The following is a 115,343-nucleotide window of genomic DNA, read 5'->3' on the forward strand; positions in this document are numbered from 1 at the left end:
GTCCTCCTTCAGTCGTCTTTAGACGACTTTCGCTATTAGACAGGGAATTTATTCCCTGGCGGGTAAGCAATACTGACACTTGAGCATCTTTTAGCATAAAGCTCGATCGCTCAGCAGGATAGCTCGGATCTAAAATTAAGTAAGCTCCTCCCGCTTTCAGGATACCCAACATCCCCACAATCAGATCGAGCGATCGCCCGCAACAAAGCCCGACTAAAACTTCCGCCCCAACCCCCATTTTTTGCAAATAACGTGCTAGTTGGTTGCTGCGGAGATTTAGCTCTCGATAGGTGACTCGCTCCTCTCCAAATACCAGCGCCACCGCCTCCGGTGTCCGATCTGCCTGCATTTCAAATAGCTGATGGATGCACAAATCTTGCGGATAATCTGCCTGAGTATTGTTGCATTCAACTAACAAATGATAGCGCTCTTGGGCGCTCAAATATTGCAAGTTGGCAATTCGCTGTTCCGGATTTGCCACAATGCTTTCTAACAGAGTTTGAAAATGCCCGATCAGGCGGGTAATCGTAGCTTCATCAAACAAATCGGCGCTGTAAATAACCATGCCGCTGATACCCTCCGAGCTATCAACCCACAGCTTATTGCTGGGCGATTGGTTGCTTCCCGAGCTGTTGGGCGATCGCTCCCACAAATGAAACTCCAAATCAAACCGCGCTGTACCCACATCTAACTGCTGCGGGCTGAGGGTTAATTCTGGCAATTCTAACCGATTCCCCGGCGCGTTTTGCAGCGCAAACGCCACCTGAAATAAGGGATTTTGGTTCAACGCGCGATCGGGGTGCAGTTCTTCTACTAACTTCTCAAACGGCAAATCTTGGTGAGCGTAAGCTCCTAATGCTACCTCTTTGACTCGGTTTAAAAGTTCCCGAAAAGTTGGATTTCCCGACAAATCTGTACGCAACACCAAACTGTTGACAAAAAAACCGATTAATGCTTCAATTTCACTGCGGTTGCGATTGGCGATCGGCGAACCTACCACAATATCTTCTTGCTGCGCGTAATGGTAAAGCAACGTTTTAAAAGCTGCCAGCATTGTCATAAACAGCGTCACTCCTTCGCGCTGGCTCAACGTTTCTAAAGCCTCGCTCAGTTGTTTTGGCAGTTGCAAAAATTGCCTTTTGCCTCGGTAACTTTGAATTGCTGGCCTGGGACGATCCGCAGGCAAATTTAGCATAGAAATGCCGTTTAACTGCTGTCTCCAGTAAGCAAGCTGCGTTTCTAAAACTTCCCGTTGCAGCCATTCGCGCTGCCATTTTGCAAAATCAGCATACTGGATCGACAAAGCCGGTAAAGGCGAAGGTTTTTCGCTAGCAAATGCCGTGTAAAGTGCGCCTAATTCCTGAATTAGCACTCCGATAGACCAACCATCGGAGACAATGTGGTGCATATTCAGCATTAATAAATATTCGGCATCATCTAACTGCAATAATGTGACTCGCACCAACAAGTCAGCGGACAAATTGAAAGAGCGTTGAGCTTCCTGGGCGGTGAGCCGATTTGCTTCAGTTTGTCGAGATTCCTTGGGCAAGTTTCGCAAGTCTACTACATTAATCGGGAGGTGGAAAGCAGCAGCTATTCTCTGAACAGGTTGACCCGAAACTACTGCTAAAGTCGTGCGTAAAGCTTCGTGGCGGCGCACAATTTCATTGAAGGTTTGTTGCAGGGCTGCAAAATTGAGCGCACCTGTCAAACGCAATGCTGCGGGAACATTATAAAAAGGATTGTTCGGTACTAATTGGTCGAGAAACCACAAGCGCTGCTGTGCAAAGGAAAGCGGTAGATTTCCGTCCCGCCCCACAGGAACAATCGGTGTAGGAGTGAAACTAGAAGTACGATTAGCTGCTTTTAAAAATGAAATAATTTCGGCTTTTTTCTGAGAAATTTCCGCGCGCAGTTCGGGTGTAATAATTCCTTCGGGAGCATTGCAGCGCAGGATCTCGCCCTCAACAAAAATATTAATATCTAGACTGCGAAGGTAAGATAAAAACTCCACTAACTCCACCCTGACAGAATCTCTGGCATTTGGTGATGAACTCGATATTTTTGGATCGGGCATTTTGAGTCATCCTGTCATTACTTGGGCAAATATAAAATAAATTCTACCAGCGCACAAATTAAGAGCTTAACTTACCCCTTGCCGACTGTGGCCTAACCTAAGTATGATTCTGTTTGAATCCGCAACCAAAATCCTACCCAAGGTTTCAGCTTATGCCGTTCATGCCGTTCAATTTCCTGTTCCTATGGCTGCTGGGACTGCTGTCCGTCGGGGTACTTGGCGGAGGTATATACATTATTTACGAATGGTACATCGGCGCACTTGTAGGGATTTCCTACTTAGTCAGCGGAGTCTTGATGCTTCTTTGGTCCGTTGGCGGCCGCTTTATCAGTTTGCCCTTGTTCCGCCGCCCCGGTGCTGACGAACCGAAGCCCACGCGGACGGGTACGGTGCAGCGGGTAGAGAGGCCTGATGGCACTATTTTACAAGTAGAATTCTACGGCCCAGAGGACGGACAGCCGATTATCCTCTCGCACGGTTGGGGGCCGAACAGTATGGTTTGGTATTACGCGAAACGGCAACTAAGCGATCGCTTCCGAGTGATTGTTTGGGATCTTCCAGGTTTGGGAAAATCTACTCGACCAAAAAACAGCGACTACTCCCTAGAAAAATTTGCCTGCGATCTCGAAGCCGTCATTGCCATAGCAGGAACTAAACCTGTTATCCTACTCGGACACAGCATCGGCGGCATGATTACTCTAACATTCAGTCGGCTTTTTTCAGAACTTCTCGGTAGTCGAGTAGCTGGTTTAATTCTGGTAAATACGACTTATACTAATCCCCTCAAAACCGCTATTTTTAGCGGTTTATTACGCGCTTTGCAAAAGCCGCTGCTCCAACCTATGCTCTATCTCACCATAGCTCTTGAACCGATTATGTGGGGAATGACTTGGCTGAGCTATCTCAATGGTTCACTGTACATCAGTGTAGAAATATCGGGATTTAAAGGCACTGAAACGCGCGGTCAATTAGAGTTCTCAGCTTTCTTATCAGCCTTGGGTTCTCCCGGCGTTCTCGCTCGCGGCACACTGGGAATGCTCAACTTTGACGAAACAAAAACTTTGCCATCAATTGACATTCCTGTGTTGGTGATCTGCGGCGATTCAGATATTGCCACTACCCCCCCAGCTAGCCTGCGAATGAAAGCAGAATTACCTCAAGCAGAGCTAGTTACTATACAGAAAGGAGGACACATGGCATTAATCGAGCATAACCAGCAGTTTGCAGATGCTGTCAGGGCATTCTGCACAGAAATTTCGTGATTTTTAGCTGCCGTCAACCTCACTGGTAAAACCTGCCCCACCCAATCCAAAATACAGCAAATAATTCATTCTCCGGGGTGGGTTTTACCAACAATAACAGCCAACAATTAACTATAGACCTCTTGCAAAAGTCTGGAGGCAAAAGAAGCTGCACCAATAAACTCAGCTTAGAATATCAGGTCTTGATAACACTGGAATAGCTGGACTTTATAATTTTGAAATCAATCAAGTTCAAAAGATTCATAATTTTTGGATCGGGCATTTTGAGTCATCCTGTGATTACTTGGGCAAATCAATAAAATAAATTCCACCAGCGCACAAATTAAGAGCCAGGACTTACGGAAGTGTCATAATTAGTAAGGTGCGTCAGATCCGAAACCCTTGATAATCCGTTTATAATCAAAGTCTGACGCACCCTACAAGTCGATTCGAGCGTGCTATTGCAACTAAGTAGGCTGCGATCGCACCCATCGGGCGGTTACGCGATCGTAAGAAGGCGGCGCGGAGGATCGTCGCAAAAAAAGTGAGGCTATCCTACCTGAACTTCCTGCTCAGTTTGAACCTTTGCTAAAGCCGCTTTGAGATTTGCTTCAATCGACTCCACCTCACCCCAATGCTGGCAGTAAACTAGCAGCTTGCTACCTCTCTGAAGGATGAGATTTTGATTCTAGGTAGCTAGACATCAGGCATTGCTCTCTAAATCTTGGCTTTGAAAAATAGCAGGTGTGTCAAACTGTGTCCAGGAAAGATGGCAGCGCGATCGGCAAGGAGTAGTAGCGGAACATCGCCCCTCGTTCCATAAATTGCTCCATCACCAGCAATCTTTACTGATTACTTTCAAGTATTGCCTTCGCCTGCAAAAGTCCTTGAATATTCGTGCCGCGATCGCTGCTAGCTGTTAAATAGATGCGATCGCCCTTGGAGTTAAAGGATACCCTCGCATCTTTGACATTTTGGTTGCTTTATCCGACAATCTATGTAATAATTATTTTGTATAAGTATTTATCCTGTAATCGGGAACATAATACGTAGTTAGAAAACATAAACTACCAAAAATATAAATGGCATTTGATAAAAAAACCTCTGAGACAATAGCTTATAGAGCAGCTTACATATGCAGTAATCCCGAATGCAATACCCTGACAATAGGGCCGACAATTACCGACCCTCAATTAAAAAACAAAAAGGGCGAGGCTGCTCATATTCTTGGTGAAAAGGCAGGTGCAGCTAGGCATGATCCGAAATCCTCCATCAATATAGCAAGTGTCGAAAATGGATTATGGTTATGTGCTAACTGCCATACTTTAATAGATAAAAATAAAGGCGCTGATTATTCTTCAGATGATCTCTTCGGATGGAAGAAAGATCATGAAGAAACCATATCAATGCTGCTTAGAACCCATAAAAGTCCACTCCCGTTAATTTCAAGGCGGTCAACAAACCGAAAAATCGCACAAAATATTGTTGATTATATATCGAATAAAGGTGTCTATTTTCAATGTCATTTAATTGAAAATCCTGATCATGTTATTAAATCTATCGCTGAAGTAAGAAAAACAATTGACCTTGAAGTTAAAGCTATTGACTCTGATAAACGCCTAAAAGAGATATGTAGATCTATTCAGAATGCAAACCAAGACTTTATGAATGAATTGTCACTAGATAACAGTTTATTGCATCATTATTTAATTATTCTACGACCTAGGGTTGGGCTACAGTTAAAAAGATTAAGAGACGAAATAGGATGTAATATCTCAGGTGAGATTACATCGATCATACCCTAATGCTCAGTACAGGACAAAATTTATTCATCGTAGGTTGAGTTGAGGCAAGAAACCCAACAAGATAATGGTTGTCGTGTTGCTGCTAGACATAAGGAAACTTGAGAATATCTTAAAGATACTCCATTAAAATACTGTGAAATAGAAAATTTAGAAGATTCTTTTTGGAAGCGCCTTTTTCTTGAAATGTATAACCAAAATCAAGAAGCTAAAAAAGTTAGTGGTTAGTGCGATCGCTGATCTTGTAGGTTAAGTGCGATCGCCTAAAAATCACGACTCACAGGAATAGCGATCGCCACTTTCCCCTTCACCTCCCAAAAACGATCGCCTTTTAACCTCACAAAAAGCTCGCAGATGAAGGTGTTCAAATTGTCCTAGGAGTAGCGTGTGTTAGCGTAGCGTAACGCACAAAATTGGATTCTCTTGCAAATAATCAAAAGGTGCATTACATTTCATTAATGCACCCTACAATATCGCCGATCGCACTCACAATCGATTTTTTTTAAGTTATAATATTAATTGAACTAAACATCGTGTTTTAATGTATGACAGATCATCAACATTTCGTAACCCAGGCCGTACTCAGAAACTTTTCTTCCTCAAGAAATAAAAAGACAATATTTGTCATTTTTCACATCAAAAATAAACTTATAATACAATCAAATCCCATAAATCGAACATTTGAACGAAATAATTATTTCACAACTAATGAAGAAAATTATGATTCATGGTTTAAAGAGATCGATGCTCAATCTCCAGATATAATAGCCTCAATTATTAAAAATGGTGTAGAAAACTTGAACCTTCAGGAACGAGAAAAAATCAATAAATTCATGGCATTTCAATGGCTTAGATGTGTCGCAATCAGAAATGAATCAATTTCGTATTCTAAAATCTTAGGAGAGGATTGTATTAATTGTATTAAAAATATTCATGCTGATCTGTTTACAGATATTGATTTTTTAATCGAAAAATTTAAGAATTTAACATTAAGTAGTGTTAGTCCAAAATCATTAAATATAAAACATGAATACGTTATTAGTGGTTCCCCAGTTTTATATAATGTTTGGGAACCTGAATTCTATTTTCCTATAAGTCCAACTAATTGCTTAAGATTTCATTCTATTGACAGTCGTTTATCTCCACTGGATTCTAGGTTTCTTAATGAACTACAATTCATTAATGGTGAAGGTTATAATGGTTGTCGTGTTGCTGCTAGACATCAGGAAAGTTTAGAATATCTTAAAGATACTCCATTAAAATACTGTGAAATAGAAAATTTAGAAGATTCTTTTTGGAAGCGCCTTTTTCTTAAAATGTATAACCAAAATCAATAAGCTAAAAAAGTTAGTGGTTAGCGCGATCGCTGATCTTGTAGGTTAAATGCGATCGCCTAAAAATCACGACTCACAGGAATAGCGATCGCTTTAGGGTGAGTTAATGAAATGTAACGCTCCTTATTTTTGTTTGAACGAAAGCATTCTGTTCGGAAATGTAGGGAGTGAGAGATTTTCCAAGCACATCAAGGTAAAAACTTCGCTACACAATCGATCGCACCACTCCACCCTCAACTCGCAGGGCAGCACCATTAATCGCAGAAGCTAAGGGACTGGCAACAAACGCAACTAACGCAGCAACTTCAGAGGTTGAAGCAAATCGCTGAATCAGCGAAGATGGACGCATCTTAGTGCGTAGGTTGGGTTGAGGAACGAAACCCAACATTTTCGCTACAATTTTCCTTAACTGAACCGTATTGTTTTATACCCTATTTTTCTTCTTAGTCTTAATGTCCCGAACTAAAGAAGAACTTTAGGTAAATTGATAATAAAGCTTGTCCCCTTGCCCTCTGCACTTTCAACCGCAAGTGTCCCTTTATGGGCTTCAATAATACTCTTTGCTAAAAATAATCCTAATCCCCAGCCGGTTTGCTCCTCAGCACAGATGGTTCGACGAAATTGTTGAAATAGGATGGATTGAGCGTCTAGGGCGATCGGATTGCCTTCATTATGGATAGTAAGGCTGATCTGCGTTTCAGTTTGCTGGAGTGTGAGTGTAATCGGCGTACTAGGCGCACCATATTTCACAGCGTTAATTGCTAAATTTTCAATCACCCGCCGTATTTCTTTACGGCTGCAAAAAGTCCTGATATCAGAATTAGAGACTACAACAAACCGCTCTCCATACGCGAAGCTCAAATCTTCTACCACGTCTTGGACTAGCATCACAAAATCGCATTCTTCAACTTCAATCTTTAAGCTCTGTCCTGCCCGCAGCCGACTCGCATCAAGCAGATTTTGAATCATCGAATCCAGCCGATTGATCGCATTGAGCATCCTCGCGGCCACATCCGCGTGGCTATCTCCTCGTTCCAGCCGCCGCAGAGTTAGTTGAGTTCCCATTTTTACGACATTGATGGGATTTCTGAGGTCGTGAGTTAGCGTCACCATAAATAGTTCTTGAATATCTCGCAGCGTTTCGGAGAATTGAGTGGCGGCGTCATTAACGGCTTGCTCAATGGAGCCGATAATAATGTCTCTATCCTGCACTCCTAAAGGTGCTTCTTCTTCTAAAACTTGAAATATTACTTGACGGAGGAGCTGATACTCGAAAATGAGGTGACTCATGGAGTAGTCCGCATACCCCGCCCGTTCATGCCCATGCAGCTTGCCAATCCGCGTACTTTCTACCTCGTCGGCTGTAATTCGCGCAGATGTCCTGACAATTCTGTTTGAGAGTTCATCTACCAGTTGGTTTAAGTAGAGAGGTAGGGAATCTTGCAAGACAAGAGAATCTTGATGCGTTGATGCACTGACTTCCTCACGCGCCCGCTTCTCCCACATCCGCATAATTTTTTCAGCATTTTGTTTAAGACGGTCAGACGCTTGGTTGGACATCGTTTCTTATTTTCGGGATGAGTCGCTGTTGGGAGAACATTTTCTCCCTTATTTATAATGCCCCGCGAGCAATTTTGCAAGTATATAGGCAGCATCAGCCTTTAGGAGGTTAGCAAGTAACAGGTCTAAATCTCCTCGTGAAACAGGCTTGAATATCAGTTCCCATTGCGGTAATTTCTACCGACAGGCAAATGCCAATTCCACAAAACAATCAAAATCATCCAATTATGTAAGGGCTTAGAATTCCACATCTTCTCGCTCATTTTCCTCTGTTCTGGGAGTATCCAAACCAGTCGCGGCCCAGCGCATTGTTTCAATGTATTTTGCCAGACTCGCCACAGTCGGAGCCTCAAACAAATTGCTGACCGATAACTCGACTTGCAAAGCGTCTCGGATGCGAGAAATCAACTGAGTTGCTAGTAGGGAATGCCCGCCTAGTTCAAAGAAATTATCGTAGATACTAAGTTGCTGTTTTCCCAAAAGTTTAGCCCAAATTTTCCCTAGCATTTCTTCGAGATCAGTCCGAGGCGCTACATAATTTTCTGTTATATCCTCGCTGTCTGTATCTATATCAGGCAAGGCGCGGCGGTCTACTTTGCCATTAGGCGTCAGTGGCATATTCTCCAACACTGCATAAGTTGCAGGAACCATATATCCTGGTAACTTTTCCTTCAAAAATTGGCGCAAGTCACTTGACTTGAGCTTTGGAGTTTCTGATTTTTCATTAATGCCGTCAGGAATAACATAAGCTACCAAATGTTTATCGTCTGGGATGTCTTCCCTCACGATTACTACTGCTTCGCGCACTTGTGGATGCTGGCACAAAGCGGCTTCAATTTCTCCCAATTCGATGCGGTAGCCGCGAATTTTTACTTGGTCGTCAATGCGACCTAAAAACTCGATGTTGCCGTCAACCAGATAGCGGCCTAAATCACCTGTTTTATAAAGGCTAGAACCAGATTTATTGCTAAAAGGATTAGGAATGAATGCAGCAGCAGTTAAATCTGGCTGATTGAGGTAGCCTTTCGCCAATCCGTCACCGCCGACGTACAATTGACCTATAACACCGATCGCCACTGGCTGCAAATCCGCATCCAGGAGATAAATTTGCGTGTTGGCGATCGGGCGGCCGATGGGGATAGATGTTGCAGTTTCGGGTACGTCTTGCACGCAATAATAAGCCGAAAATGTGGTATTTTCTGTAGGCCCGTAAACGTGAATTAATTGAGTGGTTTGATTTTGTTTGAGAAGTTTTTTAACCCATCTCATATCGACAGATTCTCCGCCAAACAGCAAGCAGCGCAGCGAATTAAAAGCTTGCGGTAAAACTCTAGCAATTTGTTGAAATAATGCCGTTGTTAAAAACAAAACGGTAATGCCTTGTTGGCGCAGTTCTAATGCTAAATCGTGAGGCGAAAGGGTAATATTTGTGCTAATTCCCACGAGTTGAGCGCCGTTAAGCAAGGCTCCCCAAATCTCGAATGTGGCTGCATCAAATGAAGCGTTTGATGCTTGGGCAATTTTATCGGTAGGTTCTATTTTTATATAGTTGGTGTTGAGTACCAGCCGATTTACTGCTTTGTGGGTGACAGCAACTCCCTTGGGTTTTCCTGTTGAGCCAGATGTGTAAATAACGTAAGCTAGGTTGTCTGCTGTTACGGTGTTGGCGGGATTTTCGGCGCTTTCTTTGGCTATGTCTTCCCAGTCGCGATCGAAGTAAATCACCGAGTTTGAGAAGTCTCGGAAATTCTCAATCAATTTATCCTGAATTAGCAAGACTTTAACTTGAGCATCTTCCAGCATCAAGTTTAGCCGATCGCGCGGATAGCTCGGATCTAACGGTAGGTAAGCTCCTCCCGCTTTCAGTATAGCCAACATCCCGACAATTAGGTCGATCGAGCGCTCTGCACAAAGCCCCACTAAAACCTCCGCCCCCACGCCCAGTTTTTGTAGGTAGCGCGCCAGTTGGTTGCTGCGAATGTTGAGTTCTCTGTAAGTGATGTGCTGGCTGTCGAAAGTTAGGGCGACATCATCCAGATGCTGCTGAACTTGCTCTTGAAATAACTGATGAATGCACTTATTTTGAGGATAATCTGTCCGAGTATCGTTCCATTCTCTGAATAATTGATTCACTTCATCCTCGCTCAATAAAGGTAAGTTAGCGATTCTTTGTTCTGGATTAGCCACAATGCTTTCCAGCAGCGTTTTAAAATGCCTCAGCATTCGGGCGATCGTAACTTCATCAAATAAATCTGTATTGTACACAGCTACGCCTCTGAGCCCTTCCGAATCTTTCCACAGTTCCCCGTATCTGTTCCTAAACTTATCCGAAGCTTCCCACAAATGCAGCTCTAAATCAAAGCGCGTTGTTTGAGTCTCCAAATGAAAAGAACTTAACTTTAATTCTGGCAATTCTAGCTCGTCTACCGGCCCATTTTGCAGCCCGAATACCACCTGAAACAGCGGGTGTCGATTCAACGATCGCTCTGGGTGCAATTCCTCGACTAGCTTCTCAAAAGGCAAATCTTGGTGAGCATAAGCTCCCAGGGTTACTTCCCGCACCCGGCCCAAAAAATCTCGAAATGTCGGGTTTCCCGAACAATCTGTTCGCAGCACTAAAGTATTGACAAAAAAACCGATTAATGCTTCTATTTCGCTGCGGTTGCGATTGGCGATCGGCGAACCGACCACAATATCTTCTTGTTGCGAGTAACGGTAAAGCAAAGTTTGAAATGCTGCGAGGAATGTCATAAATAAAGTCGCTCCTTCTCGCTGCGAGAGCGCTACAAGTGCGTCCTTCAGTTGTTTCGGCAGTTCTAAATATTGAGTTTTTCCCCGATAATTTTGCCTAGCTGGTGCAGGGCGATCTGTGGGCAAATTTAACACAGAAATCCCGTGCAATTGCTGCCGCCAATAAGCTAGCTGAGTTTCTAATACTTCACCTTGCAGCCATTCGCGCTGCCACTCTGCAAAATCGGCATATTGCAGTGATAGTTCGGGTAGGGGAGATGGCTGTTGATTTATCAAAGCTGTATAGATAGCCTGCACTTCTCTAATTAGCACCCCGATCGACCAATCATCGGAGCCTATGTGGTGCATATTTACCAAGAGAATATGCTCGGTTTCTGTCAGCCGCAGGATGGTGACTCGCATCAGTGGCCCGGTGGATAAATTGAAAGGGCGAAGAGATTCGGCTGCGGAGAGTTTTTTGGCTTCTGTTTGCCGTTGTTGTGGCGGCAAATCTTGCAAGTCTAATACTTTTAAATTAGTCTTGAAAGCGGGAGAGATTATCTGCACTGGTTGACCTGATACCGCTGCAAAAGTGGTTCGCAAAGTTTCGTGGCGCTGCACTATTTCGTTGAAAGTTTGCTCTAAGGCTGTTAAGTTGAGGGAACCTGTTAAGCGCAGGGCTGTTACTACATTATAGAAAGGGTTTTCCGGTGCGAATTGGTCGAGAAACCACAAGCGCTGCTGGGCAAATGATGCCGGAAAGACAAACACTTCGGCCTCTGAGGAAATATTTAGTTTTTGTAGCTCGCTTGTAAAGGAATTGTCATAAATTTCGGATGCCATATCTGTTGCTCTTGGGGGATGGGATATGTTAATTTTTTGATGGCGCGGGGTTGCTTTTTGACGTGCGATCGCCTCTTAAAACTTTCGCGAGCAAAAGATCGGAACTGTTAAAATCATAAACCTGGGTGCGGGAGTGCGGCAGAAAGGCGGGCAAAAGAAACCGGATTTCTGGCCGCATGATCAAGTTATCCGTTGAGGGGCTAGGAGTGCGACCCCCCTATCAAATTTAGTCGCGGAACGGGCTCTTAGGTTTGTGAGTCGGGTGCAATCGGGTGAGTTAGATGGGAGAATTACCGGGAGCAATCCGTGGAGAGGTCAAGTGTAGTATGATTTCTAATTGCACAAAGTGTTCTTGGGGCGATCGCCAAATTTTCACATCTCCAACTGAGCGACTACTATTGATTAAACAGTGTCCGCAATCTTTTAGATCGACTCACTATAACTTGCGAGCTGATTTGCCAAAATACTTAAGAACACTGAACGTGCAGTTTAAATTAGAGGTTATAGGCTAATGGCGCAGCGAAACGTATACTCGTCAAAGGGCGAGCCAGAGGATGCACAATCAGCAGAAGAAGTTCTCCACTCAGTAATGCAAGAACTGGACGCTTTGCATGAAAATGTCAAAGGCCAGTTAAATCAAGACATTACTCGGCTGCAAACTGAAAAAAATCACCTGATTGAAGATATTGAAGAGCTCCGGGAGCAATATCGCAAATTGCAGTCTCAGCAAATGGAATCTCTGTCTGGGCGATACATTCAGCAGCAGCAATTGTGGCTGAAGCAGTTGGCTCAAGTTTTGGCTCACAATTTGCAGGATTTGTTGGTGCAGCGGTTCAACGAACTCAGCGCTAATTCGGGAAATTCTCTCAGCAGCCCTATTCCCAGTGGCGAGTTCCCGATCCCCCTGCCGCCAAGCAACTACGACGAACGGGCCTCGCAGTTGCTGGCGGCGCTGGATGAAAGGATCGATCGCAGTTTCCAGATGCTGGAACAAGATTTGAGCAGCTATGAAAGCGAGCTTTCCGTGCGGCTCAACAACATGAAAACCCTGGAAATGCAAGGGGAAGAGCTGTTACAAAATCTCGTAAACCGCATCAGGGAAGAACTCGAATCAGAAGAAGAATATCTTGAGAATCCTTTCGATGCTCAAGATTCCTATGTCGAGGAATCAACTAATTCTGTTAATTCTGTCCGCCCGCAATTTCTGCCCCCCACACCTGTGGAAACGCGGCGGGAACCCATGCCCCAGCCTTCTTCAGCGCCACCGACGGCACCCGCTAAAGTAGCTTCTCAAGTGCAGACAGGTTTGGTGCTGGCTTTGTCTTCGGCGGTGGTATTGTCGCTGTTTAATGTTTGTTTGAGAATTCTGATTAAAAGCAGAAATCCTCGTGTGGTTTTTGGATTGTTTGAATTTCCGGGGGTGGTGACTCCCGGTTTTGGCAATTCTTTGTTGATTTTGTTGATGCGGCTGATCGTGGTGATGGCTTTGATGCCGATATTGGCGACATTTCTGTATCCTTCTGTGTGGAAAGATATTAGGCGGTTGTTCGAGTCGGGCGATCGAGCTTTGTGGAGTAAAGTTTTAGGAAGCGCATTTTTTCTGTTTTTGTCTCAGGTTTTGATTTATTTGGCGATCGGCAATATTCCAGCGGGGATTGCGATTACGATTTTCTTTATTTATCCGATCATTACCGTACTCGGTTCTTGGATCTTGTTTGGTTCTCGTCCTAGCAATGTCGGCTTTTTGGCGATAGTGGGGATTACCGCAGGTTTGATTTTAGTTGGGTGGCCGAGTTTTGCGGCTCCAGCTCCGGGCGGCGGCAATGTCGGGGTGGGAGTCACGGCTGCACTGGCTTCTGGGATTACCTTTGCAGGTTACGTATTGCTGACGCAAATGGCTGCGGGCAAGCTGCACCCAATTCCTTTTAGTTTAGTTAATTTCGCCGCGATTTTTGTATTTTCGTCCCTGAGTTTGTGGGTGCCACTGTCGGAAAATTTTTCTCCTAAAATCGACCAAAATGTTTGGCCTGGTTTGATTATGGGAGGCGTTGTTTTAGGGGTGCTGACGCTGTTTAGCTATCTTTTGAATAATTTTGCCATCCGGTTCGCGGGGGCGGCCTTAGCCTCAGTAATTGGCACTTTGGGGCCGGCAATGACCGCACTCTTCGGTTTTCTAATTATCAATGAGAAGTTGCAGCCTGTGGCAATTCTGGGCATGGCTGTGGTGACATTGAGTGTTGCTGCTATGAGTGTGGAACGCATAGTCGCTCCTCAGAAAAAGGCTGGTTGAGGTAATATTTTTCTTTAACGGTATAGCCTTTCTCAGGTACATGAGCTGCCAACCCAACCTACAGAAGAAAAACTAATACCAATTTTCTGTGAAGCTGCATAGAATAGATCCTTGACCAGAAAAGATTTCAGGCTTCCCATTCTATGCAGCGACCTACATAATTGGTATTAGTTGATACTGTAGGTTGGGTTTCCTTCCTCAATCCAACACAGGGTGTATCCACGATTTTTCATAGAAACCGGTTTTTTTGCCTTAGTCCTAATCTATTCAGTCTAGCTAAAACTCATGCAAAAATTAACCATAAAATCGACATTTTTACTGTTGTCATTAGTCTTATCTTTAGGACTATCTTTGCCTGCGCGTGCAGATGTGCTGACACCAGGATATACTAAAGTTTATGCCTGTTTTAAAATTGATAACTTAAATAAATATCCTCAGTATTTATTTATAGCTGTCGTCCGCTCTGTTAACCCGAACCCGACACTCCCAGGTAGTCATAGAATCCTCAAGCCAAATCTGTGTTTTGGTGACCGCGGATATCGGATGTATAGCCAAGTTTACGCCCTGCCAAAATCAGCGGTTAAACCTGGAGAAATTCTCGCCGAACAACTTAAAAAATTTGATGAAAAAGATCGACGTTTAATTCCATCAAAACTACAAATTGAGCACTCGCGATCTGTCGCAGCCATCTTCGTTGGGGACATTACGGATGTATTGGAAATTGTTTCTATCAGTAACAACAATCTAGAACTAAGGGAGAAAAGCAGTAATTCTCAAATGTTTATTTTGGGGCTTTTAGTGCTTTCCAGCCTCGTCGTAACAGCTATAGTAATTTTTAGATGGCGCAAGCTGCCTAAATAGTTTCGCTTTAATGCTATCCGTTCTTGCTATAGCAATCCTTGCACCTCATGGAGACGATGGAAACCTTACCGCCAAGACATAAGTTGGTGCTAATAGCAGCAATTGTGCTTGTGCTAGCCTGCGCTCTGATATCAGTTGCTTTGCCACTAGCAACTTACACGATCGCCCTGGCAATGTTTGGACTAGCTCACGTCATCACCGAATTGCGCTATGTTGATGGTCGTTTTAATTCTCGCCTGGGAAACAACTTACGTTTGGGGATGATTTGGCTCCTGCTGCTAATTGTTAGCTTCCGCACCTGCTTTATGCTGGGCTTGATTTCTAGCTTGCAGATCGCACCTTTAGAATTAACTTGCGTTGCGTGCCTAGCAGGATTAGTCGTTCCTAAACTCGCCTTGCGTAGTTGGCTGTGGGGTGCTTTTGGCATAGCAGTGGTGGCGGGAGTGACGGCAGGCATTGCGATCGCGCCTGCTATGTTGCTGTTGGTTTTTAGTATCTTGCACAACCTAACACCAGTTGGTTTCATCGCCGAAAGACTACGAGGCGAACGGCGACAGCGCGCTTTATGCTGCTGTTTGCTAGTTTTTGTTACGATACCGCTGCTAATTCTTTCCGGCTTGCCACACGCCGCCTTAGCTCAACTTCATCTGCTATCTCCCTCAGTTTCGCTGCTGAAAGCAGGGTCACTTTCCTCTCACTTGGGCGTATTTGTACCTCCAGATCTGCACGGGGAAGCTATGGGCGACCGAGCTTTCTCTGCCGCCGTGTTCCTTCAGTGTATGCACTATGCGGTTGTTCTCGGCGTACTGCCTCACTGGGATGATGCTGCGAGTTGGGCAAAAGCTCGTACTTTCTTTCCTTGGCAAAGGGGCTGGCTGTTTCGCGGGACAGTTGCTATCTTGGCAACACTTTTATTTGTGGCTTTTACTCAATCTTTTACAGGTACTCGCAGCGTTTACTCGTTGGTAGCTGCTATTCATGCTTGGTTAGAAATTCCCATTTTGTTGCTGGCTATAGTTTGTCCTGCGGAAACAGGGTTCATCGAAGTTAAAGCAGTTGGTAGATAGCCAAGCCGCCGAAGAAAGAGGTGGCATTAGCAATTGCTGACAGAAAAAGTCCTTGCCGCCAGCCTATTTTACCTACTAGCGCGTAGAAAGCCCCTTCCGCTATCGTCACAATGATTTCGATCGATCCTGCTCGTTCTGGAAATCTCAAATAGGGAATCAGCATTTGGGAGCCGATCCAAGCTAGGGGATGAGTTACAAGAGTAGCAATGCCAGCGCAGATTAGCAGCAAGAGCAGCTTTTTGTCAGGTCTTGGTTCCATAAGCTGTGCTAACAGCAGAACAGTTGGAACTTCAATTGCTAGCGAAATTAATAGTGCTAAATTTTGGGTCATTTCTTCTAGAGTTACAAAGGTGGGCGATTTTTGAAGGCGATAAATAATTGCCCTTGGACTCTGATCACTCAAAACAAACAGCTACTCGAAAACCCACAATACTAGCCTTGCAATCCGGCTGATATCTGAGGCGACACGCGCTGCGACAATTCGGAGGATGATCGTTCCAAGAACCGCCCCGCAACAACCTCAGCGAAGAGTCCGCGTCAGACTCCCAAACGCTACCATCCGCAGGCGCACCGTTATAATTATTGTGCCAAGAATCCGCGCACCATTCCCAAACATTTCCGTGGAAATCGTACAATCCGAAAGCATTAGGTTTAAAACTACCAACATCTGTCGTTTGAAAGCGATAAACTCCCTTCGGCGCATCAGCGTAATTAGAATTTCCGTTGTAATTGGCTAACTCGCTGGTAATCGTTTCCCCAAAGTGAAACGGCCCCGTAGTTTGCCCCCGGCAAGCATATTCCCATTGGGCTTCGCTAGGCAAGCGATAATTCTTGCCAGTTTTGCGAGAAAGTCGATCGCAAAATTCCACAGCCTCGTACCAAGATACATTTTCTACAGGTCGATTTGCACCTTTAAAACGGGCAGCATCGGGATTGAGAAATATTTTAATTTCCGGCAGCGCCGCCACTGCTGTCCACTGGGCCTGAGTGACTGGAAATTTGCCCATATAGAAAGATCCTAAAGTTACTGGGTGCTGGGGTTTTTCGTCGCTGTCACCTCTATCTTTTGGAGAACCCATGAGGAAAGTACCGCCAGGAACAGATACCATTTCCAGCAGTGTACTGCTACCAAGAGGTTCTTCAAAAAAACGCGCTTTGCCGCTGTTAACATTAATTTGCTTCCCGCGCTTGTCTACTGTCACCACCTGAAATTCAAAAGTGCTTTTGACAGCAGCAATTCTCTGCGATGCCTTGTTATGAGGCGGATTGGTGCGGAATTTTCCCCTGCTATTGACAGAGATATTGCTGTTGATTTGCCCGCTTTGATTGAGCGGGGTATTGATGGCAAGTTGTCCTCCCTTTGTCCGAAAAGAATTTAGAGCAAGTTGTCCTCCATTGGCACAATGGGGTTGGGGAGGTAAAGAATAGAGATTTAAAGCTTTGATTACTTCATCAGCAGATTGATATCTATTTTTGAGATAATCTTGAATTAATTTGTCTAAAACATTTGCCAACTCGCTGCTGACTTTTGTGCCGGCTGGCAACCGTTCTCTCCAAATCCAGCCGCCGTTGATCGGGTCATAAAGGTCATCGGAACCGTCAATTTTTGGCAAACATTGAGTTAGCAGTCTCAGGCAAGTTATTCCCAAACTGTACAAATCGCTGCCGGGGAAAACTTGACCGCGCATTTGTTCTACAGGTGAATATCCGGGCGTTCCTACCGTCGTGCCTACTTTGCTCATTAGGGAGCCCGTCACTTGTTTGGAAATGCCGAAATCTATCAAAACTAACTCTCCCCGCCCTCCCCTTCGGAAAGCTGAATTCCGAAAATTTCCCGCCTTTGGCAGGGATGAGCTAACAGAGGTGCGGCGCCGCATGATATTCTCAAGTTTGATGTCTCGGTGAATGACATGGCGATCATGCACAAATTTCAAAATTGGCAAAATATCTGCCAGCAACTGCCAAATTTTTTCTTCGCTAAAAGCACCCTGCTGAGTTAATTCTGCTAGTAAAGTTTGCCCCTCAATCAACTCTTGTACTAAATAAAGTCGCTTGTCTTGTTCAAAATAAGCAATTAATCGAGGAATTTGGGGATGTTCACCGAGTTCGTAAAGTCGTTTCGCTTCTTCTTTAAACAATTGTGAGGCTTTTTCAAGTGCTGAGGTTCCTTGAAATTGGGGTACAAACTGCTTAATTACGCAGGGATCGTCCATGCGATCCGTATCTACCGCTTCATAAGTTCTGCCAAATCCCCCTTCGCCCAACAGTCGAATCACGCGGTAGCGGTTTCTAAAGAGAGGGTTGAGGCCTTGCGATCCGCAACTTTGACAAAATTTAGAGTTGTCGGGATTGAAAGGATGAGAACACGTGGGATTAGAACAGTAGAACATATCTGGGAAGAAATGATCCGGTTAAGATTATGATATATCTTTTTGGCTTCCTCATGGAATCCTAACAATTAATTATTGGCTATTGACAATTGACCGTAGGGAGGGCATTCCCCCCCGCTTGTGTGGGCCCAAGGGAGAAAGTAGAAGGCAGAATTTAAAACGCCAATTAATCCAAAGAAAGCGATTTGAGTACCAAAAATGCCAGCGCGATTGACCTATTTTAGCAACCCCCTTACCGCCGATCTTCGTCTGGGGATCTTGGTAATTTCTTTACAGAGGCCAGTATAGTACAACTCGGCGATCGCCCAACCAAAAAGCGATCGCACTCAAAGAACTATCCGACGAGAAACTAAGAAAGCGATTTCAATAAGCAATTCCATCGCTTCATCGGGGTGTAAGAGTTCTACAAGCTCGATCGTCTTTAAAGGCGAGCGGGGTAATTTAAACCTAAAGTGTCATATTTCTGCTGCTTTTTTAACCAATTTTGTCGTTCCGCTAAATAAGTTTATTTCTGAATATTTTGACTCCTAAAATAAGTAATAAAAACAGAATACAGCATGATACTGACACTATTGTTTCGGTGATATTTGGTGATATGAATATGATAAATCCCTCATCTTTAATTAAGGCAGAGAAGCTTGAGACACAAAATGGCATGAGATATAACCTGAATGCCTGCCAATGATCTCTTTTGCCTTTACTAGAAGAAACACTTAGCATCAGACCAGTACCGATTACAGCACTTATACCAATTGAATTGAGCCATATCTTGACCGAAGGATCAAAATGAAAACAAACTACTACAACATACCAAATGAGATAGCACCAGAGAATAGCTTTATCTAATTTGATTTCGTAAAGATATTGAATCAACCCTTTCATGGCTCTAAAAATGCTTTGATTTTTTCAATTGTATTGATGAATACAACCCGGTGGATTGAATAATTAGGGATGGATAGCCAAAGAGCCTTCTAACGAGACAAAGCGGTTATTTTTAGCGACCAACCATGTCGCTCAAACATTTTGCCGAGTCCTTTGCCAGAAACATATTTCGCCTTAATCTTCATGATTAATCTATAATAGCTATCTGAACAGGATTTTAGCGCATCGCTTCAAAACTTGCTCCGGCGCGATCGCTCTACTGGTAATTTTAAAGTATTGGGTATTGCGATCGCGACCTAACGACTTGGTTCAGTGGTAGACCGCCCCGCAAGACCCCAAACATACACGCAGAAACAGGGCCGGCTTTCCGCTGCACGCTCATTGTTCGGCGACTGTTGATAACTTCTACCTCATTTGAGCGAAGTTAATTAATTGTGCCAAAGTAAATAAGTGCTGCGCGGATCGCGATGAACCACACCGCGAGCGTGGCAAATAGGTAGAGGTAGAACCGAAGTATGATGAGATTGAATGTGCAATGGACAGCACTATGCAATGTGCGAAACACAACGAAGACCCACGCGGCGTTCACATACACTGTATCTACCTGCTTCGTGATGAACAGATATAGGACAAGTGCATAGAAAAGTACCGGAACCTCGAACAGGTTTTTTAGGTTGTCCGATGGATTGGATACGCTGGGTGGCGAAATTTGTGCCAGTGCGCCCGGTACAGCAAGTTCATTCGGGGCAAGCTTTATACTGTTGATAAAACTGATACGGCGGATGTACATATACACCCATACTAGGAGTGTTAGAAACACTGTGGCAAAGAAGGGGGTGAAGATGGCATCTTGCGTCATTTATACCTCTCAAATTTGATTATTGTGATAGTTGCTGGACGATAAAGTAGACGATATGCGATGTACAAGGCTGGAAGAAACATAGAGTAACGTAAATCCAATTAGAGGATGCAGTATCTCTAGGTGAAGAGGACTTTTGAGATGAATGCTGGAAAATTGTAGTCCAAGCAGGATTGGCAAACTGGCGGCGAGATGTCGTATTCTGCGTGAGAATGGGGCGAGAAACGACCATCCCAGTAATACTAATGACAGCCCACTGTACCCTCGCACTAGCCAAACATGAATATTCCACCATGCAGGATTATTGAAGTAGGCAACTCCAACCGTTAATAACTGAGCAATCAAGCAGACATTAAAGATGATTGAAGTCACATAAAAGCTGATGAGTATCCCACGTGTGGGAGTGCGATCAGGCTCGGTTTCCAAACTTGTTGTCATGTCAAGTTGCTTTTGAGATTACAAGGGTAATATAATTCGAGTATTGCAATGCTTCTAGACCTCGATCGGGTACTCTTTTTGACAATCAAGCAATTTGGTTACAAGCGCCCGGATTCATCCGTGGGGTCAATTCTAAAATCTAAAATCTAAAATCTAAAATCGGTTGACACCATGACGATGAAAAGTCCCTTGCAGCTTTTATTTGAAGCGCTCGACCAGGTAAAGGACGAACAAGATTTGCGATCGCAAGTCGTGCCCAAAATCGGCGAGTATTTTGCAGCTAAACGATCGGGAATCTTTTTCTTCGATCAACTGCCCTTGGTAGATAGTAATCTTCAGAAAATACTGAAAGTTGGGCTATCGATCGAACACAATCCTGTTGTGCGTTATTTAGCGGAACGTCATGCTCCTGTCCATGAAGCATTGGTGGCATCACCCAAGGTTTGGACAATAATTTGTCCCCGACCCGATCATTGGCACGTCATGGCGGGGCCGATTGTCAGTCGCGGTCAATTAATGGGTGTAGTGGGTTGTACGCGCGATCGGTCAATGCCCGCTTTCGATACAGAAAATCTAGCGGATTTGAGTGCGATCTGTTTGCACTTGTCTGTTTGGGCTGCAACAGTACGCGCGGCGAAGCTATCCCGTAGGGAATCGCAACACCAACCTTTGAAGACTTCACGCCTAACGCCTCGTGAATTGCAAATTGCCGAATTGGTTGCTTTGGGGCGAACCAACGCAGCAATCGGGAGGGAACTTTGGATTACTGAGAATTCAGTGAAGCAAGCTTTGAAGCGAATGTTCCGTAAGCTTGAGGTTTCGTCTCGTGCAGAAATGGTTGCACAGCTTTCGGCGACAAAATATAATTTGCCAAGTGTAAAAATGTCTCCATCTAAGGATCGCGAATTAAATAACTTACAATTTTAATTGTTATTGTGGGATGGGCGTCCCGCCCGTCCTTTTTGGACGGGCGGGACGCCCATCCCACTTTCAAGAGTGGAAGTTATTTAATTCTCATTCCTAACTTGATGCAGAACACTCACCAATAAACTTAACGCTAGAAACCCCAAGAGCGATCTTCTTCGAGGGCTTCGCTAACGCACTTAATTGAAGAGCGATCGACCGCAGTAGTTTTGAAGTATTGAGTAGGGCGATCGAGCGTTGGAAACTACAACTCATCAATCGTCACTAATCCCCCCTCAGTGAACTGAATCACAAGTTCTTGCTCGTCGAGCAAAGCAGTTCCAATCAGAGGTCTTCGCCCTGTAGCAAATACACGAACTTCTCGTTCTTCCCCGTCCCAAAGGATGATTGCTTCGTGAACTGCTACTAGGACTTCACTGTTATCTGCTAAGTTTACAGGCATATCGTACAGGAACGGCAACCCCAGTAAGGTAACTGCCTCCGGTGGCAAACATAGGTAGTCAGTGAAGCCCGTATCTATGACAAACTCGATCGCGAAAGTAGAGCCGCTTGGGAGGAGAAACGTCAACAAGGGCGATCGCGTGCCGATCGGTCACAATACCAGAAATCACTTGTTGACACGATCCATTACACCACCCAACGAAGCAGCCACATTGTAACCAATACGAATGCCAAAAAGTCGAGCATACGGATGCTTTGCCATCAGACTACGTGCGGCTTTTAGCCCAGTTTTATCAACTTCGTAGTCACCTGTTTCAATATCAATGATGACTATCTTGCCAATATTCTCTTCTAATTCAATTTTTTGGCGGATGGTACTCTCATACAAATGTTTCGCACGACGAGCGACTTCTTCACGACTCAAAAGGATTGTTTGCATACATTCCCTCTTTTTTGTAACTTTTTATCCTATTATGGATATGATAGCTCACTTACTCGGTGCGATCGCATACCTTGACGCACATCATCAATAGTTATTCCCTGCTCGATCAAGAAAGGAATAATATCAATTAAGTTGTTCTCAGTACACTCAATAGATAAGCTCTCAGCGGTCGGTGTACATTGGGGTGGTTATGCGGGGCGAGCTAACGCAGACAATACCATCTCAAACAACTCGTTTGGATTATTAGTACATCCAATAGCACCACGACGGCGTGACTCCGCAACGTGCTCTGGATCTCTTGAACCAGCATAAATGATAAATGGAGTTTGATCCCCACTAGAGCGTAGCTGATCGAGAAGCGTATAACCTGCTTGGGAATCAGGTGGTCGCCCCATGTCGGAAATAATTGCATCGAAACGTTGTTTAGAAATCTTCTTTAGCGCCTCATCTGTCGATTTCGCCAACACAAAACTAACTCCTAGCGCTTCAAGTGCTTGACGTTCATAGCTATTTTTATGAGGGTTATCGTCCACCCAAAGGACTGTTGATCTCCTCGCACGTCTTATGGCGCGAGGCGTAACCACTTCAGCGACAACATCTGCGGCAATCATCGCTTCTTTTGCAACGCTCTCAGGAGTCTTATCTCCATCAGGTTTAGATGCAGCCGCAGCAGACAGAGCAGCAACAACTTCAGCTTGTTTTCTCTTTAGAGAAACCTCAAATCCTGCCCCTTTAAGCGATAGCTCCCCCAAGCTTGAGAAGAACTCACGCAAGTCCTGACCAAACCGGATCAGGATGAACAAAATTACTCCCGGCCAGATGAGGACGTTGAGCAATTTTGTAATTGCGTCGAATAGCTTAACAATATCGTCAATTCTCACTGTTCACCTAACCGAAATATGAGGTACCAAACACGAACAGATAACCTTGCAATACGCCCCCACCAAAAACTGCTCCCCATAAGTATTAATTATACCATAGTTCCGGTCTAACACTTCGATCGCACTCCTTGACCGCATACCCATTTTTTTCTAAAACCCAACTCCAAATTGCTTGAGAGCCAAAGTTTCCCTGATTTGTATATCAATTAAAATAGAAAACCCCCAAACTCTATCTTTCTAAGATTTTGGGGGTTTTATTCCTACATCTCGTTCAAATCATAACTTGCTCGGCTCGATCGCCGGAGCACGCAGAGACAGAGTTTTATTCGTAGCAGCCTTAGCCACTAGCGACGGCACAGAATCGCGCAATTTTGCAGTCAACTGTACAGTAGTCGCATCGTAAACCTGAGTCAGCATCTTCGGATATAAACCAATGCCAATAATCGGCACTAACAGAGCCGCAATAATAAACACTTCTCGCGGTTCCGCATCCACCAATTCCTCGTGATCCGACAATTCCTTATTCTCAGGGCCGTAGAAGATTTCACGCAGCATCGACAGCAGGTAAATCGGAGTCAAAATCACCCCGACAGCAGCTAGAAATACCACGCAAACCTTAAATACTGGATTGTAAGCATCGCTCGTTGCAAAACCTACAAACACCATTAATTCTGCTACAAAACCGCTCATTCCCGGCAAAGCCAAAGAAGCCATAGAACAAGCAGTCCACATGGCAAAAACCTTACGCATTTTCTGCCCGACACCGCCCATTTCGTCGAGCATGAGCGTGTGAGTGCGATCGTAAGTGCAGCCCACCATAAAGAACAAACTCGCCCCAATTAAACCGTGGGAAACCATTTGCAGCATTGCACCGCTAATTCCCAAATCGGTAAACGAAGCTATCCCAATCAGCACAAACCCCATGTGCGAAATCGAAGAATAAGCAATTTTTCGCTTCAAATTGCGCTGAGCAAAAGAAGTTAAGGCGGCGTAAACAATGTTAACCACACCCAAAATTACCAAGATGGGTGCGAAGACAGCGTGAGCATCCGGGAGCATTCCCGCATTCATCCGCAGTAAAGCATAGCCGCCCATTTTTAGCAGAATTCCTGCTAGCAACATGTGGGCGGGTGCGGTTGCTTCGCCGTGAGCGTCAGGGAGCCAAGTGTGCAGCGGAAAAATTGGCAGTTTGACGCCGTAAGCTATTAAGAAACCTGTATACAGGAGCAATTCTACAGTGGGGGCGTAATCTTTAGCTGCGATCGCCCGCATATCAAAAGTCACCGTATCGCCGTAAAACGCCATCGTCAGCGCGCCCAGCAAAATAAACAGCGAACCGCCTGCGGTGTATAGGATAAACTTAGTTGCTGCGTAGAGGCGCTTCTTGCCGCCCCAGATTGACAAAATCAGGTAAATCGGGACTAATTCCAGTTCCCAAACTAGGAAAAACAGCAACATATCCTGTACGGCAAAAACTGCGATTTGGCCGCCGTACATTGTCAGCATCAAAAAGTAAAAAAGCTTCGGTTTAAATGTGACCGGCCAAGCAGCTAAAGTAGCCAGAGTAGTAATAAAACCAGTCAGCAAAATCAGCGGCATCGATAAACCGTCAGCACCCACAGACCAATTCAAATCGAGTTGCTGCACCCAAGTATAACTTTCTACCAGTTGCAAATCTGGATTACTGAAGTCGTACTGAGTGTAAAAAGCGTAAACAAGTAGGGCAAAATCGATCAAACCCACAATTAGGGCATACCACCGCACCGTCTTGCCATCCTTATCGGGAATTAAAGGAATCAGCAAGGACGCAGCAATGGGAAACAGAATTGTTGTTGTTAACCAGGGAAAGTTAGCTGTATCCATTGCGTTTTAAAATGATCCATCAGTTATTAGGTTTAAACACATTTTGCCAATTTTAGCCTAAATTTTATACTTTCTTTAGACGTAACAATTTTTTTGGCTATTATTTGGACAAATTATGCGATCGCAACAGTTAAGTTTAATGAAAGATTTATTTCTATTTGCTAATTGTCAATTGTGATTTATTAAGCTAATACCCGTTCTTAAAATATCTTGTGGTGGGAAATGCCATTGCCCATTGGTGTCAACTTAAGCCGATCATCTGCAAGTCCGCGAGTCCGCCAGGGGTTGAAACCCACGGGGCTTTTAGCGAAAGTCCTCTGAAGAGGACTAATAGATATCTGCAAAAAAGCCAGTATTGAACTGGCAAGATGCCTGTTCCACAATAAGAGGTTTAAGGAGTTCTTCAGTCCTCTTGAGAGGACTTTAGCTTTGAGACAGGGAATTCATTCCCTGTCTGTCGGACTGTCGGACTATCGGTTTTACCTGTTTGTTGACACCAATGGACAAGGCCGTATCTCTACAGATTTAACCGACTCCAGAAACGATCGCAAAACCCAGAACTGCGACAAACACAATCAGGGCATAAAATTGAGCGCGACCGCTCTCAAAGTATTTCAAACCTTCGCCGCTAACCAAGGTGAGAAACCCTGTTAAGTTGACGACACCATCGACGACTCGCAAATCAACTTCCATGACTTGCCGCGCTAAACGGCGGCTGCCTTTGACAAAGAGAAAATCGTTGATATCGTCGAGATACCACTTGTTGAGGGAGAACTCGTAAAGCGGTTTGATTTTTTGGGCGATCGCACTTGCGTCAATTTTACGGCTCAAATACATCAGAGAAGCCAAAGTAATGCCCAGCAAAGCAATACCTACAGAGCTTCCGCCCATAATCAAAAATTCCGTCAAATTGAACTCAGCAGCGTGTTCCAAAACTTCTTCGAGAGACTCGCCTGGAGCGCGAACAAACTGCTCGAAATAATTGGCAAACGGCGTACCGAGAAAACCGATAAACACAGAAGGTACTGCCAGCAAAACTAACGGCAGAGCCATTGTCAGAGGAGATTCGTGAGGCAAATGGTCGTGCTCATCGTGACTGTCGCCAGTTGATGCCAATTCCTTAACGTTCATCGCTCCGGGGCCAAAAACAACACCGGGTTGCAAGAGTTGCCGCTTGATGGCGCTGTCATTGCCCCGGAATTCGCCCTCAAAGGTGCTGAAATACATTCGGAACATATAAAACGCGGTCATCCCGGCCGTCAGCCAGCTAACAGCCCACAAAGCGGGATTTGCGGAGAAGGCGCTGGCGAGGATTTCGTCTTTTGACCAAAAACCAGCAAACGGCGGAATTCCGCAGATTGCCAAATTTCCGATTAAAAAGCAAGAAGCGGTAATCGGCATATATTTCCGCAAGCCGCCCATGACTCGCATATCTTGAGCGAGTGCGGGGTTGTGGCCTACAACTGCTTCCATCCCGTGAATCACTGAACCTGAACACAGGAACAGCATTGCTTTGAAGTAAGCGTGAGTCATCAAGTGGAAAAGTCCGGCACTGTAAGCGCCGACGCCCATTGCCATCACCATGTAGCCGAGTTGGGAGATGGTGGAGTAGGCGAGGCCTTTTTTGATGTCATTTTGGGTAATCGCGATCGAAGCACCCATAAATGCCGTAAAACAGCCAGTGCAGGCGATCAAATTCATGACTGCAGGCAGCCCTTCAAACACCGGGTACATCCGAGCGATCAGGAATACGCCGGCGGCTACCATTGTCGCGGCGTGGATTAAGGCCGAAATCGGTGTCGGGCCTTCCATTGCGTCTGGTAGCCAGACGTGGAGGGGGAATTGAGCGGATTTGGCTGCTGGCCCCAAAAATATCAGGACGCCGAAGATTGTCGCCAGAGTCGCGCTGAGGGCACCGGATTCGACTAATGAGTGCAGACGTTCGCCCATCACCTCAAATTCAAAGCTGCCGGTGGCCCAGTAAATGCCGAGGATGCCCAGCAGTAGGCCGAAGTCGCCGACGCGGTTGGTGACAAAAGCTTTTTGGCAAGCGTCAGCAGCGGGTTTGCGATCGTACCAAAATCCGACTAGCAGGTACGAACACATACCTACGAGTTCCCAGAAAATGTAAATCTGAACGATGTTCGGGCTGATTACCAGACCCAACATCGAGGCGCTGAAGATGCTCAGGTAGGCGTAAAAGCGCACGTAGCCGTCATCGTGAGCCATGTAGCCGTCGGTGTAAATCATCACCAAAAAGGCGACCGTAGTGACGATCGCCAGCATCACCGCCGTCAGCGGGTCGATGATATAGCCCATATTCAGCGAGAAGTCGCCAGCAGAAGCCCACTGAATAGTGCGGGTGTAGGGTGCGTGGCCCTGTAGTTGACTCCACAGCAATGCGAAGGATAGTACCATTGACCCTCCGAGTGCGGACACGATTAATATCGCATTCGCTTGTCGGAGTTTGTTGGTTGCCTGGTTAAAGGTGATTAAGCCTAGACCTACTAGCATTGCGCCTGCCAGTGGCAGGACAGGAATCAGCCAAGCATATTGATAAAGCAGTTCCATCACTGATAGGTAGTTTAAAGTTTCTACTAGATATTGCCCAAACTGTAAACAATTGTGACACAAGCCTGCGCGACCCGGCATAAATACTTGTTGTAATTCTCAAGCGTTGTCGATCGACAACGCTTGAGACCTACTGCATATTTTCCCGATCGAGCTGATCGATCTAGTTCGCCTTAAATCTATGCCCAAATATAGACTGACAAATCGAGCTTGGACGGAAAGAAATCAAGAAACCGGGTTTTTTAACCGATACCCTGGCGTTCCACACTATATTTTTGTAAAAAACACTGTTTCTGTTTCTGTATTCAGGACTGCGACATTTGGCGCTCAGGGGGCCGATCGACAAATGAGGAATTGCTTCTGCTTTCTACCTAAAAGCCGAATAACTTGCAGCCGTTACCTGTTGGCTACTTCCTGAAGTTGCAGCCGTTGAGATGGGGAAGCTACGTGAGCGGCCAGCATCCAGGCATCCAGAGTCCGCCGCAGTTCCTCGCGTCCTTGGTAGTCTTCCAATCTAAATCGAACTTTATCGCCCTCAAACAAAATCAGCGTGGGCAGACTTGTCAGCCGATAAGTGTGGGCCAACTTGAAACATTGATCGGCATTCACCCCTACGAGCTTGACTTTTCCTGCCCACTGTGCTTCAAAAGTCTTAAGCGTGGGGTCGATCGCGCGGCACAAACCGCACCAAGGAGCCGAAAAGTGAACTAAAACGGGGGTAGAGGCTTGAAACACCTCTTGTGCAAAAGTGCGTTCGCTAACCGACAACACCATGAGCCCTCAAAATTTAATAATTTTTTTTCTATCCTAGGGATCATGCTACCAGTATATGTTCCTAGTGACACGCATCAAAAAAGGATGAATTTCCCACAGCAGGCCCGTAAAAATGACTACACCTAGATAGGAAGGGCGCAGAAACTCAAGCAAATCAAGGGTTTGACGCTTTTGTAGGATTGCCAAAAAAGGCATGATTGAGGTTCGAGATTTGATGGTTTCAAAGGATTCTCCAAAACGAGCCTGAAGTCGCCTGTCGCCGTGCCACACTCCGAACAGGTGGTGAAGTACCAAACCGATGGAAGTGACGAGGGTAAAGCTAGTGCCAATCCACAGGGTGTGGGCCACGCACCAAATCACTTGTCCCACCATTTGCGGGTGACGGGTGATGCGAATGATGCCAGTTTCGTAGAGGTGAACTTGGGGCTTTTGGACGGCGGCAATTTCTAGGAGGTTGAAAGTTGCTGGGTACAAAAACAGAAAGGAAATTGCCGAAAGTATCCAAACTGCGGGTTTAACTCCGGGTAATCCCTGTACTTGCCAAAGCTGTACGCCGTCGTAGCGGTGGTTGAAAAAGTAGACAATCAGAATGACGGCTAGCGGCAAACTGACAAGGGCAAACAAAACCCGGTAAAGTCTCGGCCCGATCAGCTTTTCACCTTTGGGTCGGAGGGCTGCTAAACCGCTGTGGGCGATCGCAAAAACCAGTAATAGACCCAGAATAACTAAGTGGGAGTCGAGCGCCAAGTCGATCGTCATTGCAAATATTAAGAAAAGTTATTGATTCTCGGCCAATTTGTGTCACAAAGTATCTATGGGAGCATTCAGCGGTTATCAGTCAGTTAACTGTTCACTGTTCGCTGTTGACTGTTCGCTGTTCGCTGTTGACTGTTCGCTGTTGACTGTTCGCTGTTTGCTGTTCGCTGCCTACAGTCAACCGTCAACCGTCAACTGACAACTGACAACTGACAACTGACAATTTAGATATATGTCTGACCTTCCTTTCACTTTAGACCAGTTACGCATTCTCAAGGCGATCGCCTCTGAAGGAAGCTTCAAACGCGCCGCGGACAGCCTCTATGTATCCCAGCCAGCAGTTAGCTTGCAGGTGCAAAACTTAGAGAGACAGTTGGACGTGCCACTGTTTGACCGGGGGGGGCGGCGGGCGCAACTGACCGAAGCCGGACACCTGCTGCTGAGTTACGGCGAGAAAATTTTATCGCTTTGCCAGGAAACTTGTCGAGCTCTGGAAGACTTGCAAAATCTCCAAGGCGGTACTTTGATTGTTGGCGCTTCTCAAACAACGGGAACCTATTTGCTGCCCCGGATGATTGGAATGTTTCGCCAAAAGTACCCGGATGTAGCAGTACAGCTTCACGTTCACTCGACTCGCCGCACGGCGTGGAGTGTGGCCAACGGGCAAATCGATTTGGCAATTGTTGGCGGAGAAATTCCTACCGAACTTGTAGAAGCTTTAGAAATTGTTCCTTACGCTGAGGACGAACTGGCTCTGATTCTTCCTCCATCTCACCCGATGGTACAACAAGAAACTATCCAAAAAGAAGACCTTTACAAATTGCAGTTTATATCTCTCGATTCGCAGTCTACGATCCGCAAAGTAATCGATCAGGTACTGACTCGCTGCGGCATAGACACGCGCCGCTTGAAAATAGAGATGGAACTAAATTCGATCGAAGCCATTAAAAATGCCGTTCAGTCGGGGCTAGGAGCTGCTTTTGTCTCGGTTTCGGCGATCGAAAAAGAGTTGCTCATGGGCGTCTTGCACAAATCTCAAATGGACGAAGTTTTGGTAACTCGCATTTTGTCGCTGATTTACAACCCCAACCGCTACCGTTCTAAAGCTGCCGAGGCTTTCAGCAATGAAATTTTGCCCCAGTTTGCTACTTATTCGACCATCCTGGAGAAGAAAGAACCCCCGGCGCTCGATTTGGGATTCATAGAAATAGGAACTCCCAACTCGGCGGGAAGTTAATCTCTTAGGTCGCTGGCAGTTAGCAGTTCGCGGTGAGTTGAGAAATCGAAATCTGGTTTAACCATCACTTTTTCTTCGTTCTTCCCTTTTCCTTCTTTCCTCTTCCTTCTTCCCTCTTCTTAGCAAACAAAAATGGAAGTTTACTGCACCCGACCGGGCTGCCCGCGCCCTCAAAACTCTTTTCCCGACCTCGATGACAGTTCGCGGCTGAAAACGGTGCAGCAAAAGTTTTGCACCGCTTGCGGGATGCCCATGATTTTGAGCGGGCGCTATTTGCCCGTGAGGTTGTTGGGTCAAGGCGGTTTTGGGGCGGCATTTTTGGCCAGAGACCGCTATACTCCCGCGATGCGGCAGTGCGTTGCTAAACTTTTGCAGCCGTCGGTAAGTCTGACTCCGCCCCAGCTAAAAATCGCTCAAACTCTTTTTGAACGGGAAGCGGCGGTGCTGGAAGAACTGGGAAACGAACATTCCCAAATTCCGAGTTTGCTGGCTTTTTTTGAGCTGACTGTTACGAGTTTGCAGCCGGGAAAAAACGATCAGTTTTTCTATCTGGTTCAAGAATTTATTGACGGTAAAAATTTGGAGGATGAACAGGCTGTTAAAGGCAGGTTTTCGGAGGCGGAAACGGTGGAGGTGCTGCGGGAAATTTTGAAGGTTCTCGATTTTGTACACTCTCGCGGTTCGATTCACCGGGATATTAAACCTGCTAATATTATGCGGGGTAAAAACGGTCGGCTTTATTTATTAGATTTTGGGGCTGTTAAACAAGTAACACAAAGTGTTGGGAGTGCAAAAGCTTCGACTGGCATTTATTCTTTGGGTTATGCTCCGCCAGAACAGATGAGCGGGCAAGAAGTTTATCCGGCAACGGATTTGTATGCTTTGGCTGTGACTTGTATTACTTTGCTGAGTGGTTTGCAACCGACGGAGCTTTTTGATAGTTACAGAAATGAGTGGAATTGGCAGTCGCGGGTGCAGGTAAGTTCGCGTTTGGCTCACGTTCTCGATCGAATGTTATTATCAGCTCCCAGCCAGCGGTTTCAATCTGCGAGGGAGGTGGAAGCGGCTCTGATGTCTCGGCCTCAACAACATTCTCAACCACCTACAGTCGTGGTGGCGCCGCCTCCGATACCTCTTCAACCGACTCAGCCACCTCCTCCTGTACGGGTTGCTGCAACACCTCCAGGAGGGCTGCAACCTTCGCAGAGAGCGACTTTTTCGATTTGGGAGGTTTTGTCCGGGGCGGCGTTTACGGGTTTTGAGGCGGGGGTGCTGGCGATCGCCCTGACGAGTTTGCTGCCGTCTCCTGGCTTGAGTATCGGATTATTGGGGATGATTGTGGCGGGTTTGATTTACGGCCAGTACCGCAGGGCGATCGAACAAACTGAGATGTTGATTATTGGCGCAGGTACTGTGGCTTTGCTGTGGTTTTTCCCGGTTTTACAGACGGCTGCAGGTGCGATTTATCCGAATTCTCCGATCACTGGCGTGTTGTTTGTGGGATGGTTGGGTGCTTTGGGTGCGATCGCTGGCACAGCTATTTTTAGATTGATTTATAAGTTACTTTCTAATATTTTTTAACTTGCACCACTGTCAGCAACAGGCAAGATGCCTGTTCCACAAAGAGTGAATTTATTGTGGGATGGACATCCTGCCCGCAACAGGCAAGATGCCTGTTCCACAAAGAGTGAATTTATTGTGGGATGGGCATCCTGCCCGTCCATAAAAAGCTTAATAAATCAATGGAAAATCAGAAGTTGATTAACCCGAATTGGGTCATTGCTTGGGGCCCAGAAGTCCGATCGCACCCTGCAACTTGGGAAACTTCCGGTTTTGCCATAATCGGAGCTCAACCCACCTTCAGCCCCAATCGGCGATTTGTGCTCGTAGGTGACTGCTGCTTCGATCGCACTCCAACGCTCAAACAACAGATTGATACCGAGGGATTGACCGATTTGGCGATCGTCGGGCGGCTATGGGAACAGTCAGGCCCTCAAACTTTGAGCTTACTGGAAGGACAATTTGCCCTTGCTGTGTGGGATCGAGAGGAGAAAACCTTGTGTCTGGGGCGCGATCGCGTTGGAGCCAAAACGCTCTATTACACTCGTACAGGAACGACTCGCTGGATTGCGCCTCGACTGCGATCGCTCAATCCGTATCACGATCGAGAACTTGATTTAGTTGCTTTGCGCGACTACTTGTGCTGTGCGTTTGTACCCGGAGCACAAACGCTGTGGGAAGCGGTGCGAGAGTTGCGGCCCGGTAGCTACCTGTACTTACCGGATATTGAGGCGCACAGATACTGGCAGCCACAGGAGCAAATTACTAATGCCGATCGCCCTTTGGAATGGCATAGTCAACAAGTGCGATCGCTTTTGGAACAACTGGTGCAGTCAGCGCTACCAGCGGGAGAACCAGTCGCAGCATATCTTTCGGGCGGTATTGATTCCAGTTGCGTCGCCGCGATCGCCACAAGACTGCACGATCGCCCGGTGCACACTTTTTCGATGCACTTTGGCGATCAATATCCCAGCGAGATTGAATTTGCCAACATCGTTGCGGCACATTGTGGCACTGAGCACCACGTTTTGGAAGTTTCGCCGCAGCAAATTTGGGATTTACTACCGGAAACACTGGCGGCAATGGATGATCCGGTGGGGGAAGGCTTGACGGTTCCCAATTTGCTGTTGGGGCGATCGGCAAAGCAATTTGCAGACGTGGTACTCAATGGCGAAGGCGGCGATCCGTGCTTTGGCGGGCCGAAAAATAAGCCGATGCTGCTGAATAGTTTGTATGGTTCGGTTCAGGGTAAACCAGATCCGATCGCAGCTTACTTGACTTCGTTTCAAAAATGCTATGTGGATTTGCCACGTTTGCTGAAGCCGGAGGTTTGGGAAAAGGTGAAGAATGCGCCTTCCGTCTTTGCTGAGGAATTGCAACAGACAGAAACAACGTTTTTGAATCGGCTGATGCGGCTCAACATTGAGTTTAAAGGAGCCGATTACATTTTGACCAAGGTGAATAATCTCACCGCTGCGGCGGGATTGGAAGCGCGATCGCCTTTGTTTGATTCGCGGATGGTGGCGCTGAGTTTGCAAATTCCCCCAGAATATAAGCTTTCGGGCGCGCAGGAAAAAGCGGTTCTCAAGGCTGCTGTGGCTGATTTGCTGCCAGATGTCATTGTCAACCGTCCGAAAAGCGGGATGGTGATGTCGATGCAGCAGTGGTTTTTGAGGGATTGGCAGCGGCAAGCGCGATCATTGTTGCTGAATCGTCATGCGGCGATCGCGCCTTACCTCGATCAAACACTAATCCGCGAATGGCTAAACTATCGTGGGGAAGTTTTTCCCCGCTATGGGCTGAAGCTGTGGCTGCTGGTGACGCTGGAAATTTGGTTACAAGTGAATCGCCGTTAGGATGGCGAATTAAATAACTTACAATTTTAATTGTTATTGTGGGATGGGCGTCCCGCCCGTCCAAAAAAGACGGGCGGGACGCCCATCCCACTTTCAAGAGTGGAAGTTATTTATACCAATTTTAAAAAAGAATGCAACAGTATTCTTTTTTAAAATTGGTATAAAATCTAAAATCTAAAATCTAAAATCTAAAATCGAATGACCCCCTAATTTGTCGATCGACAATGGCATTTTCCCTATGCGGTTTTCGCTCTTGTTTATAGAACCGAATTAAACCGCAGAGGGCGCAGAGGATACAGAGAAACGGAAGAGACAGATGAATCATTCCGATGCCAACGGACTGGATAGAAAACAAAGATTCACCTGGGTCGTCGAATTAGCCAGAGTTCTCTCAAAATTATTAACGAGGATTTTGCACCTTTCTATCCAATAATTTCATATCATGTCCGATCGATTAACGATAATATCCCGGTCGGGGCGGGTTTTTGAGAGTGTCAATTATTGGCAGGTATTCTTGGTGAACTCGCCCTACAAAAATCGCGGTTCCTCGACCGGACATGATATCAGTTGTCAATTTCTTATTTAAGCAGCCGCATTTTTAACCCCCAATTTCAAGCACTATTTTACCGGTTACTGAGCCTGTTTCTAACAGTTCGTGAGCGGCTTGCGCTTCTTCGAGAGGGAAAGTTTTGCTGACGTGAATTTTTAGCAAGTTGCGATCGCACAAACGAGCACACTTCTGCAAAATATGAGCCTGCTGTTCCTGTTCCTCCACCAAACCTTCCAGCATCGGTGTTAACATTAATTCCAGACTAATTCGCAGATTCCGCATTCTCGCTGTTTTCAAATTGCCCAAAGCTGGATCTGGTTCCAAAATTGTTACCAAATCTCCATAAAATCGAACAGCCGGAATAGTTTGGTAAAAAGTTTCTCCCCCGACTGTATCGAAAGCCAAATCAACTCCTTGTCCTTGAGTCCAAGTCAAAACCTCATCGACAACATTGGTATTTTTGTATAAAATAACTGAATCTGCACCTAGGTGCTTGACAAAATTGGCTTTTTCCTCTGAACTAACAGTCGTGCAAACCTCTGCCCCCTGTAACTTCGCCAACTGTATCGCGACGTGGCCGACACCGCCGGCACCAGCTTGAATCAGCACCTTCTTTGATAACACCTGACCGGCTTGCAAGCGCCCTCGATCGTACAGCGATTCCCAAGCTGTAATTAAAACTAACGGTGCCGCCGCCGCCTCAGCAAAACTTAAAGCAGCAGGCTTGAGGGCGAGAAAGCGTTCGTCTACAACGGCAAACTCAGCATAAGTACCGATCGACCCGCCCAAACCGCCATTGCAGAAAAAAACCTCGTCTCCCACTTGGAAACTTTGCACACCAGCACCGATAGCCTCTACGACTCCAGCACCGTCGCACCCCAAAACGTGAGGAGCTTTATCGGGGTAAAAAGTGCCGCGCGATCGCAACTTAGTATCTATCGGATTGATACCCGCCGCTCGCAACCGCACCAAAACTTCAGTTTCTGTTTGTATAGTAGGGGCGGGGATATCTTGCACTTTCAATACGGACGGGCTTCCGGGGGTTTGAAAAACGATCGCTTTCATCATGGGTGTTACACTAGATCAGATAATCCCTAGACTTTATTGTATATTGCTTAGCAAAGCAACAAAAAACTTTTCGTTTATCCCAAAATTTATGAGGGTTGTTGAAAGGCATTACATAGATCGGCAGCATCAGTTTTATAAACAGTTTGATGGCTTATCATTTCTGTTCAAAAATCTCTACGATCATGGTAAATATTTATGAGGACACACTTTTTCACTTCGGGCTCTAAAGTTGGTGGCACTAAAATTATCAGACAGTTATTTGCCATTTTCAAACCTAGAGACTGCTCTCAATCATTCCCTGCTAATATTAGCAAGCAAGTTTTCAAACAAGTTGTTCACGATTGGGAGGATTGCCAAAAGTCAAGAATAGCTTATGACCGAGATATACCTAAATTTTCATTTCTCCCCAGCATCCCCCAATACAAACATAGAATCTGTACAGGTAACTTGTTCAGTTCTGATAACCAATCCATAAAAAAAAGGGGGAGCGACTCCAATAAGGGACTACTTCATTTCTCTCCAAGTGACATAATAATTTATACAAAATCTCCTAATGTCATCAAGGTAAGAATAGTTCCTGCAACAGCACTATACTTTGTTGAGGCTGCCCATCAAAAGCTTGTAACGTTGGTGAATTTAAATTGCCACCTTAGAGCAAGTATAGATTTAGGGATCGATCACCTCGTAGCTGTGGCATCCAATAAGCCAACATTTATTCCAACTATTTATGATAATCAAAAAAATCTCAAATCAATCAATCAATGTTTCAATCAGCGCCGAGCATTTTTACTATCAAAACTTTACCAGGGAAAATCTACCACGCGCCAAATGCAGCAAATCACCTTTAATCGAAATAAACGATTAGAAAACTACCAAGATAAAACCAGCAGTTTGATTATCAAGCGGTTGGTGGCTCGGAAAATAATTCAGTTCATTATTGACACCAATCTGAGAAATAAACAGAAGATAAAATCACAAAAAAAGCATCAAATTTTGGGTGTAATTCCTCATGCCGAAATCATAAAGTTTATTACTTACAAAACTGAGATAGTCGGTATCAACATAATAGTTACACAAGCATATTATACAAATAAGTGCAGATTAGGGGATTTAGAGCCTGTCGGTAAGCAAGACTCTTACCAGGGTAAGATCGATAAACGCGGATGGTTTCGGTCTTGGAATGAAAGTCGGATTAATGCTGATGTGAATGCAGCGTTAATTATGATTAGAAAAGTAAACGTAAACTCACCCCCTTAGAGGAGTGCCACAATCGTATATATGTGTTTACAATTTCACCTGTACGGTTTCAGCCTGTACGAAAAAAAATACAAAAAGTTCGGTAATGTCAAGTAGTGCCAGGTTTTTTGTGAACTGTTAACTCTGTTGTCGCCTTCACGGCGATCTTACCTTGTATTCGTTACCCATCTGTGACGATACTTAGTTATTTTTAAATAGATTGGCTTCAGATAACTACAACAATTGTCGAGCGGTGCTAATCGATGTTCGATCTAGATTTATTTTTTTACTTTGAGATTCTTGCATATCTTCTGGGATTATTGGCGACTTTAGCCGTGGCGTCCACGATTTATCTCAAGTGGCACCGAAGGCTATCTAGTCTACCGCTAGCCCACGAGCAACGGCAGTTGGCAGAATTAAAGCCCGACGATTTATCTGCGGGATTGAAAATGCGGAAAAACTTTTTGATTTTTCCCAACTCAAATCTGTGGCAGGCAACTGACAGCTTCTTGGGTAAAGTTTTAGGTATGGGCCAGGCTGTATTCTTGGCCAAGCAACAGCACCTAAGTGTGAATTCTTCGCCTATTATGGGGCCTGGAACCTGCAAAACCCTAAGTCTGAGCATTTCGGGTTCGATGGGGGAAAATCCCGATCGCCCGAATGCCGAGAATCCTCCCAAAGTTACTGCTTCCGAGCAATTAGAGGAAGATTTGCTGGGCGAAATCCTAGCAGGTACTGAGTCGCCGGGGGGAGCAGAATTCTTTGATGCCTTAGTTTGCCACTTAGCCTCAGCACTCGGAGTTCGCACCGCCGTCGCTGCCAAATCGATTAAGTCGAAGGCACGCACCGATGCTGCGGCCGATAGATTGCAACTTATCAGTTTTTGGAGCGACGGACAGCAGCAGCCAAACTTTGAGTGCGACACCGCCAATACTCCCGAAGCGCGGGTGCTGGAGGAGGGAATGTATTCCTGTCCAGACTACCTCGGGGAAACCTTTCCAGAAGACCGCAGACCGATAGTTACGGGTGCGCGCAGTTTCCTGGGAGTCTTGCTGAAAAACTCTTACGGCGAACCTTTAGGCATTATTTGTATTTTCCACGATCAACCCCTGGTGGAAGCACATCTTGCCAAATTCCGATTAATTCTCAGCATCTTTGCTGGACGGGCCGCCGCCGAATTAGAGCGGCAGCGCCTAGAAGCAGCACTGTCCACTGTAGAAGCGAAATACTGCGCCCTGGTAGAACAAATGCCCGCTGTCACCTACATTTCTCCCCTCAACCGCACGGCTGCCAAACTTTACATCAGCCCGCAAATCGAGACTTTTCTAGGTTATTCTGTAGCTGAATGGAGAGCAGATCCCAACCTGTGGCTGAAACTCGTTCACCCAGAAGACCGTGACCGCGTGTTAGTGGAAAACGCCACACAGAAATTCAGCGATGGAGAAGATATCTTCTGCGACGGGTCGCTGGTTTCAGAATACCGCGCGATCGCCCGCAACGGCCGAGTCGTCTGGTTCCGCGATCAAGCTACCGCAGTTCGCGATGAAGCAAGCAAGTCTGTCATCCTTCAAGGCGCAATGTTTGACATCACAGAGACTAAAGTAGCTGCCAGCGCGTTGCTAGAAAGCGAATACCGCTATTACACCTTGGCAAAAATACTGCCTGTCGGGATTTTTCGCGCCGACGCTGCTGGAGATTGCTTGTACGTCAATGAGCGATTTTTGGAGATGGCGGGACTGACTGCGCCAAAGGCACTAGGCGAAGGTTGGGCGCAAAGTTTGCATCCCGAAGACCGCGATCGTGTTTTGAGCCAGTGGTATCGCGCTGTCACAGACAAGTTGCCCTGTAAGTTAGAGTACCGCTTTTGCAACGGTGACTTCACAACCTGGGTATTTTGGCAAGCAGTGCCAGAAATGACCAAAAGCGGGGAAGTTCTAGGCTATCTCGGCACGTTGACGGATATCACCGATCGCAAGCAGGCAGAATTCGCGCTGCAACAGGCGGAAGAGAAATACCGCAGTATCTTTGAAAATGCGATCGAAGGCATTTTCCAGACAACGCCCGACGGACGCTACCTCAGCGCTAACCCTGCTTTGGCGAGAATTTACGGTTACGAGTCGGCCGCCGAATTGATCGCGAATATCCAAGATATAGACCGCCAACTTTACCTCGATCCCAACCGGCGCGCGGAGTTTTTGCGCGCGATCGAAAAACACGGTTTTGTGTCTGAGTTCGAGTCCCAAGTTTACCGCGCTGACGGCACTACTATCTGGGTTTCCGAGAACGGCCGGGCAGTTCGCGATCCTGACGGAAATTTACTTTACTACGAAGGCACTGTCGAAGATATTACCCTCCGCAAAATAGCAGAAGATAAGTTAGTACACGATGCTTTGCACGATATGCTAACCGGTTTGCCCAACCGAGCTTTATTTATGGATCGCTTGGGGCACGCGATCGATCTTTCCAAACGCCGCCCCGAAATTTTGTTTGCGGTGCTGTTTATCGATCTCGATCGCTTTAAGGTTGTTAACGACAGTTTGGGGCATTTAGTGGGCGATCGGTTGCTCATCGCGATCGCGCAGCGCCTGGGAATCTGTTTGCGCGCTGGAGATACCGTTGCCCGTCTTGGCGGCGACGAATTCGCTATTTTGCTGGAAAATATCAAAAGCACCGAGGATGCGATCCAGATTGCCGAACGAGTGCAGGCGGAACTGGCAGAGCCTTTTTACCTTAACGAATATCAAGTTTTTACCAGTGCTAGCATTGGGATTGTTTGTTCTGGTTTTCCTCCGTATCCAAGGGAAACCAGCAAACTGTCGAGTCCCGAAAATCTGGGAAATATCGATCGGGAAACTTCTTTGTCTTGCTTATCTTCTGACTCTCCGGTTCCCAATGCCCCGTTCCCGATATTGTACGATCGGCCTGAAGAACTGCTCCGAGATGCAGATGCTGCCATGTATCATGCTAAGGGATTGGGCAAAGCTCGCCACGAAGTTTTCGACTTAAGTATGCACACTCGCGCCGTCGCCCTTTTGCAACTGGAAAACGACCTGCGACGCGCTTTAGACTCCCAGGAATTTCAGCTTTACTATCAGCCCATCGTCTCTCTAGTTACTGGTAGAATCAGCGGTTTTGAAGCGCTGATGCGGTGGTATCACCCGCAGCGGGGTGTCGTATCTCCTGGCGAGTTTATTTTAGTAGCTGAAGAAACTAGATTGATTATACCTATGGGCTGGTGGATGATGCGATCGGCTTGTCATCAGATCCACGAGTGGCACCAAAAATTCCCCGCAAATCCGCCGTTGACTGTCAGCGTCAACCTTTCTAACCAACAATTTAAACAACCGGATTTAATCGATCGCATCCGCGAAATTTTACAAGAAACTCAGCTTGACCCCCGCACTTTAAAGGTAGAAATTACTGAAGGCGTCATCATGGAGAATGCCGAATCAGCAGTCGCTATCCTCGCGGAATTGAAAAATTTAGAAATCCAATTATATATTGACGATTTCGGCACTGGCTATTCTTCTTTGAGCCGCCTGCACACTTTTCCAACTGATGCTTTAAAAATTGATCGAGCTTTTGTCAGCCGCATGACTGAAGATGAAGGCAACGAAGCGATTGTACAGACTATTTTAATTTTAGCCAGTCATTTAGGTATGGATGTAATTGCTGAAGGCATCGAAACCAGCGAACAGCTTAATTTACTCAGAGCCCTGCAATGCGAATACGGACAAGGATACTTTTTCTCAAAGCCGATAGACAGCATCGCAGCCACACTTTTGATAGAAAGTCAACCTAAATGGTAATTAGTCAGGAGTCATTAGTCATTGGTCATCAGTCATTGGTAATTGGTAGTTGGTAATAAGAAGTCGAAAGTTAAAAGTTAAAACATTCTTTCTGACTAATGACTAATGACTAATGACTAATGACTAATGACTAATGACTTAAACTTTCGCTTCCAAAGACTTGAGAAACTCAGTATTTACCCCCGACTCTCGCGTCAGGGCAATTTTTCCAGTACGAGCAATTTCCTTAATCCCAAATCTATTCAGAACCTGGACGATCGCCACCATTTTACCGGGATCTCCGACAACTTCCAATGTCAGCGTATCATCACCAATATCCACCACTCGCGCTCTAAAAATTTGAGCTAACTCAATTATCTCCGATCGCGTCCCGCTAGCAGCATTAACTTTCAGCAACATCAACTCCCGTTCCACACAGGGAATTTCCGTTATATCCTGAACTTTAAGCACGTTAATCAACTTGTACAGTTGCTTGGTCAACTGCTCGATAATCTGGTCATCTCCCGGTACAACCATCGTAATCCGAGATATTCCCACTTGCTCCGCCGGGCCAACGGCGAGACTTTCAATATTAAAGCCCCGACGGGCAAACAAACCAGCAATTCGAGTGAGGACACCCGCTTCATCTTCAACTAAAACCGAAAGAGTGTGTTTCATCAGAAAATTGGGTAGAAACCTCGTCCTTTTAGGACGGCTTTATATTACAATATAATTGGTCAACGACCCACCCGAGACGATGGATCAAACAGCCTATACGAGCGAAGTTCAGCCCGAGGTGCTGGCGGCGAAGCAAAATCGGTAGACCGGGAAAAGAGGATAGGGCAATGGTAAGCATCCCTAGAATCAAAACAGGAGAAGAATTCCGTTTGGTATTCGATACGTAAAAACCGCAGGGCTTGCGGGGTTAGTCTGTGGAGCGAACATAAGACCAAATCTCTTTTAGGGTGGAGGCAGTTGCGAAGAAGCAGAAATTCAAATCGTGAGGTTTGGGAATCCCCGTCCGCGACGGTCGGGGTGGATGTCAATTCTCCAAAAAGACGCATTTCGTGCAATTCTACTTTCGCCAATTCGCCTTTTAGCAGAAGTGCACGCCCATTGAACCTGCCTTAGACATTTTATCGCGAGTTATTGGCCGTTCCTCTCCGGGAAAAAACAATATATTAAGCTGTCGGGGCCCACAGTCACGCCCGGACAATATCAGTCACAGATCGGCGTAAACCCGCTACATCCCCGTTATTTTGGTCGATCGCACGCACATGATCTAAGTTTTTGTCTGTACGAACCTACACAATTACTTTATCGAATAAAAACTTTTCAGGTCTTGTCGCTGACGGGGACTGAAATTTTGAGACCCAATGGGTCTCAAAATTCCTTCAAAGAAAAACCCGGTGTTGCAGAGATGGCATCTGGCGGCGGACTTGTTCTAGTCGATCGGGATTAATTTCTGCAATTGCCACACCCGGTTCCTCTCCTGCATCGGCCAAAACCGTACCCCAAGGATCTATAATCATCGCGTGACCGTGTGTTTGACGGCGACCGTAGTGGCGGCCAGTTTGTGCAGGGGCAATCATATAACAAGTATTCTCGATCGCCCTAGCTTGCAACAAAACCTTCCAGTGATCCTTGCCAGTGTAAGCGGTAAACGCCGCCGGCACGAACAAAATATCAGCCCCCTTGTACGACAAATGCCTGTACACTTCCGGGAACCGCACGTCATAGCACACGGAAAGTCCCAGCGTCCCCAACTCCGGCGACACATAAATTGGCGGCAAATCTTCACCAGCTTTCACCGTGTTCGATTCCCTGTAAGTAATGCCGTCTGGCACATTCACATCGAACAAATGTACTTTTTGGTACCTTGCCACTTCAGTGCCGTTTTGGTCTACCAGCAAACAAGTATTGTATACCTTCCCCCCGGTCGTCGGCACTGGAAATCCGCCGCCCAGAATCGTTACCTGGAACCGCTGGGCCATAGTTTTGATAAATTTTTCGCTCAGGAGCCCGATCGCCTCTGCTGAAGCAATTTTTTCCTCCTCTTCGCCCATAAACGAGAAATTTTCTGGTAAGGAAACTAATTCCGCACCCCGACGTACTGCCAGGTCGATTAATTCCTCTGCCTGAACCAAATTTTTTTGCAGGTCAGGCAAGCTAGTCATTTGAATTGCTGCGGCGAGATAAGACTTCATCGATTCACAATATTAGTCAGTAGTCAGTAGTCAGTAGTCAGTAGTCATTAGTCAATAGTCATTGGTAACTAATTTGATAACTAAATAGTTGATATCCTTGAATTTTACCCAATTTATGCGCTGTTTAGCACTAACGGGTATGGTTTGAGAGTTTTGATATTTGAGCTTTAAATTAACCTGTAACTCATAATTCAAAAATCAAAACTCTCAACTCTTACCTTCTAGGTTTTGCCACCTAATTTCCCTCAAATCTTAAGGCATTGGATGGAAAAGCAGGTCGGGGAAAAAGCGGTTAAATTCAATTAAAGCCGCAGCTTGAATAGATATCCAAAGGATAGCCAATACTGGTGCTGTCGAAAGAAACTTGACAAAGTATTGCATGAATTCTGCTCCTGAAAATTCGAGACAGTTAGTAATTGCCGATCGGTAAGCGGGCTAATTGCTATTTTCTAGTTAATCACTTAACTGTTAGCTATTAGCTCATCTCCATTTCCCAATTTTAGCGGGGGGAAACAGTAATTTCGTCGTCCTTCGCAAACATTTCACCACTGGTGATTGATGTGAGAGCTGCCAGAGGCCATAAAACGCCGCTCAGCATACATTTGATTGCCAAAGGAACGTCGATAATAATCTCTTTTTCCTCTGGGGTTGCTGATTTTTTGGTAACTTGCAGATAAGAACGGCCCACCCAACCAATCCAACCGGCGATATACAAGAACAGTATGCTAGGAATCAAAAAGTCCCCTGCTTTGCTCAAGTTGCCGTCTACGATTAAGTGCGGGTATCCTTCTGGGCCGCACATAGCTTGAGAATAGCGATCGAATCTTGCTTTCGCAGATGCCGGGTCGCCATTGGTAGAACGTGCATTTTTAGCCAGTTCCTTAAATTCGGGAGAGTCTTTGCACGGCACTAAATTGTAAGCCGAAGCAACTGGAGCAAAACTGATCCAGACACTCAACACTAAAATTGCAGCAAACAATCGTCGCATGGAATTGTTTCCTTTTGTTACAAAACAATAAGTTTTTGTACAAGCATTTCAACTTGCCGATCTGGAATCCAGATTACCGTGTTTGTTGACAGTGTAAAGTATCCATCATTGATGTGGCAAAGCCCAATAGAATGAGGGATTCCCGTTTTCATAGGTCAATGCTGAGCTAGCAATACCGCGAGGATATTCCTTCATTGCATCCGATGATGGTCTTACCTGTCGATCGGGCAAAAATCCCTGAACAATAACCTGAGTACAGGTAGAGCGGGGGACTTGCGCCGAATTAGTTAAGCTAGCAATAACTAACCTATCAAATAAAATTAGCAGTTAATGGCAACCATTTTCGCAATCGAAACAAGTTGTGACGAAACAGCAGCAGCAATTGTTAAGAATCGTCAAGTTTGCAGCAATGTTGTAGCATCACAAATTAAAATCCACGAGCAGTATGGCGGGGTAGTACCGGAAGTGGCTTCGCGGAGTCACCTAGAAATGCTCAATCAGGTAATTGCCCAGTGTCTCGGTGAAGCAAACCTGAGTTGGTCAGAAATTGACGGCATTGCAGCGACTTGTGCCCCCGGTTTAGTAGGTGCATTGTTAGTCGGGCTGACAGCGGCGAAAAGCTTGGCAATAGTCCATCAAAAACCTTTTTTAGGCGTCCACCACCTCGAAGGGCACATCTACGCTTCTTACCTTACCGAACCAGACTTGCAGCCACCGTTTTTGTGTTTGTTAGTTTCCGGGGGACACACTAGCTTTATTTACGTCAAAGATTGCGGCGTTTATGAAACTGTAGGACAAACACGCGACGACGCTGCCGGCGAAGCTTTTGATAAAGTCGCGAGACTGTTGCAGCTAGGATATCCGGGCGGGCCGCTGATTGACAAATTGGCCGCCCTTGGCAATCCCCAAGCATACCCTCTACCAGAAGGGAGAATTTCCTTGCCGGGTGGCGGCTACCATCCTTACGACAGTAGTTTTAGCGGCTTGAAAACCGCAGTTTTGCAATTAGTGCAGAAACTCAAGAAACAAAATAACAATGTGGGTGCTGAAGGCATCTTGCCTGCCTCTACAATTAATGATATTGCGGCTAGCTTTCAGGAAACAGTAGCCAAGGGTTTAACAAAAAGAGCGATCGACTGCGCCGTAAATTTCGGGCTTACCACTATTGTAGTCGGCGGCGGAGTTGCAGCAAACAGCGGACTCCGAAAACACTTACAAGCAGCAGCAGCAAAACACAACTTGCGGGTATTGTTTCCGCCATTAAAATATTGTACAGACAACGCAGCAATGATCGGCTGTGCGGCGGCAGAACACTTGCAGCGAGGACACACATCGCCCCTGACTTTGGGAGCAAATTCGCGGATGGCTGTCAGCGATATTATGGAACTGTACAAGAAGAGTCATTAGTTATTAGTCATTAGTCATTAGTTAACAGTTAACAGTCAACAGTCAACAGTCAACAGTCAACAGTCAACAGTCAACAGTCAACAGTCAACACTCAACAGTCAACAGCCAACAGTCAACAGTCAACAGCCAACAGTCAACAGTCAACAGTCAACAGTCAACCCAACGATGAAAATCCGCGACGCAGAAGAAAGCGATTTGCCAGCAATTGTTCAAATATATAACGCAGCAATACCGGGCAGAATGGCCACAGCAGATTTAAAACCAGTCTCAGTCGAAAGCCGCCTCCCGTGGTACAGAGAACACTCCTCCAATTCCTGGCCGATTTGGGTAATGGAATCAGAACAAAATATTGTTGGCTGGCTGAGTTTGCAGATTTTCTACGGACGCGCTGCCTATCAGCATACAGCAGAAGTTAGCATCTACGTCGCACCCGATCGCCAACGCTGCGGAATCGGACAAAATTTATTGCAATCGGCAATTGTGCGGAGTCCAGAATTGAAGCTTAAAACTCTCATAGGAATAATTTTTGCTCACAATCAGCCGAGTGTAAGATTGTTTGAGAAATTTGGCTTTCAGCAGTGGGGATATCTGCCACAAGTTGCCGAACTTGACGGCCTTGAAAGAGATGTCGTAATTCTGGGTTTGCGTTGTCTGTAGGGAAACGGCAATGCCCATTGGTGTCAGCTTAAACTGTCAGTCCGCCCAATCCTTCCGTCCGCCCGTCAGTCCGCCAGGGAATGAATTCCCTGTCTAATAGCGAAAGTCCTCTTAAGAGGACTAATGAATCTTAAATTTTTCTTCTCAGTCCTCTTAAGAGGACTTTCGCTTTGAGGCAGGGGTTTCAACCCCTGCCGGAGTATCGGTTGTACGTTAAGTTGTCACCAATGGGCATTGCCGTGTCCTAATTTGGAGGAAACGGCAACACCTTGTCTTGATTTGTAGGGAAACGGCAATGCCGTGTCCTAATTTGGAGGAAACGGCAATGCCGTTTCCCTGGCTCAATCTGGTAAAATTGTAATTTCATCCAAAGATGCGATCGCCACATCAGCATTTTCCAAATGACTAACCTGGGCTTTTCCCCAACAAATCCCGATACAGCCAGCAGCGCCCGCATTTTTACCCATCTGAATATCGCCCGCTGAATCTCCCACCATCAAAGTTGCTGCCGGATTTACTCCGAGTTTCTCACAAGCTTGCAAAAACAATTTCGGATCAGGTTTATGAAGCGTTGAATCCACTCCCATTTCTAACTGAATCCACTCGGCTAATGCGTGGTGTTTCACAAATTTTTGCACCGATTCTGTTGTAGCAGCCGAAAGAATTCCCAGTTTTAAACCCGATTCCGAAAGATATTTCAGCACTTCCAAACTGCCGACAAATAAAGGAGAAACAGCACTATTTTTAAACATTTCGTCAGCTTCGTCAAAAGCGCGACGCGCAATCGTTAAAGATTCCAGCCATCCCCTGCCGGTTTCGGCGATGTATCCCGCTGCAACAATCTCATTTTCCCTGCGACTACCGACTGCTAGCAAACCCGTGGGGTCAATGCTATCGGTTTCGATACCGAAAGCCATTTGTAAAGGCTCTCCAACCCCCGGAATTTGAGCGTCTGCGAGGCGGGATCGCTTCATCCCCAACAATCTCAAAAATTCTTGAGAATCCTCTAGAGTGCCGTCTTTGTCAAAGATTACGGCTTGGATATTCGAGAAGGTAATGCCCCGACATTTAATAGTTACCAAGAATCTGAACTCCGTAATTTTTATATTTTTTTTTCTATCTTCCCATATTGCGCTATTTTTGGCAATTGTTTTTAGCGCAACATAATTCTCTTGTCCCCCCCTTATTAAGGGGGGCTAGGGGGGATCTGGCCTTAACTATTACGAGATCGATCGTACTCTTGTCCCCCCCTTATTAAGGAAGCTTAGGGGATGTCTGGCCCTAAGAATGACGATCGCACGCACCCAACAACTCCTGACAAACTCCCTCAAAACACTGCAACACATCAACATTCGTAAACCTGACAACTTGCAGTCCATACCCCTCGAAAATCCTTGTTCTTTCCGCATCATATTGTTTCCCCTGTTCAGTAAAATGACTCTCGCCATCAACCTCAATTACCAATCTTAAAGCAGCACAATAAAAATCTACAATAAAATTGTCGATCGGTCACTGTCTCAAAACTCTAAAAGGGAAATTTCTCAGAAAATCTTCCCAAAGTTTCTTTTCGGCTGGAGTTAGATTTTTCCGAAGTTCCTTGGCGATAGGGATGAGTTTTGGGTTGTAAGGTAGGTGGAAATTCGAGTCGTTTAATTTGGTCATCATCCTCCTAATCTCGGATAGATCCCCCCTAACCCCCCTTAAGAAGGGGGGGACATGAAGCACTCAAAGTCAACCCCTACTCCCCTTCTTAAGGGGGATTTAGGGGGATCTCCGGGGGACAAGAGTTTAACTGCCTAATCTAATCTCAAACATCATAAATCAAAACTCCAAAATATTTAAAATCGTCCTGCTAAATTGGCAACCATTAATGCTAGTTGAATGGGCTGCACAGGTTTGGTAATATGTCTTTGAAAACCAGCTTCGATCGCCCTTTCGCGTTCTTTATCGCCTGCATAGGCAGTCAGCGCCGCGGCGGGGATTTCTCCTCCGGCTTCCGCAGCAAGAGCTCGCACTTCTCGAATTAAGAAATACCCATCTTCCTCTGGCATTCCGATATCGGAGATGAGCACGTCATATCGGCCCGGATTTTCAGTCAAAGCAGCGATCGCACTTCTGGCAGATCCAACTGCCAAAACCTCCGCCCCGTAGCCTTCAAGCACAAATTGTAAGAAGTCGCGGGTATCGATCTGATCGTCTACGGCTAAGATGTGCAAGCCTTCTAGAGAGGGGACGCGATCGCTAGAGGCGTTTAAAGGCCCTACCAAAGCAGTTGACTTTAAATCGATCGCCGCTGTCAACTCAGCAGGCAGCGATCGCAACGGCAATCTCACAGTCATTGTAGTTCCTTGTTCCTCACCCGGACTTTCGGCTTGCACCGTTCCCCCGTGCAATTCAACCAAGTGACGCACTATCGATAAACCCAATCCCAGCCCTTGATTCGCCTTAACGCTGCTGGAATCGCCTTGATGGAAACGATCGAAAATATACGGCAAAAATTGTGCCCCAATGCCTTTTCCCGTATCGCTGACTCGAAGTTGAGCATGATCCTCGATCGTCGATAGCATGATTTCCACTCGTCCCCCCGCCGGAGTAAACTTAATCGAGTTAGACAGAAGATTCCACACAACTTGCTGCAAGCGATTGATATCCCCTAAAACACTCGTAGAAATCAACTGCGAAACAATTTGAATGTTTTTTGCCTCGGCTGATAATTGAACCCCCTCCAGCGCAGCTTGCACCACTAACCGCAGATCGATCGGACCAATGCACAGTTGAAGCTTGCCACTCGTAATCCGGGAAATATCCAGGATATCTTCGATTAACTGAGATTGTGCCCTCGCGCTGCGCTCGATCACCTCTAAAGCCTTAGTAACGGCTGGTTCCTTCAGTTTGCCGGAACGCAGAATTTGTGACCAGCCCAGGATCGGAGTCAAAGGATTGCGTAATTCGTGGGAGAGATTCGCGAGAAATTCATCTTTACTACGGTTGGCTGCTTCTGCCTCGTGGCGGGCAAACTGTTCCTGCAGTAATAACTGCGATCGTACTGTCTCCAACTGCTTGCGCTGCGTGATATCCTCGATCGACAACAGAATCATTAAAGCTTGGTCTTCTCGTTCAAGTTTACAAGCATTCAGCAGCATGGTTTTGGGCCCGATCTTATCAAACAGGTGATCCAACTCAAAGTTTTCAAGCTGAACATCACTAACCAGAATATCTTCCAGAATCCATCGCACTTGGGGGATATTCCACTGCCCGTTGCCTAGCTCAAATAGCGAAGAGGTTGCTGTTTCTGACGGTGAAACCTGAAACATTTCATAGAACGAGCGATTTGCTTTATTGACTCGGAAATCAGCATCTAGGACGACTAAAGGCGTTTGCACAGTTTCCACAATGGTTTCAGCATAATTTCGGGCCTCCTCCAAGGTTTTGGCACTGCGTTTAAGAGCATCAATATCGAGCAAAACCATCACCACACCGTCAATCTGGTTTTCCGTTGTCCGGTAAGGACGAATGCGGAGGTTGTACCAATATCCTGATAAAGTTTGAACTTCTTGTTCTTTCGTCTGGAGAGTATCAATCACCTCCAAAATCATCTGTTCCAAGTTAGGAACGTTCAGAGTTGAGCGAATGTCGCTAAAGGGTCGTCCAACATCTGTAGGAATCACACTAAAAATTTGCTGTGCCGTTGGCGTAAAGCGTCGAATCTGTAAATCGTTTGTCAGCATTAAGATAGGGATATTGATACTGGAAAGCAAATTTATCAGATCGTTATTGACCAGGCTTTGTTCAATATTGCGGCTGCGAAGTTCATCATTAGTTGTGGTGAGTTCCTCGTTAGTAGCTTGAATTTCTTCTTTGGCAGTTTCTAACTCCTCATTGGTGCTTTGCAACTCCTCGTTGCTCGATAGGATTTCTTCGTTGGCAATTTTGAGGTCTTGGTTGAGAATTTCCTGATCCTGGATCACCGCTTGCAGTTGGGCTTGAGCCGCAATTTTTTCTTGGTTAGCCGCTGCAACTTGCTGGCTCAGCAGCTCAATTTCGCGCACTAAATCAGCTTGCTCGAAGCTTTCAGAAGGGAGAGTGCTGAAGTTAAGCACGGGGGGTGCAGCCTCTTCAAATACCACCAAAAAGTAGCGTCCTTCGACCGCCGGTGGCTGGAACGGAATCACCTCAAAATTGACGATACTCGATCGTCCGCCCGATTCAAGCAATACCCTTTCTTTCCTAATGGTTACGTTCTCCGTTTGTGCCTGATAAATCGCGGTGCGAAGCTCAACCAGCAAGCCTGCCCTTGCCATTGCCAGCAAGTTTAAGTCGGGCGTTCCGGCTACCACTCTCAAGTAAAGATCGATGTCTCCCCGCACTTGCAGGATTTTCATCTGCTCGTTGACAACCACACTGGGTGGGGCATATCGATTTAAAATCAGTTGGTCAGTTTCTTGTTGTAAATCCAAGCTATTCGTAAAATTGTCCTTGACTTCCTGCCGTTCACGTGATTTAGCTACCGGATAGGAACTCCGCGTAAACGAAAAATTGGGACGAGTCCCAGTCAACTTTTTGGCATAAATTTTAGACTTTTTATCCACTGAAGTAAACAAGTAGGAAAATTCTCCGGTACTCTCAGAAGTACCTAACAGGAGAAAGCCCGTTGGCTTAAGACTGTAATGGAAAATGGGCATCACTTTTTTTTGCAATGACTCTCCCAAGTAGATCAGCACATTGCGACAGCTAACTAAATCGAGATTGGAAAAAGGTGGATCGCTGCCTAAGTCTTGTCTGGCAAATACACAAAGATCGCGGACTGCCTTGCTGATTCTATAGCTACCTCTTGCTTCGGCAATAAAGAAGCGAGTACGTCGTTCTAGTGAAACATCTACCATCTGGTTTTCTGAATAGACGCCAGACCTCGCTTTATTGATCGCCTGTTCGCCAATGTCTGTGGCAAAAATCTGGATCGGTGGCTGGATGGTTTGATCGCCCAAAAACTCTAACAAGCAAATGGCGATCGAATAAACTTCTTCACCTGTCGAACATCCCGCCACCCAAATCCGAATCGGAATTTCGGCCGATTTATTTTGGGTAATCGTGGGGAAAACCAGTTCTTTTAACTTTTCAAAGGCTTCGGCGTCACGGAAGAAACTGGTAACGTGGATCAGGATTTCTTCATACAAAGCTGTGATTTCAGCCGAATTGTGTCGAAGATGTTGGGCGTAATCATCCAAGCTTTCCAGCTTGTACAACACCATCCGTCGCTGGATGCGTCGAGCGATCGTGGTGGGTTTGTAGTGGCTAAAATCAACGCCTGTGGTGGATTTCAGCAGCGCAAAAATAGTTGCCAGGGCGTCTCCCTGTTCGGGCGATTCCTCAACTTTTGTCAGGGGAAGCGGGCCAGTGAGAAGCGGACTGCGACTATAGTTTGCCAGTTCCTCGGCAATTTTTTCCGGTGGCATAACGAAATCGACATTGCCTGTGGCAACAGCGGTATTCGGCATACTATCGAATTTTGCTGTGCCTTGACATTGAGCAAAAGTCATGCCTCCGGCTGCTTTGATTGCCTTGAGCCCGAGTGAACCGTCTCCGTCTCCCCCGGATAAAACTACGGCGATTGCTTTGTGCCCCCGATCGATCGCCAATGAGGTAAAAAACGCATCTCCCGGCATATATTTGCCATAAATCTTCTCGCGGGGTGATAGTTGCAGCGCGCCTTTACATAGCACCATCTTGGTGTTGGGCGGAATAACGTAGACTTGATTGGGCTCTACAGCTACGCCGTCTTCTACCTCATTAACAGGCATTTGCGTTGTTCTCGCGAGAATCTCGCTCAGCAGACTTTTGTGATTGGGGTCTAAATGCTGAATCAGCACAAACGCCATACCCGTATCAACCGGTAAATGGCTCAGTAACTGCGTGAATGCTTCCAAACCTCCTGCTGAGGCGGCAATCCCAACAATGGGAAACGGGGCATCGGTTTCGGTTAATTGTTCGCTGTCGAGGGCGGCTGGTGCGATCGATTGGGGTGTATTTTCTGGAGATAATTGAGGAGAAGTCATGATGTGAAGTCCTCGACTTCAGTTATTTAGGAGCCAACATATTTGGTAAGCGTGTGGCTAAGTAATTCGGACTATTTGTATAAGAGCCTACTTAAGTTATCGGCATTATGAAGATCCCTTAAGCATGAGCTACACTGTGGGAGCCATGAGCTGAGCGCTCTCGAACAATTCTGTATGCTGTTGCGACGATCACAACAAGAGGCTGGCAATAACCAAGTAGTATATCAGCTTTTGTATTTAGCTTTTTTCAGCGACAAGTGTAGCAGACAGCGGGATTACTGATTCAGTATTAATTCTAGCAGTAAAAGCGACTTGTGCGCCTTGTATTCCTTTTAAATCTTCAACTCGTTTTTGAATTTCGGAGACTCCAGCAGCTTTTAATGCTGTTAAAAATGCTGCATCGCTGTAGACATCTTCGGAAAACGAAACTTCGTCACTTTTAGAAAGATTTTGAATGCGGGCGGCTTTGTTGACTGTCGAGCCAAAATAGTCGATCGAATTATTAAGATTTACCAGCAAAGCCGTACCTCGGTGAATGCCAATCCTGACTTGAATCCACTCTTGTGGTTGGCGAGTTGAGTTATACTCTCTCAAACAGGCTACAGCACCAGCGGCAGCCATAATTGCTTGTTCGTTGCTGATAAAAGAAGCCATGACGGCATCGCCGATGGTTTTAATGACTTTACCGCCAAATTTCTCGATCGACTCAAAGAAAATTTCAAAATGATCGCGCACAATATTGTAAGCTTTGGTATCTCCCAGTGTTTCGTACATTCTGGTAGAACCGGTAATATCAGTAAACATAATAGTAATCGCCCGAATCTTGACTCGCTCTCTTTCCGATATTACTTGATCGCCGAACAAACGCTTATAATCCGGGTGATGAAGCAGTTGCATTCCTGATAGTCGCAGGGGCAGTTGTTCTACTGTCAATTCATCGGGCAATTCATCTGAATGCAAAATCAGCCCCGACAAATTGTGTTCGCTATTAGTTAATTCTATCTTGAGTTTTCCCGGACGCACGGCAAGCTCTTTTTTATCGAAATCTGGGCCGGCCAACTGCAGCAGTTTAATTTCTTGTATCTCTTCTGTTTCTTCGCCTTCAACCTTTAAAATCCCTTTAGCTAAAGTCAGGGGACAGCAGTAGCGATATCGACCTTTTTCTAAGCTAACTATCTCGGATTCGGTGCAGTATAAAGGCGTTACCAGTTGCAGTTTGCTCTGGAGTACGGGAGGGGGAGCGCAGACGGGCCGCAGTTGCGGGTCTTCGATTTCTTTGTTCAGGGAAAAAGTAACTTCGACACGATCGAGCAAATCAATTTTAAACTCGCGCTCGCACATCGGGCAAAAAGACATTTCTGATGTGTCTGCCAAATCCTTAAATTCTTCTGTAATCATGTTGCAGTGGGGGCAGTGAATATCCCAGTGCAAGTCGAAGGCGCCGGCTTTTACTCCGTGCAGAAATTCGGAAGTAATTTTTTTAACATTCTTGACTATATTGCCTGCTACGTAGTAAGGATTAATTCTCAATCTCTGCAAAATGTGGGAGCCGGTTAACCAGTTTTCGATTTGGTCGATCGTTCCTTTGCTACAATTGGGACGTTTTTTTAGCTGTTCTAATTTTTCTTTTAATAGTTCGATGTTCATAATCCACTTGCCTTTGAGCGTCAGGGCAAGAAATTTATAAGTATTATTTTGTGTAATTTGCTTGTCTAGTTTGTTTTTGCCTGAGAATGCTGATGAGTTTGCACTTGTGCGGATGTCCCTGATGTTTGTAAATCTTAACAAATTAGCAGCGTAAAGGCTAGGTTTATTTAGGCAGATCGATCGCGCTGTCACTTTTTTTAATTCAAAGTGCGATCGCTGCATCTGCCTGCAGGAACATATTAAATTGTTGGTAATTGGTAATTGCTAATTGGTAATTGCTAATTGTCAACCACTAAGTAGGGAGACAGCAATGCCCATAGGTGTCAACTTAAGCTGTTAGCTCGCCAAGTTCGTTAGTCATCCCGTCAGTCCGCCAGGGGTTAAAACCCTTGCCGGACTATGGGTTTAACGTTAAGTTGACACCTATGGGCAATTCCGTTTCCCTACAAATGCGCGCGTACTTTTCAGACTTGATATTAATTGGTAATTAATGATTTGTAATTGGGACGTTTAAGGCAAAAAAAAAGAGGGAATTTTCCCTCTTTTAATCACACTAACTGCGATGCTATTCTTCCGTCGCAGGAGGGATTTCTTCCTCTACATCTAATACTGCTTCGGGTGCTGCTTCGGGTGCTACTTCGGGTGCTACTTCCGGCAGATCCTCTTCCATTGCTGAGGGTACATCTTCGAGTATTTCGTCGGAGAGCTCATCATCAGCATCAGTTGAGTCTACAGGAATGTCTATGCCTGCTTTAGCTTGCTTTTGAGCGAGCATTTTCTCCCGGAACTTAGCTGCCATTTCCTCAGCTTTTTCGTATACCAATTCGCGATTTTTGACCATCGCGCCCGGTTCCGGTTCCAACTGCTTGGTGGAGAGAGAAATCCGGCCCCTCTCAGCATCCAAGTCAATGATCATCACTTTCACTTCGTCGTTGACATTGAAAACGCTATGAGGCGTATCGATGTGATCGTGTGAAATTTCCGAGATGTGCAGCAAGCCGCTGACGCCGCCGATATCGATAAAGGCACCGTAAGGCTTGATACCGCGTACTGTACCGATGACGACTTCCCCGACTTCGAGGCGGTTCATCTTGCGCTCAACTAAGGCGCGACGATGACTCAACACTAGGCGGTTGCGGTCTTCGTCTACCTCTAAGAATTTTAATGGTAATTCTTCGGCGACTAATTCTTCCTTCGGTTTGCGGGTACTGATGTGAGAACCGGGAATAAAGCCTCGCAAGCCTTCTATTCTCACGAGTGCGCCGCCGCGGTTAGTGGCAAATACTTGCGATCGTACTGTGGCATCTTCTGCTTGCAGTTGTCGCACTCTTTCCCACGCCCGCATATATTCGATGCGCCGGATGGACAGGGTTAATTGTCCGTCTTCATTTTCATCGGTTAAAATGAAAAATTCTCTGGTTTCGTTTGATTGCAATACCTCTTCAGGGCTTTCGACTCGATTGATCGACATTTCCTGAATGGGAATGTACGCTGCTGTTTTAGCACCGATATCAATCAGAGCGCCCCTCGGTTCTATACTAAAAACTGTACCCGCTACTACATCGCCCGGGCTAAAGTGATAGTCATATTTATCAAGTAGGGCTGCAAAATCTTCGTGAGTAAAGCCGATGTCTTTGACTGTGGTTTTGAGATTGACCATGCGAATAGTTTCCTAGGATTTCTCTCCTTCATGTTTTTCGTTTGTGCCGGCAGATATTCGAGATTTTGGTGAAAAAGCGATTAACTTTTTTCAAAATCTTTTACTAAAGTCAGTTTTTGCTAACTTTTGCCGGGTGCAACTGCACACCAGCGCTTGCCATTACTGTTACTCCATACTCTGTGTTAAAACGTTGAATCTTAACATTCCGAGTCAAGTAGACTATTTTGACACTCTCAGGTATAAATAAACTGAGATTCTTCATCTTTACATTTTTGATTTACTACCGCCTTGGGACTGGTTGGCTCGGTGTGCTTTTGTGTTGCACTTTCAACGGGACAATTACCGCCTCAAACTTAAGAGCCCTGTACGCATAGTATTTTGCACGGGTTGTGCCTCCCATGAATGGGGTAATGTTAGCTTCGACAATGTTTCGAGAGCTTGTTAGACCTGCAACACTGTTCCAGTGACCTTAGAACTGTTTAATTGCAGATGACAGAGCAGGGGACTAGCTACGCATCCACAGGGTGTCGTGACTCTCAAAACGTAGGCAATTAAGCCTTAGTCTGGTCAGTATGGCTTGCCAGATTTCTCTTACAAGCCCCGTGTCTTTAGACCGGGGTTACTGACTCAACGAGCCGACTTGCTGGCGACAGGATTACTCCAGTCTAAGTAGAGGTCGGTTTCTCCAGAAGCGTAAATTTCGGTATGTCCTACCGTATTTAATTAGTCACCGAGCTTTAGTTAGGTTTTGTTCAAATGCGAGCTTTCCTAAACTGCAACACCGTTAGGTGTGACTACGCACTCAACTAATCCAGTTAAGTTTTTACGTTGTCTAGTTATACTCTATTTTAGACCGATGACGATCATATCACACCCAGCACTCTTACTGAGAAAAAAGAACACTCGCTCGAATGAGAGTCCCTTGAGTCGCTATTCCTCCCGCCCTTCCTCGCGACACGGTTTTCACTCTCCCAGAAGATTTCTATAAATTAATTTAAGCGAGCTTAGCTGGGACTAGCGCAGGATGCTGGACTTTCTCGATCGACTGATTCCGAATCCGGCAAATCTGCGTCAAAATTTGTCCCAGTTTCTGTATCCTCAGCTTCGTTGAGGGGATTCTGAAGGTGATTTAGGGTATCTACAAAATCTCGGATGCCTCGAAATTGCCGATATACCGAGGCAAAACGGACATAAGCGACTTCGCTGAGCGGTCGCAGGTGCAACAGCACCAGTTCCCCTATTTCTGAACTGGCGATTTCTCGGAGCGATCGACCTTGGAGTTGGGCCTCGATTTCTTCGGCCAGAGTTTCGAGATGCCCGGAAGACAAACCGGTTTTTTCGCAGGCCCGAATCAATCCCCGAACTAATTTTGACCTGTCAAAAGATTCGCGTTTGCCGTCCCGCTTGATCACCGTAATCGGCACAAATTCTATGCGTTCGTAAGTTGTGAAGCGGTGCTGGCAGCTCAAACACTCGCGCCGCCGACGGATGCTTTGACCTGATTCGGCTGAACGCGATTCTAGAACGCGGCTATTTGTGTGTTGGCAGGAGGAACAGCGCATGATTGCTGATTTTAACAGGCATTGCCAGCAAATTGCCATTCATCTAACCCCCTGGGGTCTGATGAATGGCTGGACTAGAAAAATCACTTAGCACACAGCGGTGAAAGAGTCCCGCACCAAATTAGATCACTATGATGCGGGCTAACCGCAGTCCGGTTCAGGATATTTTGGACTTACCGCAGGCGTATAGCTAATTATTTGCCAATCCGGGGAGGTTCCCGAAAGGCGATCGCAAAAAATAGTACGCCTATGGCTAAAGCCAGAATCAAAATGTAAGCAACACTTTCCATGTTAAATTTTCCCTATCTTCCCTTGCCGTATTATTTTATCTTAATTGCTGGTTTTATTATTAACCAAAAAAACCCGGTTTCTTCAAGAAACCGGGTTTTTTTATATCGGGGAAGTTCCCCGGCTAGCCAGAGGCTGGCGAAATTTAGAGAGGTTCTTGTCTTCTGGTGGTCACGTCGCCCAGTTTTTGGAACAGGCCCCACTCGACTTGTTCTTCCAAGTCAGCCTCAACTCCAGCAAATACGTCGCGGAAAATAGTCCGAGAACCGTGCCAGATATGGCCGAAGAAGAACAGCAAAGCAAAGCAAACGTGTCCGAATGTGAACCAACCGCGAGTCGAAGTGCGGAAAACACCGTCAGAATTCAAGGTTTCGCGATCGAATTCAAACACTTCACCTTTTTGAGCAGCGCGAGCAAACTTCTTAACATCTAGAGGATTATTAAAGGTTTGACCGTTAAGTTCGCCGCCGTAGAAACTGACGGTAACTCCGCTTTGTTCAAAGCTGTATTTGGATTCAGCACGGCGGAAGGGGATGTCAGCACGAACGACCCCATCTTTGTCCGTCAAAATTACTGGGAAAGTTTCAAAGAAGTTGGGGAGGCGGCGAACCGACAATACCCGACCTTCGTTGTCAGTAAATACTGGATGGCCCAGCCAGCTTTTGGCAATACCGTCGCCATTGACCATCGCGCCTGCCCGGAACAAACCGCCTTTAGCAGGAGAGTTGCCCACGTAGTCGTAGAAAGCCAATTTTTCAGGAATTTGTTCGTAAGCTTCTTGGAAGCTTTGGCCACCGGCTAAGCTAGCTTGAGCTCTGCGATCGATTTCTTGTTGGAAATAGCCGCTGTCCCACTGATAGCGAGTCGGGCCAAAAAGTTCGATCGGAGTTGCAGCAGAACCGTACCACATCGTACCCGCAACCACAAAGGCTGCGAAGAACACAGCAGCGATACTGCTAGAAAGTACAGTTTCGATATTCCCCATCCGCAGGGCTTTGTAAAGACGTTCCGGCGGCCGCACTGTCAAGTGGAACAAACCGGCAATTACGCCGACTACGCCCGCTGCAATGTGGTGAGCCACGATGCCGCCCGGATTGAACGGATCGAAGCCTTCAGGGCCCCAAGAAGGCGCCACTGGCTGGACGTGACCGGTCAGGCCGTAGGGGTCGGACACCCACATTCCGGGGCCAAAAAGTCCCGAAAGGTGAAATGCGCCGAAGCCGAAGCAGAGCAAGCCGGAGAGGAACAGGTGAATGCCAAACATTTTTGGCAAGTCGAGGGCTGGTTCACCGGTGCGAGGGTCTCTGAAAAGTTCTAAGTCCCAAAATACCCAGTGCCAAACTGCTGCTAAGAACAGCAGGCCAGAGAGGACGATGTGAGCGACGGCGACGCCTTCAAAGGACCAGAAGCCCGGATCGACGTTACCTTCGCCAGTGATGCTCCAACCGCCCCAAGAACCCGTAACTCCCAAGCGAGTCATGAAGGGCAACACGAACATCCCTTGACGCCACATTGGGTTCAGAACTGGGTCTGTGGGGTCAAAAACTGCTAGTTCATAAAGGGCCATTGAGCCGGCCCAACCTGCCACGAGGGCTGTGTGCATTAAGTGTACAGAAATCAATCGGCCTGGGTCATTTAAGACGACTGTGTGTACGCGATACCAGGGTAGTCCCATTGACTGCGGTTCTCCAAGGTGTAAGTGATGATGTCTATTTTTACGGAAAAGTCAGATTCTGAATCCCCAGCAGTTACCTGCAGGGTTTAAACTCTGCCTTTTGCCGACTGCCATCTACCTTCAAAGGTGGAGGCATAAAAATGAAAGTTATTTAAAGAAGTGTATCGAGTGTTAGAACCGATTGCAATATGTTGAGCATTACATTAGTTGCGGGTTGCCCATTTCGCAGCGGGCGGCGATCGTCCCGAGGCGTTCGAGGACTTGTTCGGCATCGATCAGTCTGGTGAGGGTAACGTTGCCGATATTTTTGGCGGGATCGGCAGGATCGGGACGGACTGCGGGTTGGACTTCTACCATGAGTACGGCGTCTTCTACGCGGTAGAGCCACATTTTTTCGTTGCGATCGGAAAGACAGAGGTTGAGCTGTTGGATGTCCGGCGCCCGCCTCCAGGCGGCGTGACTCCACTCGCCGCCGACGCCCCAAACGCGCCCAACTTTCCAGCCGTCGGATAAGAAGAAGTATTTCACTTGTGTACGCTTGTTGAGATTTTTTTGTCTAACATAACGCAAAACTGCCTGATTACGGAATTATTGAACTGCGAAGGCGCGAAGGGTGCGAAGGAAGAGGAGAGAAGATGTAGGTAATCTGCAAGCTGTTGGGTAAATCTACAGAATTGTCCGATAAGTTTCGGTCTGGTCGATCGGCAAAACCTCCAATCTTATATTTTTCAAGTCGAGTGCAGTTCCCAGCATTTCGAGGGGGAATACTCCTCACAGCCCCTCGCTTGGGGCAGGAAGTTCTAACCATTCAAATGTGTATGGGGGCCCTAACAAGGTTGTGGTAATTTTGCTTTTTTGGTCGCTGGCTGTCGATCGCATCATCTTAATCTCGATTAATCTACCCCAATTATGACAGTTCGATATTTGACAAAACCTTTCATCGTACTATATACTGGTATTAAATGACAGGTGCCCTGAACTGGACGGGGAGGTATGGTACGGTTGAGATACCGTGCGCCTGTCAGAGACAAGGTGCCCCGAACTGCACGGGGAGTTATGGTACGGTTGAGATACCGTGCGCCTGTCAGAGACAAGGTGCCCCGAACTGCACGGGGAGTTATGGTGCGGTTGAGATGCCGTGCGCCTGTCTAAACAACTAGGTATCCCGAACTGCACGGGACTTATAGCGCGATTGAAATACCGTGCGCCTGTTGTTGAAAAACCTTGTACTCAAAAAAACTCTTGACTGACCCCCACCCAGGGGTTGTGTTTTCTAGCTTTAATCCACGACTACTTTTTAAGGGTCGTGGATTTTTTAACAAACCTCCCAAATTAAGGTAGTTGAACTAATGTAATTTTATTCTCCTGTAGCCAAAAAAAGTAGGCTTCCTCCAATTCAGTATGACCACTGGCTGTCCCTGCTTCCTTTGAATAACGATCGATCAAGTACACCACATAATCTGCTAGCTGCAAACCAGTGTAAAATTCTGAGAAGCCAAACAAAGGTAGTTCCACAAAGTTAGAAAATATTTTTGGTGACTTCCAATCTCGATACACTCTGAGCAATCTCCCATCCTGAATACTGGTATGCTGAGTTGAGCGCGAATCCATAAGTAATATTCCAGTTTCGTTAGATAGATCTAGATAAGCATCTAGCATATCTAATAATTGATTGAAACTTAAGCGATACAAACCAGTGTCATCTTTAATATCTTCACTGGTTTCGCGCAATCTTTTTTTATTGACTTGAACAGCGAATATATGGCAAGGTAACTGACTCATAGTTTCTGAAACTTCCTTGAACGCTCGAAGACGGACTGTCCTTTGAAAATCCTTAAATGAACCCTGACCTTGCCAAATATCGCGCCCCTTAAGTTCCCAGTCTTCAGGTTCCCTTCGACTCAAGAGCTCCTTTTTAAGTGCTGAAAATTTGCTATCCATTTGTGACCAGTCCTGGACATGGATAGCAAAGCTAGCTAAAAAAAAGAAATTTGTCTCTATATCTTTCCAGCCAGTGCCACCCTCATCAACGTAAAATAAAATCGTCATCTTGCCTTATGGTAATTTTTTGACACAATCGCTACATTATAAGTATTTTTTAGCTTTTAACTTATACTAAAATAAAGACAAGACTAAAACTTCATTTTTCGCCTGCCTGCCCTTGTGTCGATCGCCAACATCCAAGTTACCAGCCCCCAGATTAATCCGTGAAGTCAATCTAAAATCTAAAATCTAAAATCTAAAATCTAAAATCGAATGACCGCACAAACACCCGTACAATTCCAAGACAGTTTCGACATCATCGTAGTAGGTGGCGGACATTCCGGCTGCGAAGCCGCCCTCGCCACTTCTCGCCTCGGCTGTCGCACCCTTCTCCTCACCATCAACCTCGATAAAATTGCGTGGCAACCTTGCAATCCGGCTGTCGGCGGCCCTGCTAAAACCCAACTTACTAACGAAGTTGATGCGTTAGGCGGGGAAATTGGCAAAATGGCCGATCGCACTTATTTACCTCGATCACTCTTTTCTAAATATCTAGTTCTAACTGCTTCCCTTTAACTTCCATTTGTTTTTCGGCTGCTTTCACTACTTCCAAACTCAGGCGAACATCTAGCCGTTTTTTCTGTTCTAAAATCTCCTTAATAGTAACAATTTGTATTTTGTCGGAACTTTGACTCATATATTTGCTTTGATATATTCCTGCTGACTTAGCAGTTTTAATCATGTCCTTAGTTGGCTCTTTCAAACTGATAAAAATACCGAAGGCTGCTTGTTCGAGGGTAATTGTCCCTTGCAAATCGCGGATGTCTCCTGATTGCACCTTCCCTGATTTAACTTGCAGGATAATCTTTTCTGGTTCATCTTTGTCACCTTGAAAGTAAGCAATGCCATCTATGCCTCGATCTGCACCTTTCTTAGCGTTAATAGTTGCCCTATTATTAGTATAGGTAAGCACCACCCATTTTTCAAATTCTTTGCGCGTGCGATCGTCTTTTTTATTAGCAAGGGCAATTGCGGATTCCATGTCTTTAGGAATGCCGTTTAACTTAATTTGTTCGAGTACACCTTGACCAAACGAATCCTCAAGGCGTTTGAGAATTAAACTAATACTTTGATAAGTAATGTCTATTCCGATCCATTTGCGATTGAGGCGCTCAGAAGCACAAACGGTAGTACCGCAACCGCAGTAAGCATCTAAAACTACATCACCTTCATCGCTGCTGACTTGAATAATTCTATCTAAAATAGCTAAAGGCTTTTGTGTGGGATAGCCCAGTCTTTCTGCTGACTGTGACTGAATTAGTTTGATATCATCCCAAATATTCTGCAAGGGGGTACCTGACATTTCATCAAGATAGCGTTTGTATCGCGGTACAGTTCCCGGTTTTGTCTGAATTACTCGCCCTTCAACAATTAACTGGTTCATTCTTTCTTGACTGTAACGCCAGTACCGCTTAACGCCCATAACTTCATAGTAAGGATTGCCTTTTGCCTCACCACCAGGGCCAGTCAGGTTGTCAAGCTGATAACGCCTACCATCAGCATCAACATACTTGTAAAATTTTTCTACATAGTCTTGAGTATAGCCGAGAAATTGAGTATTAAATTTATAGTCCTTGCTTTTAGTATAGTATAAAATAGCATCAGTAATATTTCCGTAAGCTTTGCGACCTTGTTTAGTATCGCTGTGGGCATTTGTACGCTTCCAGACAATTTCATTGATAAAATCTCCGCCTTGCGGACAAAAAATCCCATCTAATACTAATTTTAAATAATGACTAACTGTAGAATCGCAATGTAGATAAAAGCTACCCGTAGGTTTTAAGACTCGATGAATCTCGACTACTCGCAAAGTCATGTGAACCAAATATGCTAATAAACTGCCTTTGCTTAATACCTTGGTTAAACCCGCGATTAAATCAATACTTTGTGATGTAAATTTTCCTTGGTAATTTTCCAAGATTTCAGCTAAACCCTGATTTGCATAATCGTCCCAAGTCCAAGTGTCAATAAAAGCTTGTGCTTGGCCTTGGTCTTCCTTGCCAATGTTATTATAGATTTGGTTGTAGTTGCGTTTTGAGTTAAAAGGCGGGTCAATGTAGCACAAATCGATTGAGTCATCCTTGATGTGTCTGCGTAAGACTTCGAGATTGTCACCGTAAAATAGTTGATTTTCCATTTTCATTTTCGTTATTTCCTTTAAACTGCAGGCGTAACTGCTGCTTATGTCTGTATTTGACGACCTATTTTGAATTATACTATATAATGGTATCCAATAAACAAGATCCCGGATTAATTACTTCCCAGACTCAAGAGGGAATTAATCCTTCAATCTAAAATCTAAAATCTAAAATCTAAAATCGAATGACTGCACAAACACCCGTACAATTCCAAGACAGTTTCGACATCATCGTAGTAGGTGGCGGACACTCCGGCTGCGAAGCCGCCCTCGCCACTTCTCGCCTCGGCTGTCGCACCCTTCTCCTCACCCTCAACCTCGACAAAATTGCGTGGCAACCTTGCAATCCGGCTGTCGGCGGCCCGGCTAAAACTCAACTTACTAACGAAGTTGATGCGTTAGGCGGGGAAATTGGCAAAATGGCCGATCGCACCTACTTACAAAAGCGCATCCTCAACTCTTCGAGAGGCCCCGCAGTGTGGGCGCTGCGAGCTCAAACTGACAAGCGGGAATACGCCGCTGTGATGAATAATATTGTCGAAAATCAACCCAATTTGACCATCCGGGAAGCGATGGTGACAGACTTAGTTCTGGGCAAAAACGAAGAAGTTATCGGAGTAGAAACATACTTCGGCGTCGCTTTTGAATGCAAAGCAGTAATTCTGACTACAGGTACTTTTTTAGGTGGCACAATTTGGGTTGGCAATAAGTCGATGCCCGCCGGACGTGCCGGAGAATTTGCCGCCGTTGGTTTGACGGAAACTCTCAATCGTTTGGGCTTTGAAACTGGCAGGTTGAAAACCGGAACTCCGGCAAGAGTTGACAAACGTACTCTGGATTACACCAACCTGGAACCGCAGCCGGGAGATGCAGTGGTTCGCTGGTTTAGTTTCGATCCAGAAGTTTGGATCGAACGGGAACAAATGCCTTGTTATTTAACTCGAACTACGCCGGAAACTCACCAGTTAATTAGAGACAATTTGCACCTTTCTCCAGTCTACGGCGGCTGGGTTGATGCGAAGGGGCCGCGCTATTGTCCGAGTATTGAAGATAAGATTGTGCGGTTTGCGGATAAGGAAAGTCACCAGATTTTTATTGAACCGGAAGGTAGAGATATTCCTGAACTTTATATCCAAGGATTTTCTACTGGTTTACCGGAAAATTTGCAATTGCAAATGCTGCGGACTCTTCCGGGTTTGGAAAAGTGCGAGATGATGCGCCCTGCTTATGCTGTGGAGTACGATTATTTGCCGGCAACTCAGTGCTTTCCCACGCTGATGACTAAGAAGATTGAAGGGCTGTTTTGCGCGGGTCAGGTGAACGGTACAACTGGATATGAGGAGGCGGCTGCACAGGGGCTCGTGGCGGGTATTAATGCGGCCCGGTTTGCGAAAAATCAGGAGATGATTGTGTTTCCTCGCGAGCAAAGTTATATCGGGACTTTGATCGATGATTTGTGTACGAAGGATTTGCGGGAACCTTACCGGATGTTGACTTCGCGATCGGAATATCGGCTATTATTGCGATCGGACAATGCGGATCAACGCTTGACGCCGCTGGGACGGGAAATTGGTTTGATTGACGATCGCCGCTGGGAGTTGTTTGAGCGGAAAAAAGCTAATATTGTGGCAGAGAAGGAACGCTTGTACTCGACGCGGGTGAAAGAACACGAGGAAGTTGGCAAGGCAATTTTGGCTGATAGTCAACAAGCGATTAAAGGTTCGATTACTCTGGCTGATTTGTTGCGTCGTCCGGGTTTTCATTATGTCGATTTGGAACGGTACAATTTAGGCAATTCTAGTCTGAAGTTGGCTGAGAAAGATGGTGCGGAAATTGATATCAAATATTCTGGCTATCTGCAAAAACAGCAAAATCAAATTGATGAAATTGTCAGACATGAACGCCGACAATTGCCTGCAGATTTGGATTATATGGCAATTACAACTCTCTCCAAAGAATCGCGGGAAAAGTTGGCTAAGGTGAAACCGCTGACGATTGGTCAAGCGGCGAGAATTGGCGGGGTGAATCCGGCTGATGTTAATGCTTTGTTGATTTTTCTGGAAGTGCGAAACCGTCAGCAGCCAGCGGATGTGGGAAAATAACCTAAACTAGAGGTGTCTCAAGGCTTCCTTCAATTTTATGCAATATAGCAATCCTTGCAGGAGTCGTAAACTTTTTACCCCACCCCAACCCTCCCCTTATCAAGGGGAGGGAGTAAGAAATTCACAAATGATGCGAGGATTGCTATAGTAGTATGAAAAAGTTTGGCTATTGTGGCACCACTTTTTTGTTTGGCGGCTTTCATATTGATGGATATAGATTCTGGGCTTTGCTGAGTCACGGTATGAATCAACTTTTATCGGAATTTACAAAACTCACCCGACTTGGCTTATAAAAACTCCGAAATCGGGAATTGATACCTGTATTCAGCAACGCCACAAAAACAGAAAACTGGCAGAATGTCAACTAGAATTGATGAAACTCTGCCAGTCTATTGTAGATATTTATCAATCCTCGAACCCCAACTTCCATAAAGAGTGCGAGAGAGAGGGGGAGACAGCGAGGGGGAGAGGGGGAGAGGGGGAGAATTGGGAAACACAGTTAAATTCATCCGTGTATCCGTGTCGTGCCCTTCTTCCCTTTTCCTTCTTCCTTCTTGCTTCCTTTAATGTGCCCAGAGAATCACGCCAGCTTCATAAGGACTGCTGAGATTATCGTGCTTCGGCAAAACGCGCAACGACAAGCCTTGCAAACCGCTAGAAGTATAAGTAATGTCAGCCGTATAAAGGCTAGCATTGTGAGAATCTTCTCCCAAATACTCCATCACCACCGGCACGCCACCAATGATATCGCCGTTAGCATCAACCGAGCCTTGATAAAGTTCAACTTGCACGTCTGCAGGCGTCAATCCCATCAGATTAATCCGAGATTTAACAGATATCGACTGATTGACTTTAACTTCTTTATCTTGGGAAATATCAACAGCCTCAATCTTAATATCGTGCCACTTCGCGAGAACGTGCTTCTTCCAGTGAGACAACTCCTTGGCCGGAGCGCAATTATCTGAAGTCATGGTGTGGTAGCGATCGCTCACCGGGAAATATGCGCGCCGCGCGTAATCCTTCACCATCCGAGCCGTATTGAACAAAGGACAATTCAAGCGAATAGAATCCTTCATTTTCGCCGTCCAACCGCGGGGAATGCCATCAGCATCCCGGTTGTAAAACAGCGGTACAACTTCCTTTTCCATCAAGTCGTACAAAGCATTCGCCTCTACCTCATCCTGATACTTAGTATCTTCGTAAAACTCGCCATGTCCGATCGGCCAACCGGTACGAACATAATCAGCCTCATCCCACCATCCGTCAAGAATGCTCAGATTCGGCAAACCATTCATCGAAGCTTTCATCCCGGAAGTACCCGAAGCCTCACGCGGGCGGCGTGGCGTATTCAGCCACACATCGCAGCCAGACACCATCATCCGAGCAACGTTAATGTCGTAGTTCGGTAAAAACACCATCGAGCTCATCGTCTCGTGTTCGCGGATGAAGTGAACGATATCCCGAATCAATTCCTTACCGGGAATATCCATCGGGTGAGCCTTCCCAGCAATCACAAACTGCACCGGGCGATTTTGATCCCGCATGATCCGCATAATTCGATCGACATCGCGCAAAAATAGCGTCGCCCGCTTGTAAGTAGCAAAGCGGCGGGCAAACCCGATCGTCAGCACCTTCGGATTGAGAGCCTCCCGCGCGTGTTCGATTTCGGTTTGGGCAGCACCGCGCTCACGCAAAGTCTTTTGCAGCCACTCCCGCGCGAACACCACCAACTCCGATCGACAGCGTTCGTGATTGCGCCACAGTTCCTCATCAGGAATCGACGACATCCGATCCCAGAGTCGATCGTCCTTACCGGTCATTTCCCAGTCCGGGCCGAGGTATCGATCGTACAACTCCTGAGTAGACTTCGCCACACAACTGCGAGCGTGCACCCCGTTGGTAATCGAAGTAATCGGTACTTCTTCCTGGGGCAAACCCGGCCACAAACCCTGAAACATCGGGCGCGACACCACACCGTGCAAAGCCGCCACCCCGTTGACAAAACTCGACATTTTAATTGCCAAAATTGCCATATTCAGAGGTGCGGACAAATCCCCAGTATTCTCCCTGCCCAATCCTAAAAACTCATCTTGCGACAAGCCAAATATCTTGGGATACTGACTCAGATAGTGCATCACCATATCCGGCTCGAACAAGTCAAACCCAGCAGGCACCGGCGTGTGAGTCGTAAACATACTGCTCGAAACCACCACCTGTTCCGCTTCTACGAAACTCAGGTGATATTCCTCCATCAGCATCCGAATGCGTTCCAAAGCCATGAAAGCCGCGTGGCCTTCATTCATGTGATAAGCCGTAACTGTCAGCCCCAATGCCTTGAGCATTTTCACGCCGCCGATGCCCAGCATGATTTCTTGGTGCATCCGCAGAGTTTTATCACCGCCATACAGTTGGTCGGTAATATCTTGGTCGTAGCGGCTGTTAGGTTCAATATTTGTATCCATTAGGTACAAAGGAACCGTTCCCACTTGTACTCGCCAAATCCGGGCATACACCTTGCGGCCGGGATAGTCCACCTCAATCCGCAATTCCGAACCGTCGGGATTGCGTTCTGGGTGCAGCGGCATATTGTAGAAATCGTTGAGCGGATAGCGTTCTTGCTGCCAGCCGTCGGCGTTGAGATACTGCGAAAAATAGCCTTCTTGGTAAAGCAGGCCGACACCGACTAAGGGCAAGCCCAAATCGCTAGCTGATTTGAGGTGGTCGCCTGCGAGCACGCCCAAACCACCGGAATAGATCGGTAGGGCTTTAACTAAGCCGAATTCCATCGAAAAGTAAGCGTAGCATTCTTGCTGCTCGGTGCCGCGCTGTTTCCGGTACCAGGCGCGATTTTTGAGATAATCGTCTAATTGTTGGGCTGCTCGGTTCATTTGAGCAATGAAGCCTTCGTCTTCTGCCATTTCTTGCAGTCGCTCTTGAGATATGGTTCCGAGCATCAGCACCGGGTTTTGGTTGCTGGAGTCCCACAGGTCTCGATCGAGGCGGCGGAAGAGGTCTTTGGTATCGACGTTCCAGTCCCAGTGCAAGTTGTAGGCAAGCTGGCGTAGGGGTTCGAGAATTGTCGGTAGCGACGGGGAAACGTTAAATGTGCGAATTGGCTGCATAGACAAAGTTTTTATGTTGGGGTAGCGATATTTTCGTCTGTCTTTAGGTACAAGTCCGTTATTCTGCACACTATTTTAAGTTTTAAGCTGCGGGGGGCGATCGCGATGCCGATCTGTATCGACTATCTGCAATGACACAGCAGTGCCGTGTCCCTAACTCAGCTAAGCTTTTAACTGCGGTGGCGGGAGCGAGGACTTGATGCCCCTGAGCTGACAATTCCTCAAGTTAAAGCGCTGTGTCACGCTTTGGGCAAGAATCTTAACGAATTGCCCGACAACTTAGGCCCGCCGAAGCGCTCTAGCAGTGATGATGTTGGGGGTGCAGCGCAGGAAAATAAGTCGGGAGACTAAGATTCGCGGTCAAGAACTATAACTTTCGGGGGCGCACGAAGCACCTGATCCCTATTGGTGGGTGAGGCGCGCCGATTAACTATTGTCAGCAATAGATAAATCTTGAACCGCGCCTCACCCACCCTACAATTGACTGATGACTAATAACTAATGACTAAAGACTAATAACTAATGACTAATGACTAATTAAGCAATTTTCACTTGTTGCAACTGAGAATTTAGCAATAGCTTCCTAGCATCATTGGCTGATAGTGCAGGGCTGAAATAATGACCCTGAATTTCTTGACAGTGGAGTTCGCGCAAACACTCTAACTGCTCTTTAGTTTCTACTCCTTCGGCTACCACGCTCAAGTTCAAATCTCGCCCCAGGGTCGCTACAGCCTTGGCGATCGCCCGTTCGCAGGGATCGGTCGTCAATCCGCTGACAAACGACCTGTCTATTTTTAAGATATTCAAGGGAAACTTTTTGAGATAATTTAGAGAACAATAACCCGTGCCGAAATCGTCCAGTGCAATTTGCACTCCCATATTCTGCAACTCCCTGAGAACTTTTGTGGTATAATCCACATCTTGCATGGCTGTAGTCTCGGTAATTTCTAACTCTAAATACTTGGGTGCTAAACCAGTTTTTTCCAAGCAGTTCGCTACCATTTCTAATAAATTAAATTGCTGGAACTGCCTAGCCGAAACGTTGACTGCTACCCGCAAATCTGGCTGCAAAGCATCCTGCCAAGCTTTATTTTGAGTGCAGGCTGTTTGCAGCACCCATTCCCCAATAGGTACAATGAGTCCGTTCTCTTCGGCGATCGGAATAAATGTAGCGGGAGTAACTAAACCTAATTGTGGATGTTGCCAGCGCAGCAGGGCTTCCATGCCCTGAATTTTCCAAGTAGTAATGTTGACTTTAGGCTGGTAGAAAACCTCAAATTCTCCCTGTTCTAAAGCCTCGTGCAGCCTGTGTTCTATAGTTAGTAAATGGCTGCCTTGGGGATTAATTGTTGAAGTATATAACTGATAGTTATTTCTTCCCATTTCTTTAGCGCGGTACAAGGCAGCATCGGCATTTTTGACTAAAGTTTCGGCATCTTCACCATCATCGGGATAAAGGGCAATGCCGAGGCTGCTGCTAACATGAAACGGTTGTCCTTCTAGTTTAAATGCTGGCTTTAAATTGTTGAGTATTCTTTGAGCTGTTTTAACTGCATCTTCTAAGCAATTGATATCGGGAAGCAGTATGGTAAATTCGTCGCCTCCCCACCGGGCAACCGTGTCAGTCGATCGCAAAGTGTCGCTGATGCGTCCGGCAAAACCTTCTAACAGGCGATCGCCCGCAGCGTGACCTAGTGTATCATTAATCTTTTTGAACCTGTCCAAGTCTAAAAACATCACAGCTAGCATTTTTTGGGTTGTTTTAGCTTGTTTTAAGGAGGCCAGCAGCCGCTCGTTAAAAAGTATCCGGTTCGGTAAACCGGTGAGTTGGTCATAAACAGCTTGATAGCGAATAATTTCTTCAGCTTGCTTGCGCTGAGTAATGTCCATGATCGTGCCGATCGCCCTTACTGCTTTGCCACTTTCATTACGGATGATATAGCCACGATCGAGCACAAAAACATATCCCCCGTCTGCACGGTGAAAGCTGTATTCTTCCGACCAACATTGAGCGTCTGAGGTCATTGTTTCGTAGAAGCTTGACATCACTCTTTCCCGTTCTTCGGGATGAATATTTAGCCACCAAGATTCTAATTCTATAGTCTGATTTTCGTTGAGTTTGTATCCAAAAACTTTTTCAAATTCTTCGCTCAACCAATACTCATTTTTTAACAAATCAAAATCCCATACTGCATCATTTGTCGCCCGCGTCAGCAGGTGAAAGCGTTCTTCGCTTTTGCGTAGTTTTTCTTCGGAGTGCACCCGTTCCGTTACATCCCGAAAGCTGAATACTCGACCAGTAATTTTGCCTCCCGTGCGCTGGGGCAACGAGTAGCGCTCGAAGATTCTGCCATCTGTCAACTCGATGATATCGTAACTTTCTGCGGCGGGGCGATCGGACAATTCTTTAGCACGATTGAGAAATATTTCCGGGTATTTTAACTGGTTGATTCCCAACCCCAAAATTGGGTTGTTATCTCTCGAATCAACCAGCAAATCCGGCAACTGCCACATTTCGGCAAATTTGCGGTTAAAGGTGAGCACTGTGCCTCCACTGTCAACCGCCAGAATACCGTCAGCAGTAGATTCAATGGTTGCTTGAAGCAAGGAAAAAGATGTTTCTCGTTCTAACTCTGCTAATTTGCGATCGCTGATGTCAAATGCTGTGATTAATATTGAGGCTTTTTTTTCAAATTTTATAATATCTACAGTTGCTTCAATCCAGCGCATTTCTCCTGTTTTCGTGACTATTACTAATTCATATTTAGAGCCTGCTGTTGAGCGCGCATGACTGGATTTACCCCATTTTTTAACTATTTCTATAAAATCTCGATGAATTAAGTCGTATAAATCCAATGCTAGTAATTCTTCGCGAGTATATCCTGTCAGAGCTTCTGTCTGAGCATTGACGTAGCGGAACTGTCGGCGGTGATAGATAAATGCCACAGCATTGACAGTTTCTATCAGTTGGCGAAACTTTTTTTCACTGCGCCGCAAATTTCTTTCAGCCCGCTTGCTATCGGTAATATCTTGTGCTATATATAACTTGCCGCTGACCTGACCTTTACCGTCGCGAATAAGTGAAATAGAAAGCAGTACAATTATTTTTTTTCCATGTTTGGAAAGGTAGACTTTTTCCACGTTGTGGACAGAACCTTCTGCTGTTAAACTTCCTAAATCTAACTCCGGGGCTGGGGATTCACTTTTCTTAAAAAGTCCGGCTATTGGTTTGCCTAACAACTCTTTTTTAGAGTATCCCAAAAGTTGACAGGTAGCTTGGTTTAACGATAGGATATGACCGCCGGGGGTGGTCGCAATTATCGAGACGTTCATTTCCTCGCAAATATCGAGAGCATATTCGGCAGTTTGCTGCAAATCTTGGGTCATTTGGGCAATAGTATGCCAGATATCCTGTTCTTTTTTTGGATATAACACTTTTTCTCCTTTTGGTAGCTTGTCATTCTCTGTTTCAGACTTCGGCTTGATTAACCTCATCGTCTTGGATAAGCTATTTACTGTCTTCCCCCGGATGAATAATGAGATTACTAAACAAAGAAAAACCAGAGAATAACCGATTGTTTTTAATCTAAGAGTAGCTTCTTTTCTAGGAGATTCCTGAGATGGTCTATAATGGTAAATCGGTAATTTTACTGGTTCACTTTGGGAGAATTTATCCAAAAATAATGAGGCACTTGCAGAAGTAAGGGGGCGAGATGCCGATCGCAAATAGCTATGTTTGTGAGACCCAACCAAAATCCCTTCTACAGGGCGAGTGCCATGTCCATCTCCTAGACTTGTCGGTAATATTTTGGGATTTATGCCACATTCCACACCAAAAATAGCAACCGCGAAATATCCCAACATTAATTGAAAAATTATTTTCATTTGCTCTATTTCCTACTCCCCAATATTTTTTGGATGAACCATAAATTTAAAAAACTTTAGCAGAACTTTCTCTGCCATAGGAAAACCCAGCCACCATTAATTTATGTGGATTTGTAAATTAAATTTTACCAAGCTAATAATTGAGCTTTATAACTAATTATAATTTTAATCTTAATTTAAAATGTGTCATCAGTCATTGTGCCACAAATTATCCGCCATTCTGCCTAGACACCGGGTGGGAGCGCGCTAAAATTAGATAATTCCCGCAAGGAGGCGACGGGGATTTGTTAGAAAAATAAACAATCAGCTTAAAATCGATGCAGAGGTCAACTAATTGAACCCATGAGTCAGACCATCCCAGAACTCCAAAAAGAAGTCCGCGCGCTGCAAGCAGAAGTTACCGCCCTGCAAGAGTCGCGGGAAAAACTTGGCGTACAGCGCTCTGAGTGCCGAGTAGCAGTCAGTTTTCCCAAAAATAATACTCCTGAAGCCATTGCCGAGTTCCACCAGCAAACTGCTGCTTTTGGGGAGCAGTGGTTGCAGCAAATCCAGGAAATTGACCGAGAGACTAAAAATATTGAAAAGCAACTGCAACAAAAACAGGCTTTACTCAATTACAAGCAAGGTGAACTAGAAAAAGTGGTGGCCGGAGAGCACTGGCAAGAACTAGAAAACAAAGTTCAAACCGGGGAAAAGCGCTTGCAAACACAAGCTCGCAGAATCAATCAAGCAGCAGCGCAGCTAGAGGCAGAAATCCAAGCTTTAAAAGCACTGTACGACCAACTAAATCCCAGTTATTCCGAGTGGTTTCAACAACCAACTGAAATAGTCAAATTTTCGGCCAAAACTATTCCTTACGCTGTTCCCAGCAGCAGCGGGTTGATTTTGGAGAATAAGGAGATTGAGTGGGAAAAACAATAGTTTTGACTTGTAAAGTTTAAATGTAAATTAGTGATTTGAATGTCGCCGTCGAAGGCTCCAATAAGCAACACAGATTCGACGGCAACATCCCAAGGCTTTGACAGGCTTTTTCCGATAAAAAATACAAAACTGCCTCGGGCGCAGCTAATTTTAAGATGTTGGAGTTTCATTTTTTGAAACAGGTTTATTTTTAACTCTGGTGCCAATCTAAAATCTAAAATATAACTGTTCTGGACGCATCAACCGGGTTTTACAAAAAGACTTTGTTGCAGCCCTCGCTTCCGCTAAACAACCCGGTTGATGAGAGCCAAGAGTGCGTAAGCTCTGTCTAAAATCTCAAATAGATTTACTGATGAAACAATTGATTTGGATAGCGCTATTTATTCTGGTTGCGGTGACGGCTGTCGGCTGGGGTTCTGACTCGTGGCAGCGGTTGTCGGCTGTACCAGAAGTTTGGGTCGATCGCAATATCCACACTTCCCAAAACCCGTCTCCCTTACCGCTTCCTGCTGAAAAAAATGCAGTTTATCTGCCCCAAATTGATCCGTCTCGGTTGTGGAAACACGTAGATATTTTAGCAGGAGAACGCGAGGGAGAACGAGCTCGCTCTTTCACGAGAGACTACATTTCCCAGCAATTGCAAATATTAGGATTTTCCGCAGAGTTGCAGCAGTTCGATCGCGGAATCAACGTCTTCGCTGAGAGAAAAGGCACTGACTCAAACGCCGGTGCAATTTTAGTAGCAGCACACTACGATACTGTACCAAACTCCCCCGGCGCTGACGACAATGCGACGGGAGTTGCAGTAGTTTTAGAAGTAGCAAGATTGCTGGGTTCTCGCCCCACGCCTCGGACACTGCAAGTAGCATTTTTCGACAGGGAAGAAATCGGACTTTTAGGCAGTTTAGCATTTACAGGTAGCGAGGCGCGGTTAAAAAATTTGCAAGGAGCGATCGTCCTAGATATGGTAGGTTATGCCTGCCGCACTCCCGGATGCCAGCAATATCCCGAAGGATTGACAGCGCAACCTTTTTTAGAAGCATCGGGGGTAACTTCTCCCGACAAAGGCGAGTTTATCGCTGTGATTGGGGATGCGGAACATCCGCTGCTATTGAAAAGTTTTGCGGAGTCTGGAAAAGCCGATTTGCCGCCTGTGGTGGCGCTGCCGGTTCCCCTGAAAGGGTTGCTGACTCCCGATGTTTTGCGGAGCGACCACGCGCCTTTCTGGTATAAAGGAATTGGTGCTGTGTTGGTGACGGATACTGCAAATTTGCGATCGCCCCACTATCACCAATCTAGCGATACATTAGCAACTATCGATCGAGCTTTTTTCGCCGGTTCTGCTCAAATTGTTGTTAATGCCACGGCTAAATTATTGGAAATTCGGTAATCTACTCGTTACCAGGCTCTGCCTGGTAACGCATATCCGGAGGCTCTGCCTCCAATTTTCCCACGCCAAGCAAGCGAGGCAGAGCCTCTGGGCATCGGTTCCTAGGCTCTGCCTAGGAACCAGCTAAATAACTAATAACTAATAATAAATGACTAACAAAGAAAGCCTGCAACGGCATTTACTGCAACTAGACAATCGAGGCTACAAAGCATACAAAGACATTCAAGGTAGTTACGAATTTTCAGAATTCACATTAATTATTGATTACGTCCAGGGAGATCCCTTTGCTTATCCCAGTAAATTTAGAGTCATAGTTCCCCCCAACATTGCTCAAATTCGCCGCGAACTTTTCAACTCTCGCAGTCTAGAAATAGCCTTGCGAGATTACCTAACTCGCCAGTTTGACAAAGCAGCACACAGCATCAGCAGCCTACGCGGCACTGGGAAAAGCGGTTTGATTGCAGTGACTCGCTTCGGACAAGAAGTTTTAGAGCGAACTTCGGCATTTATCCTTTCCTCAAATACATCCGATATCGAAGATTTAGGAGGAGTTGAACTGCGATTTGCCGTCGGACTTCCAGCGGGCGGACGCAGTATCTTAGGGCGACAAGCTGCTGAAATGCTGTGCGAAGATATTCCGCAAATTGTCAGTAAATCTCTGAAGTATGCTAACTTAAATGCTGCTGAATGTCGCCGTCACGTTGAAACTGTAGAAGATGCTGACTGGCTGCGGGAACAGTTAGCTGAAAAAGGATTAGTTGCGTTTGTGGCTAACGGTTCTATTTTACCCCGCCGCAGCGGTGTTGACAACAGTCCTTTGTTAAATAATGCTGTGGCTTTTCAGTCGCCGCCGTCGTTAAAAGTTGAGTTTAATTGTCCGAATCGCGGTTTGATTTCTGGTATGGGTATTCCCGCTGGCATTACTTTGATTGTTGGCGGCGGCTATCACGGCAAATCAACTTTACTCAGGGCGATAGAGTTGGGAGTTTACAACCGAATTCCGGGAGATGGTAGGGAATTTGTGGTGACTAATCCGGCGGCGGTGAAAATTAGAGCGGAAGATGGGAGAAGTGTTGCGGGAGTTGATATTTCGCCTTTTATTAACCACTTGCCGCAAGGTAGAGATACTGCACAATTTTATACCGAGAATGCGAGCGGTAGCACGTCGCAAGCTGCTAATATTATTGAGGCTTTGGAAGTGGGGAGAAGGAAGAAGGAAGGCACGACACGGATTTTGACACGGATACACGGATTAATTTATGAAGAGGATTTAGTGCCTGTTTTATTGGTGGATGAGGATACGGCGGCGACGAATTTTATGATTCGCGATCGCAGAATGCAGGAACTCATCGCTAAGGATAAGGAACCGATTACGCCGTTTATTGATAAAGTTAAACATTTATATGCGGATTATGGCGTATCGACTATTTTAGTCATGGGGGGCAGCGGCGATTATTTTGATGTGGCAGATACTGTGATTGCACTGGAGAATTTTCAAGCATATAATGTGACGGAAAAAGCTAAAGAGATTGCTAAAAATTACTCGATTAGTCGCGAGGCTGAAGGGGGAGAAAATTTTGGTAAGATTACTCAAAGAGTGCCGATTCCTGCTAGTTTAGATCCGAGTCGGGGACGGCGAGATGTGCGGGTGAAGGTGCGGGATGTTGATGAATTGGCTTTCGGAACTGAGGAGATTGATTTGGGTGCGGTTGAGCAAATTGTGGACAGGGGACAGTTAAGGGCGATCGCTGCGGCAATGGTTTATGCTAAGCAGCAATACATGGATGGGAAACGCACTTTGTCGGAAATCATAGATTTGGTGATGGCAGATATTGAGGCGCAGGGGATGGATATTTTATCGCCTTTTCCTGAAGGGGATTTTGCCATGTTTCGACGGTTTGAATTGGCGGCGGCAATTAATCGGCTTCGCAGTTTGTCGGTTGTTGCCAAAATGACTAATGACTAATGATTAATGACTAATGACTACCACTTTTTGATATGCTGACAAAAGTGAGTGCAAAAACCGCGATAGAAGTATGACAGGCAATATAGGACAACTGACTGCTTTAAGCGATCGACCTTATATAGTATTAAGCAATCAAGGGCAGGTTTTACAGTTAGAGTTAAAACAGCAGCAGCACGTATTGGGGCGCGATCGCACTCGTGCCGATTTAATCGTACCCGACACTGAACCCTGGCAGGTAGTTTCCAATTTTCACGCTGTTTTGCGCCAAATTGGGGATAATTACTGGATTTACGACGGTGACGGGCAGCGGCCGAGCACTAATGGCTTATTTGTCGATCGCACTCGCATCACTCCCAATGACGGTTATTGTCTGAAAAATGGCACAGAAATTAAAATCGGTCTCGATCCTCAAAATCAAGTTTTGCTGACTTATTTTAATCCGCTGGCGAATCAGGTTGCTGTCTCTAGCAAGCAGTCAATTCTTCTTAAGAATCGGTCGGTTTTGTTGGGCCGCGATCCAAACGCTTCGCTGCAATTAGATGCGCCGCTTGTTTCTAGACGCCACGCCACAATTGACCAAGACAGCCGCGGCAATTATATTTTGCGAGACCACAGCGTTAACGGGGTTTTTGTGAACGGTCAGCGAGTCACAAATTCCGTACAGTTGTCCGAGGGAGATGCAATTCGGATCGGCCCGTTTACTCTAACTTACCGCAGCGGTGAGTTGCAGATGCAAGACTCCGGCCATCAAATTCGTTTGGATGCTGACAGTCTGGTGATTCCGAAGCGTTTGGATAACATCACTTTGGCGATCGAACCGGGGCAGTTTGTGGCTTTAGTCGGCGGTAGCGGTGCGGGAAAATCTACTTTAATGCGGACGCTTTTAGGCATCGAAAAAACTACTAACGGCGCTGTGTTTCTCAATGGCGACAACCTGCGCCAAAACTTCAATATTTACCGCAATCAAATCGGTTACGTGCCTCAAGATGATATTGTGCACGCAGATTTGACAGTAGAAGAAGTCTTGAGTTATGCAGCTAAATTGCGCTTACCTCCCGATACAGATGTCAATCAGGTAGTCGCAAAAACTTTAGAAGATATTGAAATGACTCACCGTCGCAAGGCTTTGGTAAAACAGCTTAGCGGCGGACAGCGGAAGCGGGTCAGCATCGGAGTTGAACTCTTAGCAGACCCGAAACTTTTCTTTTTAGACGAACCGACTTCAGGACTCGATCCGGGTTTGGATAAGAAGATGATGCAACTGCTGCGAAAGTTGGCAAATCAAGGCCGGACGGTGATTCTGGTGACTCACGCGACGGCAAATATCACGATGTGCGATCGTATTGCTTTTATGGGTCTCCCCGGATACCTCTGTTACTTCGGCCCGCCTGCGGAAGCGATCGATTTTTTCGAGCTAAAAAATGGCGATTTTGCCGACATTTACAACGAATTAGCAGATAAAACCAACGTTCCTAGGTGGGCGGCAAATTTCAAACAATCTGAATACTATCATCGCTATATTGTCAACCACTTCAGCACTGGCAACGCAGGAAAAAAACAAGCACCTCCCAAGCCAAACTCTGTATCTTTTCTCAAACAACTCGTTCTGCTCGCCCAGCGCTATTTTCAACTCGTTTCCCGCGACTTAGTTAACTTGAGTTTAGCTCTTTTGACAGCGCCGATCGGCATTAGTTTGCTGCGGCTGGCCGTCAGAGATAAAGACCCGTTAATTGGAGTACCGGAGGCAACTTTAGCACCTTTAGCACTCAGAGTTTTGTTTGTATTTACCTGCGCGGCGATTTGGGTAGGGCTGGCAACTTCTCTGCAAGAAATTGTTAAAGAATCTGCTATTTATCTGCGAGAACGTTTGGTCAATTTAGGATTGTTTGCTTATTTAGGTTCAAAATTTTTCATACTTTCCGGTTTGGCAGTATTGCAAACGTTGTTAATGGTAGGAGTTATTCTAATTGCTTTTAAATCCCCCGAACCGAGTTTTATTTCCTGGCCTGTGGGAGCAAGTATTACCACATTCCTAACTTTGATGAGCTGCATAAGTCTCGGATTAGTCGTTTCCGCGATTGTTAAAAATAGCTCTCAAGCTAATAGCGCTTTGCCTCTATTATTGCTGCCTCAGATTATTTTTTCGGGAGTTTTGTTTAAGATGGAAGGTGCGGCGAGCAAGTTTTCTTGGCTGATGTTAAGCCGCTGGTCTGTGGGTGCTTACGGCTCTTTAGTTAATGTGAATGGGATGGTTCCCGCGCCTACTACATTACCGGATGGGAGTACGCTTCCTCAGCCGTTTGAGCCTACTCCTGTTTACGATCAAACCTGGGAGAATTTGAGTTTAAATTGGGCTATTTTGTGCGTGCATATTTTCGTTTATTTAATGTTGACTCTGTGGTTGCAGAAGCGGAAGGATATTTTATAATTAAAATTACGCCTTTTTAACTCACAGTTCATTATCAAGTCAGATCATGGGAGAGATAAATGTTAGTTAAAACCAACGCAGTAGTAGAAATTGCTGCATCGCCTGAAGTAGTCTTTGATTTTGTTACCTCCCTGTCAAATCTGCCCAAAGTCTTTCGCGGATATGGCCCAATTCCAGCAATTATTAAAGCAGAAATGGCAGATGGTGGAGAGATGCGTGAAGGCGGCGTGCGGCGGATAGAAAATTCCGACGCTTCGGTGATTGATGAAGAAATCATTACTTTCAAAAAGCCAGAAAGACAAACCTACCGACTGGTTAGAGGGTTTAAGTTTCCGATTTCTCTACTCATTGATTCTGGTGGCGGAGATTGGAATTTCACTGCTACAGCAAAGGGAACTCAGATTGATTGGGAGTTTTATTTTATGCTGACTTCTCCGGTATTCTATCCCGTTGGGTTGTTGCTCGTTCAGGTTTTTATGCAAAAAGCTATGCAGCAGTGTTTAGATAATATTCAAGAATATTTGGCTAACCCAAGCGAATAGATTGTATGAATTATTGGCTAATGAAGTCGGAACCCGATGTTTATAGCATTGCGAATTTGAAGCACGATCGCACTTCCATTTGGGATGGCGTTCGCAACTATCAAGCGCGCAATTTTATGCGAGATATGAGTCGGGGAGACTTAGTATTTTTTTACCATTCTAATACTAAAATACCGGGAATTGTCGGGTTAGTGCGCGTCGTGGAAACAGGGATTGCTGATCCGAGTCAGTTCGATGTTAATAGCGAATATTATGATCCTAAATCGCAGTTTAATGCACCTCGCTGGCAAACTGTGAAAGTGGAGTTTGTTGAGGAGTTTGCTAAGTTAATATCTTTGGATGAACTGAAACAAAAGTTTAGTGCTGATGAGATGTTGGTGGTGAGGAAAGGCAATCGGTTATCGGTGATGCCGGTATCTGATGTTGCTGCTGAGAAGATTTTAAAGATGAGATAACTCTAGCTAAGTAGGGTGCGTCAGCTACCCTTATTTCGCGACAAACCCATAATTCCCGAACTGACGCACCGGGTAAGAATCGGTGCGTCAGCATGATACTTTTTGTGCTAATTGAGAATTTAAAGGCTGACGCACCCTACTGCTGGGGATTGGGGCGGTCAAAATTTCAATCTTCTAAAGACCGGCCGCACAAACAGCCGCACCAATTAACCCTACATTGGGATTCAAAACAAGACGAACTGGCATCATTTCTAACAGCGAATTCATCCGGCCTTTGTGGGTAAAAGCCCGCATAAAACCCCCTTCTTGAATCAGCGGCAAAATTTTAGCAGCGATGCCGCCGGCTATATACAAACCGCCGTAAGGTAACAGTGTCACAGCCAGATTTCCCGCCACTGCACCGTAGGCTTCTACAAACATTTGCATTGTTTGTTCCGAAAGCCGATCGCACTTTTTGAGTGCCGCCTGTGCAATTGTCGCCCCCGGATCGACAGTCTTTTCAGTTTTCCCGATTTCTGACTCCCATTTTTTGATAACTTCCCCTATCTCCGGCGATTCAGGAGCAAACTTTTTGTCCCGCAAAAACTGGTAAATTGAAACAATCCCTTGTCCCGAAACCACACGCTCGATCGATATTCGGGGAATGTCGTGTTTGGCTAACAAATATTTCAGCAATTGAAACTCCAACTCCGAACGAGGTGCAAAGTCACCGTGCCCCCCTTCCGAAGAAAATACCCTGATGCCATTTGCCTCTGGAATTCCAAAACAATTTCCCAAACCAGTACCCGCACCAATCACAGCAATTGGATCGTGTTGGCGGGGTTTTCCGACTTGCAAAATGTGCAAATCTTTAGCATCCAAAGCCCACACGCCGTAGCCAACCGCGACAAAATCATTAATTAAACTAACGTGTGATATTCCTAATTCCTGTTCCAGACGCTTCGCATCCAGCATCCAAGGTAAATTAGTCAGTTTTGCAGTGTTATTAACCACCGGGCCTGCGATCGCAAAACAAGCTTTTTCAGGCAATGGCGCAAAATCCAATTTCATAGCAGCTTCCTTCAAAAACTGCTGCACCATCGGTACTAAATCGGGAAACTCACCGCTGGGATAGCGGAACTCGTAAAGTGCATTCATTTCACCGTTAACAGTCCTTTCCACTAAGCGCAAAATTGTCTTAGTTCCGCCAATATCGCCCGCTAATAATAATGCCATAAATCTCTTTTTCCACCAAAGATAACATTCCCCATTTAAACACCCACAGTATTAATTGCCAACCAAGCCCGCAGCACCTCAGCCACTGTCCAAGCTTGAGCCGTGCAGCCCCGAGGCGAGTGGGGGGCGTCGCCTTCAAAAATTTCGCTCATACTGCCAACTCCGCCGGCCATTATATGATGTGCCATCGGTTCTAGGAATTCGCGAGCTTGTGCTGGGTTTTTGTATACGTGTAAGTGCGCCAAGACAAACGGGCCAATCAGCCAGCCCCAAACTGTGCCCTGGTGGTAGGCGCTGTCGCGCTGCAATTGGTCGCCTCCGTATGTGCCGCGATACTGCGGGTGCTGCGGCGAGAGGCTGCGGAGGCCGACAGAAGTGAGCAACTGTTGAGCGCAGGCGTCCACCACGCCGCGCTGCTGGATGGGGGTCAGTAACGGTGTATAGCGGGTTTCCTGGTGTATCCCCGCTGACGAGGAGTTGGCGGAGTGAGGAGGAATCGAGTCTAGGGGCAAGGATACGGCGAATATTTGGTTGGGCCGCAGGCAGCTATCATGTCCGTCGGGGCCATCGAGAACGTCGTAACAGTAACCGGTTGAGGCGTTCCAGAAGCGAGGGAATCCGGCGGCTGTTCGATCGCCCAATTGCTGGTATTCATTGTGAGGCTTGCCCAATTTTCGAGCAAAACTTGCCATAGCTTGTATAGCATTGTACCAAAGCGCGCTGAGTTCGATCGGCTTACCAATCCGAGGCGTTACCACCCAATCGCCGATTTTCGCGTCCATCCAAGTCAGTTGCACGCCCTTTTCGCCGGCGTAGATTAAACCGTCATCGGGATCGAGGCGGATCTTATACCGAGTTCCCTGTATGTGCCAATCAACAATCTCACATAAAGTAGGCCAGAGTTCGCTCAAAAGTCGATCGTCCCCCGTGGCATCGATATAAGCGCGAATTGCCTCAAAGTACCACAGAGTGGCGTCTGCGGTGTTGTATTCCGGTGCGCCGCCCGCATCCGGGAAGCGGTTCGGCAGCATTCCCCGATCGACATACCGCGCAAATGTCCGCAAAATCGATCGCGCAATTTCCCATCGCCCGGTACAGATTGTGAGACCGGGTAGGGCGATCGTCGTGTCGCGCCCCCAGTCGCTGAACCAGGGATATCCGGCGATAATCGTTTTGCCTTCGGGTTCCTCCGGTAGGGGGCGACTGACGATAAATTGGTCGGCGGCTAGCACTAAGTGATTGATCCAGTCGGGAGATTCGCTCACTTTTGACCAGTTTTGCAGCAGTTGTTGGTCATAAGTGCGACGAACTTCTAAAGCTTTACCGCCGTTGAGTTCGGTATTTTTCTCGGTGCTGGCTATCAATGTGAGAGAACTTCCCGGTGCGATCGTCATGTGAAAAGTCGCCCCGTGCAAGTGATCCTCGCAGTAATCCAATCCGCGGCGCTTTTCGGCTGCTAGATCCAATCCGTAATGCCAATTGTATAAGGGCGCAGAGACTCGAAATTTGGCTTCTGGTGCGGCATCTGTCAGCAGGTACAGGGGTGCAGCCTTGGGAAATGCAGTCACGCAAACCCCGCGTTCCAAGGTTTCTAGGCTCATTTGCCAGTCGCCGGCGCTCGTCGTGTGGTGGTAGTCGCGGTAGTTGACTAGGGCTTTGACAGCGAGGGCGATCGGTTGTGAGGCGCGGTGCAAGCGGTATTGAATATATGTTGTGTTAGCACCTTGCTGCATCCAAATCCGCTTTTCCAGGATAGCGTCGGCGAGAGCAAACCTCCAAACTGGTGTCGTGCCTTCGAGGTGAAAGCTTTCGATGTATTTGTAGCCGTGGGGTTCCATCGTCGCGTCGGCCCAGCGGTTTGTATAAAGCGGATATGCGCGATCGTGATACACCGCCGTCTCGTCCAGCTTTGCCAGCATCAAAGTGCGTCCCAGCGGGGGTTTGAGGGCGGCTATCAGCAAGCCGTGATAGCGGCGGGTGAGGAGATTTGCGATCGTCCCGCTAGCGTAACCGCCGATCCCGTTGGTGACTAACCACTCCCGAGACTCCGCCGAGTCGAGATTGCAGCAGATTTCCCGTCCAAAAGCCATAACCATAAAGTCCACACTCGCGCTGATTTTTGACCTACCTTTAGGTAGATTTTCGACATGATATCAACCAGAAATATTAACGCTTGCAGGCCGTTAATTTGGCGATCGGCCCCGTGCCGGTTCCTGATCTAATTTAGACATAACTAACCGCTACTTTTGCCCATTACACAATTTTAGCCTTTGATACCTCTGTCTAAAGTTAGTTGTTTGTTATATTAAGTAATATTACCGTCTAAACAGGCGCTGAACGTTAAGGGCAAAGCATTTGATAGCGCGTCGGGCGATCGAACTACCAACCTATTTTATAAGGAGAACAGCTCAAAGTGAAGATAGGAGCAAATTACCTCGGCAATAACCAATGTGAATTTACCGTTTGGGCGCCCACCCTCAAACAAATGGCAGTCCAAATTGTTTCCCCAAAAAAACGCCTGATACCCCTGCAACAATCTGCCGAAGGTTATTGGCAAACCACAGCTACAGACATCGAACCAGGAACCCTTTACACCTACCAAATCGAAGGAAAAACCGAGCGACCAGACCCAGCCTCAAAATATCAACCCCAAGGCGTACACGCTCCGTCGCAAGTAATAGATGAAAATATTTTTACTTGGAGTGACACAAATTGGCAAGGCGTGCCGCTAGCCGAAATGATTATTTACGAACTGCACGTCGGCACATTCACCCAAGCCGGAACATTTGAAGCAATAATTCCCCAGCTAAAACAACTTAAACAATTGGGAATCAACGCCATCGAAATCATGCCAGTAGCCCAATTCCCCGGCGACCGAAATTGGGGATATGACGGCGTATATCCCTACGCAGTTCAAAACTCCTACGGCGGCCCCGAAGGCTTCAAAACACTCGTCAACGCCTGCCACGAACACGGCATTTCAGTAATTCTCGATGTAGTTTACAACCACCTCGGCCCCGAAGGAAATTATCTCAGGGACTTCGGCCCCTACTTTACCTCAAAATACGGCTCAATTTGGGGAGATCCCCTCAACTTCGACGACGCCTACAGCGACGGCGTGCGTAACTACTTTATTGAAAACGCCCTCTACTGGTTTCGAGACTATCACATCGATGCCCTGAGATTAGATGCCATTCAAGCAATATTTGAAGTAGGTGCAAGACCTTTTTTACAAGAACTATCCGATGCCACAGCCGATATTTCCCAAGAACTAGGACGGCAACTTTACTTAATAGCGGAAAGTGACTTAAATGATGTCCGCACAATACGTCCTAAAGAACTCAGTGGCTTCGGACTAGACGCCCAATGGTGCGATGATTTCCACCACGCACTGCACGCCTTGCTCACCGGAGAAGACGACCGATACTACCAAGATTTCGGCAAGTGCGAACACTTAGAAAAAGCCTTCAAAGAAAGCTTTGTTTACTCCGGCCAGTACGCCCCCCACAGAAAGCGGAAACACGGCAATTCTGTTAAGGATGAACCGGGCCATAAATTTCTGGTGTTTGCCCAAACCCACGACCAAATCGGCAACCGCATTTTGGGAGACAGACTCTCGAAAATAGTTGACTTTGAAGGATTGAAACTCGCAGCAGGCACCGTCTTAATTTCTCCCTACATTCCCTTCTTTTTTATGGGAGAAGAATACGGAGAAGAAGCACCGTTTTTTTACTTCGTTTCCCACTCGGACGAAAACTTAATTGAAGCTATCCGCAAAGACAAACAACAAGAATTTAAAATCTTTGAAGGCCGAGGCGAGTTTCACGACCCCCAGAGTCCTGAGACTTTCGATAAGTGTAAGTTAAACTGGGAAAAACAAACCGAAGGCAAACACAAAATCCTTTGGGAATGGCATCAACATCTGATTCAACTGCGGCGGACAATACCAGCCCTTAAAAAACTCGACAAAAACAGTCTAGAAGTGTCCAGCATTGAAGCGGAAAAAATCTTATGTCTACGTCGCTGGACAGATGACAGCCAGATATTCTGCATTTTAAACTTCAACAGGCAAGAGGTATCTTTTGCGGCTGCACTTCCCCAAGGCAAGTGGAACAAAATTTTAGACTCTGCTGATGAAAAATGGATGGGTTCAGGTTCTAGCTTGCCTGAAAAGATAACTTCAGAGCAAAAATTGACCGTTAAACCGCAGAGTTTCGCACTCTACGAATTAGAATAATTAAAAGTCGAGGCAGAGCCTCAAATACAGGCGTTCCTAGGCAGAGCCTAGGAACAAGAAACGGGAGGCAGAGCCTCTCTAATTCCCAGGCTCTGCCTGGGAATGCAGTTCAGGAGGATCTGCCTCCTATATTACAAAAGAAAACCCTAAAAAACCAGGAGCAAAATTAACATGATGAGAATTCCCACAACAACTTATCGGATTCAATTTCATGGAGGTTTTAACTTTGAAGCCGCCAAACAAATCCTTAGCTATCTGGAAGATTTAGGAATTACCGACCTTTACGCTTCACCAATATTTAAAGCCAGAAAAGGCAGCTCTCACGGATACGATGTCGTTGACTCAAATCAGCTCAATCCCGATTTGGGAACATCAGAAAATTTTGAAGCCCTCACATACGAAATCAAGAAACGGAACATGGGATGGCTGCAAGATATTGTGCCGAACCACATGGCTTACGACACTCAAAATTTGCTGCTGTTAGACGTATTGGAACACGGGCCAGATTCCGACTATTTCGATTATTTCGATATTGAATGGAATCACGCTTACGAACATCTCAGAGGTCGAGTGCTGGCTCCCCTGCTCGGCAATTTTTATGGAGAGTGTCTGGAAAATGGCGAGATTCAACTTAAATACAGCGAAATTGGGCTGACCATCAATTATTATAGCTTACAATTGCCAGTAAGAATTGAATCTTATGCTAAATTTATCAGTCATAATTTGGGGCATTTAGCCAGGGAATTAGGCAGACGCCATCCAGATTTTATCAAGTTTTTAGGAATTCTTTATTTAATTAAAAATACCCCCTCAGAAACTAAAGGTAAAACCCGATACGATCAGATAGCTTTTGTTAAAGGACTGCTGTGGGAACTCTACAATCAAAATCCCCTCGTGCAGGAATTTATCGATGAAAATATCAAATTTTTTAACGGAGAAAAGGGAAATGCCGAAAGCTTTAATTTGCTAGACGATTTGCTTTCCGAGCAGTTTTACCGTCTGGCTTTCTGGAAAGTGGGTGCCGAGGAAATTAACTACCGAAGATTTTTTACGGTCAACGAACTGATTTCGGTAAAAGTTGAAGAGATTAAAGTTTTTCACAAAAACCATGCTCTGATATTCGACATGGTTGATGAGGGAAAGTTTACCGGATTGAGAATCGACCACATCGACGGACTGTACGACCCCACAGAATATTTGAAACGGCTCCGGGAGAAAGTCGGAGACACTTATATTACTGTTGAAAAAATTCTGGAACACGAAGAAGATTTGCCGTCATATTGGCCGATTGAGGGAACTAGCGGCTACGACTTTTTGAATTACGTAAACGGCGTTTTCTGTCGGTGCGATCGCGAACAGCAATTTAGCGAAATTTATCAGAGATTTACTCGCTTGACCGTTCCCTACGAACAGTTGTTTTTAGATAAAAAAGGGCTCATTGTTGAGAAAAACTTGGCGGGAGATGTAGACAATCTAGCTCAACTTTTGAAGAATATTTCCGGTCAATCGAGACAGGGAAATGACTTTACTCGTCCCGGTTTGGAAAAAGCATTGGCGGCGGTTTTGACTATTTTTCCAGTCTACCGAACTTACATCAATCAAGATGGTTTGAGAGAGTCCGATCGCACTTACGTAAAATATGCGATCGCCCATGCCAAACAACAAGTACCGCGACTCCTCAAGGAACTTAATTTTATCGAAACGGTGTTGTTGCTGGAAGAAGAAGAAACCCTAACACCTGAACAAAAAGAGCAGCGCCGGCACTTTGTAATGAAACTCCAGCAGTTGACAGGCCCATTAATGGCAAAAGGCGTGGAAGACACGCTTTTATACGTCTACTATCGGCTTTTATCCCTCAACGAAGTGGGAGGAAATCCCAGTCAGTTCGGCGTGTCGCTGGGAGATTTTCACGAGTTCAACAAACAGCAGCAAGCCGCTTGGCCGCACAAAATGAATGCGACAGCTACCCACGATACCAAACGGGGCGAAGATGTGCGAGCCCGCATAAACGTTTTGTCAGAAATTCCCGATGAATGGGAACAGCAAGTCAGGTCTTGGAGAGAGGTAAACTCTTCTAAAAAAGTCAACTTTGTGAATCGGATGGTTCCCGATACTAATGACGAATACTTCCTCTACCAAACTCTGCTAGGCAGTTTTCCCTTTGAGGGAATTGAAAACACTGATTATGTCGATCGCCTGAAAGATTATGTGATTAAAGCTGTCCGCGAAGCCAAAGTCTATACGGCTTGGCTGAGACCGGATAACGACTACGAAGCTGGTTTTATGACCTTTGTCGATAGCGTTCTCGAACCTTCGGAACAAAATCCATTTCTCAACAAATTTATACCTTTCTGCAAAAAAGTAGCTAATTACGGAATTTTCAATTCTTTATCTCAAACACTCCTGAAAATCACGGCTCCCGGCGTTCCCGACATTTATCAAGGGACGGAATTCTGGGATTTAAGCCACGTCGATCCGGACAACCGCCGTCCCGTTGATTTTGACCGCAGAATCGAGGTTTTGCGGGACATTAAAGAGCAAGCTCAGACGGATATTTTGCAACTGGTTGAAGATTTGATTGCGACGCGAGAAGACGCGAGAATTAAGTTATTTTTAACGGCAAGAGCGCTAGAAGCGAGAAAAAAATACTTGCAAGTTTTTCAATCAGGTGACTATGTGCCCCTGCAAGCAGTTGGCACGTTTAAAGATAATGTTGTTGCCTTTGCCAGAAGCTTTGGAGAGACTACCGTTATTGTCATTGCTCCCCGGTTTTTGACGGGAATTGTCAAACCGGAAGAAATGCCGATCGGCAAACCAGTCTGGAAAGATACTAATTTGAAATTATCCGAGCAAATGCCGTCGGTTTGGAAAGATGCAATTACAAATCAGGCGGTAGAAAGTAACGGTACGTTGGCAATTGGTGAAGCTCTGAGTTACTTTCCTGCCGCTCTGCTGTTCGGTAAAAAATAGCAATGAAAAGCTGGAAAATTCAAGAATTTTCCCAGACTCCCAGGAGGCGGACTTGAGGCTCTCCCTCAATAATATCTTCCTTCCCAGACACAGCCTGGAAGTAAACGGGTAGGGATAGGGCATTGCCCTGTCCCTTTTTAGAATTGATATTAAACCTGATTGGAAGTCAAAAAACCGATCGCCCCTACCAACCAAACAAAATTTATACAACAAAGACGGCAAATACAACACAACGTATACGGTTTGCCACAATACCCGAATCGATCGCACACCGTACATTGGGAAGAGTAAAGAAAAGCAGTCAACAACTGTAGCGGTGCAAGCCTCACGGATGCAACCGTCCCCCAACAGGTTCGGTAAATACCCCTTCATCGCAAGGTCTACCGCCCGCAGTATAGAGATCAGCACCCTATCGAAGACTGTATTAAAGCAGGACTCACTACCCGTAAACCGCGAGGTAAAATCGCAGTCCTGAATAACCAGACTATCGCACAGATAAAACACCAAAATTTTGTAGAGATTGGAGCCGGAACACCCCTATGGGAAAAGTAGTTGGAATTGACTTAGGTACGACAAACTCCTGCGTCGCAGTTATGGAAGGCGGCAAACCCACCGTCATAGCCAACGCCGAGGGGGGTCGCACCACACCTTCTGTAGTAGCATATGCTAAAAATGGGGATCAACTTGTCGGACAAATCGCCAAGCGTCAAGCCGTGATGAACGCCGAAAACACCTTTTACTCAGTAAAACGGTTTATCGGGCGTCGGGTTGATGAAGTAACCCACGAAACCACTGAAGTTTCCTACAAAGTTCTCAAAGTCGGCAACAGCCTGAAATTAGACTGTCCCGCCCGTGGCAAGCAATTTGCTCCAGAAGAAATTTCTGCACAAGTTCTCCGTAAACTGGTAGAAGATGCCAGCAAATACCTCGGCGAAACTGTTACCCAAGCGGTAATTACTGTTCCCGCTTACTTCAACGACTCCCAGCGCCAAGCTACGAAAGACGCAGGAAAAATTGCCGGTATAGAAGTGCTGCGGATTATTAACGAACCTACAGCAGCAGCTTTAGCTTACGGGTTAGATAAAAAGAGCAACGAAACCATCCTCGTATTTGACTTAGGTGGCGGTACTTTCGACGTATCTATTCTCGAAGTAGGCGACGGCGTATTTGAAGTGCTAGCAACTTCTGGAGACACTCACCTCGGCGGTGACGACTTCGACAAAAAAATCGTCGATTACATCGCTAACGAATTCCAAAGAGCCGAAGGCATTGACCTTCGCAAAGACAAACAAGCACTGCAACGCCTGACGGAAGCAGCCGAAAAAGCCAAGATTGAGCTTTCGAGCGTTACCCAAGCAGAAATCAACCTGCCGTTTATTACCGCGACTCAAGACGGGCCAAAACACTTGGACACGACTTTGACGCGGGGCAAGTTTGAAGAACTGTGCTCGGATTTGATCGATCGCTCCCGCATCCCCGTAGAAAATGCGATCCGCGACGCCAAATTAGACAAATCTGCAATTAATGAAGTCGTCTTAGTTGGTGGTTCTACGCGCATTCCTGCGGTGCAAGAACTGGTCAAAAAACTCCTTGGCAAAGACCCCAACCAAACCGTAAACCCGGACGAAGTGGTCGCAGTCGGTGCAGCAATTCAAGCCGGCGTACTCTCCGGCGAAGTCAAAGACATCCTGTTGCTCGACGTTACTCCGCTGTCTCTCGGCGTCGAAACCTTGGGTGGCGTGATGACCAAAATCATTCCTCGCAACACCACTATTCCTACCAAGAAGTCGGAAACTTTCTCGACTGCTGTAGACGGCCAAACAAACGTGGAAATTCACGTTTTGCAAGGCGAACGGGAAATGGCGAATGATAACAAGGATTTGGGAACCTTCCGCTTAGATGGAGTTCCACCAGCCCCCCGTGGCGTACCTCAAATTGAAGTTACTTTCGATATCGATGCTAACGGTATTTTGAATGTAGCTGCTAAGGATAAAGGTACTGGCAAGGAGCAATCTATTAGCATTACTGGTGCTTCTACTTTGCCCAGCAATGAAGTCGAGCGCATGGTGAAGGAAGCCGAATCGAATGCGGCTGCTGACAAAGAGCGTCGCGAAAGGATCGATCGCAAAAACCAAGCTGATTCTCAAGCCTATCAAATCGAGAAGCAGTTGGCAGAATTGGGTGATAAAGTTCCCCCTGCTGACAAAACTAAGATTGAAGGGTTGCTCAAAGACTTGCGCGAGGCCATTGCCAGTGAAGATGACGATCGCATCAAAACCTTGACAACCGAGTTGCAGCAAGCATTCTACGCTGTCAGCAGCAACCTGTACCAGCAAGCAGGCGGCCCGACTGACGGCCCCGGTGGCCCTGGTGGCTATGGAGACGGTGGCCCCACTGGCGGCGGCGACGACGTAATTGACGCCGACTTCACTGAAGGCAACAAATAAAAGGCTAAATTAAAAGCCCCCAGCTAGAAGCAAGAAACCCGGTTTTGAACAGAAACCGGGTTTCTGTCCATTCAAAAACAAACCAAAGCCGATCGACTAAAATTACTAAAAATCTTGCTTGAGGCATAGAGACAAAACTAGAATATGCTTCAACAAATATCATAAACTAGCAGTAATATCAAATCCGTTAGCATCGGAATAGTAAATTCGAGTTCACTGTTGACTGTTGACTGTTCACTGTTCACGGCGTCAACAGTCAACCGTCAACAGTCAACAATCATTCCGGTGCAACCGGAATCGATATAATATCGCAATCGAGAGCAATTAAATGTCACGTTCTCCTATACAAAATTCCTCCCCAAATACTCCCAGCCCATCTCATGTTGCATCCTTGCGCCGACTCCGCCGGATCAGCCATTTACTAGACAATGCAATTCCGATTCCCGGCACAAAATACCGCATCGGACTCGATCCGATACTGGGACTTATACCGGGCGGCGGCGATTTAATCAGTTCACTTTTTGCAGGATATGTTGTCTTCAAATCCGCTCAAATGGGAGTACCTCAAGAGACTTTAGTAAAAATGGCCACTAACATCGTATTTGATACAGTTGCTGGTACTGTACCGGTGGCTGGAGATTTGTTGGATGTTGCTTGGAAAGCTAATGTCAAAAATATAGAATTGCTGGATGCTCATTTAGGTTCCCCTGAACAAGGCAAAAAAGCCGATTGGCTATTTGTGGCGGCGTTGCTGTTGGGTTTGATATTAATTGTCGGAGGCGTGATTTTCTTGAGTGTGATGCTTTTTGGCTGGCTATTCCAAGTAATTACAGGACGTTAATCTTTGGTTGTAGGCTCAAGATAAATCACTCTATTTGTGTCATATTAATAGCATATAAGCGGGTAAACTCTTCCTGAAAAATTATTTTTTGGGATGATTCTGGGCAGGGAAAAACATCTGGGTTTAACTACCCGTAGGCTGCGTGGCTTTTTTAAATTCCTCAAAAAAGAGCGATAATCTCACAGATCCGTAGATTACAAACAGGGGGAATAGAAACAAACCTAACACTTTTTTTGCACCAATACTTAAGAAAAATAATAGGAGTATTAGCTACCAAAAAAACAGTGTCTGCTATCGATCTTCAATAAATAAATACTCAAGTGTGTCAGGGTTAAAAAATTCAACCAACCCCTACCAATAAAAGTTCTGATCCTCTTACCAAGAAGAGATATGTCGCAGAAATCTGAAATGTTGCACCATTCTCGCTTAACAGGCAAGATGACTGTTCCACAAGAAAATTCACTCTGGATATTAAAAAGTATATCTTAAGGGTATTGACAAAGTTTATTAACTATGTATTTAAGTATCAATTTTCTTTGAAAGTAGGTAGTGACCAGGAATTTCAAAGGTGGTACCCGCCACGTGATTTATCCGTGGAATCAATCGAAAATCCTCAAGCCCCCGCATTTATCTCGCGCAAGTCAATCGAAAATCGAAAATCGAAAATCGAAAATCGATTGACCCGATCGCCCTTGAGTCCGATATAGTGATATAATCCAAACTATAATATCAAATTGATATAAATGCTTGAATTATCAGCCCTTGGGCTGCTACAGTTGCAACCCCTGCACGGCTATCGGCTAAAGCAACAACTGGAGCTGTTTATGAGCAGTTGCATCAGCGTCAACTACGGAGCGATTTACCCGCTGCTGAAGCGATTGGAAGAGCGAGGGGAGATTTCGGTAATAGCCGAAGAAGCCGGAGATGCGGGCTGTCCGCGCAAAATCTACGGAATTACCCCCAAAGGGCGCGAACTGTGGCGGCAAAAAATGCTCGAACACCCTCAAGAAAGCTGGGTTAACAGTGGTTCCCGGTTCCAAATCAAGTTTTTCTTTTTTGGCGACTTAGAACCCGCAGAACGGCTGAAGCTATTGGAACACCGCTTGCGAGCCTGTTACACCCGTCAAGACTACATCGAAAGCCTCAAGAGCGAATATCCACTAACCGATGACTATCAATTCGCCTCTCGCGATCGCTGCAAGTCAGTGCTGGCCTCAGAGATAGAGTGGTTAACCGAGCAACTAGCCAAGGAAAAAAGCGCGATCGCCGGAGTGCGTGACTCCCCACCCTTCGCTGAATCCGCCGACTCCAAGGGAAAATCCTTCCAACTCACCCACTCAGGTGAGTCATAAGAAGGATGTGTAATCTTGCCTGCCATCGTAACTTTTGAGAGATAACAAGAAGCTTTCCTAAAAATAATCACTCCCTGGCTTGGCTAACTGCGATCGGACTAAAGCCCTGCACATCCCCCAACCTCATTAAAAAGGGACTTTCCCGATTCCATCCTGTTTAAAATCGCTTGTCCTTATTCCCCCATGTTGGAGGGGAACGCCGGAAAATCAAAGATTTCGCCCAAGTCTCAGTCAGAAGTTAAAAAAAATCTAAGTGGTGCTGCCAATGAGTTATTCTAAATCCCCAGAATCCGTCGTTGAAACAGAAGAGCAAAAACCTGCCACACCCGAACTGCACCCAACCGATGCAGACAGCGATCGACCGGATGATTTTCCGCCTATTGCCGATCGCCCCCAACCTGTTGCTAAACCACGATCGCGCTGGCCTCTAATTGCCGCGATCGCGATCGCCACAGGCGCAGCAGGTTTCGGCTGGTACTCGTGGCAATCGGGTCAGAATCGCCCACAGCAACAGGCAGCAGCAGCCCAACCCCCAGCCATACCAGTCAAGCTCGCCGCCGTAAAAACCAGCTCAGTCGAAGATGCTTCCGAATTTGTTAGCAGCTTAGAAGCCAAGCGTTCAGTACAAATCAAACCCGAAGCAGAAGGGCTAGTCACGGAGATTTTTGTCAAATCCGGCGACTTCATCAACCAAGGACAAGCCATCGCCCGGATGAAAAGCGACAGCGCCCAAGCTGACTTGAGGCAATCCCAAGCCAACCTGATCCGCGCTCAATCCCACTTAGCCGAATTGCAAGCAGGAGCCAGGCCCGAAGAAATCGCCCAAGCTCAAGCCCAAGTCGCCCAAGCCCAAGCCAACCTCGCTCAACTGCGATCGGGCTCTCGGCCAGAAGAAATTGGCCAAGCCCAAGCCCGCGTTAGCCAAGCTGAAGCCGACCTCGCCGATGCCCAAACCGGTAGCCTCTTAGAAGACATCGCCCAAGCCAGAGCGCAAATAGAAGCAAGCACAGCCGAAGCAAAGTTAGCCAGCCAGCAGCTTGCCAGATATCAGGCATTGGCAAAAGAAGGCGCAGAATCCGCGAACACCCTTGAGCAATACACCCAAAAAGAAGGCACAGCCAAAGCCAATCTCCGAGAAGCTCAAAGGCGGTTCGAGCAGCGACAAAAGAACAGACAAGCCGAGATCGAGCGCCGCACAGCAGCCTTGCAACAGCAGCGGCAAGCTTTGCGGCAATTGCAAAACGGTTCGCGCCCAGAGGAAATAGCCAAAGCCGAAGCAGAAGTCGCACAAGCCAAGAGTAGATTAGCCGAGTTAGCCAACGGTACCCGCCAAGAACAGCTCGATCAAGCTGAAGCGCAAGTTGCCGAGGCCGCGGCTCAAGTGCGCGGCTTTGAAGTACAACTACAAGAAACTGCGGTCATCGCGCCCTTCGCGGGAGTCATCGGCGACATACCAGTGAAAGTAGGTGATTACTTGCAAAAAGGTGATGCCATTGCCACCCTGACTGAGAACCAATTGCTAGACTTGCGGTTATCAATTCCTTTGGAACGGATGCCTCAATTACGCTTAGGGCTGCCAGTACAAATGCTCGACGCTCAAGGTAAGGCGATCGCCCAAGGTCAAATCAGTTTTATCTCCCCCAACGTCAGCGCCAATTCCCAAACAATTTTAGCTAAAGCCACCTTTCCCAACCCCACTGGCGAACTGCTTAATCTCCAGTTTGTAAAAGCTAAAGTCATCTGGAAACAGAACCCCGGAATTTTAGTTCCAGTAACAGCAGTCACTCGCTTAGGTGGAGAAACTTTTGTCTTTACAGCTCAAAAGCCAAAACAGCCACAACCTGGAGCGCCACCTTTAATAGCACGGCAAAAGTCCGTGAAATTGGGAGCAATTGAGGGGAATAATTATCAAGTTATCGAAGGTTTGCAAGCAGGCGAAGAAATTGTTACCGCAGGCATCCTTAACCTCACAGACGGTGTTCCGATTATGGCGCAACAACCAGAGGTACCAGAAGGGAAAAAACCCCAATTACCAGTGGGGAGCAAAAATTAATATCTGAATCAGGATGAACAAGATTTTCAAGATTTACAGGATTAAATTGAGGGTGACTAGAATTAATCCTGTTCATCCTTAAATCCTTAAATCCCGATCGCCATTAGCAATTACTCATTAGCCATCCGCAACTACCCATTACCCAAATAATGTTTGCAGATTTCTTTATTAAACGACCTGTCTTTGCTAGCGTCTGCGCCTTAATTATTGTTTTGGTAGGCGCAATTAGCATTCCCACATTGCCGATCGAGCGCTTCCCCGACATCAGCCCCACCCAAATCAACGTCACAGCTAACTATAGCGGGGCGAGTGCTGAAATTGTCGAAAATGCCGTTACCAACATCCTAGAAAGGCAAATCAACGGCGTTGAAGGACTAAAATATCTAACTTCCAGTAGTAGTAACGATGGCACTAGCACTATTACAGCTACCTTTGATTCATCGCGCAATAAAGACATTGCCGGCGTCGATGTTCAAAATCGAGTGGCAGTTGCTCAACCCCAACTACCAGATGCCGTACAGCGCACAGGAGTTACAGTTACCAAACAATCTACAAGTCTCCTATTAGCGATCGGTTTATTTACAGAAAATAAAGAATACGACACCATATTTTTAAGCAACTACGCTGACCTATATTTAGCAGATGCTTTAAAGCGGGTAAAAGGTGTTGGCGATGTGCGAATTTTTGGGGAAAGACGCTATGCAATGCGTTTATGGATAGACCCGAATAAATTAGCAGCTCGCCGTCTCACAATGCAAGATGTAACGAGGGCTCTCAACGAACAAAACTTGCAAGTTGGTGCTGGGAGAGTTGGGCAAGAACCTGCTCCACAGGGACAAATGTATCAAATTGACTTGCGTGCTGAAAGTCGCCTGAAAGAACCAGCAGAATTTGAAGAAATCGTCCTCAAAACAGAGACCAATGGAACGTTAGTTAAATTAAAAGATGTGGGGAGAGCAGAACTAGGGGCAGAGAATTACAGCTCATTTCTGCGATTTCGAGGCAATGATGCAGTAGGTTTAGGGATTTACCAACTGCCAGGAAGTAATGCTTTGAATGTTGCCCATGCCGTCAAAACAGAAATGGAAAAACTAGCTGTTGCTTTCCCTCCGGGGTTGATACATAGAGTAGCGCTGGACACGACTTTGTTTGTAGAAGAGTCGATGGCAGAAGTAGTCAAGACATTATTTGAATCAGTCTTGCTAGTGGTGATAGTGATTTTTGTTTTCTTGCAAGACTGGCGCACAACTATTATTCCTATCATCACAATTCCAATTTCTTTGATTGGGACGTTTGCGTTTATCAAACTTTTCGGATTTACGATTAACAGTTTATCTCTGTTTGGTCTGACATTAGCGACGGGATTAGTGGTTGATGACGCTATCATTGTAGTAGAAAATATTGACCGCATGATCCGCCAAGGGATGAATGCCCGCCAAGCGGCTTTTGAGTCAATGCGGGAGCTTTTTAGCGCTGTAATTGCGACTTCTTTAGTGTTGATGGCAGTGTTCGTGCCAGTGGCATTTTTCCCCGGAACGACAGGAGCGCTTTATAAACAATTTGCGCTGACAATTGCTTTTTCCGTTCTGCTTTCTACCTTTATTGCTATTACTCTCACGCCCTCACTTTCAGCTATATTACTGCGTCGAGGACCTAAGTTTGGTGGCCCGCTAGGTTGGGTTTTTGACCGTTTTAATGGAGTTCTCGATTGGGTACAGCGGCAATATCGAAAATCCTTAATATTTCTAACAGGAATTAAGACTATTGTCACCCTCGTGTTCATCGCTTCTCTGGGAGTAACAGCTTGGCTTTATTTATCAGTGCCCACAGCATTTATCCCGGAAGAAGACCAGGGCTATTTTATGACAATTATTCAAGGGCCCCAAGGTGTGTCGCTGCAATACACTCAGAAAGTAATGGATCAAGTAGAACAAGAAATCCTCAAACTTCCTGAAGTTGTCGGGACTTTTTCAGTGGGTGGATTTGGTTTTAGTGGTAGCACTTCTAATCAAGGCATTATATTTACTACACTGAAAGCCTGGGAAGAACGTCACGGAGAAGATCAAACTGTACAAGCGATTATTGGTAAGTTGCGGGGTAAGTTTTTCTCGATTCCAGAAGCTAGAATTTTCCCTGTGAATCCGCCGGCTATTCAAGGTTTAGGTCAATTTGGGGGTTTCCAATTTCAATTGCAAGACCGCAAAGGTAACAGCGGTTTAGATGGCTTAGTCCAGACTATGGGCGGGATTTTGAAGCAGGCAAATCAGACACCGGGATTGCAAGCGGTATTTAGTACGTTTGCTGCGAATACACCTCAGTTAATTGTGGAGGTTGACCGCAATCGAGCTAAGGCTCTAGATATTCCCATTAATGATGTTTTCAGTACGTTACAAACGGCTCTGGGTGCTCAGTATGTGAACGATTTTAACCTCCAGCAGCGTAATTATCGGGTTTATGTTCAGGCGGATAAACAGTTTCGTGATAACCCTGAAGATATTGGGAAATTGTATGTGCGTTCTGGAAAGAATGAAATGATTTCTTTGAGCAATTTGGTGAAGATAACTCCGGTGGTGGGGGCTCAAACTGTTAACCACTACAATTTGTATAGGTCAATTGAAATTACTGGCTCTCCTGCTCCGGGAGCGAGTTCTGGACAGGCGCTAAAATCGATGGAAAAGGTGTCGGCTCAAGTTTTGCCCTCGGGTTTTGGCTATGAATGGTCGGGGAGTTCTTTAGAAGAAATTGAATCGGGGGGTCAAGCACCGATTATTTTCGGTTTGGGGCTGATTTTTGTGTTCTTGGTGTTGGCGGCTCAGTACGAAAATTATGTCGATCCTTTCATTATTTTGCTATCGGTGCCTCTGGCGATTTTAGGTGCTCTTTTAGCTCAGTCGTTGCGGGGTTTGGCGAATGATGTTTATTGCCAGATTGGTTTAGTGATGTTGATTGGATTGGCTAGTAAAAACGCGATTTTAATTGTGGAGTTTGCGAACCAGTTACGGGAGCAGGGGTATTCAATTGCTAAGGCGGCAGTTGAGGCTTCTCAAGAGCGTTTACGACCGATTTTGATGACTTCTCTGGCTTTCGTTTTGGGTATTTCTCCTCTGGTTAACCCAGAAGGTGCGGGTGCAGCGAGCCGCCGATCGCTAGGGAATGCGATCGCGGGGGGGATGGTTGTTTCTACTGTCTTGAGTTTGTTTATGGTGCCGGTTCTGTATGTGGTGGTTGTCTCGGCTCGCGATCGCTTTCGGAAACGCGATCGACTAGAAAATCTGGCCGATGATGGCACAATTTTGAACGGGAAAACGACTCCCCACGAGGAGATTGAACGCGATAAAGTATCGCCGTTGTAGTTGGTAAGTTGAAAAGGCGATCGTTTTCTGAGTCTCATTGGTGCGATCGCCCAAAACCCGCCAATCCCGCATCAAAACCCCCAAAGTCCCCAGATTAGTCCGGGGATCAATTCTTCAATCCCAAATCCCAAATCTAAAATCTAAAATCTAAAATCTAAAATCGATTGACGGCGGCCCCCATCTGCGGCTACGCTTTGAAGTGAGAGGTTGCTTGCTTGTAGAGGAGGCAGCCCGCGTCGCCCGAAAATCTAGTTGCACTGCCCAAAGCTGCGCTAACAGCAATGGACAGCATAACCGCCAAACTGGGACGAGCAGTCTGGAGGCTAACGGGAAATCATAACATTTTCTGTAGCCGCCCTGCTATGTGTTGAGAAGCGGGGCGGCTAGGTTTTTGGGCTTTCCTAGAAAACCCAAAACCAGGAGAACATATTATGTCACAGGAATTCGTGCCTGACGACAACAAATTCGATCGGCCAAATGACGACTCAGCAGCAGTATGCGAACAGGAAGTGGTGCTGTTAACGGTTGTCGGTTCGCCCAAGGGTGTCAGGGAAACCATACTCACTTTGTACCGACTGGGATTTGCCGAAGTCGGCGATTGGAGCCCCGTACAGCGTGCAGCTAATCCGAAGCAGGTGATGAGCGTGCTGATCCGTCGTTCGCGGGCTAACGGTACACCGCCGAGAAAATCTGGACGGTAAGCTGCGTTCTCATTTTGATTGAGTAGCTTAGGATTTACGCACGGGTGGTCAGAAACCGAGTTTTTGCGAGAATACTTCGTTTTGGTCGATAGATTCGCTAAAAAACCCGGTTTCTAGGCCTCGGAGTATGTCAGTTCTGTCTGAAAGTCGCATCCCCATAAGTAGGAGATGCGACGTTCTTTCCCAGATCACGGGTACTACTTCTTAGGACCTGACTTTAGCACGTGAATTAGTAGGGCAATTGAGCGGATCAGGATTGCGATCGCTAAGATAGTTCCCTCAGTTCCCCAATATTGCGGTGGTATGCTTGGTTGAACATTGGTTGGGAGGGCGATCGTTGGTTCCCCAGTGCGGATAATCGAATCGGTTTGAGATTGCATGGTCTTTCTCCTGTTTGTGGTTTGGTTTAAGGAGAAGCTTGTTGGCCAACTTTGCTTTCCACACTTTTAGAATGACTTAGCTGAAGGGGTTGCACAGCCTGACTTTTGCTTCACCTGTGGCAGTAGTGGAAAAACTGAGTCAAAATTGAAGCTAGTAAACTGCAAAATCGTGATAAGCATGGCTTCTCTTAGAGCATCCCAAGAAGGACGGGAAAAGTTTAAGCAGGCAAGAAATAAGAAGGGATGGGAGCAAATTGCTCCTTCTTTAACTACTGACATACATCTTACTCGCTCAACTGTGCAGCGATTGGAGCAAGGCAAACGCATTCGCCAAGACAGCTTTGTGGCTCTCTGTAAAGCTGTTGGCATAGAGAAGTGGGAAGAAATTGTGGATAACAGTTCACCACGAGATTCCAAACCATATTTGGCCCCGTTAGGTCGAGAAAAGGATATTGAAGACCTAAGCCAGCGTGTTAATCGAGGGGCTAAAGTTATTGTTATTCAAGGGATAGGTGGTATTGGTAAAACCACCTTAGCTGAATGTTTCTTCAAGTTTCGCAAATTAAAATATCTAAAACTCAGGATGGCAACAGCAACTGCCTATATTAACCCTGTCGGAGACGCGATTGATGAATTGCTGCAGGAACGTGAAGAACCGAGTCGAAACTTTAGGGGTAAACTACAGCAGCTAAAACGACAACTCCAAACAGGAAAGTTGGGCATACTGATTGATAACCTTGAACCTGCACTTGATAAGCATGGCAAGTTTATCGAACCTCACCGCGACTATCTAGAGCTTTTAGCAGTCTTATCTGATGCCTCTGTACAGTCAGTTACCCTTATTACCAGTCGAGAATTCCTTGAAGAGCCTGGTGTCACTTTTGAGCGATTGCCACTAAAGGGCTTAGATGAGGAGGCATGGGAGCAGTTTTTTTGTAGCCGAAATATTCAAACGGATACTGTAACTCTTAATGCAATTCACAAAGCTTACGGAGGTAATGCCCTAGCGATGACGATACTCTGCGATCCAATTAAAAGATACGATAATTTAGCCGATTATTGGCAGGAGCATAATAAAACTGATGATCATTTATTAGTTGAGATTCGTATTGAAAATCTAATCAAGGAGCAGTTAAACCGTCTTGAAGAAATTTACCCGGAAGCCTACCGACTGCTCTGCCGTTTATCATGCTATCACTATCAAGATGTACCGAGTATTCCGATTGAAGGACTATTGTGTTTGTTGTGGGATCTACCCAAGGAACAACAAACACAGGCAGTAAGATCCCTAAAAGATCGCTCTTTAGTGGAGTTTAGTAACAAAGAATACTACCTGCACCCAGCAATTCAAGCATTAGCGCGAGCTAGGTTAAAATTAACTGATGAATGGAAGAGAGTGAATCGCAAAGTAGGGGAGTTTTATTTTGGAATTGCTATTGATAATGAGGATAAACCTCACGTAAAAGCTGCATTTGAAGCCTTTAAACACTTTTATGAAATTCAAGACTTTAATTATTGTTGTAAAACTCTTTTAGATAAAATTTTAGGAGCAAACAAGGACAATCTGGATAATTTAAGATGCTCAGTTAATATTTGGAACTATACAACTCGTATTTTAAAAATGGGCGAAGATATTGTTGAAAAGTTGCCAGAACGGTCGAGATTACTAATGCTCATTCCTATAGGTGTCTGTTATTCGGATCTAGGAAAAAACTATAAAGCTTTAAAAGTCAGCCAAGAAATTATAGAAATTACTGAGAGGTTAGGTAAATTAGACGAACCCAATAACAAGAAAATTATTTTTGCAAAAGTAGCAGCTTATTCAATTTCGGGTAGAGCAAATAGATTAATTGGTAAATTTCAAGTCTCTTTAAATGAATGTGAAAAAGCTATTAAAACTGCTAATGATTCTAACCTAACTCAGCTAAAAGCTTTAGCTTTATACGAACTTGGAAGAGCTTATATAGATGCAAATAAACCAGGAAGAGCAGTTAGTTGTTTTGTAGTTGCTGCTTTTCAAGCAATTGGGATGACAGTATCAGAAGAAGCTCGTAAATTTTTTAAGCTGTTATTCGATATACCCAAATTACTACCTCAAATCGAAAATTTATTACAAAAAAATTCTCCTCAAGACACGAGAAGTAATAATATTAAACAATTTAGGATAATTTATAGCATTGCTCAGTGCTTCAACTTAATGTCGCTGTCGTTGCATCCTTTAGCTGAATTTTTTGCAATAAAAGCTTTAAAGTTAGCCGAAACTGCCGATGACAAAAGCTGTAAAACTTGGGCTTATCTGGAGCTTGCTATCTGCTACAGTCGTATTGGATATCAGAAAAAAGCTAGTCAATATTATAAACAAGCTGAAAATAACTTGATTGATGAAGACGAAACTTTTGTTATAGTTACGGTTTTGAGCAAAATTGCCGAATGGGATTACCAGCAAGGTAGAGATTCATCTGAAGCATTGGAAAAATTAGAAAAGTTGCTGCAAGACACTGATTTTCATTATTTACAAGCTCGTGTCTACTATAACCTTAGTCTTACATACTACAAATTATGTCTTGTTGCAAGAGCTAATGATTATTGCGATCGCGCCTTATCCATCGCCACAGAATTAGGCATCCCGCTAGTCAAAGAATGTCAGGAATTGAAGGAACAATTACTCAGCGAACAAACATAAACCGCTCTCGTTTAGCCGCGAAGCTCATTAACTCAATCCCCCCACAGCCACCACTCGCATCAAGTCCCATTAGGGGCGTACCCGGAGTCTTTTTGAGTATCTTTTCGCCGATCGCCCTCCATCGTGCAATAATGATATGACTTGCACAAAAGCTCTATTAGTAGGTAAATTTTGCCTACCTTACCGCTACATATAGCGTATCAACTGTCAACCCGTGCAAGTTCCCAATTAAACCGGCTGTTGCACTACACAAATTTTTCCTAATGGCTGAAGTCCCCCTAAATCCCGCAGAACTTGCAGAAGCCCTCAACGGCTTTACCGATATCAATTTCCAATTGCCAGACCCCGAAGACGAACAACTACCAGACTTTGATTTTGAAAATCAGGTTGACAATGCCTGGAAAGTGTGCGATCGCTTCGACTTGCAAACCGACATTTGGCGGGGACGCATTCTCCGAACAGTCCGAGACAGAGAAAAAAAAGGTGGCGAAGGACGCGGCACAGGCTTTTTGAACTGGCTCAAAGAAAGAGAAATTGGCAAAAGTCAAGCCTATTCTTTGATAGAATTAGCTAATAGTGCCGACACTCTGATCCAGCAAGGAGATTTAGACCCAGATTCCATTAGAAACTTCAGCAAAAGAGCCTTTGTCGAAACCGCCAAAGCATCTCCCGAAGTACAGCTAATGGTAACAGATGCGGCATCAAAGGGCGATCGCATCACCCGCCGCGAAGTCAAACAACTATCCGACGAATGGATGGCAATGAACTCAGATTTATTGCCTGAAGAAGTCAAAGAAAAAGCATCTACAGGTTCTCTACCTTCCCGCTACCTCGCTCCTTTAGTCAAAGAAATGGAGAAACTCTCTCCATCTCACCAAAGCGAAATTCAAAAAGAAGTAGCAGAAAATCCCGACGTAGATACTGTCAAACAGCTAACTTCAGATGCCAAGAACTTATCCAAATATCTCGACGCCGCCGCCCAAGTGCAAGCTCTCAATCAGTCGCACTTAGACATGGAAATGGCCTTAGAAGAATCTTTGCGCGTCGGCTGTTTGGGAACCACCGCCGACGTTGTAAAACAAGCCGCACAGCTAGAACAAACAGTAGTCAAACTCTACACAATTTGGAAGCGTTTAGGCAGTTTGGCAGATAGATTGTACGTGGATACAGGAGCAAGCACACCCAATTTGCGGTTGCTTTTGGGATGCTTGGACAGTCTTTCGGGAGAAAAGATTGAAGTGGATTTCGGAGACGGAGAACGCTCTATTCGCTTGCAAATTTTCAGCGAATAGCTCAACCTTGACCGCAGATAAACGCCAATCTCCCGGCTCATTATCGGCGTCGAACCCTGTTCATCTGCGGTTAAAATTTCTGAGTTTTTTCCAAAGATATCGGGGATGTAAATAACGCCGATATTTGGTAACTACTTCTTTCCCCAACAGCACTAAGCTAATCCAAAAACCAACTTCCGCCCAACAGCCAGAACGACAGATAAAGTAGTTTTTTGGGTAAAGTCCAGCGGCAGGAAGGGTACAACAAATAAGACTGCCAACCACGGTAGAAAAGATACGATAAATAAAAATAAACCGAGTTTTTGCATAGATTCACATAATACAGCTTTGATATCACCTTTATCTGTTAGTCCGCTTAAAGTGAAGTTCGTTTGTAGATAGCAATCCTTGGAAGAGTCGTAAATGTTTTACCCCACCCCAACCCTCCCCTTGGTAAGGGGAGGGAGTATGAAATTCACACATGATTTAGGATTGCTATATAGCAATCCTAAATCAGTTTCAATAACTGGTTAACTGGTTCCCAAGCTCTGCCTGGTAACGAGTATAATCATTTAGGATTGCTATAGTAGCGATTTCAATCGCCGAGTGACTACAAACTCACATCTTTAACCAATGTCAGCAACAGGCAAAATGTCTGTTCCACAAATACTAAATGTTCTTGTGGAACAGGCATCTTGCCTGTTCTAGAGAATGGTTCAACAAATGACTACAAACTTAATTGCCAAGCATTTCCACCTCAATTCTTAATCCCCGTCGCCGCAATCCCTCGTATAAACTGGCGCTGACCGGCCAAAAACAGCAATACCACCGGCACAGTTCCAATTACCACCGCCGCCATCAACAACTGCCAACTGCTAGTAAACTGTTCCTGAAACTCAGCCAGAACCAACTGTACAGTCCGCAACTCCGGCCGCGTCGTAAACACCAGCGGCTTAAACAAATCGTTCCACTCCCCGATAAACGTAAACAAAAACAGCGTCACCAAAGCAGGGCGGGCCAAAGGTAACATCACCTGCCACAAAACCTGCCAGCGGTTAGCCCCATCCAGCATTGCCGCCTCCTCCAACTCCACCGGAACAGTCATAAAATACTGGCGCAGCAGAAAAATCCCAAAACCGTTAGCCGCCGTAGGCAAAATCAGCGCCCCGTAAGTATTCAGCAGATGGCCCCACTTCAAAACCAAGAAAATGGGAATCACCAAAAGCTGAAACGGAATTACCAGCGTCGCCAAAACCCCCAAAACTAGGGCCTGTCGCCCCCGAAACTTCAGCCTGGCCAAAGCATAACCGGCCAAAGCAGAAGTCACAACCTGAAAACCCGTCACTGCGATCGCCACTAGAGTAGAATTAAGGAATGCCAACAAAAAATTGCCCCGTCGCCAAGCCTCTTGATAGTTCGCAAAAGTCAGGCCTGTGGCCTTGACACCGACACCAGATGGTGATACCGAAACCAAAAATACAGCAGCCAGTGGCAGCAGCACCAGCGCAGCACCAGCCAGCAACAAAATAAAACTCAGCAGTTCCAGCGCTTGAGACCTGTCAAAGGATTTACCCATAAATTTGTGAATTAACCTAAAATAATAAGCCTGTGAGGTTCTCCAACCCGATCGCATCCCAGATTCCCATACAACAACATAATAGTCGTAGAAGGAAAGAAGGAGTACCTAGGGAGGAAGTTGTGATTAGGATATAATGTTATAGATAGAGTTGGTACTGTAAAACCCTGAAAGGTGGAGACATAGACCGTATTTCTATCATCTATTTCCGGGCAAAAGATCGACTAACGACTAATTCAAGTAATTAGTAAATAGATAGCATTCTAGCGATAGTCTTTCTGGAGTGTTCGACGGCAAAAGTCCGGCAAACACGCTGAGGACGCCAGTTTTTCCGGAACGTCAAAGAAAAGTTCTTTGGCGAAAGCATCCTCAGCTATAATCTCTGATTTAGATGGGGTGCGTTCAAAAAAGGTAAAGTGCACTGTCACTCACCCCCAATTTAAAAGGGGTTTCCAAACATCCCACAAGCTTATATGAGGAGACTACATATCTATGCCCCAGCTTGAGGCCAGCCCAACAATTGACTTTCAAACCGAAACTTACAAAGATGCTTACAGCCGCATCAACGCCATTGTGATTGAAGGCGAACAAGAAGCTCACGACAATTACCTGACACTGGCCGAACTGTTGGCTGACAAAAAAGCAGAGTTAATTGGCTTGTCCAAGATGGAGAACCGCCACATGAAAGGCTTCCAAGCTTGTGGCCGGAATCTTAAAGTCACGCCCGACATGGCATTTGCCAAGCAGTTCTTTTCGGAATTGCACAAAAACTTCCAGACGGCCGCGGCCCAAGGTCAGATTGTAACTTGCTTGTTGATTCAATCGCTAATTATCGAGTGTTTTGCGATCGCAGCTTACAACATCTACATCCCCGTCGCCGATGACTTTGCTCGCAAAATCACCGAAGGCGTCGTCAAAGAAGAATACACCCACCTCAACTTTGGGGAAGTCTGGCTGCAAGCTCACTTTGAGGAATCCAAAGCCGAACTCGAAGCTGCCAACCGCCAAAACCTGCCCATCATCTGGAGACTGCTAAACTCTGTCGCAGACGATGCCCGCGTCTTGGGAATGGAAAAAGACGCTTTAATCGAAGACTTTATGATTGCCTACGGCGAAGCCCTAGGCAACATAGGCTTTAACAACCGCGATATCATGCGGATGTCAGCACAAGGCCTCGCAGCCTAGTTAATTTGGAAATAAGGAATGGGAAAAAAATTAAAAATTAAAAATTAAAAATGGGATACCTCATTTTAAAATATAAATTTTTAATCTTCCCATCTTCCCATCTTCCCATCTTCCCATCTTTCCATCTTCAATCTTCCTTCATTTGACAACTTAATGTTTGGTCTAATCGGTCACTTAACCAGCTTAGAACACGCCCAATCAGTAGCTAACGAGCTGGGCTATCCAGAATATGCCGATCAAGGTCTCGATTTTTGGTGCAGCGCACCGCCCCAAATAGTTGATCAGATCACGGTAACAAGCATCACTGGACAAAAAATAGAAGGCCGCTATGTGGAGTCCTGTTTTCTGCCAGAAATGCTAGCCACTCGCCGGATAAAAGCAGCCACTCGCAAAATCCTTAATGCAATGGCACACGCTCAAAAAAACGGGATTAACATCACGGCTTTAGGCGGCTTTTCTTCGATCATTTTTGAGACTTTCAACTTGCAGCAAATTAAGCAAATTCGCAATCTCAAGTTGGAGTTTGAACGCTTCACCACTGGTAACACTCACACAGCTTACATCCTCTGCCGCCAAGTAGAAGAAGCAGCCCCTAAATTGGGGATTGAACTTTCAAAAGCCACGGTAGCCGTTTGTGGTGCTACTGGCGATATTGGCAGTGCTGTGTGTCGCTGGCTCAATGTTAAAACAAATGTAGCAGAATTGTTGCTCATTGCCCGCGACAAAGAACGATTACAAGATTTGCAATCGGAATTGGGCCGAGGCAAAATTATGGATTTGGAAGAAGCCCTCCCCCAAGCGGATATTGTAGTCTGGGTAGCCAGTATGCCCAAGGGAGTAGAAATTGACCCTAAGACATTGAAGCAACCCTGTTTATTGATTGACGGTGGCTATCCGAAAAATCTGGCAACTCAGGTTCAGCATCCAGAAATTTACGTACTCAATGGCGGAATTGTGGAGCATTCCCTCGATATTGAGTGGAAAATTATGAAGATTGTCAATATGGATGTGCCGGGCAGACAGTTGTTTGCCTGTTTTGCTGAATCAATGCTACTGGAATTTGAAAAAATGTATACCAATTTTTCTTGGGGACGGAATCAAATTACTGTGGAAAAGATGGAGCAAATCGGTCATATTTCTGTCAAGCACGGTTTCAGACCTTTATTAATGTCAGTTTGATGTTGAAAGTCAACTGTTAAATTTGAAAATTTAATAGTTGACTTTTTCTTTGGCATCGGAATAATATTTTTCGGAGTGCAGCGCGAGCTTCCCGCTCGCGCTAGATGATAATGAGGATGTTACCGAATTTGATATCATACAAAATTTAAAACTCAAAATTTCCAAATTTCCCCTCTTTTTCAGCATCCCCTGACAGGGTAGGATCGGAAAATAGTCGATCGACAAAACCTTAAAACCTTATAGAAATTATCAGCGTGCCAAACCCAGACCGTAAACCCTTACTCTTAGATTTTGAAAAGCCCCTGGCCGAACTCGAAACCCGAATTCACCAGATTCGCGAACTCGCCGCAGAAAACAGCGTCGATGTCACCGACGAAATTCGCAAACTCGAAGCTCGCTCAGCCCAACTGCGACAAGAAATTTTCAGCAGCTTGTCCCCCATGCAGCGGCTGCAACTCGCCCGTCACCCGCGCCGCCCCAGCACCCTCGATTACATTCAGGCAATTAGCGACGAGTGGATCGAGCTTCACGGCGATCGGCGCGGCGGAGACGACCCGGCCCTCGTCGGTGGAATTGCCCGCATAGACGGGCGTCCCACAGTCATCATTGGCCATCAAAAAGGGCGCGACACAAAAGACAATATCGCCCGCAACTTCGGCATGGCTGCTCCCGGCGGCTATCGCAAAGCCCTGCGGTTGATGGAACACGCCGATCGCTTCGGAATGCCAATTTTCACGTTTATCGACACTCCGGGGGCTTGGGCGGGCTTAGAAGCAGAACAGCTCGGACAGGGAGAGGCGATCGCCTGTAACCTCCGAGAAATGTTTCGCCTCGACGTTCCCATCATCTGCACCGTCATCGGCGAAGGCGGTTCCGGCGGCGCATTAGGTATCGGCGTCGGCGAGCGGCTGTTAATGTTAGAACATTCAGTGTATACCGTCGCCACCCCCGAAGCTTGCGCGGCGATTCTCTGGAAAGACTCCGGTAAAGCTAACTTGGCAGCAGAAGCTCTCAAAATCACTTCCTGGGATTTGAAAAACCTCGGCGTTCTCGATCAAATAGTACCAGAGCCGATCGGCGGCGCTCACTCGAATCCCCTCAAAGCTGCGTCCATACTCAAACAAGCTTTGTTAGAAAACTTAGCAGAACTAACCCAGCTTACGGGTCAGCAGCGACGCGACCTCCGGTATCAAAAGTTTCGCCACATCGGTGTATTCACTGAAATTGCGGCTTGAGCCGATCGATTCAGAGTTATCAGTTATGAGTTAAAAATTCTTAACTTTAAACTCATAACTCACAGCTCATTATTCTGCGGATCTGTCAGCAGTGTTATAATTTCTCAGGTGACACGGCTTAACAGTTCTTAATGTTTATCTCATAATTAACTGTTATCACCCGCAGCAGACAGTTGTCTAATTTGCCGAAGAAGGCTGCAACGCTGTAGGGAGTTGCCGAGCGAAAGTATTAGGACAGTGAATGAACCATCCAACAACAAAGCAGGCTCTGATTACCGGAGCCAGCAGCGGTATTGGCAAAGCGACGGCTCTAGCGTTCGCCGCCGAGGGCATAAATCTGGCCTTAGTTAGCCGAGAGTCGGAAAACTTAGAAGCCGTTGCCGCAGCAGCCCGAGCAGTCGGAGTGAAAGCAGAAGCTTATCCCTTAGACTTGGCAAAAATTGAGCAAGTGCAAAGCAGCATCAGCGCGATCGCAGCTCAATTGGGTTCCGTAGATATCCTGGTAAACAGCGCTGGCATGGGCTACACCGGCTCCTTGACGGAAACGTCCCTAACCGACTGGCAGAGCGTTCTAGACCTCAATCTGACTAGCGTTTGGCAGTGCATTTTAGGAGTTTTGCCCTCCATGCGCGATCGCGGATCGGGAATCATCATCAACGTTTCCTCGATCGCCGGCAGCCAAGCCTTCCCCAACTGGGGGGCCTACTGCGTCAGTAAATTCGGTCTCATGGCTTTGTCTAAAACCTTAGCCGCCGAAGAACGGGCTCACGGAATTCGGGTAACAGCAATCTGTCCGGGTTCTGTCAACACTCCCATGTGGGACACAGACACCGTGGACGCCGACTTCGATCGCAGCGCCATGTTAACCCCAGAAATCGTCGCCCAATCAATTCTGCACGCAGTTCAGTTGCCAGCGAGTGCAGTAATTGAAGAAATCACGCTCATGTCCAACGCAGGAGTTTTGTGAACTTGAGATTTTAGACTGCTGGATTTTTCTCGAATTCAACAATCTTTGAATCTCTAGCTATAGCGGTTCTCAGATAAATGAGGTATACAGAAACCCTGTAAGGTCAAGCTTTTCAGGTCAAAATTCGTACCTCACCTTTTTGAGAAAGGCTATATATCCCCCAATCGAAAATCTAAAATCGAAAATCGAAAATCGATTCACCCTCACACCAACTTGTTATGACAATTGCATCTTCCACCGATTCCAATGGCTCGAACTCACTCTCGACTGACAGCATGAAACTGTTACAAACCGCAGATAATAACTCCCCGCGCATCCCCACTCGACCCGATCGCAATTCCTCGCACGGCCAAGAATCCAACGTACCCGTACCCTCAGAAGTAGGCCAGGAAGAAATGATGGAGGCCGTTCGCACCCTGCTGCTGGGAGTAGGAGAAGACCCCGAACGCGAAGGATTGCTCAAAACCCCGAAGCGGGTAGCAGAAGCAATGCGGTTTCTCACCAGCGGCTACAGTCAATCCCTCGAAGAACTCCTCAACGGCGCTATCTTTGACGAAGGTCACAACGAAATGGTACTGGTACGAGACATCAGCGTATTCAGTATGTGCGAACACCATATGCTGCCGTTTATGGGTCGAGTTCACGTCGCTTACATTCCCAACCAAAAAGTAGTGGGATTGAGCAAATTAGCCAGAATTGTCGAGATGTACAGCCGTCGGTTGCAGGTGCAAGAACGTTTGACTCGTCAAGTTGCCGAAGCAGTTCAGACAATATTGGAACCGCAGGGAGTAGCTGTAGTAATGGAAGCCAGCCATATGTGCATGACGATGCGGGGTGTACAAAAACCCGGTTCTTGGACGGTTACGAGTGCCATGTTGGGCGTGTTCCAAGAGGAACAGAAAACTCGCGAAGAATTCCTGAATTTGATCCGCCACCAACCGGCATTCTTTTAGTCAGTTGACAGTTGACAGTTGGCAGTTGACAGTTGACAGTTGACAGTTGACAGTTGACAGTTATCAGTTGACAGTCAACTGTTATCAGTTTCTAGTGACGATCGCCCGTTTGACCAATAAAATAGACGAGTGACTTATGGCTTGTGACTAAACAATGAATCCTATTAAATTCGGTACAGATGGCTGGCGCGGTATCATTGCTGACGATTTTACATTCGATCGCGTAGCGTTAGTCGCTCCCCTAGCGGCACAAGTTCTCGCACAAACTGGTGGTAGCGATGGCAGCAGCGGTACAGTCATTGTCGGTCACGACCGCCGATTTCTGGCTGAAGAATTTGCCAAAATAGCGGCTATTGCCATCCAAAACGCAGGATTTGACGTGCTGCTTAGCGAATCCTACGCCCCCACTCCAGCTTTCAGTTTAGCTGCCAAACAATTAAATGCTTTGGGTGCGATCGTCCTGACCGCCAGCCACAATCCGGGTGCATATTTAGGGTTAAAAGTCAAGGGGGGATTTGGCGGTTCAGTTTCGCCGGAAGTTACTCAAAAGATAGAAGAAAAACTCGAAAATCCGGCGGCACTTTCAGCAAATCCCGGCAAAGTGGAGAATTTCAATCCTTGGCCGGCTTACTGCAAAACCTTGCGGGAAATGGTAGATATTGAGGCGATTAAAGAAGCGATAGCCAGCGGCAAAATTACAGTATTTGTAGATGTAATGCACGGTGCCGCCGCCGGAGGATTAGCTCAAATTTTAGAAGAAACGGTACATGAAGTCAACAGCGATCGAGATCCGCTGTTTGGTGGCGGTGCACCGGAACCTTTGCCGCGCTACCTGTCGCAGTTATTTCGGGTGATGCGTACTCACCAGCGAAAAAGTTCTGGTTTGTCCATTGGATTTGTATTTGACGGAGATAGCGATCGAATTGCAGCCGTTGACTCTAGCGGCAACTTCCTCAGTTCACAAATCCTAGTTCCCATCTTAATCGAACATTTAGCAAAACGGCGCGGCTTGACCGGGGAAGTCATCAAAACAGTCAGCGGTTCAGACATAATTCCCAAAATTGCCAAGCTGTACGACTTGCCATTATTTGAAACGCCGATCGGTTACAAGTATATAGCCGATCGAATGTTGACCACCCAAGTCTTAGTCGGCGGCGAAGAATCGGGAGGAATTGGCTACGGTACACACATCCCCGAACGAGATGCTTTACTGTCAGCGCTGTACTTATTAGAAGCAGTTGTCAAATCCGGGGAAGACTTAAGCGAAATTTACAGCCGACTGCAACAAGAAACAAGCTTTACTTCAGCTTATGACAGAATCGACTTGCACCTAGCAAACATGGAAGAAAGGTCGCGTTTGCTGTCGTTGCTGCAAAATCAACCCTTAACAGAAATCGCCGGCAAAGCTGTTGTAGATTGCAACAAAGTTGACGGATATAAATTCCGTTTAGCTGACGGAAGCTGGCTATTAATTCGGTTTAGCGGAACCGAACCAGTGTTGCGGCTGTATTCAGAAGCAGCGACATTGAAAGAAGTTATGCAAAACTTAAACTGGGCGAAAACTTGGGCGCATAATTAATCGGATTTTTTTACCGCATATCGACGAACACAAACGCCGATGACTCGATCTCAAATCTCTCTTTCTCTGCGTCCTCTGCGCCCTCTGCGGTAAAAAAAATCTTACTCACAATGAAATACTATTGCTATATCAGATGAATTGTAGGATAAAAGGAAATGGCTTACAGCGATTTCAGCCTTGCGAGAGTTAAAAAAGATTTTGGATTAACCTTAGATGAAAGCCGCAATTTATTTGCCGACACAAAACCAGTTTCACCCTCTGAAATTTTAACAACAATCCTGATTGATTATGTACCGCTAGCAACTTTTATTTCCACTGAAAAAGCTCGATCAGAATTTTTGATTGCCCCGATATTAGCAGAAGTTCGGAGATTGTTAAACAAACGAGTTTCTCTTTTTTCCGGTAAGGATTTTACTGTCGATCCAGAAAGAGGTTTGCAAGGATTTTGCGATTATATTATTAGCGGTTCTTCAGAACAATTGTTCATCAGTGCTCCGGTTATAACAATTTTTGAGGCAAAAAAGGAAGATATTATTGGGGGTTTGGGTCAATGCGTAGCCGCAATGGTAGCGGCCCAATGTTTCAATCAAAACCAAGATAGTGAGGTTGATCGCATTTACGGCGCGGTGACGACGGGTACTAATTGGAAATTCTTGATTTTGGAGGAAACTATTGTTTATATCGATCAGATTGAATACTATATTCAAGATGTTGATAAGATTTTGGGAATTTTGTTGCAACCATTTCCCCAATATGTTTGTTAATATGGAGCCGTAAGTTTTAAGAGAAATAATGACCGATCGCAAATTGCTAGTTGTAGCTACGGGCAATCCGGGTAAACTCAAGGAAATGCAAGTTTATCTTCAGGATTTGGGATGGGAATTGGAGCTCAAACCGGAAGAGTTGGACATCGAGGAAACAGGCGAAACTTTTATTGCTAATGCTTGCTTGAAGGCGTCTGAAGTCGCAAAAGCAACGGGCAAATGGTCGATCGCCGATGATTCTGGTTTAATGGTAGATGCACTCGACGGCCAACCTGGGATTTACTCCGCGCGCTACGGCAAAACCGATGCTGACAGGATATCTCGACTTCTCAAAGAATTGGGTAGCGAACAAAACCGGGAAGCACAATTTGTTTGCGCGATCGCGATCGCCCGTCCCGACGGTACAATTGCCTTGCAAGTAGAAGGAATTTGCCGAGGCGAAATCCTGCATACTCCTCGCGGTACGGGAGGTTTCGGATATGATCCCATTTTCTACGTACCCGCACAGCAACAGACTTTTGCCGAAATGACACCGGATATCAAGCGATCGCACTCTCACCGCGGCCGAGCCTTCCACGCTCTCATGCCACAAATGGCGAACCTTGTCAACCCCTAATGATTAAAAAAGCCAAAACAGTGGGTCACTGTGGCATTGGATATTGAGACTTAGGTATCAGAACTAAACAGGAAATAGGTTTTTCCTGGGCAAAGACCAGTTACCAAAGACCAATGCCCAATGCCCAATGCCCCAGTATCTTAGATAGCCTCCAAGTTCTTTTCCCCAGTCCGAATCCGAATAATTTGTTCTACAGGAGAGATGAAAATCTTGCCGTCGCCAATCTCGCCCGTGCGGGAAGCCGCGATAATTTTATCAACCACCATGTCAACCTGATCGTTTTCCACCACAATCTCGACCTTGAGCTTTTGCAAGAACTCAACCGTGTACTCAGAACCGCGATAGCGTTCTGTCATGCCCTTCTGACGGCCAAAACCTCTAACTTCAGAAACAGTCATCCCCACAATACCAGCATTGACGAGTGCGATTTTCACTTCGTCTAGTTTAAAGGGGCGAATAATAGCTTCAACCTTTTTCAAGTTTTTCACTCCTAACAGTTAGTACCTTCGTTATATTACTTAAATCGCGTGACATCTTTTAATATCACTGCTAGTATTAAGTATTTTGTAAAATATACTACCTTATTTTGTACTCGCGATGAGAGGCACGCCAATCTTTAACAATATTCTCCCATTGGCCCGAGGCGCGGGATCTCCGCTCCGATAGATCGCGGTAGAGTGAAAAAGACCCAAGCCCTCCGCCACGGATCTGCTAAAACAGAAAAAGAACCCAGGAGACAGGAGTTTTCCGAGTTTCCGCTTTGCTATGTCAGATTTGCACATATTGCTGAAAACTATAATTGCCAGAGGCGGTCAGTTAAACTATTCTTATGCACCCAGCCAGCCCTCCCCCTGACCGCAGCGGGCTTGATGCCCTACTGAGAAATCGCCCCTTCCTCGCCTTGTGGACGGGCCAGTTATTGGCCCAAGTGGCGGATAAAATCTTTTACGTATTGCTGATTATTCTGCTGAAAACCGGCGACTACCGACCCTGGCCGGTTTCTTGGCAACATTCGGAAAATTCTATGCTGTCAGCGGTGATGATCGCCTACACCGTGCCAGCGATCGTCTTTGGTTCCGTAGCCGGTATCGTGGTAGACCGCTTTTCCAAAAAGCAAATGCTGGTCGCCTGCAACGTGATTCGAGCCGGGTTGATTGTAGCTTTGCCGTTTTTGCCCAAAGCTTTTGTGGTTTTGTTGACGATGACGTTTTTAATCTCTACCGTAACGCAATTTTTTGCTCCGGCAGAGCAGGCTGCAATCCCCCTGACCGTGGGGCGAGAGGGACTGATGTCGGCAAATGCGCTGTTCGCCTCGTCCACAATGGGCGGGATTATTGTCGGGATGACGATCGGCGAACCGCTGTTTAGTTGGGTCAAACACAGCTTCGGATCGAGTTCTCAAGAGTTTTTGCTGGGCGGGTTGTACCTGATATCAGCAGGTTTGATCTATGCCATGCAGATCAAAGAAGGTCATGTCGGCAGCAGTGGCAAAAACGTCCATCCTTGGCAAGATCTCAAAGAAGGTTTGCGCTATTTGAAACACAATCACCTTGTCAGCAACGCGATGGTGCAGTTGACCATTTTGTATTCGGTGTTTGCGGCGCTTCAGGTGCTGGCGATCGCGCTTTCAGGCAAAATAGGTCTCAAAGAAACTCAATTTGGCTTTTTGCTCGCTGCTGCGGGAATTGGAATGGTCTTCGGTGCAGCCTTTTTGGGACACTGGGGCGATCGAATGCACCACAAACCTCTGCCTTTAATCGGTTTCTTGATGATGGGTTTTGTATTAGCAATGTTTGCCTTTACTCGACAGTTATGGGTGGGTTTCGGATTGAGTGCTCTGTTTGGTTTTGGTGCTTCCTTGATTAACGGGCCGATGCAGGCTCTGATTCAAGAAAAAACTCCAGAATCTATGCGGGGAAAAGTCTTTGGATTGGAAAACAATGCGATTAATATTGCTCTGAGCCTGCCTTTAGCGATTACTGGCCCGGTGACTGATGGTGTCAGCAAAGCAGTCGGCTCGGATGACCTCGGCTTGCGGATCGTGTTGCTGAGTTTGGGCTTTTTGGTCTCGGTGATGGGCATGGCCGCTTGGAAACATACTCGCAAAGTCTTGCAGGATGTTCTCTGAACTTTGCAAAGAAGGAAGTTCGGCAACGGATTATGTAACGGATGTAACGGATGTCAGGAAGAAGGGAGAGGGAAGAGGGAAGATGGCTTTCTTTTCGCGATCGATCTCTAACATAGCAATCCCCCTGATGGTGAAGACGTTGTTAATTGCTGAGACGATTGTTTTTCTTGTCGAATGCCGAATCACGAATGCTCTAAAAGCG

The 115,343-nt window shown here is 46.0% G+C and carries 81 protein-coding genes and 1 pseudogene; 42 read left to right on the top strand and 40 right to left on the bottom strand.

Annotated elements, in window-relative coordinates; genetic code table 11:
* On the bottom strand, positions 1–2,077 hold a 2,077-nt coding region (locus QUB24_RS00350), incomplete at its 3' end, for a condensation domain-containing protein (protein WP_333149524.1).
* 152 nt (positions 2,078–2,229) lie between these two features.
* Here QUB24_RS00350 and QUB24_RS00355 point away from each other — a divergent pair.
* From QUB24_RS00355 to QUB24_RS00370, 4 genes are all read left to right on the top strand, one after another.
* Complete coding sequence (locus QUB24_RS00355; RefSeq protein ID WP_333149525.1) at positions 2,230–3,339, top strand: alpha/beta hydrolase; 1,110 nt, start codon at positions 2,230–2,232, stop codon at positions 3,337–3,339.
* Between the two features lie 725 nt (positions 3,340–4,064).
* On the top strand, positions 4,065–4,241 hold the full coding sequence (locus tag QUB24_RS00360) for a hypothetical protein (RefSeq protein ID WP_236508231.1): 177 nt from the start codon (positions 4,065–4,067) through the stop codon (positions 4,239–4,241).
* A gap of 159 nt (positions 4,242–4,400) precedes the next feature.
* Positions 4,401–5,123, top strand: a complete 723-nt coding sequence (locus tag QUB24_RS00365) for an HNH endonuclease (RefSeq protein ID WP_333149529.1) — start codon at positions 4,401–4,403, stop codon at positions 5,121–5,123.
* A 542-nt stretch (positions 5,124–5,665) separates the two neighbouring features.
* On the top strand, positions 5,666–6,457 hold the full coding sequence (locus QUB24_RS00370) for a DUF4238 domain-containing protein (protein WP_333149531.1): 792 nt from the start codon (positions 5,666–5,668) through the stop codon (positions 6,455–6,457).
* A gap of 202 nt (positions 6,458–6,659) precedes the next feature.
* On the opposite strand, the gene QUB24_RS00375 is transcribed toward QUB24_RS00370, so the two are convergent.
* The 3 genes from QUB24_RS00375 to QUB24_RS00385 all read right to left on the bottom strand — a co-directional run bounded on the left by QUB24_RS00375 (position 6,660) and on the right by QUB24_RS00385 (position 11,587).
* Positions 6,660–6,842, bottom strand: coding sequence for an SDR family oxidoreductase (locus QUB24_RS00375; RefSeq protein ID WP_333149533.1), 183 nt, complete (start codon positions 6,840–6,842; stop codon positions 6,660–6,662).
* A 74-nt stretch (positions 6,843–6,916) separates the two neighbouring features.
* Positions 6,917–8,014 (bottom strand): HAMP domain-containing sensor histidine kinase, encoded by a 1,098-nt coding sequence (locus QUB24_RS00380; protein WP_333149535.1) that lies wholly within the window; start codon positions 8,012–8,014, stop codon positions 6,917–6,919.
* Between the two features lie 237 nt (positions 8,015–8,251).
* Entirely contained in the window at positions 8,252–11,587 is a 3,336-nt protein-coding gene (locus tag QUB24_RS00385) for an amino acid adenylation domain-containing protein (protein WP_333149537.1), read from the bottom strand.
* Between the two features lie 511 nt (positions 11,588–12,098).
* Here QUB24_RS00385 and QUB24_RS00390 point away from each other — a divergent pair.
* The 3 genes from QUB24_RS00390 (at position 12,099) to QUB24_RS00400 (ending at position 15,805) form a co-directional block, all read left to right on the top strand.
* Positions 12,099–13,877: an EamA family transporter gene (locus tag QUB24_RS00390; protein WP_333149539.1), complete on the top strand. Its 1,779-nt coding sequence runs from the start codon at positions 12,099–12,101 to the stop codon at positions 13,875–13,877.
* Positions 13,878–14,162: 285 nt separating this feature from the next.
* Complete coding sequence (locus tag QUB24_RS00395; RefSeq protein WP_333149541.1) at positions 14,163–14,738, top strand: hypothetical protein; 576 nt, start codon at positions 14,163–14,165, stop codon at positions 14,736–14,738.
* Between the two features lie 47 nt (positions 14,739–14,785).
* Positions 14,786–15,805 (top strand): hypothetical protein, encoded by a 1,020-nt coding sequence (locus QUB24_RS00400; protein WP_333149543.1) that lies wholly within the window; start codon positions 14,786–14,788, stop codon positions 15,803–15,805.
* On the opposite strand, the gene QUB24_RS00405 is transcribed toward QUB24_RS00400, so the two are convergent.
* From QUB24_RS00405 to QUB24_RS00420, 4 genes are all read right to left on the bottom strand, one after another.
* Positions 15,786–16,136: a hypothetical protein gene (locus tag QUB24_RS00405; RefSeq protein ID WP_172186522.1), complete on the bottom strand. Its 351-nt coding sequence runs from the start codon at positions 16,134–16,136 to the stop codon at positions 15,786–15,788. The two genes, QUB24_RS00400 and QUB24_RS00405, sit on opposite strands and share 20 nt — an antisense overlap.
* Before the next feature lie 64 nt (positions 16,137–16,200).
* Entirely contained in the window at positions 16,201–18,195 is a 1,995-nt protein-coding gene (locus QUB24_RS00410) for a bifunctional serine/threonine-protein kinase/formylglycine-generating enzyme family protein (RefSeq protein WP_333149547.1), read from the bottom strand.
* A 1,306-nt stretch (positions 18,196–19,501) separates the two neighbouring features.
* Positions 19,502–19,936: an MAPEG family protein gene (locus tag QUB24_RS00415; protein ID WP_333149549.1), complete on the bottom strand. Its 435-nt coding sequence runs from the start codon at positions 19,934–19,936 to the stop codon at positions 19,502–19,504.
* A gap of 9 nt (positions 19,937–19,945) precedes the next feature.
* Complete coding sequence (locus tag QUB24_RS00420; RefSeq protein WP_333149551.1) at positions 19,946–20,374, bottom strand: DUF6220 domain-containing protein; 429 nt, start codon at positions 20,372–20,374, stop codon at positions 19,946–19,948.
* Between the two features lie 171 nt (positions 20,375–20,545).
* On the opposite strand from QUB24_RS00420, the gene QUB24_RS00425 reads away from it, so the two are divergent.
* Positions 20,546–21,301, top strand: a complete 756-nt coding sequence (locus tag QUB24_RS00425; RefSeq protein ID WP_333149553.1) for a LuxR C-terminal-related transcriptional regulator — start codon at positions 20,546–20,548, stop codon at positions 21,299–21,301.
* 241 nt (positions 21,302–21,542) lie between these two features.
* Here QUB24_RS00425 and QUB24_RS00430 read toward each other — a convergent pair whose 3' ends face one another.
* The 7 genes from QUB24_RS00430 to QUB24_RS00460 form a co-directional block, all read right to left on the bottom strand.
* Complete coding sequence (locus tag QUB24_RS00430) at positions 21,543–21,866, bottom strand: clan AA aspartic protease (protein ID WP_333149555.1); 324 nt, start codon at positions 21,864–21,866, stop codon at positions 21,543–21,545.
* Between the two features lie 39 nt (positions 21,867–21,905).
* The gene (locus tag QUB24_RS00435; protein ID WP_333149557.1) at positions 21,906–22,178 is read right to left on the bottom strand and encodes a hypothetical protein; all 273 of its coding nucleotides are present in this window, start codon (positions 22,176–22,178) and stop codon (positions 21,906–21,908) included.
* Positions 22,179–22,369: 191 nt separating this feature from the next.
* A complete protein-coding gene (locus QUB24_RS00440; protein WP_333149559.1) occupies positions 22,370–23,062 on the bottom strand; it encodes a response regulator in 693 nt (230 codons plus the stop codon).
* Between the two features lie 276 nt (positions 23,063–23,338).
* Positions 23,339–24,925: an NAD(P)H-quinone oxidoreductase subunit 4 gene (locus tag QUB24_RS00445; protein WP_333149561.1), complete on the bottom strand. Its 1,587-nt coding sequence runs from the start codon at positions 24,923–24,925 to the stop codon at positions 23,339–23,341.
* A 525-nt stretch (positions 24,926–25,450) separates the two neighbouring features.
* On the bottom strand, positions 25,451–27,496 hold the full coding sequence (locus QUB24_RS00450; protein ID WP_333149889.1) for an NAD(P)H-quinone oxidoreductase subunit 5: 2,046 nt from the start codon (positions 27,494–27,496) through the stop codon (positions 25,451–25,453).
* A gap of 396 nt (positions 27,497–27,892) precedes the next feature.
* A complete protein-coding gene (locus QUB24_RS00455) occupies positions 27,893–28,270 on the bottom strand; it encodes a thioredoxin family protein (protein ID WP_333149563.1) in 378 nt (125 codons plus the stop codon).
* Positions 28,271–28,315: 45 nt separating this feature from the next.
* Positions 28,316–29,029 carry an NnrU family protein gene (locus QUB24_RS00460; RefSeq protein ID WP_333095535.1) on the bottom strand — a complete coding sequence of 238 codons (714 nt, stop codon included), beginning with the start codon at positions 29,027–29,029 and terminating at the stop codon, positions 28,316–28,318.
* A gap of 229 nt (positions 29,030–29,258) precedes the next feature.
* Here QUB24_RS00460 and QUB24_RS00465 point away from each other — a divergent pair, with 229 nt between their 5' ends.
* The 3 genes from QUB24_RS00465 (at position 29,259) to QUB24_RS00475 (ending at position 33,679) form a co-directional block, all read left to right on the top strand.
* Positions 29,259–30,263, top strand: coding sequence for a LysR family transcriptional regulator (locus QUB24_RS00465; protein ID WP_333054398.1), 1,005 nt, complete (start codon positions 29,259–29,261; stop codon positions 30,261–30,263).
* A 132-nt stretch (positions 30,264–30,395) separates the two neighbouring features.
* On the top strand, positions 30,396–31,844 hold the full coding sequence (locus QUB24_RS00470) for a serine/threonine-protein kinase (RefSeq protein WP_333149566.1): 1,449 nt from the start codon (positions 30,396–30,398) through the stop codon (positions 31,842–31,844).
* Between the two features lie 161 nt (positions 31,845–32,005).
* The gene (locus QUB24_RS00475) at positions 32,006–33,679 is read left to right on the top strand and encodes an asparagine synthase-related protein (RefSeq protein ID WP_333149568.1); all 1,674 of its coding nucleotides are present in this window, start codon (positions 32,006–32,008) and stop codon (positions 33,677–33,679) included.
* Between the two features lie 598 nt (positions 33,680–34,277).
* Here the strand turns inward: QUB24_RS00475 and QUB24_RS00480 are convergent.
* Positions 34,278–35,294 carry a zinc-dependent alcohol dehydrogenase family protein gene (locus QUB24_RS00480; protein ID WP_333149891.1) on the bottom strand — a complete coding sequence of 339 codons (1,017 nt, stop codon included), beginning with the start codon at positions 35,292–35,294 and terminating at the stop codon, positions 34,278–34,280.
* A gap of 198 nt (positions 35,295–35,492) precedes the next feature.
* On the opposite strand from QUB24_RS00480, the gene QUB24_RS00485 reads away from it, so the two are divergent.
* Together QUB24_RS00485 and QUB24_RS00490 are read left to right on the top strand one after the other, a co-directional pair.
* Entirely contained in the window at positions 35,493–36,554 is a 1,062-nt protein-coding gene (locus QUB24_RS00485) for a transposase (RefSeq protein WP_333149570.1), read from the top strand.
* A gap of 242 nt (positions 36,555–36,796) precedes the next feature.
* Positions 36,797–40,342: an EAL domain-containing protein gene (locus tag QUB24_RS00490; RefSeq protein ID WP_333149572.1), complete on the top strand. Its 3,546-nt coding sequence runs from the start codon at positions 36,797–36,799 to the stop codon at positions 40,340–40,342.
* A 138-nt stretch (positions 40,343–40,480) separates the two neighbouring features.
* Here the strand turns inward: QUB24_RS00490 and ilvN are convergent, their stop codons facing one another.
* The 4 genes from ilvN to QUB24_RS00510 form a co-directional block, all read right to left on the bottom strand.
* Positions 40,481–40,999 (bottom strand): acetolactate synthase small subunit, encoded by a 519-nt coding sequence (gene ilvN / locus QUB24_RS00495; protein WP_332945237.1) that lies wholly within the window; start codon positions 40,997–40,999, stop codon positions 40,481–40,483.
* A 716-nt stretch (positions 41,000–41,715) separates the two neighbouring features.
* On the bottom strand, positions 41,716–42,528 hold the full coding sequence (locus QUB24_RS00500) for a carbon-nitrogen hydrolase family protein (protein ID WP_333149575.1): 813 nt from the start codon (positions 42,526–42,528) through the stop codon (positions 41,716–41,718).
* Between the two features lie 252 nt (positions 42,529–42,780).
* Entirely contained in the window at positions 42,781–42,909 is a 129-nt protein-coding gene (gene psaJ, locus QUB24_RS00505) for a photosystem I reaction center subunit IX (protein WP_333037175.1), read from the bottom strand.
* Between the two features lie 118 nt (positions 42,910–43,027).
* Complete coding sequence (locus tag QUB24_RS00510) at positions 43,028–43,516, bottom strand: Photosystem I reaction center subunit III (protein ID WP_333037176.1); 489 nt, start codon at positions 43,514–43,516, stop codon at positions 43,028–43,030.
* Positions 43,517–43,846: 330 nt separating this feature from the next.
* On the opposite strand from QUB24_RS00510, the gene tsaD reads away from it, so the two are divergent.
* Positions 43,847–44,923: a tRNA (adenosine(37)-N6)-threonylcarbamoyltransferase complex transferase subunit TsaD gene (tsaD, locus tag QUB24_RS00515; protein ID WP_333149578.1), complete on the top strand. Its 1,077-nt coding sequence runs from the start codon at positions 43,847–43,849 to the stop codon at positions 44,921–44,923.
* Between the two features lie 165 nt (positions 44,924–45,088).
* Positions 45,089–45,580 carry an N-acetyltransferase family protein gene (locus tag QUB24_RS00520; RefSeq protein WP_333149581.1) on the top strand — a complete coding sequence of 164 codons (492 nt, stop codon included), beginning with the start codon at positions 45,089–45,091 and terminating at the stop codon, positions 45,578–45,580.
* A 341-nt stretch (positions 45,581–45,921) separates the two neighbouring features.
* On the opposite strand, the gene QUB24_RS00525 is transcribed toward QUB24_RS00520, so the two are convergent.
* The 11 genes from QUB24_RS00525 to QUB24_RS00575 form a co-directional block, all read right to left on the bottom strand.
* Positions 45,922–46,662, bottom strand: a complete 741-nt coding sequence (locus QUB24_RS00525; protein ID WP_333149583.1) for an HAD family hydrolase — start codon at positions 46,660–46,662, stop codon at positions 45,922–45,924.
* A 199-nt stretch (positions 46,663–46,861) separates the two neighbouring features.
* Positions 46,862–47,044 carry a DUF559 domain-containing protein gene (locus tag QUB24_RS00530; RefSeq protein ID WP_333149585.1) on the bottom strand — a complete coding sequence of 61 codons (183 nt, stop codon included), beginning with the start codon at positions 47,042–47,044 and terminating at the stop codon, positions 46,862–46,864.
* 374 nt (positions 47,045–47,418) lie between these two features.
* Positions 47,419–51,633 (bottom strand): chemotaxis protein CheB, encoded by a 4,215-nt coding sequence (locus QUB24_RS00535; protein WP_333149588.1) that lies wholly within the window; start codon positions 51,631–51,633, stop codon positions 47,419–47,421.
* Positions 51,634–51,870: 237 nt separating this feature from the next.
* Positions 51,871–53,472: an adenylate/guanylate cyclase domain-containing protein gene (locus QUB24_RS00540; RefSeq protein ID WP_333149596.1), complete on the bottom strand. Its 1,602-nt coding sequence runs from the start codon at positions 53,470–53,472 to the stop codon at positions 51,871–51,873.
* 373 nt (positions 53,473–53,845) lie between these two features.
* Entirely contained in the window at positions 53,846–54,940 is a 1,095-nt protein-coding gene (locus tag QUB24_RS00545) for a 30S ribosomal protein S1 (protein WP_333149598.1), read from the bottom strand.
* Positions 54,941–55,049: 109 nt separating this feature from the next.
* On the bottom strand, positions 55,050–55,202 hold the full coding sequence (locus QUB24_RS00550) for a hypothetical protein (protein ID WP_333149600.1): 153 nt from the start codon (positions 55,200–55,202) through the stop codon (positions 55,050–55,052).
* A gap of 742 nt (positions 55,203–55,944) precedes the next feature.
* Positions 55,945–56,502 (bottom strand): transcriptional regulator NrdR, encoded by a 558-nt coding sequence (gene nrdR / locus QUB24_RS00555; RefSeq protein ID WP_333149893.1) that lies wholly within the window; start codon positions 56,500–56,502, stop codon positions 55,945–55,947.
* A gap of 194 nt (positions 56,503–56,696) precedes the next feature.
* Positions 56,697–56,792: a photosystem II reaction center protein T gene (locus tag QUB24_RS00560; RefSeq protein ID WP_006635641.1), complete on the bottom strand. Its 96-nt coding sequence runs from the start codon at positions 56,790–56,792 to the stop codon at positions 56,697–56,699.
* A 143-nt stretch (positions 56,793–56,935) separates the two neighbouring features.
* A complete protein-coding gene (gene psbB, locus QUB24_RS00565) occupies positions 56,936–58,465 on the bottom strand; it encodes a photosystem II chlorophyll-binding protein CP47 (RefSeq protein WP_333149602.1) in 1,530 nt (509 codons plus the stop codon).
* 198 nt (positions 58,466–58,663) lie between these two features.
* Positions 58,664–58,993 carry a hypothetical protein gene (locus QUB24_RS00570; protein WP_039887994.1) on the bottom strand — a complete coding sequence of 110 codons (330 nt, stop codon included), beginning with the start codon at positions 58,991–58,993 and terminating at the stop codon, positions 58,664–58,666.
* 804 nt (positions 58,994–59,797) lie between these two features.
* The gene (locus QUB24_RS00575; RefSeq protein ID WP_333149605.1) at positions 59,798–60,514 is read right to left on the bottom strand and encodes a DUF3800 domain-containing protein; all 717 of its coding nucleotides are present in this window, start codon (positions 60,512–60,514) and stop codon (positions 59,798–59,800) included.
* A gap of 207 nt (positions 60,515–60,721) precedes the next feature.
* On the opposite strand from QUB24_RS00575, the pseudogene QUB24_RS00580 reads away from it, so the two are divergent.
* Positions 60,722–60,994: pseudogene (locus tag QUB24_RS00580) on the top strand (FAD-dependent oxidoreductase); the annotation flags it as partial.
* Here QUB24_RS00580 and QUB24_RS00585 read toward each other — a convergent pair.
* On the bottom strand, positions 60,993–62,651 hold the full coding sequence (locus QUB24_RS00585; protein WP_333149607.1) for a DNA methyltransferase: 1,659 nt from the start codon (positions 62,649–62,651) through the stop codon (positions 60,993–60,995). The pseudogene QUB24_RS00580 and the gene QUB24_RS00585 overlap by 2 nt on opposite strands.
* Positions 62,652–62,830: 179 nt before the next feature.
* Here QUB24_RS00585 and mnmG point away from each other — a divergent pair, with 179 nt between their 5' ends.
* On the top strand, positions 62,831–64,747 hold the full coding sequence (gene mnmG / locus QUB24_RS00590; RefSeq protein ID WP_333149609.1) for a tRNA uridine-5-carboxymethylaminomethyl(34) synthesis enzyme MnmG: 1,917 nt from the start codon (positions 62,831–62,833) through the stop codon (positions 64,745–64,747).
* A 563-nt stretch (positions 64,748–65,310) separates the two neighbouring features.
* Here the strand turns inward: mnmG and glgP are convergent.
* Entirely contained in the window at positions 65,311–67,869 is a 2,559-nt protein-coding gene (gene glgP / locus QUB24_RS00595) for an alpha-glucan family phosphorylase (protein ID WP_333149894.1), read from the bottom strand.
* A gap of 537 nt (positions 67,870–68,406) precedes the next feature.
* Complete coding sequence (locus tag QUB24_RS00600; protein ID WP_333149612.1) at positions 68,407–71,754, bottom strand: EAL domain-containing protein; 3,348 nt, start codon at positions 71,752–71,754, stop codon at positions 68,407–68,409.
* Positions 71,755–72,096: 342 nt separating this feature from the next.
* On the opposite strand from QUB24_RS00600, the gene QUB24_RS00605 reads away from it, so the two are divergent.
* The 6 genes from QUB24_RS00605 to QUB24_RS00630 all read left to right on the top strand — a co-directional run bounded on the left by QUB24_RS00605 (position 72,097) and on the right by QUB24_RS00630 (position 79,456).
* On the top strand, positions 72,097–72,675 hold the full coding sequence (locus QUB24_RS00605; protein ID WP_333149614.1) for a hypothetical protein: 579 nt from the start codon (positions 72,097–72,099) through the stop codon (positions 72,673–72,675).
* Positions 72,676–73,027: 352 nt separating this feature from the next.
* The gene (locus QUB24_RS00610; RefSeq protein WP_333149616.1) at positions 73,028–74,065 is read left to right on the top strand and encodes a M20/M25/M40 family metallo-hydrolase; all 1,038 of its coding nucleotides are present in this window, start codon (positions 73,028–73,030) and stop codon (positions 74,063–74,065) included.
* A gap of 148 nt (positions 74,066–74,213) precedes the next feature.
* A complete protein-coding gene (locus QUB24_RS00615) occupies positions 74,214–76,031 on the top strand; it encodes an ABC-ATPase domain-containing protein (RefSeq protein ID WP_333149618.1) in 1,818 nt (605 codons plus the stop codon).
* Positions 76,032–76,101: 70 nt separating this feature from the next.
* A complete protein-coding gene (locus QUB24_RS00620; RefSeq protein WP_333149620.1) occupies positions 76,102–78,459 on the top strand; it encodes an FHA domain-containing protein in 2,358 nt (785 codons plus the stop codon).
* Positions 78,460–78,518: 59 nt separating this feature from the next.
* Entirely contained in the window at positions 78,519–79,001 is a 483-nt protein-coding gene (locus tag QUB24_RS00625) for an SRPBCC family protein (protein ID WP_333149622.1), read from the top strand.
* Positions 79,002–79,006: 5 nt separating this feature from the next.
* A complete protein-coding gene (locus tag QUB24_RS00630) occupies positions 79,007–79,456 on the top strand; it encodes an EVE domain-containing protein (protein WP_333149624.1) in 450 nt (149 codons plus the stop codon).
* Between the two features lie 174 nt (positions 79,457–79,630).
* On the opposite strand, the gene QUB24_RS00635 is transcribed toward QUB24_RS00630, so the two are convergent.
* Positions 79,631–80,671 carry a glucokinase gene (locus tag QUB24_RS00635; protein WP_333149626.1) on the bottom strand — a complete coding sequence of 347 codons (1,041 nt, stop codon included), beginning with the start codon at positions 80,669–80,671 and terminating at the stop codon, positions 79,631–79,633.
* A gap of 35 nt (positions 80,672–80,706) precedes the next feature.
* Complete coding sequence (locus QUB24_RS00640; RefSeq protein ID WP_333149628.1) at positions 80,707–82,767, bottom strand: amylo-alpha-1,6-glucosidase; 2,061 nt, start codon at positions 82,765–82,767, stop codon at positions 80,707–80,709.
* Between the two features lie 317 nt (positions 82,768–83,084).
* On the opposite strand from QUB24_RS00640, the gene treZ reads away from it, so the two are divergent.
* The 8 genes from treZ to QUB24_RS00680 all read left to right on the top strand — a co-directional run bounded on the left by treZ (position 83,085) and on the right by QUB24_RS00680 (position 98,625).
* Positions 83,085–84,908 carry a malto-oligosyltrehalose trehalohydrolase gene (treZ, locus tag QUB24_RS00645; RefSeq protein ID WP_333149630.1) on the top strand — a complete coding sequence of 608 codons (1,824 nt, stop codon included), beginning with the start codon at positions 83,085–83,087 and terminating at the stop codon, positions 84,906–84,908.
* A gap of 174 nt (positions 84,909–85,082) precedes the next feature.
* Positions 85,083–87,878, top strand: coding sequence for a malto-oligosyltrehalose synthase (gene treY, locus QUB24_RS00650; protein WP_333149895.1), 2,796 nt, complete (start codon positions 85,083–85,085; stop codon positions 87,876–87,878).
* A 539-nt stretch (positions 87,879–88,417) separates the two neighbouring features.
* Positions 88,418–90,325 carry a molecular chaperone DnaK gene (dnaK, locus tag QUB24_RS00655; protein ID WP_333149632.1) on the top strand — a complete coding sequence of 636 codons (1,908 nt, stop codon included), beginning with the start codon at positions 88,418–88,420 and terminating at the stop codon, positions 90,323–90,325.
* Between the two features lie 328 nt (positions 90,326–90,653).
* Complete coding sequence (locus QUB24_RS00660) at positions 90,654–91,166, top strand: DUF4112 domain-containing protein (RefSeq protein ID WP_333149634.1); 513 nt, start codon at positions 90,654–90,656, stop codon at positions 91,164–91,166.
* Between the two features lie 743 nt (positions 91,167–91,909).
* Entirely contained in the window at positions 91,910–92,518 is a 609-nt protein-coding gene (locus QUB24_RS00665; RefSeq protein ID WP_333149636.1) for a PadR family transcriptional regulator, read from the top strand.
* A gap of 265 nt (positions 92,519–92,783) precedes the next feature.
* Positions 92,784–94,571, top strand: a complete 1,788-nt coding sequence (locus tag QUB24_RS00670) for an efflux RND transporter periplasmic adaptor subunit (RefSeq protein ID WP_333149638.1) — start codon at positions 92,784–92,786, stop codon at positions 94,569–94,571.
* A gap of 149 nt (positions 94,572–94,720) precedes the next feature.
* On the top strand, positions 94,721–97,924 hold the full coding sequence (locus QUB24_RS00675) for an efflux RND transporter permease subunit (protein ID WP_333149640.1): 3,204 nt from the start codon (positions 94,721–94,723) through the stop codon (positions 97,922–97,924).
* Between the two features lie 431 nt (positions 97,925–98,355).
* The gene (locus QUB24_RS00680; RefSeq protein ID WP_333149642.1) at positions 98,356–98,625 is read left to right on the top strand and encodes a hypothetical protein; all 270 of its coding nucleotides are present in this window, start codon (positions 98,356–98,358) and stop codon (positions 98,623–98,625) included.
* A gap of 197 nt (positions 98,626–98,822) precedes the next feature.
* On the opposite strand, the gene QUB24_RS00685 is transcribed toward QUB24_RS00680, so the two are convergent.
* Positions 98,823–99,005 carry a hypothetical protein gene (locus QUB24_RS00685; RefSeq protein WP_333149644.1) on the bottom strand — a complete coding sequence of 61 codons (183 nt, stop codon included), beginning with the start codon at positions 99,003–99,005 and terminating at the stop codon, positions 98,823–98,825.
* A 178-nt stretch (positions 99,006–99,183) separates the two neighbouring features.
* Here QUB24_RS00685 and QUB24_RS00690 point away from each other — a divergent pair, with 178 nt between their 5' ends.
* Together QUB24_RS00690 and QUB24_RS00695 are read left to right on the top strand one after the other, a co-directional pair.
* Positions 99,184–101,688, top strand: coding sequence for a hypothetical protein (locus QUB24_RS00690; RefSeq protein ID WP_333149646.1), 2,505 nt, complete (start codon positions 99,184–99,186; stop codon positions 101,686–101,688).
* A gap of 263 nt (positions 101,689–101,951) precedes the next feature.
* Entirely contained in the window at positions 101,952–102,980 is a 1,029-nt protein-coding gene (locus tag QUB24_RS00695) for a hypothetical protein (RefSeq protein ID WP_333149648.1), read from the top strand.
* A 152-nt stretch (positions 102,981–103,132) separates the two neighbouring features.
* Here the strand turns inward: QUB24_RS00695 and QUB24_RS00700 are convergent, their stop codons facing one another.
* Both QUB24_RS00700 and QUB24_RS00705 read right to left on the bottom strand, forming a co-directional pair.
* Positions 103,133–103,288 (bottom strand): transporter suffix domain-containing protein, encoded by a 156-nt coding sequence (locus QUB24_RS00700; RefSeq protein WP_333149650.1) that lies wholly within the window; start codon positions 103,286–103,288, stop codon positions 103,133–103,135.
* A 428-nt stretch (positions 103,289–103,716) separates the two neighbouring features.
* Positions 103,717–104,535 (bottom strand): carbohydrate ABC transporter permease, encoded by an 819-nt coding sequence (locus QUB24_RS00705; protein WP_333149652.1) that lies wholly within the window; start codon positions 104,533–104,535, stop codon positions 103,717–103,719.
* A gap of 492 nt (positions 104,536–105,027) precedes the next feature.
* Here QUB24_RS00705 and QUB24_RS00710 point away from each other — a divergent pair, with 492 nt between their 5' ends.
* The 8 genes from QUB24_RS00710 to rdgB all read left to right on the top strand — a co-directional run bounded on the left by QUB24_RS00710 (position 105,028) and on the right by rdgB (position 113,013).
* Positions 105,028–105,720 (top strand): aldehyde oxygenase (deformylating), encoded by a 693-nt coding sequence (locus QUB24_RS00710; protein ID WP_333136612.1) that lies wholly within the window; start codon positions 105,028–105,030, stop codon positions 105,718–105,720.
* A 153-nt stretch (positions 105,721–105,873) separates the two neighbouring features.
* Positions 105,874–106,899, top strand: coding sequence for a long-chain acyl-[acyl-carrier-protein] reductase (locus QUB24_RS00715; protein WP_333080458.1), 1,026 nt, complete (start codon positions 105,874–105,876; stop codon positions 106,897–106,899).
* 254 nt (positions 106,900–107,153) lie between these two features.
* A complete protein-coding gene (gene accA, locus QUB24_RS00720; RefSeq protein WP_333080460.1) occupies positions 107,154–108,134 on the top strand; it encodes an acetyl-CoA carboxylase carboxyl transferase subunit alpha in 981 nt (326 codons plus the stop codon).
* 241 nt (positions 108,135–108,375) lie between these two features.
* The gene (locus QUB24_RS00725) at positions 108,376–109,101 is read left to right on the top strand and encodes an SDR family oxidoreductase (protein ID WP_333149654.1); all 726 of its coding nucleotides are present in this window, start codon (positions 108,376–108,378) and stop codon (positions 109,099–109,101) included.
* 218 nt (positions 109,102–109,319) lie between these two features.
* Positions 109,320–110,054: a GTP cyclohydrolase I FolE gene (gene folE / locus QUB24_RS00730; protein WP_333149656.1), complete on the top strand. Its 735-nt coding sequence runs from the start codon at positions 109,320–109,322 to the stop codon at positions 110,052–110,054.
* Between the two features lie 154 nt (positions 110,055–110,208).
* Positions 110,209–111,633, top strand: coding sequence for a phosphoglucomutase/phosphomannomutase family protein (locus QUB24_RS00735; RefSeq protein WP_333149658.1), 1,425 nt, complete (start codon positions 110,209–110,211; stop codon positions 111,631–111,633).
* 155 nt (positions 111,634–111,788) lie between these two features.
* Complete coding sequence (locus QUB24_RS00740; RefSeq protein WP_333149660.1) at positions 111,789–112,397, top strand: hypothetical protein; 609 nt, start codon at positions 111,789–111,791, stop codon at positions 112,395–112,397.
* A 28-nt stretch (positions 112,398–112,425) separates the two neighbouring features.
* Positions 112,426–113,013, top strand: a complete 588-nt coding sequence (gene rdgB / locus QUB24_RS00745; protein ID WP_333149662.1) for an RdgB/HAM1 family non-canonical purine NTP pyrophosphatase — start codon at positions 112,426–112,428, stop codon at positions 113,011–113,013.
* Positions 113,014–113,153: 140 nt separating this feature from the next.
* Here rdgB and QUB24_RS00750 read toward each other — a convergent pair whose 3' ends face one another.
* Positions 113,154–113,492, bottom strand: a complete 339-nt coding sequence (locus tag QUB24_RS00750) for a P-II family nitrogen regulator (RefSeq protein WP_006633346.1) — start codon at positions 113,490–113,492, stop codon at positions 113,154–113,156.
* A 350-nt stretch (positions 113,493–113,842) separates the two neighbouring features.
* Between QUB24_RS00750 and QUB24_RS00755 the strand changes: the two genes are divergently transcribed.
* Entirely contained in the window at positions 113,843–115,141 is a 1,299-nt protein-coding gene (locus QUB24_RS00755) for an MFS transporter (protein WP_333149664.1), read from the top strand.
* The last annotated feature ends 202 nt before the right edge of the window (positions 115,142–115,343 follow it).

The organism is Microcoleus sp. B9-D4 (assembly GCF_036705105.1).
Classification (GTDB): Bacteria; Cyanobacteriota; Cyanobacteriia; order Cyanobacteriales; family Microcoleaceae; genus Microcoleus.

Coding starts and splice junctions, on each gene's coding strand:
- QUB24_RS00355 (WP_333149525.1), top strand. CDS start 2,230: ATGCCGTTCATGCCGTTCAATTTCCTGTTCCTATGGCTGCTGGGACTG.
- QUB24_RS00365 (WP_333149529.1), top strand. CDS start 4,401: ATGGCATTTGATAAAAAAACCTCTGAGACAATAGCTTATAGAGCAGCT.
- QUB24_RS00370 (WP_333149531.1), top strand. CDS start 5,666: ATGACAGATCATCAACATTTCGTAACCCAGGCCGTACTCAGAAACTTT.
- QUB24_RS00375 (WP_333149533.1), bottom strand. CDS start 6,842: ATGTTGGGTTTCGTTCCTCAACCCAACCTACGCACTAAGATGCGTCCA.
- QUB24_RS00380 (WP_333149535.1), bottom strand. CDS start 8,014: ATGTCCAACCAAGCGTCTGACCGTCTTAAACAAAATGCTGAAAAAATT.
- QUB24_RS00385 (WP_333149537.1), bottom strand. CDS start 11,587: ATGGCATCCGAAATTTATGACAATTCCTTTACAAGCGAGCTACAAAAA.
- QUB24_RS00390 (WP_333149539.1), top strand. CDS start 12,099: ATGGCGCAGCGAAACGTATACTCGTCAAAGGGCGAGCCAGAGGATGCA.
- QUB24_RS00395 (WP_333149541.1), top strand. CDS start 14,163: ATGCAAAAATTAACCATAAAATCGACATTTTTACTGTTGTCATTAGTC.
- QUB24_RS00400 (WP_333149543.1), top strand. CDS start 14,786: ATGGAGACGATGGAAACCTTACCGCCAAGACATAAGTTGGTGCTAATA.
- QUB24_RS00405 (WP_172186522.1), bottom strand. CDS start 16,136: ATGACCCAAAATTTAGCACTATTAATTTCGCTAGCAATTGAAGTTCCA.
- QUB24_RS00410 (WP_333149547.1), bottom strand. CDS start 18,195: ATGTTCTACTGTTCTAATCCCACGTGTTCTCATCCTTTCAATCCCGAC.
- QUB24_RS00415 (WP_333149549.1), bottom strand. CDS start 19,936: ATGACGCAAGATGCCATCTTCACCCCCTTCTTTGCCACAGTGTTTCTA.
- QUB24_RS00420 (WP_333149551.1), bottom strand. CDS start 20,374: ATGACAACAAGTTTGGAAACCGAGCCTGATCGCACTCCCACACGTGGG.
- QUB24_RS00425 (WP_333149553.1), top strand. CDS start 20,546: ATGACGATGAAAAGTCCCTTGCAGCTTTTATTTGAAGCGCTCGACCAG.
- QUB24_RS00435 (WP_333149557.1), bottom strand. CDS start 22,178: ATGCAAACAATCCTTTTGAGTCGTGAAGAAGTCGCTCGTCGTGCGAAA.
- QUB24_RS00445 (WP_333149561.1), bottom strand. CDS start 24,925: ATGGATACAGCTAACTTTCCCTGGTTAACAACAACAATTCTGTTTCCC.
- QUB24_RS00450 (WP_333149889.1), bottom strand. CDS start 27,496: ATGGAACTGCTTTATCAATATGCTTGGCTGATTCCTGTCCTGCCACTG.
- QUB24_RS00455 (WP_333149563.1), bottom strand. CDS start 28,270: ATGGTGTTGTCGGTTAGCGAACGCACTTTTGCACAAGAGGTGTTTCAA.
- QUB24_RS00460 (WP_333095535.1), bottom strand. CDS start 29,029: ATGACGATCGACTTGGCGCTCGACTCCCACTTAGTTATTCTGGGTCTA.
- QUB24_RS00465 (WP_333054398.1), top strand. CDS start 29,259: ATGTCTGACCTTCCTTTCACTTTAGACCAGTTACGCATTCTCAAGGCG.
- QUB24_RS00470 (WP_333149566.1), top strand. CDS start 30,396: ATGGAAGTTTACTGCACCCGACCGGGCTGCCCGCGCCCTCAAAACTCT.
- QUB24_RS00475 (WP_333149568.1), top strand. CDS start 32,006: ATGGAAAATCAGAAGTTGATTAACCCGAATTGGGTCATTGCTTGGGGC.
- QUB24_RS00480 (WP_333149891.1), bottom strand. CDS start 35,294: ATGAAAGCGATCGTTTTTCAAACCCCCGGAAGCCCGTCCGTATTGAAA.
- QUB24_RS00485 (WP_333149570.1), top strand. CDS start 35,493: ATGAGGACACACTTTTTCACTTCGGGCTCTAAAGTTGGTGGCACTAAA.
- QUB24_RS00490 (WP_333149572.1), top strand. CDS start 36,797: ATGTTCGATCTAGATTTATTTTTTTACTTTGAGATTCTTGCATATCTT.
- ilvN (WP_332945237.1), bottom strand. CDS start 40,999: ATGAAACACACTCTTTCGGTTTTAGTTGAAGATGAAGCGGGTGTCCTC.
- QUB24_RS00500 (WP_333149575.1), bottom strand. CDS start 42,528: ATGAAGTCTTATCTCGCCGCAGCAATTCAAATGACTAGCTTGCCTGAC.
- psaJ (WP_333037175.1), bottom strand. CDS start 42,909: ATGCAATACTTTGTCAAGTTTCTTTCGACAGCACCAGTATTGGCTATC.
- QUB24_RS00510 (WP_333037176.1), bottom strand. CDS start 43,516: ATGCGACGATTGTTTGCTGCAATTTTAGTGTTGAGTGTCTGGATCAGT.
- tsaD (WP_333149578.1), top strand. CDS start 43,847: ATGGCAACCATTTTCGCAATCGAAACAAGTTGTGACGAAACAGCAGCA.
- QUB24_RS00520 (WP_333149581.1), top strand. CDS start 45,089: ATGAAAATCCGCGACGCAGAAGAAAGCGATTTGCCAGCAATTGTTCAA.
- QUB24_RS00535 (WP_333149588.1), bottom strand. CDS start 51,633: ATGACTTCTCCTCAATTATCTCCAGAAAATACACCCCAATCGATCGCA.
- QUB24_RS00545 (WP_333149598.1), bottom strand. CDS start 54,940: ATGGTCAATCTCAAAACCACAGTCAAAGACATCGGCTTTACTCACGAA.
- QUB24_RS00550 (WP_333149600.1), bottom strand. CDS start 55,202: ATGAAGAATCTCAGTTTATTTATACCTGAGAGTGTCAAAATAGTCTAC.
- nrdR (WP_333149893.1), bottom strand. CDS start 56,502: ATGCGCTGTTCCTCCTGCCAACACACAAATAGCCGCGTTCTAGAATCG.
- QUB24_RS00560 (WP_006635641.1), bottom strand. CDS start 56,792: ATGGAAAGTGTTGCTTACATTTTGATTCTGGCTTTAGCCATAGGCGTA.
- psbB (WP_333149602.1), bottom strand. CDS start 58,465: ATGGGACTACCCTGGTATCGCGTACACACAGTCGTCTTAAATGACCCA.
- QUB24_RS00575 (WP_333149605.1), bottom strand. CDS start 60,514: ATGACGATTTTATTTTACGTTGATGAGGGTGGCACTGGCTGGAAAGAT.
- QUB24_RS00585 (WP_333149607.1), bottom strand. CDS start 62,651: ATGAAAATGGAAAATCAACTATTTTACGGTGACAATCTCGAAGTCTTA.
- mnmG (WP_333149609.1), top strand. CDS start 62,831: ATGACTGCACAAACACCCGTACAATTCCAAGACAGTTTCGACATCATC.
- glgP (WP_333149894.1), bottom strand. CDS start 67,869: ATGCAGCCAATTCGCACATTTAACGTTTCCCCGTCGCTACCGACAATT.
- QUB24_RS00600 (WP_333149612.1), bottom strand. CDS start 71,754: ATGAAAATAATTTTTCAATTAATGTTGGGATATTTCGCGGTTGCTATT.
- QUB24_RS00605 (WP_333149614.1), top strand. CDS start 72,097: ATGAGTCAGACCATCCCAGAACTCCAAAAAGAAGTCCGCGCGCTGCAA.
- QUB24_RS00610 (WP_333149616.1), top strand. CDS start 73,028: ATGAAACAATTGATTTGGATAGCGCTATTTATTCTGGTTGCGGTGACG.
- QUB24_RS00615 (WP_333149618.1), top strand. CDS start 74,214: ATGACTAACAAAGAAAGCCTGCAACGGCATTTACTGCAACTAGACAAT.
- QUB24_RS00620 (WP_333149620.1), top strand. CDS start 76,102: ATGACAGGCAATATAGGACAACTGACTGCTTTAAGCGATCGACCTTAT.
- QUB24_RS00625 (WP_333149622.1), top strand. CDS start 78,519: ATGTTAGTTAAAACCAACGCAGTAGTAGAAATTGCTGCATCGCCTGAA.
- QUB24_RS00630 (WP_333149624.1), top strand. CDS start 79,007: ATGAATTATTGGCTAATGAAGTCGGAACCCGATGTTTATAGCATTGCG.
- QUB24_RS00635 (WP_333149626.1), bottom strand. CDS start 80,671: ATGGCATTATTATTAGCGGGCGATATTGGCGGAACTAAGACAATTTTG.
- QUB24_RS00640 (WP_333149628.1), bottom strand. CDS start 82,767: ATGGTTATGGCTTTTGGACGGGAAATCTGCTGCAATCTCGACTCGGCG.
- treY (WP_333149895.1), top strand. CDS start 85,083: ATGAGAATTCCCACAACAACTTATCGGATTCAATTTCATGGAGGTTTT.
- dnaK (WP_333149632.1), top strand. CDS start 88,418: ATGGGAAAAGTAGTTGGAATTGACTTAGGTACGACAAACTCCTGCGTC.
- QUB24_RS00660 (WP_333149634.1), top strand. CDS start 90,654: ATGTCACGTTCTCCTATACAAAATTCCTCCCCAAATACTCCCAGCCCA.
- QUB24_RS00665 (WP_333149636.1), top strand. CDS start 91,910: ATGCTTGAATTATCAGCCCTTGGGCTGCTACAGTTGCAACCCCTGCAC.
- QUB24_RS00670 (WP_333149638.1), top strand. CDS start 92,784: ATGAGTTATTCTAAATCCCCAGAATCCGTCGTTGAAACAGAAGAGCAA.
- QUB24_RS00675 (WP_333149640.1), top strand. CDS start 94,721: ATGTTTGCAGATTTCTTTATTAAACGACCTGTCTTTGCTAGCGTCTGC.
- QUB24_RS00680 (WP_333149642.1), top strand. CDS start 98,356: ATGTCACAGGAATTCGTGCCTGACGACAACAAATTCGATCGGCCAAAT.
- QUB24_RS00685 (WP_333149644.1), bottom strand. CDS start 99,005: ATGCAATCTCAAACCGATTCGATTATCCGCACTGGGGAACCAACGATC.
- QUB24_RS00690 (WP_333149646.1), top strand. CDS start 99,184: ATGGCTTCTCTTAGAGCATCCCAAGAAGGACGGGAAAAGTTTAAGCAG.
- QUB24_RS00695 (WP_333149648.1), top strand. CDS start 101,952: ATGGCTGAAGTCCCCCTAAATCCCGCAGAACTTGCAGAAGCCCTCAAC.
- QUB24_RS00700 (WP_333149650.1), bottom strand. CDS start 103,288: ATGCAAAAACTCGGTTTATTTTTATTTATCGTATCTTTTCTACCGTGG.
- QUB24_RS00705 (WP_333149652.1), bottom strand. CDS start 104,535: ATGGGTAAATCCTTTGACAGGTCTCAAGCGCTGGAACTGCTGAGTTTT.
- QUB24_RS00710 (WP_333136612.1), top strand. CDS start 105,028: ATGCCCCAGCTTGAGGCCAGCCCAACAATTGACTTTCAAACCGAAACT.
- QUB24_RS00715 (WP_333080458.1), top strand. CDS start 105,874: ATGTTTGGTCTAATCGGTCACTTAACCAGCTTAGAACACGCCCAATCA.
- QUB24_RS00725 (WP_333149654.1), top strand. CDS start 108,376: ATGAACCATCCAACAACAAAGCAGGCTCTGATTACCGGAGCCAGCAGC.
- folE (WP_333149656.1), top strand. CDS start 109,320: ATGACAATTGCATCTTCCACCGATTCCAATGGCTCGAACTCACTCTCG.
- QUB24_RS00735 (WP_333149658.1), top strand. CDS start 110,209: ATGAATCCTATTAAATTCGGTACAGATGGCTGGCGCGGTATCATTGCT.
- QUB24_RS00740 (WP_333149660.1), top strand. CDS start 111,789: ATGGCTTACAGCGATTTCAGCCTTGCGAGAGTTAAAAAAGATTTTGGA.
- rdgB (WP_333149662.1), top strand. CDS start 112,426: ATGACCGATCGCAAATTGCTAGTTGTAGCTACGGGCAATCCGGGTAAA.
- QUB24_RS00755 (WP_333149664.1), top strand. CDS start 113,843: ATGCACCCAGCCAGCCCTCCCCCTGACCGCAGCGGGCTTGATGCCCTA.